The organism is Rhizobium sp. P43 (assembly GCF_056730705.1).
On the sequence record NZ_CM161539.1, the window covers coordinates 1,954,518 to 2,069,860 of the forward strand.

General features: G+C 60.9%; 98 protein-coding genes, 4 tRNA genes and 1 riboswitch (2 of these 103 cut by a window edge). Of the genes, 34 read left to right on the forward strand and 68 right to left on the reverse strand.

Translation table 11 applies throughout. The features are described 5' to 3' along the window. From AC1PUL_RS09805 to AC1PUL_RS09820, 4 genes are all read left to right on the forward strand, one after another. A protein-coding gene (locus tag AC1PUL_RS09805; RefSeq protein WP_480468130.1) for a DUF3572 domain-containing protein crosses the window boundary here: on the forward strand, positions 1 to 63 show its 3' portion. The gene continues 231 nt to the left of window position 1, outside the view; the window shows 63 of its 294 coding nt (coding positions 232-294); its start codon lies off the left edge, out of view; the stop codon is at positions 61 to 63. Beyond that, positions 63 to 698 carry a hypothetical protein gene (locus tag AC1PUL_RS09810; RefSeq protein WP_480468131.1) on the forward strand — a complete coding sequence of 212 codons (636 nt, stop codon included), beginning with the start codon at positions 63 to 65 and terminating at the stop codon, positions 696 to 698. Before AC1PUL_RS09805 ends, AC1PUL_RS09810 begins: the two co-directional genes overlap by 1 nt. Before the next feature lie 98 nt (positions 699 to 796). Continuing rightward, positions 797 to 2,080: a DNA polymerase IV gene (locus tag AC1PUL_RS09815; RefSeq protein ID WP_480468132.1), complete on the forward strand. Its 1,284-nt coding sequence runs from the start codon at positions 797 to 799 to the stop codon at positions 2,078 to 2,080. A gap of 208 nt (positions 2,081 to 2,288) precedes the next feature. Beyond that, on the forward strand, positions 2,289 to 3,521 hold the full coding sequence (locus AC1PUL_RS09820; RefSeq protein ID WP_480468133.1) for a L,D-transpeptidase family protein: 1,233 nt from the start codon (positions 2,289 to 2,291) through the stop codon (positions 3,519 to 3,521). A gap of 2 nt (positions 3,522 to 3,523) precedes the next feature. Here AC1PUL_RS09820 and dnaE read toward each other — a convergent pair whose 3' ends face one another. From dnaE to AC1PUL_RS09950, 26 genes are all read right to left on the reverse strand, one after another. After that, positions 3,524 to 7,024 carry a DNA polymerase III subunit alpha gene (gene dnaE, locus AC1PUL_RS09825; RefSeq protein ID WP_480468134.1) on the reverse strand — a complete coding sequence of 1,167 codons (3,501 nt, stop codon included), beginning with the start codon at positions 7,022 to 7,024 and terminating at the stop codon, positions 3,524 to 3,526. Positions 7,025 to 7,363: 339 nt separating this feature from the next. After that, on the reverse strand, positions 7,364 to 8,053 hold the full coding sequence (locus AC1PUL_RS09830; protein WP_480468136.1) for an ABC transporter ATP-binding protein: 690 nt from the start codon (positions 8,051 to 8,053) through the stop codon (positions 7,364 to 7,366). 13 nt (positions 8,054 to 8,066) lie between these two features. After that, a complete protein-coding gene (locus tag AC1PUL_RS09835) occupies positions 8,067 to 9,374 on the reverse strand; it encodes a lipoprotein-releasing ABC transporter permease subunit (protein ID WP_480468137.1) in 1,308 nt (435 codons plus the stop codon). 66 nt (positions 9,375 to 9,440) lie between these two features. After that, complete coding sequence (proS, locus tag AC1PUL_RS09840; RefSeq protein WP_480468138.1) at positions 9,441 to 10,763, reverse strand: proline--tRNA ligase; 1,323 nt, start codon at positions 10,761 to 10,763, stop codon at positions 9,441 to 9,443. A gap of 497 nt (positions 10,764 to 11,260) precedes the next feature. Next, the gene (locus AC1PUL_RS09845; protein WP_480468140.1) at positions 11,261 to 11,542 is read right to left on the reverse strand and encodes a DUF1467 family protein; all 282 of its coding nucleotides are present in this window, start codon (positions 11,540 to 11,542) and stop codon (positions 11,261 to 11,263) included. A 146-nt stretch (positions 11,543 to 11,688) separates the two neighbouring features. Continuing rightward, on the reverse strand, positions 11,689 to 12,093 hold the full coding sequence (mce, locus tag AC1PUL_RS09850; protein ID WP_480468142.1) for a methylmalonyl-CoA epimerase: 405 nt from the start codon (positions 12,091 to 12,093) through the stop codon (positions 11,689 to 11,691). 55 nt (positions 12,094 to 12,148) lie between these two features. After that, positions 12,149 to 13,816: a ribonuclease J gene (locus AC1PUL_RS09855; RefSeq protein ID WP_480468144.1), complete on the reverse strand. Its 1,668-nt coding sequence runs from the start codon at positions 13,814 to 13,816 to the stop codon at positions 12,149 to 12,151. Between the two features lie 18 nt (positions 13,817 to 13,834). Further along, positions 13,835 to 14,602 (reverse strand): biotin--[acetyl-CoA-carboxylase] ligase, encoded by a 768-nt coding sequence (locus tag AC1PUL_RS09860; protein ID WP_480468145.1) that lies wholly within the window; start codon positions 14,600 to 14,602, stop codon positions 13,835 to 13,837. After that, the gene (gene nuoN, locus AC1PUL_RS09865; RefSeq protein ID WP_480468146.1) at positions 14,599 to 16,044 is read right to left on the reverse strand and encodes an NADH-quinone oxidoreductase subunit NuoN; all 1,446 of its coding nucleotides are present in this window, start codon (positions 16,042 to 16,044) and stop codon (positions 14,599 to 14,601) included. Before nuoN ends, AC1PUL_RS09860 begins: the two co-directional genes overlap by 4 nt. A gap of 18 nt (positions 16,045 to 16,062) precedes the next feature. Beyond that, positions 16,063 to 17,574, reverse strand: a complete 1,512-nt coding sequence (locus AC1PUL_RS09870; protein WP_480468147.1) for an NADH-quinone oxidoreductase subunit M — start codon at positions 17,572 to 17,574, stop codon at positions 16,063 to 16,065. Further along, positions 17,574 to 19,568, reverse strand: coding sequence for an NADH-quinone oxidoreductase subunit L (gene nuoL, locus AC1PUL_RS09875; protein WP_480468148.1), 1,995 nt, complete (start codon positions 19,566 to 19,568; stop codon positions 17,574 to 17,576). The genes AC1PUL_RS09870 and nuoL overlap by 1 nt, the downstream gene beginning before the upstream one ends. 7 nt (positions 19,569 to 19,575) lie before the next feature. Continuing rightward, complete coding sequence (nuoK, locus tag AC1PUL_RS09880) at positions 19,576 to 19,884, reverse strand: NADH-quinone oxidoreductase subunit NuoK (protein WP_480468150.1); 309 nt, start codon at positions 19,882 to 19,884, stop codon at positions 19,576 to 19,578. Positions 19,885 to 19,912: 28 nt separating this feature from the next. Continuing rightward, positions 19,913 to 20,527, reverse strand: a complete 615-nt coding sequence (locus tag AC1PUL_RS09885) for an NADH-quinone oxidoreductase subunit J (RefSeq protein WP_480468151.1) — start codon at positions 20,525 to 20,527, stop codon at positions 19,913 to 19,915. 152 nt (positions 20,528 to 20,679) lie between these two features. Continuing rightward, positions 20,680 to 21,171, reverse strand: a complete 492-nt coding sequence (gene nuoI, locus AC1PUL_RS09890; protein ID WP_298462429.1) for an NADH-quinone oxidoreductase subunit NuoI — start codon at positions 21,169 to 21,171, stop codon at positions 20,680 to 20,682. Positions 21,172 to 21,210: 39 nt separating this feature from the next. Then, complete coding sequence (nuoH, locus tag AC1PUL_RS09895; protein WP_480468153.1) at positions 21,211 to 22,254, reverse strand: NADH-quinone oxidoreductase subunit NuoH; 1,044 nt, start codon at positions 22,252 to 22,254, stop codon at positions 21,211 to 21,213. Positions 22,255 to 22,266: 12 nt separating this feature from the next. Beyond that, positions 22,267 to 24,348, reverse strand: coding sequence for an NADH-quinone oxidoreductase subunit NuoG (nuoG, locus tag AC1PUL_RS09900; protein WP_480468154.1), 2,082 nt, complete (start codon positions 24,346 to 24,348; stop codon positions 22,267 to 22,269). Positions 24,349 to 24,490: 142 nt separating this feature from the next. Continuing rightward, entirely contained in the window at positions 24,491 to 25,225 is a 735-nt protein-coding gene (locus AC1PUL_RS09905) for a 5' DNA nuclease (RefSeq protein WP_480468155.1), read from the reverse strand. Between the two features lie 12 nt (positions 25,226 to 25,237). After that, on the reverse strand, positions 25,238 to 26,542 hold the full coding sequence (gene nuoF, locus AC1PUL_RS09910; protein WP_298462419.1) for an NADH-quinone oxidoreductase subunit NuoF: 1,305 nt from the start codon (positions 26,540 to 26,542) through the stop codon (positions 25,238 to 25,240). 11 nt (positions 26,543 to 26,553) lie between these two features. Continuing rightward, entirely contained in the window at positions 26,554 to 27,672 is a 1,119-nt protein-coding gene (locus AC1PUL_RS09915) for an NADH-quinone oxidoreductase subunit E (protein ID WP_480468157.1), read from the reverse strand. 18 nt (positions 27,673 to 27,690) lie between these two features. Beyond that, entirely contained in the window at positions 27,691 to 27,933 is a 243-nt protein-coding gene (locus AC1PUL_RS09920; RefSeq protein ID WP_298462413.1) for a hypothetical protein, read from the reverse strand. Then, positions 27,933 to 29,123: an NADH-quinone oxidoreductase subunit D gene (locus AC1PUL_RS09925; RefSeq protein WP_480468160.1), complete on the reverse strand. Its 1,191-nt coding sequence runs from the start codon at positions 29,121 to 29,123 to the stop codon at positions 27,933 to 27,935. The genes AC1PUL_RS09920 and AC1PUL_RS09925 overlap by 1 nt, the downstream gene beginning before the upstream one ends. Before the next feature lie 17 nt (positions 29,124 to 29,140). Then, positions 29,141 to 29,743, reverse strand: a complete 603-nt coding sequence (locus AC1PUL_RS09930) for an NADH-quinone oxidoreductase subunit C (RefSeq protein ID WP_298462408.1) — start codon at positions 29,741 to 29,743, stop codon at positions 29,141 to 29,143. Positions 29,744 to 29,761: 18 nt separating this feature from the next. Next, positions 29,762 to 30,343 (reverse strand): NuoB/complex I 20 kDa subunit family protein, encoded by a 582-nt coding sequence (locus AC1PUL_RS09935; RefSeq protein WP_113459393.1) that lies wholly within the window; start codon positions 30,341 to 30,343, stop codon positions 29,762 to 29,764. Beyond that, complete coding sequence (locus AC1PUL_RS09940; protein ID WP_069043838.1) at positions 30,334 to 30,699, reverse strand: NADH-quinone oxidoreductase subunit A; 366 nt, start codon at positions 30,697 to 30,699, stop codon at positions 30,334 to 30,336. Before AC1PUL_RS09940 ends, AC1PUL_RS09935 begins: the two co-directional genes overlap by 10 nt. 266 nt (positions 30,700 to 30,965) lie before the next feature. Next, positions 30,966 to 31,042 (reverse strand) — tRNA-Asp (locus AC1PUL_RS09945). A 63-nt stretch (positions 31,043 to 31,105) separates the two neighbouring features. Continuing rightward, positions 31,106 to 31,182 (reverse strand) — tRNA-Asp (locus tag AC1PUL_RS09950). A gap of 336 nt (positions 31,183 to 31,518) precedes the next feature. Here AC1PUL_RS09950 and AC1PUL_RS09955 point away from each other — a divergent pair. Next, positions 31,519 to 31,594, forward strand: a tRNA-Val gene (locus AC1PUL_RS09955). A gap of 424 nt (positions 31,595 to 32,018) precedes the next feature. Here the strand turns inward: AC1PUL_RS09955 and AC1PUL_RS09960 are convergent. The 6 genes from AC1PUL_RS09960 to AC1PUL_RS09985 all read right to left on the reverse strand — a co-directional run bounded on the left by AC1PUL_RS09960 (position 32,019) and on the right by AC1PUL_RS09985 (position 39,043). Continuing rightward, positions 32,019 to 33,926 carry a CASTOR/POLLUX-related putative ion channel gene (locus AC1PUL_RS09960; protein WP_480468161.1) on the reverse strand — a complete coding sequence of 636 codons (1,908 nt, stop codon included), beginning with the start codon at positions 33,924 to 33,926 and terminating at the stop codon, positions 32,019 to 32,021. Positions 33,927 to 34,137: 211 nt separating this feature from the next. Beyond that, complete coding sequence (locus AC1PUL_RS09965) at positions 34,138 to 35,040, reverse strand: dihydrodipicolinate synthase family protein (RefSeq protein WP_480468162.1); 903 nt, start codon at positions 35,038 to 35,040, stop codon at positions 34,138 to 34,140. Between the two features lie 94 nt (positions 35,041 to 35,134). After that, complete coding sequence (locus AC1PUL_RS09970; protein WP_480468551.1) at positions 35,135 to 35,866, reverse strand: GntR family transcriptional regulator; 732 nt, start codon at positions 35,864 to 35,866, stop codon at positions 35,135 to 35,137. A 116-nt stretch (positions 35,867 to 35,982) separates the two neighbouring features. Further along, positions 35,983 to 37,392 carry a UDP-glucose dehydrogenase family protein gene (locus AC1PUL_RS09975; RefSeq protein WP_480468164.1) on the reverse strand — a complete coding sequence of 470 codons (1,410 nt, stop codon included), beginning with the start codon at positions 37,390 to 37,392 and terminating at the stop codon, positions 35,983 to 35,985. A 134-nt stretch (positions 37,393 to 37,526) separates the two neighbouring features. Then, positions 37,527 to 38,846 (reverse strand): MFS transporter, encoded by a 1,320-nt coding sequence (locus AC1PUL_RS09980; RefSeq protein WP_480468165.1) that lies wholly within the window; start codon positions 38,844 to 38,846, stop codon positions 37,527 to 37,529. Between the two features lie 32 nt (positions 38,847 to 38,878). After that, positions 38,879 to 39,043, reverse strand: a complete 165-nt coding sequence (locus AC1PUL_RS09985; protein WP_166602110.1) for a DUF2256 domain-containing protein — start codon at positions 39,041 to 39,043, stop codon at positions 38,879 to 38,881. Positions 39,044 to 39,183: 140 nt separating this feature from the next. Here AC1PUL_RS09985 and AC1PUL_RS09990 point away from each other — a divergent pair, with 140 nt between their 5' ends. Next, positions 39,184 to 40,170, forward strand: coding sequence for an aldo/keto reductase (locus AC1PUL_RS09990; protein WP_480468168.1), 987 nt, complete (start codon positions 39,184 to 39,186; stop codon positions 40,168 to 40,170). 79 nt (positions 40,171 to 40,249) lie between these two features. Here AC1PUL_RS09990 and AC1PUL_RS09995 read toward each other — a convergent pair whose 3' ends face one another. The 6 genes from AC1PUL_RS09995 to AC1PUL_RS10020 all read right to left on the reverse strand — a co-directional run bounded on the left by AC1PUL_RS09995 (position 40,250) and on the right by AC1PUL_RS10020 (position 49,424). Then, on the reverse strand, positions 40,250 to 42,448 hold the full coding sequence (locus AC1PUL_RS09995; RefSeq protein ID WP_480468169.1) for an esterase-like activity of phytase family protein: 2,199 nt from the start codon (positions 42,446 to 42,448) through the stop codon (positions 40,250 to 40,252). Between the two features lie 98 nt (positions 42,449 to 42,546). Beyond that, positions 42,547 to 43,449, reverse strand: coding sequence for a DMT family transporter (locus AC1PUL_RS10000; RefSeq protein WP_480468171.1), 903 nt, complete (start codon positions 43,447 to 43,449; stop codon positions 42,547 to 42,549). A gap of 134 nt (positions 43,450 to 43,583) precedes the next feature. Then, positions 43,584 to 43,739: riboswitch (FMN riboswitch) on the reverse strand. A 141-nt stretch (positions 43,740 to 43,880) separates the two neighbouring features. Further along, positions 43,881 to 44,156 (reverse strand): DNA-binding protein HupB, encoded by a 276-nt coding sequence (gene hupB, locus AC1PUL_RS10005; RefSeq protein WP_099057464.1) that lies wholly within the window; start codon positions 44,154 to 44,156, stop codon positions 43,881 to 43,883. 206 nt (positions 44,157 to 44,362) lie between these two features. Continuing rightward, positions 44,363 to 46,780, reverse strand: coding sequence for an endopeptidase La (gene lon, locus AC1PUL_RS10010; protein WP_298462380.1), 2,418 nt, complete (start codon positions 46,778 to 46,780; stop codon positions 44,363 to 44,365). Between the two features lie 442 nt (positions 46,781 to 47,222). After that, on the reverse strand, positions 47,223 to 48,500 hold the full coding sequence (gene clpX / locus AC1PUL_RS10015; RefSeq protein WP_006727556.1) for an ATP-dependent Clp protease ATP-binding subunit ClpX: 1,278 nt from the start codon (positions 48,498 to 48,500) through the stop codon (positions 47,223 to 47,225). A 288-nt stretch (positions 48,501 to 48,788) separates the two neighbouring features. Further along, positions 48,789 to 49,424 (reverse strand): ATP-dependent Clp protease proteolytic subunit, encoded by a 636-nt coding sequence (locus AC1PUL_RS10020; protein ID WP_480468173.1) that lies wholly within the window; start codon positions 49,422 to 49,424, stop codon positions 48,789 to 48,791. A gap of 356 nt (positions 49,425 to 49,780) precedes the next feature. Between AC1PUL_RS10020 and AC1PUL_RS10025 the strand changes: the two genes are divergently transcribed. Further along, positions 49,781 to 51,025, forward strand: coding sequence for a GGDEF domain-containing protein (locus AC1PUL_RS10025; RefSeq protein ID WP_480468175.1), 1,245 nt, complete (start codon positions 49,781 to 49,783; stop codon positions 51,023 to 51,025). A gap of 48 nt (positions 51,026 to 51,073) precedes the next feature. After that, positions 51,074 to 52,321, forward strand: coding sequence for a cytochrome P450 (locus AC1PUL_RS10030; RefSeq protein ID WP_480468177.1), 1,248 nt, complete (start codon positions 51,074 to 51,076; stop codon positions 52,319 to 52,321). On the opposite strand, the gene AC1PUL_RS10035 is transcribed toward AC1PUL_RS10030, so the two are convergent. Further along, a complete protein-coding gene (locus AC1PUL_RS10035) occupies positions 52,311 to 53,294 on the reverse strand; it encodes a helix-turn-helix transcriptional regulator (protein WP_480468179.1) in 984 nt (327 codons plus the stop codon). The genes AC1PUL_RS10030 and AC1PUL_RS10035 overlap by 11 nt on opposite strands. Before the next feature lie 119 nt (positions 53,295 to 53,413). On the opposite strand from AC1PUL_RS10035, the gene AC1PUL_RS10040 reads away from it, so the two are divergent. Then, positions 53,414 to 54,073, forward strand: coding sequence for a glutathione S-transferase family protein (locus AC1PUL_RS10040; protein WP_480468180.1), 660 nt, complete (start codon positions 53,414 to 53,416; stop codon positions 54,071 to 54,073). Here the strand turns inward: AC1PUL_RS10040 and AC1PUL_RS10045 are convergent. Continuing rightward, positions 54,070 to 54,414: a cupin domain-containing protein gene (locus AC1PUL_RS10045; RefSeq protein ID WP_480468182.1), complete on the reverse strand. Its 345-nt coding sequence runs from the start codon at positions 54,412 to 54,414 to the stop codon at positions 54,070 to 54,072. The two genes, AC1PUL_RS10040 and AC1PUL_RS10045, sit on opposite strands and share 4 nt — an antisense overlap. Before the next feature lie 54 nt (positions 54,415 to 54,468). Then, positions 54,469 to 55,755 (reverse strand): O-acetylhomoserine aminocarboxypropyltransferase, encoded by a 1,287-nt coding sequence (locus AC1PUL_RS10050; RefSeq protein ID WP_480468184.1) that lies wholly within the window; start codon positions 55,753 to 55,755, stop codon positions 54,469 to 54,471. Between the two features lie 168 nt (positions 55,756 to 55,923). Here AC1PUL_RS10050 and AC1PUL_RS10055 point away from each other — a divergent pair, with 168 nt between their 5' ends. After that, on the forward strand, positions 55,924 to 56,355 hold the full coding sequence (locus tag AC1PUL_RS10055) for a DUF6455 family protein (RefSeq protein WP_480468186.1): 432 nt from the start codon (positions 55,924 to 55,926) through the stop codon (positions 56,353 to 56,355). A gap of 4 nt (positions 56,356 to 56,359) precedes the next feature. On the opposite strand, the gene AC1PUL_RS10060 is transcribed toward AC1PUL_RS10055, so the two are convergent. Further along, positions 56,360 to 56,791 carry a CoA-binding protein gene (locus AC1PUL_RS10060; RefSeq protein WP_480468188.1) on the reverse strand — a complete coding sequence of 144 codons (432 nt, stop codon included), beginning with the start codon at positions 56,789 to 56,791 and terminating at the stop codon, positions 56,360 to 56,362. Between the two features lie 119 nt (positions 56,792 to 56,910). On the opposite strand from AC1PUL_RS10060, the gene AC1PUL_RS10065 reads away from it, so the two are divergent. Beyond that, a complete protein-coding gene (locus AC1PUL_RS10065; protein WP_480468190.1) occupies positions 56,911 to 57,255 on the forward strand; it encodes a hypothetical protein in 345 nt (114 codons plus the stop codon). Between the two features lie 15 nt (positions 57,256 to 57,270). Here AC1PUL_RS10065 and AC1PUL_RS10070 read toward each other — a convergent pair whose 3' ends face one another. Beyond that, entirely contained in the window at positions 57,271 to 57,735 is a 465-nt protein-coding gene (locus AC1PUL_RS10070) for a CoA-binding protein (RefSeq protein WP_480468192.1), read from the reverse strand. Positions 57,736 to 57,849: 114 nt separating this feature from the next. Further along, positions 57,850 to 58,281 carry a VOC family protein gene (locus AC1PUL_RS10075; RefSeq protein WP_480468193.1) on the reverse strand — a complete coding sequence of 144 codons (432 nt, stop codon included), beginning with the start codon at positions 58,279 to 58,281 and terminating at the stop codon, positions 57,850 to 57,852. Positions 58,282 to 58,702: 421 nt separating this feature from the next. Here AC1PUL_RS10075 and rplM point away from each other — a divergent pair, with 421 nt between their 5' ends. The 7 genes from rplM to AC1PUL_RS10110 all read left to right on the forward strand — a co-directional run bounded on the left by rplM (position 58,703) and on the right by AC1PUL_RS10110 (position 63,809). Beyond that, the gene (gene rplM, locus AC1PUL_RS10080) at positions 58,703 to 59,167 is read left to right on the forward strand and encodes a 50S ribosomal protein L13 (RefSeq protein ID WP_166602091.1); all 465 of its coding nucleotides are present in this window, start codon (positions 58,703 to 58,705) and stop codon (positions 59,165 to 59,167) included. A 2-nt stretch (positions 59,168 to 59,169) separates the two neighbouring features. Beyond that, the gene (gene rpsI / locus AC1PUL_RS10085) at positions 59,170 to 59,634 is read left to right on the forward strand and encodes a 30S ribosomal protein S9 (protein ID WP_113378149.1); all 465 of its coding nucleotides are present in this window, start codon (positions 59,170 to 59,172) and stop codon (positions 59,632 to 59,634) included. Positions 59,635 to 59,727: 93 nt separating this feature from the next. Further along, positions 59,728 to 60,066, forward strand: coding sequence for an antibiotic biosynthesis monooxygenase family protein (locus tag AC1PUL_RS10090; protein WP_298462337.1), 339 nt, complete (start codon positions 59,728 to 59,730; stop codon positions 60,064 to 60,066). Positions 60,067 to 60,077: 11 nt separating this feature from the next. Next, on the forward strand, positions 60,078 to 61,031 hold the full coding sequence (gene speB, locus AC1PUL_RS10095; protein ID WP_480468195.1) for an agmatinase: 954 nt from the start codon (positions 60,078 to 60,080) through the stop codon (positions 61,029 to 61,031). A gap of 68 nt (positions 61,032 to 61,099) precedes the next feature. Next, complete coding sequence (gene argC, locus AC1PUL_RS10100; RefSeq protein ID WP_480468197.1) at positions 61,100 to 62,032, forward strand: N-acetyl-gamma-glutamyl-phosphate reductase; 933 nt, start codon at positions 61,100 to 61,102, stop codon at positions 62,030 to 62,032. A gap of 4 nt (positions 62,033 to 62,036) precedes the next feature. Further along, positions 62,037 to 62,906 carry an aminoglycoside phosphotransferase family protein gene (locus AC1PUL_RS10105; RefSeq protein WP_480468199.1) on the forward strand — a complete coding sequence of 290 codons (870 nt, stop codon included), beginning with the start codon at positions 62,037 to 62,039 and terminating at the stop codon, positions 62,904 to 62,906. A 60-nt stretch (positions 62,907 to 62,966) separates the two neighbouring features. Continuing rightward, positions 62,967 to 63,809, forward strand: coding sequence for a DODA-type extradiol aromatic ring-opening family dioxygenase (locus AC1PUL_RS10110; RefSeq protein ID WP_480468201.1), 843 nt, complete (start codon positions 62,967 to 62,969; stop codon positions 63,807 to 63,809). Between the two features lie 6 nt (positions 63,810 to 63,815). Here the strand turns inward: AC1PUL_RS10110 and AC1PUL_RS10115 are convergent, their stop codons facing one another. Then, complete coding sequence (locus AC1PUL_RS10115; RefSeq protein WP_480468203.1) at positions 63,816 to 64,919, reverse strand: COX15/CtaA family protein; 1,104 nt, start codon at positions 64,917 to 64,919, stop codon at positions 63,816 to 63,818. Positions 64,920 to 65,035: 116 nt separating this feature from the next. Between AC1PUL_RS10115 and AC1PUL_RS10120 the strand changes: the two genes are divergently transcribed. Then, positions 65,036 to 65,263: a DUF2842 domain-containing protein gene (locus tag AC1PUL_RS10120; protein ID WP_298462327.1), complete on the forward strand. Its 228-nt coding sequence runs from the start codon at positions 65,036 to 65,038 to the stop codon at positions 65,261 to 65,263. A gap of 24 nt (positions 65,264 to 65,287) precedes the next feature. Further along, positions 65,288 to 66,643: a GNAT family N-acetyltransferase gene (locus tag AC1PUL_RS10125; RefSeq protein ID WP_480468205.1), complete on the forward strand. Its 1,356-nt coding sequence runs from the start codon at positions 65,288 to 65,290 to the stop codon at positions 66,641 to 66,643. Between the two features lie 29 nt (positions 66,644 to 66,672). Here AC1PUL_RS10125 and AC1PUL_RS10130 read toward each other — a convergent pair whose 3' ends face one another. Further along, positions 66,673 to 68,868 (reverse strand): GumC family protein, encoded by a 2,196-nt coding sequence (locus AC1PUL_RS10130; RefSeq protein ID WP_480468207.1) that lies wholly within the window; start codon positions 68,866 to 68,868, stop codon positions 66,673 to 66,675. A gap of 208 nt (positions 68,869 to 69,076) precedes the next feature. Between AC1PUL_RS10130 and AC1PUL_RS10135 the strand changes: the two genes are divergently transcribed. The 6 genes from AC1PUL_RS10135 (at position 69,077) to AC1PUL_RS10160 (ending at position 74,578) form a co-directional block, all read left to right on the forward strand. Continuing rightward, positions 69,077 to 69,628 carry a polysaccharide biosynthesis/export family protein gene (locus tag AC1PUL_RS10135; protein WP_480468552.1) on the forward strand — a complete coding sequence of 184 codons (552 nt, stop codon included), beginning with the start codon at positions 69,077 to 69,079 and terminating at the stop codon, positions 69,626 to 69,628. 3 nt (positions 69,629 to 69,631) lie between these two features. Further along, entirely contained in the window at positions 69,632 to 70,774 is a 1,143-nt protein-coding gene (locus AC1PUL_RS10140) for a glycosyltransferase family 4 protein (RefSeq protein ID WP_480468208.1), read from the forward strand. Positions 70,775 to 70,884: 110 nt separating this feature from the next. Continuing rightward, the gene (locus AC1PUL_RS10145) at positions 70,885 to 72,438 is read left to right on the forward strand and encodes an undecaprenyl-phosphate glucose phosphotransferase (RefSeq protein WP_480468210.1); all 1,554 of its coding nucleotides are present in this window, start codon (positions 70,885 to 70,887) and stop codon (positions 72,436 to 72,438) included. Continuing rightward, a complete protein-coding gene (locus tag AC1PUL_RS10150) occupies positions 72,435 to 73,667 on the forward strand; it encodes an O-antigen ligase family protein (RefSeq protein WP_480468211.1) in 1,233 nt (410 codons plus the stop codon). The genes AC1PUL_RS10145 and AC1PUL_RS10150 overlap by 4 nt, the downstream gene beginning before the upstream one ends. A gap of 101 nt (positions 73,668 to 73,768) precedes the next feature. Further along, positions 73,769 to 74,026: a hypothetical protein gene (locus AC1PUL_RS10155; protein ID WP_480468213.1), complete on the forward strand. Its 258-nt coding sequence runs from the start codon at positions 73,769 to 73,771 to the stop codon at positions 74,024 to 74,026. Between the two features lie 402 nt (positions 74,027 to 74,428). After that, positions 74,429 to 74,578: a hypothetical protein gene (locus tag AC1PUL_RS10160; protein ID WP_480468215.1), complete on the forward strand. Its 150-nt coding sequence runs from the start codon at positions 74,429 to 74,431 to the stop codon at positions 74,576 to 74,578. A 41-nt stretch (positions 74,579 to 74,619) separates the two neighbouring features. Here AC1PUL_RS10160 and AC1PUL_RS10165 read toward each other — a convergent pair whose 3' ends face one another. The 9 genes from AC1PUL_RS10165 to AC1PUL_RS10205 all read right to left on the reverse strand — a co-directional run bounded on the left by AC1PUL_RS10165 (position 74,620) and on the right by AC1PUL_RS10205 (position 80,917). Next, positions 74,620 to 75,636, reverse strand: a complete 1,017-nt coding sequence (locus AC1PUL_RS10165; protein WP_480468216.1) for an extracellular catalytic domain type 1 short-chain-length polyhydroxyalkanoate depolymerase — start codon at positions 75,634 to 75,636, stop codon at positions 74,620 to 74,622. 188 nt (positions 75,637 to 75,824) lie between these two features. Continuing rightward, positions 75,825 to 75,901 (reverse strand) — tRNA-Pro (locus AC1PUL_RS10170). A 121-nt stretch (positions 75,902 to 76,022) separates the two neighbouring features. Next, positions 76,023 to 76,286 carry a hypothetical protein gene (locus AC1PUL_RS10175; RefSeq protein WP_480468217.1) on the reverse strand — a complete coding sequence of 88 codons (264 nt, stop codon included), beginning with the start codon at positions 76,284 to 76,286 and terminating at the stop codon, positions 76,023 to 76,025. Positions 76,287 to 76,512: 226 nt separating this feature from the next. Next, positions 76,513 to 77,046, reverse strand: a complete 534-nt coding sequence (locus tag AC1PUL_RS10180; protein ID WP_480468553.1) for a MerR family transcriptional regulator — start codon at positions 77,044 to 77,046, stop codon at positions 76,513 to 76,515. Positions 77,047 to 77,171: 125 nt separating this feature from the next. Next, the gene (locus AC1PUL_RS10185) at positions 77,172 to 77,510 is read right to left on the reverse strand and encodes an integration host factor subunit alpha (RefSeq protein WP_480468219.1); all 339 of its coding nucleotides are present in this window, start codon (positions 77,508 to 77,510) and stop codon (positions 77,172 to 77,174) included. Positions 77,511 to 77,618: 108 nt separating this feature from the next. Then, on the reverse strand, positions 77,619 to 78,590 hold the full coding sequence (locus tag AC1PUL_RS10190) for a beta-ketoacyl-ACP synthase III (protein ID WP_480468220.1): 972 nt from the start codon (positions 78,588 to 78,590) through the stop codon (positions 77,619 to 77,621). Positions 78,591 to 78,606: 16 nt separating this feature from the next. Beyond that, entirely contained in the window at positions 78,607 to 79,653 is a 1,047-nt protein-coding gene (plsX, locus tag AC1PUL_RS10195) for a phosphate acyltransferase PlsX (RefSeq protein WP_480468221.1), read from the reverse strand. A gap of 101 nt (positions 79,654 to 79,754) precedes the next feature. After that, entirely contained in the window at positions 79,755 to 80,315 is a 561-nt protein-coding gene (locus AC1PUL_RS10200; protein ID WP_480468222.1) for a YceD family protein, read from the reverse strand. Between the two features lie 62 nt (positions 80,316 to 80,377). Then, positions 80,378 to 80,917, reverse strand: a complete 540-nt coding sequence (locus AC1PUL_RS10205; RefSeq protein WP_480468224.1) for a ubiquinol-cytochrome C chaperone family protein — start codon at positions 80,915 to 80,917, stop codon at positions 80,378 to 80,380. A 241-nt stretch (positions 80,918 to 81,158) separates the two neighbouring features. On the opposite strand from AC1PUL_RS10205, the gene AC1PUL_RS10210 reads away from it, so the two are divergent. Beyond that, complete coding sequence (locus AC1PUL_RS10210) at positions 81,159 to 81,662, forward strand: outer membrane protein assembly factor BamE (RefSeq protein ID WP_480468225.1); 504 nt, start codon at positions 81,159 to 81,161, stop codon at positions 81,660 to 81,662. A gap of 97 nt (positions 81,663 to 81,759) precedes the next feature. On the opposite strand, the gene AC1PUL_RS10215 is transcribed toward AC1PUL_RS10210, so the two are convergent. The 4 genes from AC1PUL_RS10215 to ribH all read right to left on the reverse strand — a co-directional run bounded on the left by AC1PUL_RS10215 (position 81,760) and on the right by ribH (position 86,232). Further along, positions 81,760 to 83,898, reverse strand: coding sequence for a sodium-translocating pyrophosphatase (locus AC1PUL_RS10215; protein WP_480468226.1), 2,139 nt, complete (start codon positions 83,896 to 83,898; stop codon positions 81,760 to 81,762). A gap of 154 nt (positions 83,899 to 84,052) precedes the next feature. Then, positions 84,053 to 85,279 carry an MFS transporter gene (locus AC1PUL_RS10220; protein WP_480468227.1) on the reverse strand — a complete coding sequence of 409 codons (1,227 nt, stop codon included), beginning with the start codon at positions 85,277 to 85,279 and terminating at the stop codon, positions 84,053 to 84,055. 11 nt (positions 85,280 to 85,290) lie between these two features. Next, the gene (nusB, locus tag AC1PUL_RS10225; RefSeq protein WP_480468228.1) at positions 85,291 to 85,770 is read right to left on the reverse strand and encodes a transcription antitermination factor NusB; all 480 of its coding nucleotides are present in this window, start codon (positions 85,768 to 85,770) and stop codon (positions 85,291 to 85,293) included. 3 nt (positions 85,771 to 85,773) lie between these two features. Next, the gene (ribH, locus tag AC1PUL_RS10230) at positions 85,774 to 86,232 is read right to left on the reverse strand and encodes a 6,7-dimethyl-8-ribityllumazine synthase (protein WP_480468230.1); all 459 of its coding nucleotides are present in this window, start codon (positions 86,230 to 86,232) and stop codon (positions 85,774 to 85,776) included. A gap of 327 nt (positions 86,233 to 86,559) precedes the next feature. Here ribH and AC1PUL_RS10235 point away from each other — a divergent pair, with 327 nt between their 5' ends. Beyond that, positions 86,560 to 86,922 carry a hypothetical protein gene (locus tag AC1PUL_RS10235; RefSeq protein WP_480468232.1) on the forward strand — a complete coding sequence of 121 codons (363 nt, stop codon included), beginning with the start codon at positions 86,560 to 86,562 and terminating at the stop codon, positions 86,920 to 86,922. A 233-nt stretch (positions 86,923 to 87,155) separates the two neighbouring features. Here the strand turns inward: AC1PUL_RS10235 and ribD are convergent, their stop codons facing one another. The 6 genes from ribD to AC1PUL_RS10265 all read right to left on the reverse strand — a co-directional run bounded on the left by ribD (position 87,156) and on the right by AC1PUL_RS10265 (position 92,920). Next, positions 87,156 to 88,244: a bifunctional diaminohydroxyphosphoribosylaminopyrimidine deaminase/5-amino-6-(5-phosphoribosylamino)uracil reductase RibD gene (ribD, locus tag AC1PUL_RS10240; RefSeq protein WP_480468233.1), complete on the reverse strand. Its 1,089-nt coding sequence runs from the start codon at positions 88,242 to 88,244 to the stop codon at positions 87,156 to 87,158. Positions 88,245 to 88,248: 4 nt separating this feature from the next. Next, positions 88,249 to 88,725, reverse strand: coding sequence for a transcriptional regulator NrdR (gene nrdR, locus AC1PUL_RS10245; protein WP_298462258.1), 477 nt, complete (start codon positions 88,723 to 88,725; stop codon positions 88,249 to 88,251). Between the two features lie 12 nt (positions 88,726 to 88,737). After that, on the reverse strand, positions 88,738 to 90,027 hold the full coding sequence (gene glyA, locus AC1PUL_RS10250) for a serine hydroxymethyltransferase (RefSeq protein WP_298462255.1): 1,290 nt from the start codon (positions 90,025 to 90,027) through the stop codon (positions 88,738 to 88,740). Between the two features lie 186 nt (positions 90,028 to 90,213). Then, the gene (locus tag AC1PUL_RS10255; RefSeq protein WP_298462252.1) at positions 90,214 to 91,542 is read right to left on the reverse strand and encodes a L,D-transpeptidase family protein; all 1,329 of its coding nucleotides are present in this window, start codon (positions 91,540 to 91,542) and stop codon (positions 90,214 to 90,216) included. Between the two features lie 298 nt (positions 91,543 to 91,840). After that, positions 91,841 to 92,350 (reverse strand): transcriptional regulator LdtR, encoded by a 510-nt coding sequence (ldtR, locus tag AC1PUL_RS10260; protein WP_102021346.1) that lies wholly within the window; start codon positions 92,348 to 92,350, stop codon positions 91,841 to 91,843. A gap of 132 nt (positions 92,351 to 92,482) precedes the next feature. Then, entirely contained in the window at positions 92,483 to 92,920 is a 438-nt protein-coding gene (locus AC1PUL_RS10265) for a DUF6163 family protein (protein ID WP_298462250.1), read from the reverse strand. A gap of 189 nt (positions 92,921 to 93,109) precedes the next feature. On the opposite strand from AC1PUL_RS10265, the gene hemB reads away from it, so the two are divergent. The 3 genes from hemB to AC1PUL_RS10280 all read left to right on the forward strand — a co-directional run bounded on the left by hemB (position 93,110) and on the right by AC1PUL_RS10280 (position 95,535). Further along, entirely contained in the window at positions 93,110 to 94,126 is a 1,017-nt protein-coding gene (gene hemB, locus AC1PUL_RS10270) for a porphobilinogen synthase (protein WP_480468235.1), read from the forward strand. A 68-nt stretch (positions 94,127 to 94,194) separates the two neighbouring features. Then, on the forward strand, positions 94,195 to 94,653 hold the full coding sequence (locus tag AC1PUL_RS10275) for an RDD family protein (RefSeq protein ID WP_480468236.1): 459 nt from the start codon (positions 94,195 to 94,197) through the stop codon (positions 94,651 to 94,653). 120 nt (positions 94,654 to 94,773) lie between these two features. Beyond that, positions 94,774 to 95,535 carry an arginyltransferase gene (locus AC1PUL_RS10280; protein ID WP_480468237.1) on the forward strand — a complete coding sequence of 254 codons (762 nt, stop codon included), beginning with the start codon at positions 94,774 to 94,776 and terminating at the stop codon, positions 95,533 to 95,535. 84 nt (positions 95,536 to 95,619) lie between these two features. Here the strand turns inward: AC1PUL_RS10280 and AC1PUL_RS10285 are convergent, their stop codons facing one another. Continuing rightward, a complete protein-coding gene (locus AC1PUL_RS10285) occupies positions 95,620 to 96,663 on the reverse strand; it encodes a class I SAM-dependent methyltransferase (protein ID WP_480468238.1) in 1,044 nt (347 codons plus the stop codon). Between the two features lie 313 nt (positions 96,664 to 96,976). On the opposite strand from AC1PUL_RS10285, the gene AC1PUL_RS10290 reads away from it, so the two are divergent. Next, positions 96,977 to 98,965, forward strand: a complete 1,989-nt coding sequence (locus AC1PUL_RS10290; protein WP_480468239.1) for a putative bifunctional diguanylate cyclase/phosphodiesterase — start codon at positions 96,977 to 96,979, stop codon at positions 98,963 to 98,965. A gap of 101 nt (positions 98,966 to 99,066) precedes the next feature. Then, positions 99,067 to 100,209: a cyclic nucleotide-binding domain-containing protein gene (locus tag AC1PUL_RS10295; protein WP_480468241.1), complete on the forward strand. Its 1,143-nt coding sequence runs from the start codon at positions 99,067 to 99,069 to the stop codon at positions 100,207 to 100,209. A 52-nt stretch (positions 100,210 to 100,261) separates the two neighbouring features. Here the strand turns inward: AC1PUL_RS10295 and parC are convergent, their stop codons facing one another. Continuing rightward, positions 100,262 to 102,538 (reverse strand): DNA topoisomerase IV subunit A, encoded by a 2,277-nt coding sequence (parC, locus tag AC1PUL_RS10300; RefSeq protein WP_480468242.1) that lies wholly within the window; start codon positions 102,536 to 102,538, stop codon positions 100,262 to 100,264. Between the two features lie 206 nt (positions 102,539 to 102,744). Here parC and AC1PUL_RS10305 point away from each other — a divergent pair, with 206 nt between their 5' ends. Continuing rightward, positions 102,745 to 103,941 carry a hypothetical protein gene (locus tag AC1PUL_RS10305; protein WP_480468244.1) on the forward strand — a complete coding sequence of 399 codons (1,197 nt, stop codon included), beginning with the start codon at positions 102,745 to 102,747 and terminating at the stop codon, positions 103,939 to 103,941. 234 nt (positions 103,942 to 104,175) lie between these two features. Here AC1PUL_RS10305 and AC1PUL_RS10310 read toward each other — a convergent pair whose 3' ends face one another. Next, positions 104,176 to 115,343: the 3' portion of a T1SS-143 repeat domain-containing protein gene (locus AC1PUL_RS10310; RefSeq protein WP_480468245.1), read on the reverse strand. It continues 8,188 nt past the right edge of the window; the window shows 11,168 of its 19,356 coding nt (coding positions 8,189-19,356); its start codon lies off the right edge, out of view — the gene reads right to left on this strand; its stop codon occupies positions 104,176 to 104,178.

Consider the following 115,343-nt stretch of genomic DNA (forward strand, 5'->3'; position numbering starts at 1 on the left):
GAGACCGTCGTCGAGGCCTACCATCGCTATGCGGGGCCCAGCCTGGATTCGGCTGATTTCTGATGCTGACAGATCTCGACCATATCCGGCTCAAGGACCGGCCACTGATCGTTTGCGATGTTGACGACGTCGTGTTGCAATTTGCGACACCGTTCGAGGCGTTTCTGCAAACCCGTGGCCACAGGCTCCTGCCGCGCTCGTTCAAGCTGACCGGCAATATTGTCAATGGTGACGACGAGCGCGTCCTCGAAGCGCCAGCGGTCAAGGCACTGATCGATGACTTCTTCATGGAACAGGAGCGCTGGCAGACGCCATTTGCCGACGCGGTCGACAGCCTGCACATCCTTGGTCAGGATGCCGATCTGGTCTTCCTCACCGCCATGCCGCCCCGCCACGCGGAGGTCCGGCGTCGGTTGCTCGACCAGTTGACCCTTACGTTTCCGATGATCGCCACCGAAGCGGCCAAGGGACCGATGGTGGCGGCGCTGCAAGGCGCCAGACCTCTGCCGGTCGCCTTCGTTGACGATATGGTCCACAATCTGCACTCGGTGGGTGAGCATGTCCCGGACTGCCTGCTGGTCTATCTTCCGCCGCCGCTTGAAATCTTCCGCTTTGCTCCCGCGCCGCAGGAAACCGTCAGGCGAGCGGAGAGCTGGGGCGAGGCTTCCCATCTGATCCGGGCGCATTTTACCGCCTGACGGTGCGGACAGGGTCTTCTGTGCGCCTTCCGTGTTGCCGCTCTTGCCTCCGTTGAAGGCGCGGCCTATGGTGGGAATGTTCAATCTTTGTTCCGGCCATGACCCGCACCACACCTGCTCATCCCGGCTTCTGTCGAGACTGCCTGACCGGGCAGGTCGAGGCTGCGCGGCGCTGCCGGTCCTGTGGCAGCCCACGGCTTGTCTTCCACGGGGAACTCTATGACCTGTCGATCGCGCATATCGATTGCGACGCCTTCTATGCGTCCGTGGAGAAGCGCGACAATCCTGATTTGATCGACAAACCCGTGATCATCGGCGGTGGCAAGCGCGGCGTGGTCTCGACCGCCTGCTACGTGGCGCGCATTCATGGCGTGCGCTCGGCGATGCCGATGTTCAAGGCGCTGGAGGCCTGCCCGCAAGCCGTCGTCATCAAGCCCGATATGGAGAAATATGCGCGTGTCGGCCGCGAGGTCCGGGCGATGATGGAGGAGCTGACGCCGCTTGTGCAGCCGATCTCGATCGACGAGGCCTTTCTCGACCTCAAAGGCACGGAGCTCCTGCATCACGATCCGCCGGCCCGGGTGCTTGCCCGTCTTGCGCGGCGCATCGAGCAGGAGATCGGGATCACCGTCTCCGTCGGGCTCTCCTATTGCAAGTTCCTCGCCAAGGTCGCATCCGACCTGCAGAAGCCGCGCGGGTTCTCGGTGATCGGCGAGGCCGAGGCACTGGCCTTTCTCGCCGACAAGCCGGTGACGACGATCTGGGGTGTCGGCAAGGCCTTTGCGGCAACGCTGCAGGCCGACGGCATCCGAACGATCGGTCAGCTGCAGATCATGGACGAAACCGAGCTGATGCGCCGCTACGGCTCCATGGGTCAACGCCTCGCGCGGCTCTCACGGGGTATCGACGACCGGACAGTTCATCCGAATGATCCCGCCAAGAGCGTTTCCGCCGAGACGACCTTCTTCGATGACATCCACAGGCTGGACGAACTGGTGGCGCATCTCAGGGCGCTTTCGGAAAAGGTGGCATGGCGGCTAAAGCGCCACGAGATTGCCGGACAGACCGTCGTGCTGAAGCTGAAGACCGCTGATTTCAAACTGCGAACGCGCAACCGTCGGCTTGACGATCCGACGCAGCTCGCCGACCGGATTTTCCGGACGGGGATGTCCCTCCTCGAAAAGGAGACCGATGGCACGAAGTTTCGCCTGATCGGCATCGGCGTGAGCGATCTCCAGGATCCGGCACTTGCCGATCCGCCCGATCTCGTCGACGCCCAGGCATCGCGGCGGGCGGCGGCGGAAGCGGCGATGGACAAGTTGCGCGACAAGTTCGGCAAGGGGACCGTGCTGACCGGATATACGTTTCCCTCAAAGAGATAGGGGATGCGTCTCGGCATCAGTCTGCGCCGTTCGTGGCCCGGTTCGAGCTGGTTTGACTGCGTTTCTTGCGGAAGGCAGGTATGCCGGCGGGGGACAGATCCATCACAGCCGTGTGAGAAGCCGAGCGGTGGTTTTGCCGCGAAACTTTTCTTAAACATCGCGGAATAGACTGCCCAGGATTGATGTCTCGCGTTCCAAGTGGTCGGCCATGTTCCAGCGTATCGCCCTCGCCTTCAGCCTCTCCCTCATGGCCAGTACCGCGCTTGCCGCTGATGGGCCGCTTCAGATCTATGTTTCGAAAGCAGACCAGACGCTGACCGTCTATGACGGTGACGAGGTCGTCGCGACATCCAAGGTTTCGACCGGAAAACCCGGGCATACGACGCCTTCGGGCATCTTTTCGATCCTGGAGAAGCGCAAATATCACGAGTCCAATCTCTATTCGAACGCGCCGATGCCCTTCATGCAGCGGCTGACCTGGTCCGGGATCGCACTGCATGAGGGGAAGCTGCCCGGCTACCCGGCCTCGCATGGCTGCGTGCGCCTGCCCAACGGCTTTGCCAAGACGCTGTTCTCGATGACCGAGCGCGGCGCACATGTAATCATCACCGATGATCCGGTCGCGCCGAAGACCATCCGCCACGCCAATCTCTTCACACCGCGCCTGCCGGTCGACGATGGTGGCCTTCTCTCCGATGTCGAACTCAGACCCAGCCGGGTCGAGGCGGCGCTGAAGCCCGTCGAAGTGGCGATGAATGCGGTTCCGCCGCGCAGCGGCGCGCAGACGAAACTCACCATCGAGGAGCCGCCGCCGCTGCGGATCCTGATCACCCGTCGCACGCAGCGCGATATCGCCTTCGACGTGCAACGGCTGTTGAACAAGCTCGGCTTCGATGCCGGTCTTCCCGATGGCCTGCTCGGCACCCGCACGATATCGGCGATCCGCGCCTTCAAGGAGAAGAACACCATCGAAAAGGATGGGGAGATCCTCTCCAAGCCCTTCCTTGCGGCTCTTTATCAGCAGGCCGGCGAAGATCATCCGCCGATGGGGCAGCTGATGATACGGCAGAAATTCTCGCCGCTTTTCTCCGCGCCCGTCGATATCAAGGAGCCGGAAAAGGCGCTCGGAACGCATTTCATCGAGGCAACCGATGTCGATCGCTTCAAACGCAAGGCAGACTGGCGCGGTGTAACCCTTGAGGATCATCTGACGTCCACGACGCAAGCGCGTCTCGGGATCACGATCCCGGCAGACGATCCGGCGCTCTTCACGGCAGAGGCGGCACTTTCCCGCATCGTCATCCCCGACGATATCAGGGCACGGATCGAGACGATGCTGAGCGAGGGATCGTCGATCACGATTTCCGATACCGGCATCGGCCCCGAAACCGGCGACGGAACCGACTTCATTACCGTGACCCGCGAGAAACCACGGGCCTGAGCTCACACGAGTTCTACGTCAAGCACACCCGGGGTCGAGCGCATGGCAGCGGCGATTTCCGGTGAGATGCGGAAGCGCTCTGTCAGCTCCACCTCGATCTCGCGCTTGCCGTCATCCTTGATGACGATGAAGGAGACGAGCCCATCGCCTCTTGCATTGAGATGGGCGGCGACGGCACGCAGTGGGCCGGAATCGCGGACGAAGACGCGCATCGCCTTCTGCATGCGGATTGACTGCTCCTCCAGCGACTGGGCCGTCTGGATGCGCAAGCCGATGCCTTCGGGGCGTTCTTCAGCCTGAACCGTGAGCACCAGCGATTTGCCGGCCTCCAGCAGGTCGCGATACTGGTTCAGCCCTTCTGAAAAGAGGACGGCTTCGTATTGGCCAGAGGCATCCGAGAAGGTGATGATGCCCATCTTGTTGCCGGTGCGGGTCTTGCGCTCCTGACGCGAGATCACGGTGCCGGCGAGACGCCCGACGGTGGCCCCCTGCTTCACGGCCACCGAGAAATCCGCGAAGTTCTGGACACGCAGCTTTTCCAGGAGGTCGCGATAGGCGTCGAGCGGATGGGCAGAGAGATAGAAGCCGAGCACCTGGAATTCGCGCATCAGCTTTTCAGAGGAAAGCCAGGGGGTGTAGGGCGCGAAGGCGATGCGCTCGGGGCCGCTTGCGCCACCGGAACCGAACATGTCGGACTGGCCGCTGACGGCGTTTTCCTGGGCGCGCTGAGCGTAACCCATGATGCGGTCAATGCTGCCGACAAGTTCGGCACGGTCGCGGCCGAAGCAGTCGAATGCGCCGGCGGCAATCAGGCTTTCGAAGACGCGGCGGTTGATCTGCTTGGGATCAATCCGGAGGCAGAAATCCTCGATGCTGTCGAAAGGCTTGTCGCCTCTGACCTCGACGATGTGATCAACCGCGCCTTCGCCGACGCCCTTGATGGCGGCGAGCGCGTAATAGATGCGGTTCGGGCCGGTCTGGAAATGGCGATAGGAGGTCTGGACCGAAGGGGGCACGACCTCGATGCCGAGGCGGCCGGCATCCTGGCGGAAGTCGACCAGCTTTTCGGTGTTCGACATATCGAGCGTCATCGAGGCGGCGAGGAACTCGACCGGGTAATGCGCCTTCATAAAGGCCGTCTGATAGGAGACGATGGCATAGGCCGCCGCGTGGCTCTTGTTGAAGCCGTAATTGGCGAACTTGGCGAGCAGGTCGAAGATGTTGTCGGCCTGGGGCTTCGACACGCCATTCTTCACCGCGCCTTCAACAAAACGGGCGCGCTGCTTGTCCATTTCCTCCTTGATCTTCTTACCCATGGCGCGGCGCAACAGATCGGCCTCACCGAGCGAATAGCCCGAGAGAACCTGCGCGATCTGCATGACCTGTTCCTGATAGACGATAACCCCTTGGGTTTCTTTCAGAAGATAGTCGATGGTCGGATGGATCGATTCGATCTCTTCGTCGCCGTGCTTGCGCGCATTGTAGACCGGGATGTTTTCCATCGGACCCGGTCGGTAGAGCGCGACGAGCGCAATGATGTCCTCGATGCAGTCTGGCCGCATGCCGATCAGCGCCTTGCGCATGCCGGCACTTTCCACCTGGAAGACCCCGACCGTCTCGCCCCGCGACAGCATTTCGTAGGTCTTGACGTCATCGAGCGCGATGGCTGCAAGATCGACCTTGATGCCACGCTGTTCCTCGACGAAGTCCACCGCCGTCTTGAGAACGGTGAGCGTCTTCAGACCGAGGAAGTCGAACTTCACCAGACCGGCCTGCTCGACCCATTTCATGTTGAACTGGGTGACCGGCATGTCGGAGCGCGGATCGCGATACATCGGCACCAGCTTCGACAGCGGCCGGTCGCCGATGACGATACCGGCGGCGTGGGTCGAGGCGTGGCGATAGAGACCTTCGATCTTCTGGGCGATCTCCAGGAGCCGCGCGACAACGGGCTCCTCCTCGGCGGCCTCGCGCAGCTTCGGCTCTTCCTCGATCGCCTTGTAGAGCGGTGTCGGATTGGCCGGGTTGTTGGGCACGAGCTTGCAGATCTTGTCGACCTGGCCATAGGGCATTTCAAGCACGCGACCGACGTCGCGGAGCGCCGCACGCGCCTGCAGCGATCCGAAGGTGATGATCTGGCCCACCTGCTCGCGACCATATTTGCGCTGCACGTAGCGGATGACCTCTTCGCGGCGCTCCTGGCAGAAGTCGATGTCGAAGTCGGGCATCGATACGCGTTCCGGATTGAGGAAGCGCTCGAACAGCAGCGAGAAGCGGAGCGGGTCGACATCGGTGATGGTCAGCGCATAGGCGACCAGCGAGCCTGCACCGGAACCACGACCGGGGCCAACAGGGATGTCATGCTGCTTAGCCCATTTGATGAAGTCCGAAACGATCAGGAAGTAGCCGGGGAACTTCATGCGCTCGATGACCGAGAGCTCGAATTCCAGCCGTTCGCGATAGTCCTTCTCTTCGTAACCCGGTGCCATGCCGAGGGCTGCCAGGCGCTGGTCGAGCCCCTCCTCCGCCTGGCGGCGCAGTTCGAGCGCCTCCTCGCGCTCGGCCTCTTCCGGATCGTCGCTGCCGCCGGTGAAGCGCGGCAGAATGGGCTTGCGGGTATCGAGGATGAAGGAGCAGCGACGGGCGATCTCGACCGAGTTCTCGAGCGCCTCGGGCAGATCCGCAAACAGCTTCATCATGTCCGCCCGGCTCTTCAGATAATGATCCGGGGTCAGGCGAAAGCGATCGTCATTGGACACGATCGCGTTGTGGGCAACGGCCATCAGGGCATCATGGGCGTCGTAATCGTCCTTGGCCGGAAAGAAGGCCTCGTTTGTCGCGACCAGCGGGATGTCATGCTCATAGGCGAGCTGCACCATGCGCCGCTCATGGGTGCGGTCATAGTCGCCATGGCGCTGCAATTCGACATAGAGCCTGTCACCGAACAGATCCTTCAAGGCCAGCAGACGGCTTTCCGCCTGAGCGCGATGGCCATCCTTCAGCAACCTGTCGATCGGGCCACCCGAAGCACCCGTCAGCAGGATCATGCCTTCGGCGCCGCTTTCCCGGAACCAGGACAGTTTCACATGCACGGGCTGGCCGGCATCGCCGCCGAGATAGGCGCGACTGACGAGATCGACCAGCCGCTCGTAACCATCGGCATCCGAGGCCAGGACAACGACCGACGGCAGGTCCGGCATATGGCCGTTGCCGCCGCGCTTTTCGCCGGCGCCATCCTCCATGTCGATCGACAGCTGGCAGCCGATGATCGGCTGAATGCCGTCGCCCAGCGCCTTCTGGGAGAATTCGAGCGCGACGAAGAGATTGTTGGTGTCGGTAATGGCAATTGCCGGCTGATTGTCGGCCACTGCCTTGCCGAGGATCTTTTTCAGCGGCAGCGCGCCTTCGAGAAGCGAATAGGCGGAATGCACGCGCAAGTGCACGAAACCCGGGCCGTCACCCAGTCCACCGGACGCTTCCTTACCGACGCTGTCCTCGCCCATACCGCTTCATTCCTCATTGTCTGAATCGGTCGGGATTTTCGGTCTTCGCGCCTGCGAAGTCCAGAAGGAAGTCGGGCGGCAAAGCCTTCCTCACCAGCTTTGCCGCCCGCAATTTTCAGAGAGCCATCATCAAAAGGGCCATGCTGGATACGAACACGGCCATCGAGGCAAATGCAGCAACGTCACGAAGTATTTCAGTCATGCGCGTCTCCTGTCTCTTTATGTTTTTATTTTGTTCTCATCCTGTTCCATTGTCAACCCAAAAAAACCTGTGAGCTCGGTGGAACAAATTTGACCGAGGCTCAACAGGTTCAACGATGAGAGCAGGAGATAAGGAGGTCAGAGCTCGAGTTCGACGACCTTGCCGTCCACCAGGGTCACGCAGCGGTCCATGCGCCGGGCGATCTCGTGGTTGTGAGTGGCAATCATCGCCGAGAGGCCGGACTGGCGGACCAGGGCCTCAAGGGCGGAGAAAACGTAACTTGCCGTATCGGGGTCGAGGTTGCCGGTCGGCTCGTCTGCGAGAAGAACCAGGGGCGCATTGGCCACAGCACGGGCGATCGCCACGCGCTGCTGCTCGCCGCCGGAGAGTTCGGCCGGACGGTGGTCGGCACGATGGCCGACTCGCATATAATCCAGAAGCTGCTTGGCACGCTCGGCCGCTTCGGCCTTGGAAAGCCCGGCGATCAGCTGCGGCATCATCACGTTTTCCAGCGCGGAGAATTCCGGCAGGAGGTGGTGAAACTGATAGACGAAGCCGATCGACTTTCGACGGATGGCGGTCCGCTGCTCATCGCCGAGTTCCTGGCAGGCAACGCCGCCCACCGTCACTTCGCCACCGTCGGCGTGCTCCAACAGACCCGCGACATGGAGAAGCGTCGATTTGCCGGTGCCGGAGGGCGCCACAAGGGCGACCGTTTCACCGGTGCGCAGGGTGAAATCGGCGCCTTTCAGGATGGAGAGCACGGTCTCGCCCTGGCCATAATGGCGATCAATGCCGGAAAGCGAGAGAACCACGTCTTTTGCCATTATCTCGGCATCCTCATTCGTAACGCAGGGCCTGGACGGGATCCAGACGCGAGGCCCGCCAGGCCGGGAAGATGGTCGCCATGAAGGACAGGCTGAGCGCCATCACGACCACGGAGATGGTCTCGCTGACATTCATGTCGGCTGGCAGCTGGCTCAGGAAGTAGAGTTCAGGATCGAAGAGCACGGTGCCGGAGACCCAGGAAAAGAACTGGCGGATGCTCTCGATGTTCAGACAAACGATGACACCGAGAAAGACACCGGCGAGCGTGCCCGCAGTGCCGATTGCGGCGCCCGTCATGAAGAAGATGCGCATGATGGCGCCCGAGGTGGCCCCCATGGTGCGCAGGATGGCGATGTCGCTTGCCTTGTCCTTCACCAGCATGATCAGGCCCGAGATGATGTTGAGCGCGGCAACGAGCACGATCAGCGTCAGGATCATGAACATCACGTTGCGCTCGACCTGGAGCGCCGAGAAGAAGGTCTGGTTGCGCTGGCGCCAGTCGGTGAGGAAGATCTGCCGGCCGGCTGCTTCCTCGATCTGCGGGCGAAGCTCATCGACGGAATCGGGATCGGCGATAAAAAGCTCGATCGACTGGACGATGCCCTCGACATTGAAATAGAGCTGCGCCTCTTCCAGCGGCATGTAGATGATAGAGGCGTCATATTCCGACATCCCAATCTCGAAGATCGCCGAGACCGGATAGGACTTGACCCGCGGATTGACGCCAAGCGGCGTGATATCGCCTTCCGGGGAGACCAGCGTGATCGTATCGCCGGCCGACAGGCCCAACTGGGCTGCCATGCGCGAGCCGACCAGCACGCCCTGCCCCGTGGCGAAGCCGACCATGTCGCCCTGACGAATGTTCGAGGACACGACGGTGAGCTTGGTCAGATCATCCGGACGAATGCCGCGCACGAGTGCACCGGTTCCTGCCCCTTGACGGCCCGAGGCGAGCGTCTGGCCCTCGACGAGAGGCAGCGCCATGGTCACGCCGGGAACGGCCGCGAAGCGTTCGGCAAGACCTGCATAATCGCTGAGCGGTTGATCCACGGCCTGAACGACCATGTGGCCGTTGATGCCGAGGATGCGTGAGACGAGCTCGGTGCGGAAGCCGTTCATCACGGCCATGACGATGATCAGCGTCGCCACACCGAGCATGATCCCGATGAAGGAAAAGCCGGCGATGACGGAAATGAAGGCTTCCTTGCGCCGGGCACGGAGGTAGCGCCAGGCCACCATCCGCTCAAATCCGGAAAAGGCGCGCGCGGATGCGGCCTTGCCCGTGTCCACCGTCTCGTTGCCAGCGGCCGTCGTCGCCATGGTCTCTCCCTGCCTCGGGCTCGCTCATGGCGCGCCCAGTCTCGGTTCGGCTGAGGCTCTTTCGCCTCAGGCCGTCAGCTTGTTGATCGCCGCTTCGATCGTCAGCGTCTCGCGGGCACCGGTCTTGCGGTCCTTTAGCTCGACTTCGCCGGCTGCGACGGCGCGGGGGCCGGCGATGACCTGCACGGGAACACCGATCAGATCGGCGGTCGCGAACTTCGTGCCGGCACGATCGTCGGTGTCGTCGTAGAGCACATCCTTGCCGGCATTCTGCAGCGCGACGTACAGGCGGTCACAGGTCGTGTCGCAGCCTTCGTCGCCCGGCTTCATGTTGATCACGACGGCATCGAAAGGTGCGACCGAGGCCGGCCAGATGATTCCGTTCTCGTCATGCGAGGCTTCGATGATGGCGGGAACAAGGCGCGTCGGGCCAATGCCATAGGAGCCCATGTGGACAAGGTGTTCCTTGCCGTCGGGGCCCTGCACCTTGGCGCCCATCGGCTCGGAATACTTGGTGCCGAAATAGAAGATGTGGCCGACCTCGATGCCACGCGCCGAGAGGCGTTCGCCTTCCGGAATGGCATCAAAAGCGGCCTCTTCATGCATTTCGGATGTCGCGGCGTAGACGGAGGTCCACTTGTCGAAGACCGACTGCAGGCCATCAACGCTGTCGAAATCGGTGTCGACGGCGGGAATGTCGAAATCGACGAAGCTCTTGTGGCAGAAGACTTCCGATTCTCCGGTGTCGGCGAGAATGATGAATTCGTGGCTGTGGTTGCCGCCGATCGGGCCGGTGTCTGCGCGCATCGGGATGGCGCGCAGGCCAAGCCGGTCGAAGGTGCGCAGGTAAGCCACGAACATCTTATTATAGGAATGGATTGCGTCTTCGCGCGTCAGATCGAAGGAATAGGCATCCTTCATCAGGAATTCGCGCGAGCGCATGGTGCCGAAACGCGGACGGATCTCGTCGCGGAACTTCAGCTGGATGTGGTAGAGGTTGAGCGGCAGGCTCTTGTAGGACTTCACGTAGGAACGGAAGATGTCCGTGACCATTTCCTCGTTGGTCGGGCCGTAGAGCATCGGACGCTCTTGGCGGTCCTTGATGCGCAGCATTTCCTTGCCATAGGCCTCGTAACGGCCGCTTTCCTGCCAGAGCTCCGCCGACTGCAGCGTCGGCATCGACAGCTCGATGGCGCCGGCGCGGTTCTGCTCCTCGCGGATGATCGCGTTGACCTTGTCCAGCACGCGCTTGCCGAGCGGCAGCCAGGAATAGATGCCCTGGCTCTGCTGGCGGATCATGCCCGTCCGCAGCATCAGGCGGTGAGACACGATCTCGGCTTCCTTGGGGTTTTCCTTCAGGATCGGCATGAAGTAGCGCGACAGACGCATAACGAATTCCAGATGGTTGTCGATGCCGCCCGAACAGGCGGAATCAGCGATTGAAACAGGATGTCAGGCAGCGTTCATAGCTGGTTGGTCTCCAGAAGAAAACCCGCAAGCATGGTTCGCGTTGGAAGCCCACAGGAGGTCGTCATTGCTTGCCAAACCGGAAGCAGCCCCGCGTAAAACTTGACACCCAAACACCGGAATTTGGGTCTTTGCATGACCTTCATACGACAAAAACAGGCCCGAAAATTTTTTTGGACGACTGTAACAAATCTGCAAGATTCAGGGGTGACAACGATCACTGTTTGGGCTAGGTTCAGCCCATAAAACAGGCAGGGAGTTCAAATCTTTGCCAACTCGCGGTCAAGTCTTGGGAGGATCAGATCTAGGCGCGCACGTTCGCAGCCCCTTAAATGGTGAAGGATCACGCGAAGCTTCGAACAAGGTCTTTTGACCTTGTTTTTTTTTGGCGTTTCGCAAGCGGGCCCGGCCTGCTCCCCTTACAGGGCTCTCGGCTCTAGCCCCGGGACGATAATCGGCAGGTCATTGAAACCAATGTCGAAGTAGGTACCGGCCACGTACCAGGCGCCATAGATCACAGCCGAGACGATGCTTGTCATCAGGAAGATGCGTAGGGCGCGGAAACGAGTCGGCGCACTTGCCACAGTGCCCGGCACGACGTTCTGGTCCTCGTCCTGGGTGCGCAATCCGATCGGCAGGACTGCAAACAGCACCAGCCACCAGATCACGAAATAGACCGCCAGTCCCGACAGGATTGCCATGATGTTTCGCTCCAGAGCTGTACAGCAGGTCCCCGCCTGCGCCGTTTGTTCCCTATAATCACGGATGCCACGAGGCACAAAGGCCAAAGCGTCGCAGGCAAGGCCCGCTTTGGATCAACAACGCTTCATCCGTGCGTGAACAGTTGCTAGACCTGCTCCAGCTCGATCAGCGTACCGAAAAAGTCCTTTGGATGCAAAAACAGGACCGGCTTGCCATGGGCACCGATCTTGGGTTCACCGCTACCGAGCACGCGGGCGCCGGAAGCCGAGAGCTGGTCACGTGCAGCGAGGATATCATTCACCTCGTAGCAGATATGGTGCATGCCGCCTGAGGGGTTTTTCTCCAGGAAGGCGGCTATCGGCGAGCCTTCGCCGAGCGGTTCGAGGAGTTCGACCTTGGTGTTCTCGAGTTCGACGAAAACAACGGTCACGCCATGTTCCGGCAGCGCCTGCGCCTGGGAGACCTTGGCCCCCAGCGTGTCGCGGTAACTCGCCGTCGCGACGGCAAGATCCGGAACGGCGATGGCGATGTGATTGACGCGGCCAAGCATGTTTTCCTCCCGTCTTTGCGGGCAAAGATTAGGTCATCCCTGCCCGCGCCGTCCCTCAGACTTTGGTCAGGAAGACCGTGACGACAGGCTTCTTGCCCCAGGCTTCGTTGGCCGTGGAGCGTACTGCGCGGCGAACCGCCTCGCGAACGGTCTCCAGATCCTTGCGGCGGCTGCGCGGGATGCTCTCGACGGCACCGAGGACGGCATCATAGAGCGTGTCTTCCATCGACTCGCCCTCGTCATCGAATTCCGGCAGGCCAAATGGCACGACATCGGGGTCGCCGAGGAAGTCGTAGCGGCTGTCGAGAAGCACGCTGACGGCGACATGGCCGACATAGGCGAGCTTCTTGCGGTCAGCGATGCCCATTTCCTCCATATCGCCAACCAGCTTGCCGTCCTTGTAGACGCGGCCGAAGGGGGCCTGGTCGATGACTTCGGCCGGGCCCGGGGCAATCCTCAGGATGTCACCATTGCGGACATGCGGGACCAGTGGAATGCCGGCCTGCAATCCGAGATCCCGCTGCGCCACCAGATGGGCTGCCTCGCCATGAACGGGAACCAGCATCTGCGGGCGGACCCATTCATACATCTTCAGAAGCTCGTTGCGGCGCGGGTGGCCGGAGACATGCACGAGCGCTTCACTGTCGGTGATGATGTGTACGCCCTGCTCGATCAGACCATTCTTGATCTCGAGAATGGCCTTTTCGTTGCCGGGTATGGCGCGCGAGGAGAAGACGACCGTATCGCCTGAGGTGAGCGCGACATTGCGCATCTCGTCGCGCGAGAGCTTGGCCAGCGCTGCGCGCGGCTCCCCCTGCGAGCCGGTCAGGATGACTACGATCTTGTCGCGCGGGATGAAGCCGTATTCGTCCTCGGCAATAAAGGGCTTGATGCCCTGCATGATGCCGATGTCCTGGGCGACATTCGTGACACGCTTCAGCGAGCTGCCGAGCAGCAGGACTTCACGACCGGCGGCTTCGGCGGCCTGGGCGATGGAGCGGATACGACCGACGTTGGAGGAGAAGGTGGTGATCGCCACGCGGCCTTCGGCGGCCTCGATGATCTTCTGCAGGCCCTTGGAAACTTCCTCTTCCGAGGGCGACACGCCGTCACGCAGCGCATTGGTCGAGTCGCAGAGGAGCGCCAGAACGCCCTCGTCCCCCACGGCGCGGAAACGGGCTTCGTCAGTCAGCGGTCCGAGCGAGGGATTGTGGTCGATCTTCCAGTCACCGGTATGGACGACATTGCCAAGCGGCGTGCGGATGACGAGCGACATCGGCTCGGGGATCGAGTGGTTGACGCCGATCGCTTCGATCTCGAAGGGGCCGACATTGATGCGGTCCCCCTGCTTGAAGGGCGTGATCGGGATCTCGGCGCGCGAGCCTTCGTAATCACGCTTGGCTTCCAGCATGCCGGCGGTAAAGCGCGAGGCATAGACGGGCACGTTCAGGCCAGGCCAGAGATCGTTCAGGGCGCCGTAATGGTCTTCATGGGCATGGGTGATGATGATGCCCTTGAGGTTCTTTTTCTGCGACTTGATGAAGCGAATATCGGGCAGGACCAGATCAACACCCGGCAGATCGGGTCCGGCAAAGGTCACGCCGCAGTCGACCATGATCCACTGACGATTGGACGGCGGGCCATAGCCGTACAATGCGAGGTTCATGCCGATTTCACCCACGCCGCCCAGCGGCAGGAAAACCAGTTCGTCGTTCTTGGCCATTCTTACTTCCGATCCAGTCTACCCGAAAAACACATCTCCGGCGGCAACCGACATCATTCCGTCGGGGCCCCGGTCGAGCAACAAAATTCCCTTATCATCGATTCCGGAAAAGATACCGGAAATCGAGCGATCCGGCAGGTTCACGGTGATTTTCTCACCGATACCGCAGGCGACGAGGCGCCAGCGCCGGACGATCTCGGCAATGCCCCTGCCCTCATCCCACACGGCCAGCACCTCAGCCATCTCCGCGAAGAGATGGGCGAAGAGCTCCTGAGGGGAGATCGAGGCGCCCTGATCGGCGAGTGAGGTCACCGGGTAAAGCGCCAGATCCGGGCGGGCCTTGATGTTGATCCCGATTCCGATGGCCAGCGCCATGCGACCATCGGCCAGACGCTCCGCCTCGATCAGGATTCCGGAGGTCTTCTTGCGCCCGATCAGAACATCATTCGGCCACTTGATCTCGACCGGTTCTCCGCCGGCGGGAATGACCGTCTGAATGGCGGCATGAACTGCAACGGCCACGGCCAGCGGCAGTGACGCCAGCGTCTCGGCCGGTGCGGGATCAATCAAAAGAAGGGTTGAATAAAGATTGCCACGCTCCGAGACCCATTGGCGACCGCGTCGGCCGCGACCACCGGTCTGGCGTTCCGCCGTGACCCATAGAAAACCGGAATCGCCCGCGCGAGCGCGGGCGAAGGCTTCCGTATTGGTAGACGAAACATCGTCGAGGGCCTCGTGCCGGAAATCATCAAGCGAAATCCGGCGCGGTCTTCCGAAGCTGGTCAATTAAACAACGTCTTTGCAGCAGCCTCTGCAGCCGTACCCAGCGGGCCACCGAAGAGGACGTAACCGACCACGAAGAGACCGGAGAGACCGAAGACGAGGCGCAGCTCGACGGCGGTGCGGGCGAATTCGCCCTTGGCCTCGTCGAACCACATGACCTTGATGATGCGCAGGTAGTAGTAGGCGCCGATGACCGAGGCGAGCACACCGATGATCGCCAGCGCATAGAGCTTGGCTTCGATGGCCGCCACGAAGACGAAGTACTTGGCGAAGAAACCTGCCAACGGCGGGATGCCGGCGAGCGAGAACATCAGCGCAGTCAGCACGAAGGCCATGAAGGGGCGCGTCGTCGAGAGGCCGGCGAGATCGTCGATGTTCTCTACATTGCCGCCTTCCTTCTGGCGCATGGCCATGATGCAGGCGAAGGTGCCGAGCGTCATCACCAGATAGATCATCATGTAGAGCAAGACGCCGGCAACACCGGTGTCATTGCCGGCGGCGAGGCCGACCAGCGCATAGCCCATGTGACCGATGGAGGAATAGGCCATCAGTCGCTTGATGTTCTTCTGGCCGATTGCGGCGACCGAACCGAGAACCATCGAAGCAATCGCAATGAAGACGACGATCTGCTGCCACTCGGCGAAGATCGGCAGGAAGGCTTCGATGACGATACGGACGAAGATCGCCATGGCGCCGATCTTCGGGGCAGCGGCGAGGAAGGCGGTGACCGGAGTCGGTGCGCCTTCGTAAACATCCGGCGTCCACATGTGGAACGGCACGGCTGAGATCTTGAATGCCAGACCGGCCAGGACAAACACGAGGCCGAAGATCAGGCCGAGCGAGGGTTCGCCCTGCGAGAGAACGGCGGCGATTTCATCAAAGCCGGTGTTGCCGGTGAAGCCGTAGACCAGCGACATACCGTAAAGCAGCATGCCCGAGGACAGCGCGCCAAGCACGAAGTACTTGAGACCGGCTTCGGTGGAGCGCAGGCTGTCGCGGTTGATCGCAGCGACGACGTAAAGGGCCAGCGACTGCAGTTCGAGCGCCATGTAGAGCGTGATCAGGTCGTTGGCTGAGATCATCAGCATGACGCCGAGGGTCGCGAGCACGAGCAGAACCGGGAACTCGAACTTGTCGAGGTGGTCGTAGCGGGCGTGACCGACCGCCATGATCATTGCCGTGATTGAACCGATCAGGGCGAGGACCTTCATGAAGGTCGCATAGCCGTCGGCGAGGTAGGCGCCGTTGAAGGCCTCTCCTTCCGCACCGGAGAAGATGAGCCAGGCGCCCGAGAAGATCAGGAGTGCGATCGCAAGTCCGGTGACGACACTGTTCGACTTCTCGCCCGAAAACACGCCGATCATGAGCAGCACCATGGCGCCCACGGCCAGGATCAGTTCCGGCGTGACCAGGTGCAGGCTAGCAATGAGAGTTTCAACGGTCATGTCCAAAGGATCCTGTCGTCAGTTCGCAACCAGCGCCAGAGACTGGGCTGCTTGCAAGGCTGCGGAGTAGTTGTTCACCAGATTGTCGACGGAAGCGGCGGTCGCATCAAGAATGGGAGCCGGGTAGACGCCGAAGAAGATGGTGAGCACGATCAGCGGGTAAAGCACGAGCTTTTCGCGGGCGGTCAGGTCGAGCATGCTCTTCAGGCTCTCTTTTTCGAGCGCACCGAAAATGACCCGACGATAGAGCCAGAGCGCATAGCCAGCCGAAAGGATGACGCCGGTGGCGGCGAAGAGCGCGACCCAGGTGTTGACGCGGAACACGCCGACGAGGGTCAGGAATTCGCCGATGAAGCCCGAGGTGCCCGGCAGGCCGACATTGGCCATTGTGAAGACCATGAAGGCCAGCGCGTATTTCGGCATGTTGTTGACCAGGCCGCCATAGGCCGCGATCTCGCGGGTATGGAGACGATCATAGATCACGCCGACGCAGAGGAAGAGCGCGCCGGACACAAAGCCGTGGCTGATCATCTGGAAGATCGCCCCCTGCACGCCCTGCTGGTTGGCGGCAAAGATACCCATGGTCACGTAACCCATGTGGGCGACGGAGGAATAGGCGATCAGCTTCTTGATGTCTTCCTGCATCATCGCGACCAGCGAGGTGTAGATGATGGCAATCACCGACAGCGCGAAGACGAAAGGTGCGAAGAAGTCGGAAGCGAGCGGGAACATCGGCAGCGAGAAGCGCAGGAAGCCGTAGCCGCCAAGCTTCAGGAGGATGCCCGCCAGGATGACGGAGCCAGCGGTCGGTGCCTGCACGTGCGCGTCCGGCAGCCAGGTATGGACCGGCCACATCGGCATCTTCACCGCAAAGGAGGCAAAGAAGGCAAGCCAGAGCCAGGTCTGCATCTGCGGCGGGAAGTCATACTGCAGCAGCAGTGCGATATCCGTCGTGCCGGCTTCCCAATACATGGCCATGATGGCGAGCAGCATCAGCACCGAGCCGAGCAGCGTGTAGAGGAAGAACTTGTACGACGCGTAGACGCGGTCCTTGCCACCCCAGACGCCGATGATGATGAACATCGGGATGAGGCCGGCTTCGAAGAAGACGTAGAACAGGACGATGTCGAGCGACACGAAGACGCCGATCATCAGGGTCTCGAGCACCAGGAAGGCGATCATGTATTCCTTCAGGCGCTTCTCGACCGAGTTCCAGCTCGCAAGAATGCAGAAGGGCATGAGCAGCGTCGTCAGGATGACGAAGAGCATCGAGATGCCGTCGACGCCGACATGGTAGGAAATGCCGGTTCCGAGCCAGGCATGCTTCTCCACCATCTGGAAGCCGGTGTTCGAATTGTCGAAGTTGATCCAGATGAAGAGCGACACGACGAAGGTGAAGACCGTCGTCAGCAGCGACACGTTCAGGATGTTGCGGCGGCCAAGCGCCGTGTCACCACGGGTCAGCAGCAGCAGAGCCACGCCGACCAGAGGAAGGAAGGTGACCGTCGAGAGAATGGGCCAATCGGTCATCAGAGGGAGCTCCCGAGCATCATCCAGGTAACGAGGGCCGCAATGCCGATGAGCATCGCGAAGGCATAGTGGTAAAGGTAACCCGACTGCAGGCGGACGACCTTCTGGGTCAGACCGCTGACGGCCGAGGCAACGCCGTTCGGGCCATAGGCGTCGATTGTGGCAACGTCACCCTTCTTCCAGAGGAAGCGGCCAAGGGCCTTGGAAGAGCGCACGAACAGGAAGTCGTAGAGCTCGTCGAAGTACCACTTGTTGAGCAGGAACTGGTAGAGCATCCACTGCTGTTCGGCGAGCTTCTTCGGGGCCGACGGGTTCTTGATATACATGTACCAGGCGGTGACGAAGCCGATCGACATGGCGATGAACGGGCTCCACTTCACCCACTTCGGCACGTCATGGAACTCTTCCAGGACCGTGTTGGTCGGCAGCGTGAAGAGCGCTCCCTTCCAGAATTCGGCATAGTGATGACCGAAGAAGTAGTCGTGGAAGATGAAGCCGGCAAAGAGCGCGCCGAAACCGAGCAGGTAGAACGGGATCAGCATGACCTGCGGGCTTTCATGCACATGATGCATGACATCCGCCGATGCGCGGGGCTTGCCGAAGAAGGTCAGGAAGGCCAGACGCCAGGAGTAGAAGCTCGTGAACAGCGCCGCGATGACCAGCAGCGTGAAGGCGAAGCCACCGACAGCCGAATGCGAGGCAAAGGCAGACTCGATGATGTAGTCCTTCGAGAAGAAGCCGGCCGTTCCGATGACCGTTCCCGGGATACCAACACCGGTCAGCGCGATCGTACCGATCGTCATGGCCCAGAAGGTGACCGGGATATGCTTCCGGAGGCCACCCATGTAGCGCATGTCCTGCTCGCCATCGACGGCGTGGATGACCGAGCCGGCTCCAAGGAACAGGAGCGCCTTGAAGAAGGCGTGCGTGAAGAGGTGGAAGACGGCTGCGCCATAGGCGCCGACACCGAGTGCCACGAACATGTAGCCGAGCTGCGAGCAGGTGGAATAGGCGATGACGCGCTTGATGTCGTTCTGCACGAGGCCGACGGTCGCGGCGAAGAAGGCCGTGATCGCACCGACGATGGTCACGACCATCAAAGCATCCGGCGACAGTTCGAAGACCGGCGACATGCGGGCGACAAGGAAGACGCCGGCGGTGACCATGGTTGCGGCGTGAATGAGGGCCGAAACCGGGGTCGGGCCTTCCATGGCGTCCGGCAGCCAGGTGTGCAGCAGGAACTGCGCCGACTTGCCCATCGCGCCCATGAAGAGCAGCAGGCAGGCGCCGGTCAGCGCATGGCTGCGGTCGAGCTCGAGGCCGAAGAGGTTGAGAACCACTTCCGGCGCGGCGTTTGGATCGGTCGGGAGATAGGTCTGGGCCGAGGCAAAGATCGTCTCGAAGTTGATCGAGCCGAACATCACGAAGATGGCACCGATGCCGAGGATGAAGCCGAAGTCACCGACACGGTTGACGATGAAGGCCTTCATGGCGGCGGCCGAGGCGGACGGCTTCTTGTACCAGAAACCGATCAGGAGATAGGACGCGAGACCCACGCCTTCCCAGCCGAAGAACATCTGCAGCAGGTTGTCCGACGTGATGAGCATGAGCATCGCGAAGGTGAAGAGCGACAGATAGGCGAAGAAGCGCGGCCGATGCGGATCATGATGCATGTAGCCGATCGAGTAGAGGTGCACGAGGCACGACACCGAGTTGACGACCACGAACATGACCGCCGTCAGCGTGTCGACGCGGAATGCCCATTCAACATCAATGCCGCCGGACTGGATCCAGCGCAGCACCGGAACCTTGATGACCTCATGGGCCTCGTGGCTCATCGCGACGTTGAAGAACACGACCCACGACAGGACCGCCACGATGATCATCAGGCCGGTGGTGATGTATTCCGATGCCTTGGCGCCGATCTGGCGGCCGAAAAGGCCGGCGATCAGGAAGCCGATCAGGGGGAGAAAGACGATAGCCTTGTAGATCATGACCCGATCAGCCCTTCATCATGTTGACGTCTTCGACGGCGATGGAGCCGCGATTACGGTAGAACACCACCAGGATCGCGAGACCGATGGCCGCTTCTGCGGCGGCGACCGTCAGGATAAACAGCGCGAAGATCTGGCCGACCAGATCGCCGAGGAAGGTCGAGAAAGCGACCATGTTGATGTTGACCGCGAGCAGGATCAGTTCGACCGACATCAGGATGACGATCACGTTCTTGCGGTTCAGGAAGATACCGAAGACCCCGAGGGTGAAGAGGATGGCACTGACCGTGAGGTAGTGGGAAAGACCGATTTCCATTTTTCTGTTCCTTGACCTCGTACTCGGCTCAGACGCCCTGGCCCGGCTTGACCTTGACCACCTTGACGGCCGTCTCGGGCGTGCGTGCGACCTGGGCAGAGATGTCCTGGCGCTTGATATTGGTGCGGTGGCGCAGCGTCAGCACGATCGCGCCGATCATGGCGACGAACAGGACAAGGCCCGCGATCTGGAAGAAGAAGACGTAGTCCGTGTAGAGCACGTCGCCGATCGCCTGGGTGTTCTGCCGCTCGGAAATCGCCGGGATCGGCTGGGTGATCGCGTTCATTGCCTCGGGGCTGATTGCGGTGCCACCGATCACGACCACGAGTTCGACGGCGACGATCAGACCGATCAGCGCACCGATGGGCGCGTATTTCGCAGCCCCTGCGCGAAGCTCGGTGAAGTCGATGTCGAGCATCATGACGACGAAGAGGAAGAGAACCGCCACCGCGCCGACATAGACGACCAGCAGGATCATCGCCAGGAACTCAGCGCCCGTGAGGAGCAGCAAGCCGGCAGCGTTGATGAAGGTCAGAATGAGGAACAGGACCGAATGGACCGGGTTCCGAGCCGATATCACCATGAAGGCCGAAGCCACCGCGACAAAGGCGAAGAGATAGAAAAAGAGAGCCTGAAGACCCATGTTGGTGCCTTTTCATCTTCCCCCGGACGAGGGCCCTGCCCCGCCGCCCGATTAGGCGTGACCGATATCCCCATCGGCACGCCCGTTACAAATTTCATCATGTGCCCCGGCGAAGCCCCGCGCTCCGCCTTGGGCGATTGCCCCCGAAGGGATCAACGGTAGGGAGCGTCCAACGCTATGTTGCGCGCGATTTCACGTTCCCAGCGGTCGCCGTTGTCAAGCAGGCGTGCCTTGTCGAAATAGAGTTCCTCGCGGGTCTCGGTGGCGAACTCGAAGTTCGGACCTTCGACGATCGCGTCGACCGGGCAGGCTTCCTGGCAGAAACCACAATAGATGCACTTCACCATGTCGATGTCATAACGCACCGTGCGGCGGGTACCGTCATTGCGGCGCGGCCCGGCCTCGATGGTGATGGCCTGGGCAGGACAGATCGCCTCGCAGAGCTTGCAGGCGATGCAGCGCTCTTCGCCGTTCGGATAGCGGCGCAGCGCATGTTCGCCCCGGAAGCGCGGCGAAACCGGGCCCTTTTCGAACGGGTAGTTGATCGTCGCCTTCTGCTTAAAGAAGTAGCGCATCGACAGGAAGAATGCGCCGACGAACTCCTTCAGGAAGAGCGAATTGATAGCCTGGGTGAGCGAAGCCATCTTGTTCTCCTAATCAGCCGAGTGTCCGGGCGGGCGTCATCACGCCCAACCCATCAGCTTGAGCACGAATGCAGTAATGACGACCATGGCGAGCGAGATCGGAAGGAAGACCTTCCATCCGAGACGCATCAGCTGGTCATAGCGGTAGCGCGGAACGAATGCCTTCACCATGGCGAACATGAAGAAGACCATGGTTGCCTTCAGCACGAACCAGATGATGCCAGGGACCCAGTTCAGGAACCAGACGTCGACCGGCGGCAGCCAGCCCCCGAGGAACAGGATCGTGGTCAGCGAGCACATCAGGACGATGGCGGCATATTCGCCGAGCATGAACATCATGTACGGGGTCGAGCCGTATTCCACCATGAAGCCGGCGACGAGTTCCGATTCAGCTTCCGGAAGGTCGAAGGGCGGACGGTTGGTTTCTGCCAATGCCGAGATGAAGAAGATCACGAACATCGGGAAGAGCGCCAGCCAGTGCCAGTCGAGGAAGGAGGCCGGAAGACCCATCATCGTGCCAAGACCGGTGTTCTGGGCCAGAACGATGTCGGTGAGGTTCAGCGAGCCGACGCAAAGCAGGACGGTGACGATGACGAAGCCCATGGACACTTCGTAGGACACCATCTGCGCCGCCGAGCGGAGCGCGCCGAGGAACGGATACTTCGAGTTCGACGCCCAGCCACCCATGATGATGCCGTAGACTTCGAGCGAGGAGACCGCGAAGACGAAGAGGATGCCGACATTGATGTTGGCGATCACCCAGCCGGCATTGACCGGAATGACGGCCCAGGTCGCGAGCGCAAGCGTCACGGCGACGAGCGGGGCCAGCAGGAAGACGCCCTTGTTGGCGCCGGCCGGAATGATCGGCTCCTTGAAGACGAACTTCAGAAGGTCGGCGAAGGACTGGAAGAGACCCCAGGGGCCGACAACGTTCGGGCCACGACGCAGCTGGACGGCGGCCCAGATCTTGCGGTCAGCGAGAAGGATGTAGGCGATGAACACCAGAAGGCAGGCGAGCAGCAGCAGGGACTGCCCGACGATGATGGCGCCCGGCCACACATAGGTGGAAACGAAATTATCCATGGTCCCCTGCCCTTACTCTGCCGCAGCCTTGAAGTTGTTGCGGGCCAATGCCGAGCACTCGGCCATGACGGCCGAAGCACGCGCGATCGGGTTCGTCAAATAGAAGTCTTTGACCGGCGACGCAAACAGAGACTTGCCCATCTTCCCGGGTTTTTTCGCCAGTGCAGCAATATCGGCCGAAGAGCCGGCTGCGATCTCGTCGATCTCGGCGAAATGCGGGTAGGCTTCATAGAGCTTGGCACGCAGCTGCGACAGCGAATCAAACGGCAGCTTCTTGCCGAGCACGTCGGAAAGGGCTCGCAGGATCGCCCAGTCTTCGCGGGCCTCGCCCGGCGCGAAGCCGGCGCGGTTGCCCATCTGGACGCGGCCTTCGGTGTTGACCCAGGTGCCCGACTTCTCGGTGTAGGTCGCGCCCGGCAGGATGACGTCGGCATGGTGCGCGCCGTTGTCGCCATGGCTGCCGATATAGACGACGCACTTGGCGGTCTTGGCGGAGAAGTCGAGTTCGTCAGCGCCGAGCAGGAAGACGACGTCGAGCGAGGAGAGCATCTGAGCGGCAGCGACTGCCCCTTCGCCCGGCACGAAGCCGAGGTCGAGCGCGCCGACGCGGGCGGCTGCGGTGTGCAGAACACTGAAGCCGTTCCACTCGTCCGTGAGGGCGCCGACATCGGCTGCGAGCTTGGCGGCATTTGCGAGAACCGCCTTGCCTTCGGCACCGATCAGAGCGCCCTGGCCGATGATGATCAGCGGGTTCTTGGCGGCCTTCAGCGTTTCGGCGAAGCTGTTCTTGCCGGAAACGAGGTCGGACAGGGTCTCGGTACCAGCACCAAGATATTCGTAAGGATAGCGCAGTTCGCCACCTTCACCGATCACGCCGATCGGCAGGCCGCCACGGCGCCAGCGCTTGCGAATGCGGGCGTTGAGAACGGCTGCTTCGTAGCGCGGGTTGGCGCCGACGATGAGGATTGCGTCTGCGGCTTCAATGCCTTCGATGCCGGCGTTGAAGAGGTAGGTCGAGCGACCGAGCGACGGATCGAGTGCCGTCCCATCCTGGCGACAGTCGGTATTCGCAGACCCGAGTGCGTTGACAAGCGACTTCAGAGCAAAGACTTCTTCGACCGAAGCGAGGTCACCGGCGACGGCACCGATCTTGTCGGCAGAGGTCGAGGCGACCGCCGACTTGATGGCTGCGAAGGCTTCCGCCCAGCTGGCCGGCTGCAGGCGGCCGTCCTTCTTGACGTAGGGGCGATCGAGACGCTGGGTCTTGAGGCCATCCCAGACGAAGCGGCTCTTGTCGGAGATCCACTCTTCGTTGATCTGCTCGTTGACGCGCGGCATGATGCGCATGACTTCGCGACCGCGGGTGTCGACGCGGATTGCCGAGCCGAGGGCGTCCATCACGTCGACCGATTCGGTCTTGTTCAGTTCCCAAGGACGGGCGGTGAAGGCGAAGGGCTTGGAGGTCAGTGCGCCGACCGGGCAGAGGTCGACGACGTTGCCCTGGAGCTCCGACGTCATCGCCTGCTCAAGATAGGTGGTGATCTCGGCATCTTCGCCACGACCGATCAGGCCGAGCTCGGCGATACCGGCGACTTCGGTGGTGAAGCGGACGCAACGCGTGCAGTGAATGCAGCGGTTCATCACGGTCTTGACCAGCGGGCCGATATACTTGTCTTCGACGGCGCGCTTGTTCTCGGTGTAGCGCGACGAGTCGATACCAAACGCCATGGCCTGGTCCTGCAGATCGCATTCGCCGCCCTGGTCGCAGATCGGGCAATCCAGCGGGTGGTTGATCAGCAGGAATTCCATCACGCCTTCGCGGGCCTTCTTGACCATCGGCGTGTTGGTGAAGACTTCCGGCAGTTCGCCGTTGGGGCCGCCACGAATGTCGCGGACGCCCATGGCGCAGGAGGCTGCCGGCTTCGGCGGGCCACCCTTCACCTCGACAAGGCACATGCGGCAATTGCCGGCGACCGACAGCCGCTCATGGAAACAAAACCGCGGAACCTCGGCGCCCGCTTCCTCACACGCCTGCAACAGCGTGAAATGATCCGGAACCTCGACCTCTTTGCCGTCGATCTTCAGCTTAGCCATATTCGCCTTCCTGCCTCACGCTTCCGCGCATCCTGCCGTGGCATTCCTGCCGCGACTGACAGCCCTCGTCCGCACCGGATGAAGGCTGCCGGTTTTATCCTTCAAGCCCGGCGCATCGCCCCCGCGCGGCCGGACCATAGTCTCACTTTCCTGACCGAGCCTTGCCGCCCACCAAACTGCGCGCCTGGCCTGCCCAGTCGTCTCGCAGCACGCGGCCGTCGAGACCCAATTCCGTGTCCAGCGCGTTCAGCGCCGTCTCGTCCATCTCAGCCAGATCCTTGAAGCGGGTGATCCCCCTGCCCTTCAGAACCTGTTCGACCTTCGGCCCGATGCCATCGATCCTCTTCAGATCATCGGCCTTGCCGCCTGCCTTCTTCGGCTTCGGTGCCGGAGCGGCGACCTCGACCTTGGGTTCAAGCTTCGCCTTCACCTTCGGGGCCACTGCCGGCTTTTCCACCGCCTTGGCCTTCGGTACCGGCTTCGGCTTTTCAGCCTTGGCGACCACCGGCTTTGCCGGGGTTGCAGCCTTCGCCTTCGGCGCAGCCTGCTTTTCCGACTTGACCTTCGCCGGGGCCGGCGCGGGTTCAACCTTCACGACCGGCGCCTTGACCTCCGGTTCGGCTGCCGGCTTGGCCTCCGCCGCCTTGCGCTCCTCTTCCAGCTGTCGGGCGATCTGGCCGGTCACTTCCATGGCGCCCTGGATGGAGCCGAGGAAGAGCTTGCTCATCTGCGCCGCCATGCCGAAGCCGAAAGCGGTGGCGGCGGCCAGGGCGGCCGCCGGGTTGGTCATCAGGTCATCGAGGCCTTCTGGACCGCGAGCGTCGGATGCCGGTTCGTCCGGCCCCTTCTTCCCGCCCTTGTCCGAAGAGCCTGTCATCCCCGTCGTCCCTTATTCTGCCGCTTCCATGACCACCCCATGGGCGATCGCGTTGCGGGTGTACTGGTCGATGCGCTTTTCCATCTCCGGACGGAAATGCTTGATCAGGCCCTGGATCGGCCATGCGGCCGCATCACCCAGCGCACAGATCGTGTGGCCTTCGACCTGCTTCGTCACCTGGAAGAGCATGTCGATTTCACGCTTCTGGGCATTGCCCTTCACCATGCGCTCCATGACGCGCATCATCCAGCCGGTGCCTTCGCGGCACGGCGTGCACTGGCCGCAGCTCTCGTGCTTGTAGAAGGCCGAGAGGCGCCAGATCGCCTTCACGATGTCGGTCGACTTGTCCATGACGATGACGGCGGCGGTGCCGAGGCCGGAGCCCAGCTCGCGCAGACCGTCATAGTCCATGATCGCGTCCTTCATCTGGGCGCCCGGCACGCAAGGTACCGAGGAACCACCCGGGATGACGGCGAGCAGGTTGTCCCAGCCGCCGCGGATGCCGCCACAGTGCTTCTCGATCAGCTCCTGGAAGGTGATCGACATGGCTTCTTCGACCGTGCACGGCTTATTGACGTGGCCGGAGATCGAAAACAGCTTGGTGCCGGCGTTGTTCGGGCGGCCAAAGCTTGCATACCAGGACGCACCGCGACGCAGGATGGTCGGAGCAACAGCGATCGATTCGACGTTGTTGACGGTCGTCGGGCAGCCGTAGAGACCCATATTGGCCGGGAATGGCGGCTTCAGGCGCGGCTGGCCCTTCTTGCCCTCAAGGCTTTCGAGCAGTGCGGTTTCTTCACCGCAGATATAGGCGCCGGCGCCGTGATGCACGACGATGTCGATGTCGTAGCCGAGCTTGTTGTTCTTGCCGAGCAGACCGTAATCGTAGCACTCGTCGATCGCGGCCTGCAGGGCTTCGCGCTCGCGCATGAACTCGCCGCGGACATAGATGAAGGCATGATGCGCGCCCATGGCGAAGGAGGCGATGACGCAGCCTTCGATCAGGGTGTGCGGATCATGGCGCATGATCTCGCGGTCCTTGCAGGTGCCGGGTTCCGACTCATCCGCATTGACGACGAGGTAGTGCGGACGGCCATCCGATTCCTTCGGCATGAAGGACCACTTGAGACCGGTGGGGAAGCCTGCGCCGCCGCGACCGCGAAGGCCGGAGGCCTTCATCTCGTTGATGATCCAGTCCCGGCCCTTTTCGAGGATTTGCTTGGTGCCGTCCCAGTGGCCACGGCTCATGGCGCCCTTCAGGGACTTGTCCTTGAGGCCGTAGATATTGGTAAAGATGCGATCCTGATCTCTCAACATAACCTAACCTCTCAGCGCGGCTTCTTGCCGAAGACCTTGATGTATTCCGCTTCGCCACCCTTGGCGAGCGCCTTGGCCTGCTTGACCCAGTCGTCCCGCTCGATGCGGCCGGAGAACTTGAGATAGGTGTCGACCCACTCGCGTTCTGCCTTCTTCCACTTGGCGATCTGATCGAACTTGTAGATGCCAAGTCCATTCAGCGTCGCTTCAATCTTCGGACCAACGCCGGAGATCATCTTCAGATCGTCAGGCGTTTCCGGGCGTTCGATGCCCGCCGGACGGTTCTTTTCGTCCATGACGGGAGCCGGCGCCGCAGCCTTTTCAACCGGGCGTGCCGTATCGGCGGTGTCGCCCTTCTGCTTTACGTTTTCGGCAGCCGCCTTCTTGGCAGTGGCCGGGGTCTTCAGCGACTTGTCCGTTTCCGGCGCATCCGTCACCGGCTTTGCAGCGTTTGCCGGGGGCACGGAAGCCTCGGCGGCCTTTGCCGGCGCCGGTGCATCACTGAAGCGGATCGGCTGGATGTCGTCGGTGAGCGTCGTCGGGCCACCGACCGGTGCCGAATAGATGCGATCGATCTGCGGACCCGGCTTGATATCGGAGCCCTTGCCCGAGGCGAAACGATCGATGATGTGCTCAAGCTGGATCGGCGACAGGTCTTCATAGCTGTCCTTGAAGATCATCACCATCGGCGCGTTGACGCAGGCGCCCTGACACTCGACCTCTTCCCAGGAGAGCGTGCCGTCCGCATTGCGCTCGAAGGGCTCCGGATGGATCTTCGACTTGCAGACATGGATCAGATCTTCGGCGCCGCGCAGCATGCAGGGCGTCGTACCGCAGACCTGGATATGGGCGCGGGTGCCGACCGGCTTCAGCTGGAACTGGGTGTAGAAGGTCGCGACTTCCAGGACGCGGATATAGGGCATGTCGAGCTTTTCAGCGACATACTCGATCGCAGCCTTGGTGACCCAGCCTTCCTGCTCCTGCGCCCGCATCAGAAGCGGGATCACAGCCGATTGCTGGCGGCCCGCCGGATATTTGCGGATGGTGGCCTCAGCCCAGGCGGCATTTTCCGCATTGAAGGAAAAGCCTGCCGGCTGGAATTGCTCTTCGGCTAGTCGACGAACGGACATACTTCCTCACGCCTTGTCTCAGTTTATGGAACCACACCGCGTATTCGTCACATTGGCGAATTCGCAGGCATAGGCCGAATTGTCTTTTTGAAGGAATACGAAGAGCTTCGAGCCGGTCCAGCTGGAGCTCTTGATCTCGTATCCATCCTGGATCAGTTGAGCCATGGACACCGTTGTCCTCGACGATACAGTGCTTTCTTCCTGGGCCACCGCCTGGGTGGCTCCGAGACAGATCAGCGCTGCGGCGAGGGCTCTCAGCATCAACGGTCAACTTCTCCAAACACGATGTCGAGCGAGCCGAGGATCGCCGAGACGTCGGCCAGCTGGTGGCCGCGGCACAGGAAATCCATGGCCTGCAGATGCGCATAACCCGGGGCGCGGATCTTGCAGCGGTACGGCTTGTTGGTGCCGTCGGACACGAGGAAGACGCCGAACTCGCCCTTGGGGGCTTCGACAGCGGCGTAAACCTCGCCGGCCGGCACGTGATAGCCTTCGGTGTAAAGCTTGAAGTGGTGGATCAGGCCTTCCATCGAACGCTTCATCTCGCCGCGCTTCGGCGGAACGACCTTGCCGTCCAGCGACGACACCGGACCGGTCTTGGCATCGCCCAGCAGGCGGTTGACGCACTGCTTCATGATCTTCACCGACTCGCGCATTTCGAACATGCGGATCAGGTAACGGTCGTAGCAGTCACCGTTCTTGCCGACCATGATGTCGAAGTCGAGATCGGCATAGCACTCGTAAGGCTGCGACTTGCGCAGGTCCCAGGCAGCGCCCGAGCCACGGACCATGACGCCGGAGAAGCCCCAGGCCCAGCAATCATCCAAGCTGACAACGCCGATATCGACGTTACGCTGCTTGAAGATGCGGTTGCCGGTGAGCAGATCGTCGATGTCGTCGAGCTTTTCCGGGAACTGGTCACACCACTTGCCGATATCCTCGACCAACTGGTGTGGCAGATCCTGGTGGATGCCACCTGGACGGAAATAGGCGGCGTGCATGCGCGCACCGCAGGCGCGCTCGTAGAACACCATAAGCTTTTCGCGCTCTTCGAAGCCCCAGAGCGGCGGCGTCAGCGCGCCGACGTCCATGGCCTGCGTCGTGACGTTGAGGAGATGCGAGAGTATACGGCCGATTTCCGAGTAGAGAACGCGGATTAGCTGCCCACGGATCGGGATCTGGATGTCAAGGAGCTTCTCGACGGCCAGCGAATAGGCATGCTCCTGGTTCATAGGCGCGACATAGTCGAGGCGATCGAAATAGGGCAGCGCCTGCAGATAGGTCTTCGTCTCGATCAGCTTCTCGGTGCCGCGATGCAGCAGGCCGATATGCGGATCGACGCGCTCGACGATTTCACCGTCAAGCTCGAGCACAAGGCGAAGAACGCCGTGTGCCGCCGGGTGCTGCGGGCCGAAGTTGATGTTGAAGTTGCGAACATTATGCTCGGTCATGGTACCTGCCCTTCCGCTCACTTGGCCGCTTTTTCATCGCCAGGCAGCACGTAGTCCGTGCCTTCCCAAGGCGAGAGGAAGTCGAAATTGCGGAATTCCTGCTTCAGTTCGACAGGCTCGTAGACGACGCGCTTGGCCGAGTCGTCATAGCGAACCTCGACGAAGCCTGTCGTCGGGAAGTCCTTGCGCAGCGGATGGCCCTCGAAACCGTAGTCGGTGAGGATGCGGCGCAGGTCCGGGTGATCGGTGAACAGGATGCCGTACATGTCCCAGGCTTCGCGCTCGAACCAGTCGGCGCCGGGAAAAACCTGGCAGGCCGACGGAACCGGCTTGAACTCGCCGGTCGCGACCTTGATGCGGATGCGCAGGTTCTGACGCGGCGACAGCAGGTGGTAGACCACGTCGAAGCGGTCTTCGCGCTTCGGATAGTCTACCCCGCAGATGTCGATCAGGTTGACGAAGCCGCACTGGACGTCGTCACGCAGGAAGGTCAGGAGCGGGATCAGGTTTTCCGACTTCGCCGTCAGGGTCAGTTCGCCGAAGCGGATCTCGCTCGAGGCGATCAACGCACCGCGCACCTCTGCGAGGTAGGAAGCGAGCTCGTTCAGGGCTTCACTCATGTTTTCAGTCCCTTCGCCTTACCGCTCGATCGTGCCCGTGCGCCGGATCTTCTTCTGCAGGAGCATCACGCCATACAGCAGAGCTTCTGCCGTGGGGGGACAGCCCGGCACGTAGATATCGACCGGCACGACGCGATCGCAGCCGCGCACGACGGAATAGGAATAATGGTAGTAGCCGCCGCCATTGGCACAGGAGCCCATCGAGATGACGTAACGCGGTTCCGGCATCTGGTCATAGACCTTGCGGAGTGCGGGCGCCATCTTGTTGGTCAGCGTGCCGGCGACGATCATGACGTCAGACTGGCGCGGACTGGCGCGCGGCGCAAAGCCGAAGCGCTCGGCGTCGTAACGCGGCATGGAGAGCTGCATCATTTCGACTGCGCAGCAGGCCAGACCGAAGGTCATCCACATCAGCGAGCCGGTACGGGCCCAGTTGATCAGCTCGTCGGTCGAGGTGACCAGAAAGCCCTTGTCGGCGAGCTCGTTGTTGATCTCGCCGAAGAAGGCGTCGTCGCTGCCGATTGGCTTGCCGGTGTTGGGATCGATGATGCCCTTTGCCTGTGGTGCCACCAGCGTGGTGTTGGACTGGATCACTCCCATTCGAGCGCCCCCTTCTTCCATTCATAGATAAAGCCGACGGTGAGAACACCGAGGAAAACCATCATCGACCAGAAGCCGAACCAGCCGATCTCGCCGAAAGAGACTGCCCAGGGGAACAGGAAGGCGACTTCGAGGTCGAAGATGATGAACAGGATCGACACCAGATAAAAGCGGATGTCGAACTTCATGCGCGCATCATCGAAGGCGTTGAAGCCGCACTCGTAGGCCGACAGCTTCTCCGAATCGGGCGCCTTGTAGGCCACGGCAAACGGCGCCACCAGGAGCGCGATACCGATGATCAAGGATATGCCGATAAAGATGGCGATCGGAAGGTAAGAACTGAGCAGATCAGTCATCATATCACCCTGCTTGTCTCGCATGCCATGAGGCATCTAGGGCGGAGGCGACAAGCCGTAAAGAGAGTTGCAACGCGCCGTGGTTAGCGCAGGCAGCCACCCAGCGCAAGTCCAACCAAAGCCTTTTCACCCGATACCGGACAGCACCTTACCAGCGGGTAAAATGCCTGTCTCGCGCAATCGCGCGTGCAGTGCAAAAAGACACAGCAATCACGACCGCAGACGCGGCGCGGGAATTCGTTTGATGAGGATGAGAAAAGAAGAAGTGGCGCGAGTGACGGGGCTCGAACCCGCGACCTCCGGCGTGACAGGCCGGCACTCTAACCGACTGAGCTACACCCGCGCATTTCATGGGGAAACCCCATGTCTTCGCTGCCTGAGCAGCATGCCCTGAGAAAGCCTGGAATGGCGCGAGTGACGGGGCTCGAACCCGCGACCTCCGGCGTGACAGGCCGGCACTCTAACCGACTGAGCTACACCCGCGCATTTCCAAATCGGGGCTCAAGGCGACCCCCGTCGAGCGGCTTGCCGTTCGATGAGCGGCTCTCTACGGGGTTCATCCGGAGGTGTCAAGCAGCATCTAAGACAAAACCGTGACCGTCCGATTTTTTCCCACACCCCTCCGCTGACCCCTTCCGGCACGTCTTGCTCGCGACAACGCGCCGCAGCCGGAAAACAAGGAAACTGTTGGCTTTTCCACATGGCGAAGAACCGCTCATGACAAAAAAACAAAAAATCTGCACAAACGCTCTTGCAGATTTTCCGCGATCCGCATAGATCACGGCCACCGACGCGGCGGACATGATCCGCAAGGCGCACGGGCGATTAGCTCAGTTGGTAGAGCGCTTCGTTTACACCGAAGATGTCGGGAGTTCGAGTCTCTCATCGCCCACCATTCATTCTCAAAATTTGACGTAACACGCGGCGGCCTCATGGCTGAAGCGGTAGCTTTTGTGTTTTCGCCTCTGGCTCAACGTCAAACGGGCGGAGCCTTTCGGATCCGCCCGTCTTTGTGTTTCGGGTTAACCAACGCTTCGTCGGCCTCGCTTCGCCCTTATACCAAGTCTCGATGATAGGAACCTATAGGATGGCTTATGGCAGGTCGCTGGCTAGGCGCGGTGCGCCGGGCGATGCTGTCGCATCGACCAAGCGGCGTAACAACGCCAGAGGCCTGCCATAAGCCACCTTCGGTCGGCTTCTCGTCCCTTCTGGCGTCGTCGAGTTCCTCGACCGATGCGCAAGCATCGTCCTTCGGACCTCTCCTCGCCAGAAGGGACGATCGAGCCGATCCTATGGGTTCATATCATCGAGATTTGGTATTACTCCTGCGCGAGCACGATCACCATGTCCTTGTCGGTATAGGCCAGCATTTCCGAACGGTTCGGATTGACGGTGACGCCGCCGAGATTGCGTTCGTCTGCCTCCCCTGCCCGCTGGCGCCGGTGGCCGATGGCGATTTCTCCCCGGCGGAGCGCCGAGAGTGCGACGGTGAAGAAGTTCACAGGCTTGGAGATGTCGACGTAGTCGCTCACCGGACGCATGTAGATCTCCGAGCCCTCGACATCCAGCAACTCGTCGAAGATGGCTGCCATGAACTCGTTTTCGGAGGCCTGGGCGAGCATCAAGCTGACCAGCTTGTTGCTGACGACGAAATCGTCGGCCCGTGTCACCTCGGCAAGCTCGCGATTGCGGACATCGGTCATCTCGCTCACAACATTGATGTGGATTCCCGCGCTTTCGGCAATCTTGCGCAGATGAAGCAGCGTGATCAGCGTGCGCGTGTCGGCCGACTGCATCGACATATGGTCGCTGTAACCCAGAACGAGAACGTGGTCATAGGAGGGAATATTGAGCGCCTCCAGCGCCGACCGGCTGCTCGTGTCGATGACGGAATGGGACACGGCCATATTGTCGTTCGGCAGCGAAAGTGCCGCGATATCGGCCTCGAATTCCGGCGTATTGGCGGCAACTGTCAGGACTGATCCAGGGGCGACGTAGCGACCGAGTTCCGTGGCTATGATCGGACCACGACGGTTCCAGCCAAGGATCAGGGTGCGCTCGGCCTTCACAGGCTGCGGTGCGGGCTGAAGGATAGCGTTCTGGGCAATCTGCGGAGCGCCGGTCCAGGTCTGGATGGAGGCGTCGTCCTCGGCGATGATGACCAGACGCTCGCCGGGCGCGATGACGCGATTCGGCGACGGGTTGAGGTGGATCTGCCCCTCCGCATCGCAGATGCCGATCAGCGTGCTCGTCTCGTAGGACATGACGGCCGCGCCGAAGGGTTTGCCCTCGAGTGCCGGCTGGGGAAGCGTGTAGATCTCGCAGCCGTCGAAATCGAGGAGCTCGGTGTAGACAGCCGAAAGACCAGACTGGCGGCTGGTATGGACCACGATCCGGGAGATCAGGTCATCAGCCAGAACCAGCTGCAGTTCCTTGCCACCGACGATACGTGCGACTTCGGTGTTTTGAGCGTCGCGAATCTCGGCCGCAATCATGTAGGGCTCGGGACGGCGCTGCGGGTCGTTGACCAGGGCGAGAACCGACTTGATGACCTGCGAATCCGGGTCCTCGCCCTCGGGCGAGAGGACGATGATCGAGCGGGAGGTATGCGGGTTGACGATCGCCAGGTCGAAGAGATCGGTCGGGTCGCCGCTGCGGCAGATGATCTTGGTGTTCTTCAGATCGCCCACCTTGTCGGCAATCTCCTCTTCCATCTCGACCTTGTCCCTGTTCGCCATGATGACGATTCGCGGACGGTGGCGGCTCTGATTGGCGATTACGAGTTCGGAAATGACGTCGAAGATCGAGGTCGACCAGTTGAGGATGATCGTGTGGTCGCTTTCGAGCACGCGGGAGCGGCCCTTGCGCAACTCGTCGAGCTTGTTTTCCAGGCCCGAGCTGATGACACCGATCAAGGCAGAGAAGACGAAGATACCGGCGAGCGTCACCACCAGCGCCACCAGACGGAAGCCCCAGCCCTGGTCGCCGCCCATGGTGCCGGCATCAAAGGTGCGCATCAGGGATTCCCAGGTGCCTTCGATGAAACTCACGGGCTCGCCACCCTCAGGCGCGATGCCGGTGACGGCGAGGAAGGCGCCGGCCAGCGTGATGACCACCAGGGAGATGAGAGCGAGCCAGCCGATGAGCGCGATCGCGCCCCCGGCCATGCTCTTGTCGAACTCATAGCGCAACCGCGCGCGCCAGCCTGCACTTGTCTTATTCGTCATATTTTGAACCATTGATGACTTCGGAAGCCCCTGAATTCGCAGGAGGTTCACTAAGAATCAATGGGAATGACGGCTTACGCGCCGATCGACCCTGAAAAAGTCACGCCCGCGTGAGCAAAACGTCAATTGACGTGATCTGAGGCCCCATTCGATGAAAAGGGCCCGCAACCTTTCGGCTGCGGGCCCTTCATGCAAGAGGCGTTTTTGACCGTTACTTGCCGCCGATCGGCCGGGTCTGAGCAGCCTGTTCGACCATGGCCGTCACCTCAGCACGGCGGGCGCCCTGAAGCGGCACGCGCGGCATGCGGACGCGCTCGGAGCCGCGGCCCATGATCTGCTCGGCGAGCTTGATCGACTGGACGAGGTCGTGTTCGGCATCGAGATGCAGAAGCGGCATGAACCAGCGGTAGATGCGGCGGGCTTCCATCCAGTCGCCACGGTCGGCGGCAGCCACCAGGGCCACCGATTCAGCCGGGAAGGCGCTGGTAAGGCCGGAGACCCAGCCCTTGGCGCCGAGCATCAGGCCTTCGAGCGCCACGTCGTCGAGGCCGGCGAAGATGTCGTAGCGTTCCCCGAAGGCGTTGATCAGATCGGTGAAGCGGCGCGGATCGGGCGCGCTTTCCTTAACCGCCTTGATGTTCTTCACACCGTCGAGCGCTTCCAGCACTTCCGCGCCGATGTTGACGCGGTAGGCGGGCGGGTTGTTGTAGAGCATGATCGGCAAGCCGGTTGCTTCGGCCACCGTCTTGAAGTGCGCAACCAGTTCATGGGGTTTGGGCACATAGACCATGGCCGGGAGAACCATCAGGCCATCGGCGCCGATCTTTTCGGCATCACGGGCGTAAGCGGCGGCGCGGCGGGTGTCGAATTCCGACACGCCTGTCACGACCGGCACGCGGCCATTCACCACCTCGACGGCGGCCTTCAGGATGGTGCGCTTTTCTTCCGGGTCGAGCGAATTGTTCTCGCCGCAGGTGCCCATGACGATCAGGCCGTGGACGCCGTCATTGACGAGGGCGTCGAGCACGCGCTGGGTGGCGTCGATGTCGACCGAGAGATCTTCATGGAATTGAGTCGTTGCGGCGGGGAAAACGCCGTGCCAGCCGGTGGTCATGGGAAGCTCCTATTTATGAGGTGAGCTTACAGTATACAGTTTGTCGACAAACGCAAGGGGCATATGTAAGCGCGCTCTGATCGAGCCGTCCCGGTCAGGGATCGGGCAGTTCGGCAGCGGCCTTGATGTTGCGGGCGACGTAGTCCTGGATCTGGCGGACGATCTGGTCGGCATGGGCGACCGACAGCCTGTCGGCCTCTTCCACATCCCCTGCCCGGATCGCCTCGATGATCTTCTCGTGCTCCTCGACATAGCGACGGGGCAGTCGATCATCGAAGGTGGAATAGTAGAGCCTTAGGATGCGGCGACCCTCGTCGAGCAGGCGGGCGAAGAAGGCGGTGTAATAGGGATTGCCCGCCCTTTCGGCGATCGCGACATGAAATTCTCTGTTCGCCTCGATCATGGCGAAGGCGTCCTGCGCCTCCACGGCGCGGGAAAAGGCTTGCTGGTGCCTTGTGATCTCCGCCATCCAGGCATCGCCGGCACGCTGGGCGGCACCGCGGGTCGTGACGCGATACATGAGGCAAAGCGCTTCGAAATAGGTGGGCAGGCCGGAGAAATCGATGACCGCGACGATGGTGTTGCGGTTCGGCAGGCTGGTGACCAGACCCTCCGACGTCAAACGCAACAGCGCCTCGCGAATCGGGGTGCGGGACATGCCGAAATGTTCGGAAAGGCGCGTCTCATCCAGCGGGCTGCCGGGGGCGCGCTCCATGGTCAGGATCTCGTGGCGCAGCGCCTTGTAGACCGATTCGGTGCCGGAGCCCCGAGCGCGCTGCCCCTCGCCTTTCGAGTTCTCAGTCTCGGCGCCCGTTCCGTCGTCCATGCCCATGCGTCTTCCTGCGTGCAGCTCTCGTCTCACCTGCAGCACAGCGGCGAACGGCGGGCAAAGTCAAGGGCGGCGATGGGCGACGGTCTCGCTCACGCCCCGGGCCGAGACGATCAGGCGAGCTGCCCCTGCGGCGCCTCGTCGTTCCACAGAAGCGGGTTCCAGGCCAGTTCCGGTGGCACCGCATGCAGGAGCGTGCGGGCGGGATAGGCCGAGCGGGGACGCTTGCCGAGGGGTACCAGTGAGAAGCCGTGGCGCGTCATCTCGTCCTCGTCGAAGACGTTGCGCAGATCGACGACCACGGGGGTCTTCATGGCCTGCCGAAGCCTTGGCAGATCGAGCGAGCGGAACTGGTCCCATTCGGTCACTAGAACGATGGCATCGGCGCCCTCGGCCGCTTCATAGGCATTGAGGCGATATTTCACCGCGCCCAGCACCGATCGAGCGGCATCCATGCCGGCGGGGTCATAGACACGGACATCGGCGCCACCATCGAGAAGAGTGCGGACGATGGCAATCGAGGGCGCTTCCCGCATGTCGTCTGTATTGGGTTTGAAGGTCAGGCCAAGCACGCCGATCTTCTTGCCGAGCACGCTGCCGTCGCAGGCATTGATCACCCTGCGGCCCATGGCGCGCTTCCGGGCCTCGTTGATGGCGACGGTGGTTTCGACCAGTTTCAGAGGGCGGTCGTAGTCCTGGGCTGTCTTGACGAGGGCGAGCGTGTCCTTGGGGAAACACGAGCCGCCGAATCCTGGGCCGGCCTGGAGGAACTTGTCGCCAATGCGGCGATCCATGCCCATGCCCCTGGCCACCTTCTGCACGTCGGCGCCGAGCTCCTCGCACAGGTCCGCCATCTCGTTGATGAAGGTGATCTTCATCGCCAGAAAGGCGTTGGAGGCGTATTTGATAAGCTCGGCGGTGCGACGCTCACAGAAATAGAGAGGCGTCTCCTTCAGGTCGAGCGCTTCGTAGATGTCGCGCATCACATCGGTGGAGCGCTCGTCATCGGAACCGACCACGATCCGGTCCGGGCGGCGGAAATCGGCAATCGCGGCCCCTTCCCTTAAGAATTCGGGATTGGAGACGACCGTCAGGTCCTTTTGCGGGAATTCTTCGCGGAAGATGCGCTCGATCTCGTCGCCCGTGCCGACGGGGACCGTCGACTTCGTGACCACGACGGTGAAGCCGCTGGCGGCAGCGGCGATTTCGCGGGCTGCGGCATAGACATGGCTGAGGTCGGCGTGACCATCCACGAGGCGGGAGGGTGTTCCCACCGCGATGAAGACCGCATCGGCCGCCGCGACGGGCCCCGCGAGATTGCCCGAGAAGCGCAGGCGACCGGCGGCGCGGTTCTCGGCGATGATCATCTCCAGGCCGGGCTCGTAAATCGGCACCTGGCCGGCCTCGAGCGCGTGGATCTTGTCGAGGTTCTTGTCGACGCAGACGACGTCGTGGCCAAGCGCTGAGAGGCAGGCTCCGGACACAAGCCCCACATATCCCGAACCGATCATGACAATGCGCATCCGTGACCCTTCCCGCAGAGAATCGCGCTTGAACTCAACGGCGTCACATTTGCTGAAACACACGACGTCCCGATGACAGGCACGATGGTGCATGCATTTAGACGTGGACCGATCGAGGACGAATCGGCACTTTTTCAGGCTGTCAGGCTCTCGCGCAGCCTGCGATGCTCTGCCTCGTCGAGCGAGAAATTCCACATGAGGGCAATGGCCGCGAGCTTGGGCAGGATGGGCAGGAAGGCGTAGAGCGCGGTGAGTGCCGTCAGTGCCTCAGGGGTCTGGGTGGCCGTCTGGTCGCCGACAAAGCCGGCGAGACCGAGCAGAGGGAAGACGACACCGGCGGACAGTGCCACGGCAAGCTTGGTGATGAAGCTCCAGGCGGCGAAGTAGAGGCCGGAGCGCTGTTCACCTGAGGAGACGGTGTCGTTGTCGATGACATCGGCCTGGATGGCAGGCGGAAGGGTGAGATCGAAGCCGAGCAGCAGGCCGGTGACGATGCAGACGATCGTGAAGGCGAAGACATCGCCCTCGCCGAGAAAACCGGCGACCGAGAATACCGCGCAGGCGAGAATCATGGCGAAGCACCAGGCGCGGTGCTTGCCGAGGCGTTTGGCGGTAGCGACCGCGAGTGGCACGCCGGCGATGGCGCAGAGGAAATAGGTGAAGAGCAGCGGCCCCTGCATGGCGGGCGCGTCCAATCGCTGGCCGACGAAATAGATGAAGAGCGAGGCGGGGATAGCGTTGGCAAAGCTGTTGAGCAGGAAGGCGGAGGCAAGCCGCAGGAAGGGACCATTTGCCTTCAGATGCTGGAAGCCCTCGCGCAAAGAGAGCTTTCTCTGGGACAGATCCGTCGGCTCCGGCACCGCCCAGACGGCCAGCAGCCCCGCCAGAGGAAGTGCGACGGCGATGAAGACGGCAATCCAGGCCAGGCCGTGGAATCCGACGGCCGTGTCCAGCCCGCCGACGAACGGCAACGTGATGGCGATCAGCGAGCCAATCAGAGTCGCACCTTCCCGCCAGGCCGAAAGCTTCACCCGCGCCTGGTAGCCGGTCGCCAGTTCGGCACCCCAGGCGGTGTAGGGCAGAAGCGACCATGTGGCGCCGATCGAGAGCGTTACGCCCCAGAAGGCGAGGTAGCCGACGCCCGCGTCCTGTGGCGGCCAGAAGAGCATGAAGGCGGCGAGTGCCGTCAGCGGCGTCGAGATGAGGAAAAAGAAGCGACGGCGGCCGTAGCGCGACCGGACACGGTCGGACAGCCAGCCGAACAGCGGGTCGGTGATCGCATCGATCAGGCGGATGCCGAGCAGGAGCGTGCCAATCGTCGCCAAGGACAGAGCGAAATGATCGGCATAGAAGGACGGCACCACGATGTAGAAGGGCAGCGCGATGGCCGCGAGCGGGATCGCCGGGAGCGCATAGAAGGCAAGGCGCGACGATGGCGGGGCCTGGTCTGTCATGGAGATCCGATCACTGAACTGTCTGAAGAGGTCTACGGTTTGGCGGCGCTTCCGGTTTTGCCGGTCCGGCGGCAGCGCTCCGAGCAGTAGATCACATTCTCCCAGTCCCGCTCCCATTTCTTGCGCCAGGCGAAGGGTTTGCGGCAGACGGGACAGGTCTTCTGGGGCAGATCGCCCTTGCGGATCATTTTGGGCATGCGAGGTTCTCGGCTGATTTCACCTCCCATTTCGCATCGACCGGGACAGTGGATCACTTGAAGCGATCAGAGCGGTTGAAGCTTGCCACCCCCTGCCCCACTTGCTAGCTCGAAACCGCAATCACGGGAGAGACATCACGATGCGAGAACATTCCTTCGGCCGGACGGAATTCACCGTCAGCGATATCGGCTTCGGCGCCTGGCAGATCGGCGGATCCTGGGGCGAGGTTTCCGAGGCAGACGGTAGGGCAGCGCTCAATACGGCCCTCGATGCCGGCATGACCTTCATCGATACCGCTGACGTCTATGGCGACGGTCGGTCGGAAAAGATCATTGCCGAGGTGCTGAAGGCGCGCGGCGGCAAGCGACCGATGGTGGCGTCCAAGGCCGGTCGCAGGCTCAACCCGCATGTGGCGGATGGTTACACCAAGGCGAATATCGAGGCTTTCATCGACCGCTCACTGAAGAACCTCGAAATCGACAGCCTCGATCTTGTGCAGCTGCACTGCCCGCCGACCGAGGTCTACTACCGCCAGGAGATGTTCGAGGGGCTGGAAGAAATCCGCAAGGCCGGGAAGATCAAGCACTACGGCGTGTCGGTCGAAAAGGTCGAGGAAGCGCTGAAGGCGATCGAATATCCGGGTGTCGTCTCGGTGCAGATCATCTTCAACATGTTCCGCCAGCGCCCGGCTGGCCTCTTCTTCCAGGAAGCCAAGCGCCGCAACGTCGCCGTCATCGCGCGTGTACCTCTGGCAAGCGGACTGTTGTCCGGCAAGATCACGGCGGCGACGCAGTTTGCGGCCGAAGATCATCGCAACTTCAACCGCAATGGCGAAGCCTTCGATGTCGGCGAGACCTTTGCCGGCGTTCCCTTCGAGACGGGTCTTGCGGCTGTCGAAGAAGTGCGCAAGCTGGTGCCGGAAGGTGCCTCCATGGCGCAGTTCGCACTCCGCTGGATCCTGATGCATGAGGCCGTCACGGTCGTTATCCCGGGCGCCCGCAATGGCGAGCAGGCGAAGGCCAATGCTGCGGCGTCTGATCTGGAAGCACTTTCCTCGGATGTCATGGAGGCATCGCGGGAGGTCTACGAGCGGCTGATCGCGCCGCATGTGCACCATCGCTGGTAAACGCGTCGAATCCACTGATGAAAGAGGCCGGGTGAGCGATCACCCGGCCTCTGTTGTTTCAGGTGGCCTGATCTTTCGATCAGTTGGTGCCCTGCAGGTTCACTTCCCAGAACAGGGTCTCGCCAGACGAATCATCCACGCCGTCATTGTCGGTCACGGCGAAAGCCTTGCCCGAGGCGTCGAAGGCAAAGCCTTCGAGCTTGTCGACGACGTAGCCATTGGTGGCGGCCTTGAGATCCGGGATGAAGTCATGGACCTCTTGCTTGACGACGGTCGGCAGTGCCTCGCCAATCTTGGCAGGCTTCAGGTCGGCGATGGCGACGCGGTAGAGCTTCTTCAGCTTGGCATTGTCGCCGACCTGGTTGTCGCGCTCGACGATAAAGACGTGATCGCCATGGGCGGTGATTTCCGACAGGCCGACCCAACCTTCATCAGCGGCTTCCAGCGGATAGCGAACGGCGCCCCATTCCTTGGACTTCGGGTTGTAGGAGAGGAGCTTCACCGAGCCCTTCTCGTCATCGCCCCATTCGCGCTGAACAGCCATCCAGAGCGTCATGTCGTCGCCCGAACCAATTGCGGTGATGCCTTCCAGGCCGAAGCGGGTCTGGCCGGCGAGCAGTTCAGCGGGGAAGCCGATCTCGGCCTTGATCTCGCCCTTGGCATCGACGTGGTAGAGGCCATGGCCGACGAGCTTCGCGGGATCGCCTTCAGAAGCCAGCCAGAAGCCGCCCTTGCCATCCAGCGTGATGCCTTCGATATCGAGCTTCTGGGCTGCGGCACCGGCGCGGGTGATCGGCAGAGCCGAGGTGATGAAAGCCGGCTTTTGCGTCGCATCGATCGTGAAGATCGACGGCTGCATGCCGTAGAAGCTGTCGTTGACCGCATAGAGCGTGCCTGCCTTTTCGGCGTCGCCGACGAGGCCCGACAGAGCACCCCAGCCGATCGGTGCGCCATCGACCATGGCCGACTGGATCATCGGATAGGCGGGCGTGCCCTCGGCCAGTTCGTAAAGCATCACATGCGAACGCGGGCCGCCGTCTTCGCCGAGATCGACTTCGTTTGCGGTGACCAAAAGGTTGCGCGAGGGGATCGCGACCGCACCTTCCGGCGAAACGCCGGACGGCAGGAGCTGGGTCAGTTCAGGCTCGGCACCGATGTCCTTGTAGACGCCGACGATCGAGGACCGCTCGGACAAGACGAAGAAATAGGTCTGGTCGCCGAAGGCGGCAGCTTCCAGGCCTTCCGGCTCGATGCCCTTGGAGCGGGCGCGCTTGTCGGGGAAGTGCCCGATCTGGGCGATCGCCATTTCCAGCGAAGCACCCGATTCGTAGGCCACCTTTCCGGTCTTGTCGAAGATGGTGAAGCTGCGCGAGCCGCCGTTCCAGTCGCCTTCATTGGCGACAACGAGACGATCGTCACCGAGCCACTTCACCGCGTCAGGCTCGCGCAGGACACCTTCCTTGTTGCCGGTAAACTTCAGAGCGCCGTCCGACTTGGTATCGATGCCGGTGAGGTCGACGGTGCCTGCGGAGAAGTGCGCCTTCACCTCACCGGTCTTGCCGTCGATGATGACGATGTGGTTGTTTTCCTGCAGCGTGACGGCGATTTCGCCAAGGCTGTTGATCGCAACGAATTCCGGCTCCGGATCATCAGGGGCAACGTCGGCGAGACCGGTCAAAGCAACGCGCTTGGTGGTGCCGCAATCGGCAACGCCATCCTTCAATGACACGATCACGAGATCACCCGCCGGCATCTGCGGCAGGGCGCCGTCATTGACGTCTTCGTCGCGCTCGTTCTCGATGGCGATCGCGACGAAAGAGCCGTCCTTGGCGACAGCAACGGAATCAGGCTGACCACCGATATCGCAGGTCGCGTCGATTGCCTTGGAGGCGATGTCGACGACGGCGAGCTTGCCCGAAGGCTTGTCCTTGCTTTCCGACGTGTTGACGCCGACCAGAACCTTGGATCCGGCGACCGCGACCGAAGTCGGTTCGCCGTCCATCATCAGGGCGCCGGCAGCCTTCGGAGCCTTGGCGTCGGTGATGTCGATGAAGCCGATGCCGCCGAGCGGGCTGTCGGAATAGATCAGCGTATTGCCGTCTTCCGAGGCGGTGACGATTTCGGCCGAGGTGGTGGAAAGCTTGTCCTTGTCAGACGGCAGGTTTGCGGCGACGGGGAATGTGGCAATGCGATTGAAGACCTGTTCGGCAGCGGCCGGCAGGGCCACGGATGCAAAGAGCGCCGCCGTCAGGGCGACGCGGGAGAGACCATGGGTCATCGGGAAACCTCCAGTATCCAGAAATGGAACAAGAGGTTTTTGGGGCAGTCCGGTGACAGTCGGATGACAGTTCGACGTCGATCCCACGAATCATCCGATCAGGACGCCGACGAGGCTTCCTTGCCCGCCTCGCGCAGCATCAGGAAGAGCGAAGCACCGAGGATCAGAAGAGCGCCCAGCCAGAGGTAACCGCTCGGCGCATAACCGAAGACCAGCCAGCCGGCGAAGACGTTGAGCGGCAGCTTCAGGTCATCAAAGGGCTGCACATAGGCTGCATCGGCGGCGTTGTAGGCGAGCGTCAGCAGATATTGCCCGATTGCCGTCAACAGACCGGCAGCGAGAAGCAGCCAGAGCGCCAGACCTTCGGGAACCGCAAAGCCCGAGGCTGCGGCAAGGCCGAAGTTGATCGGCGTCAGTAGCACCAGCAGCCAGACGGTGACGGTTTCGGGTGCTTCATAGTGGGTGAGGTTCTTCATGATCAGCGAAGAACCGCCCCAAAGCAGCGCGGAGAGTACCGGCAGCAGGGCCGCGAGCGTGAAGCTGTCGGACCAGGGCTGCAGGATGATCATCGCACCGATGAAGCCGGTCAGCGTGGCGAGCCAACGGTCACGGCCGACAGTCTCGCCGAGGAAGAGACGTGCGCCGATGATGATGAAGAAGGGTGACGTCATGACAAGCGCAATCGCCTGCCAGATGGGCACGGTTGCAAGCCCCATCACCCAGGCCTGCACACCGAAGGCGGCCAGCAGGACGCGCAGGATGTGGCGGACCGGATAGGCCGTCTTCATCGCCTTCAAACCAAGCCTAACAAGCAGCGGCAGGGAGAGAACGAGGGCGAAGCCATATTGCCAGAAGGCCGTTGAAGCCGGCGGGAAGCCGAGCGTCATGGCGAGCCACTGGGTGACGACGTTAAGCGCGGCGAAGGCAGCGCCTGCCAACACCATAAAACCGGCGCCGAGAAAGGCCCGGGAACGCAGAACCGAAACGGAGCTCTGATTCATGTCATGTTTCCTTTTCCAAAGGACCAACACAAATCAGGACAGATGAGGACGACGAAAACCGCGCCCGGACGGGCACGGAGCTGCGCAGCAACGCCCTGGCCATCCGCATGACACGGAGGGAGAGCGCCACCTGACCTCATTCTCTTTCATCCGGACTTTAACCGTCGGCTCCGGATTTACACCGGATCTGCTGACCCTGCCCCTCCCCTTCAGGAAGGCCAGGCGCTCGCGGGCTTGGAGTTTCCTCCTTTACCGCCGGTGGGGAATTTCACCCCGCCCTGAGAACGAATGCCGGACAATCCGGCTTCACAGAAATATGACAGCTCATGCTGCAGCGCAAGACGGGCAAAAAGAAAGCCCGGCACAGAGGCCGGGCTAACCAGGGTGTCAGCTGACCATCGGCACCGAAGGGTGGCGACGGTCACGACGGATCAGCTGTTGACAGCGTCCTTCAGGCCCTTACCGGCCGTGAACTTCGGAACGTTGCGAGCCGGGATATCGACTTCAGCGCCGGTGGACGGGTTGCGGCCCTTGGAGGCTTCGCGACGGGCAACGGTGAAGGCGCCAAAGCCGGCGAGGCGAACGTCGCCGCCGTTCTTCAGTTCAGCCTGAACCGTTTCAAAAACGGCGTCGACGGCAGAGGCCGCGTCAGCCTTGGTCAGGCCAGCCTTCTCGGCGACCGCGGATACGAGTTCGTTCTTGTTCATGTTTCCACCCTTTCTGATTGGTATGAAACGACTCAAAAGTTCAAGTCGGGCGGAGAATACGATTGCTTCTGCCCTTCGCAACTCAAAAGCACCCGAAAGGCCCGGAAAACAAGCCGTTTAAGGGAGTTTTCACAAAAAAGGCTGGCAAAAATGCCAGCCTTTTTGTCGGTTTTGGAGCTTTGTGGCTCACTTATGGCAAAACTGCCTCAGTGAGCGACCGTAGCGCCTGAATCATCGACCCCTTCGACAACGCCGATGGCCGGCGTTTCGACGGTTCCGTCCCATTCAATCGGTTCAGGCACGCGAACCAGCGCATGACGGATCACCTCGCCCATGCGGGACACAGGAATGATCTCCATGTTGTTCTTCACGTTGTCCGGAATGTCCGCCAGGTCCTTGGCGTTCTCTTCCGGAATCAGAACCTTCTTGATGCCGCCACGGAGTGCTGCAAGCAGCTTTTCCTTGAGGCCGCCGATCGGCAGGACGCGGCCACGCAGCGTGACTTCGCCCGTCATCGCTACATCCTTGGAAACCGGGATGCCGGTCATGATCGAGACGATGGCCGTTGCCATGGCGATACCCGCGGACGGTCCATCCTTCGGCGTTGCACCTTCCGGCACGTGGACGTGGATGTCGGACTTGTCGAAGCGCGGCGGCTCGACGCCGAAATCGACGGCTCTGCTGCGGACATAGGATGCCGCCGCCGAAATCGATTCCTTCATCACGTCCTTCAGGTTGCCGGTCACCGTCATGCGGCCCTTGCCGGGCATCATGACGCCTTCGATCGTCAGCAGTTCGCCGCCGACCTCAGTCCAGGCGAGACCGGTGACGACACCGACCTGATCCTCGCCCTCGGCTTCGCCATGGCGGAAGCGCGGGACGCCGAGATAATCGGCAATGTTTTTCTCGGTCACTTCAACCGACTTGACCTTGCCCTTGATGATCTCGGTCACGGCCTTGCGGGCGAGCTTCATCAGTTCGCGCTCGAAGGAGCGGACACCGGCTTCGCGGGTATACTGCTGGATGACCGCCAGGATCGCCTTGTCGGATACGGAGAATTCCTCCGGACGCAGGGCGTGTTCCTTGATCGCCTTCGGCATCAGGTGCCGCTTGGCGATTTCGAGCTTCTCATCCTCGGTGTAGCCGGCGATCCGGATGATCTCCATGCGGTCCATCAGCGGACCCGGGATGTTCAGCGTGTTGGCGGTCGTGACGAACATGACGTTCGACAGGTCATATTCCACTTCGAGATAGTGGTCCATGAATGTCGAGTTCTGTTCGGGATCCAGCACCTCCAAGAGAGCCGAAGACGGATCGCCACGGAAGTCCATGCCCATCTTGTCGATTTCATCGAGCAGGAAGAGCGGGTTGGACTTCTTGGCCTTCTTCATCGACTGCACGATCTTGCCGGGCATCGAGCCGATATAGGTGCGGCGGTGACCGCGGATTTCGGCTTCGTCGCGCACGCCACCGAGCGCCATGCGCACGTATTCGCGGCCGGTCGCCTTGGCGATCGACTTGGCGAGCGAGGTCTTGCCGACGCCCGGAGGGCCGACGAGGCAGAGGATCGGACCTTTGAGCTTCGTCGCACGTGCCTGGACGGCGAGATATTCGACGATGCGCTCCTTGACCTTGTCGAGGCCGAAATGATCCTCGTCGAGGGTCTTTTCAGCGGCGTTCAGGTCGATCTTGACCTTCGACTTCTTGCCCCAGGGCAGACCCAGCAGCCAGTCGAGATAGTTGCGCACGACGGTGGCTTCCGCCGACATCGGGCTCATGTGGCGCAGCTTCTTCAGCTCGGCATCGGCCTTTTCCTTGGCTTCCTTGGAAAGCTTGGTCTTGGCGATGCGCTCTTCCAGTTCGGCCATCTCGTCACGGCCGTCTTCGCCGTCGCCGAGTTCCTTCTGGATCGCCTTCATCTGTTCGTTGAGGTAATACTCGCGCTGGGTCTTCTCCATCTGGCGCTTGACGCGCGAGCGGATGCGCTTTTCGACCTGGAGAACCGAGATCTCGCCTTCCATGAAGCCGAGCGCCTTTTCAAGACGCGTCTTGACGCTCACCGTTTCCAGCATTTCCTGCTTTTCGGTGATCTTGATGGAGAGATGCGAGGCAACGGTATCGGCGAGCTTCGAGTAATCCTCGATCTGGCTCGCGGCGCCGACGACCTCGGGAGAGATCTTCTTGTTCAGCTTGACGTAGTTTTCGAACTCGGAAACCACCGAGCGGGACAGAGCCTCGATCTCCACCGCGTCCTCTGCCGGTTCGGCAAGAATGCGGGCCTTGGCTTCGTAATAGTCCTCGCGGCCGGTATAGCTTTCGACCTTGGCGCGGGCGCGGCCTTCGATCAGCACCTTCACGGTGCCGTCGGGCAGCTTCAGGAGCTGCAGGACGTTTGCGACTGTGCCAACTTCGTAAATGGCATTGGGTGCCGGATCGTCGTCACTGGCATTGATCTGCGTGGCGAGCATGATCTGCTTGTCGGAGCCCATCACCTCTTCCAGAGCGCGAATGGACTTCTCACGGCCGACGAACAGCGGGACGATCATGTGGGGGAACACCACGATGTCGCGCAGAGGAAGCACCGGATAGGTGTTCACCTCGTTTGCTGCAGACGAATTCGTCATTTCACTTCCTTTCCAACGTCCCGTCACCGGGACTCCATGCCGACCCAAAAGAGGCGTCAGGCATATTTCTTGCTCCTCCAACAAGTGGAGTAGCGAAGTCGTCAATTCAAGCCTGCCGCCCTGTGGGGCGCCGAATCTGTGACACCAGCATGACAAAGCTTACCGCTTTTACCAGTAGCCACCGGACCTGATGCGAACCATGCGCGTCACTTCGTCGCCCGGTTGGCGCTCGTCATTCGCATGGGGATCGGGGACACGGGATACGCGGTCGAAGCGACGCAGAACACGAGGCGCTTTCACTGCCTCTATTTCTAGCCCAATCGACAGCCCTGACAACAGCAGTTGACAGCAAAAATGTCTTCTTCCGTCGATACTCACAGATGCGAAACGAAAGAACCCGCCACAGGGGCGGGTTCGAAATCGGTCAGTCCTGCGCCCTTGATCAGGCCGAAGCGTTGGCCTTCTCTTCCTGACGGTCGGCATAGATGTACAGCGGGCGGGAATTGCCGTTGACGACATCGTCGGAGATGACGACTTCGCGAACGCCTTCCAGTTCCGGCAGCTCGAACATCGTGTCGAGCAGGATCTTTTCCATGATCGAGCGCAGGCCGCGGGCACCGGTCTTGCGGGTGATCGCCTTACGGGCGATCTCGCGCAATGCGTCCTCGTGGAAGGTCAGTTCGACGTCTTCCATCTCGAACAGGCGCTGGTACTGCTTGACGAGCGCGTTCTTCGGCTCCGACAGGATCTGGATGAGGGCATCCTCATCGAGGTCCTCAAGCGTTGCCAGAACCGGCAGACGACCGATGAATTCCGGGATGAGGCCGAACTTCACCAGATCTTCCGGCTCCAGCTCGCGCAGGACTTCGCCGACGCGGCGATCGTCTTCTGCCTTCACGGTTGCACCGAAGCCGATCGACGTCTTCTCGCCACGGGCAGAGATGATCTTGTCGAGGCCGGCAAAAGCCCCACCGCAGATGAACAGGATGTTCGTCGTATCGACCTGCAGGAATTCCTGCTGCGGATGCTTGCGGCCGCCCTGCGGCGGGACCGATGCCACCGTGCCTTCCATGATCTTCAGCAGTGCCTGCTGGACGCCCTCGCCCGACACGTCGCGGGTGATCGACGGATTGTCCGACTTGCGGGAGATCTTGTCGACTTCGTCGATGTAGACGATGCCGCGCTGGGCGCGCTCGACATTGTAGTCGGCAGCCTGGAGCAGCTTCAGGATGATGTTTTCAACGTCTTCACCGACATAACCGGCTTCGGTGAGCGTCGTGGCGTCGGCCATGGTGAAGGGCACGTCGATGATGCGGGCCAGCGTCTGGGCAAGATAGGTCTTGCCGCAGCCGGTCGGACCGACAAGCATGATGTTCGACTTCGCCAGCTCCACGTCGCCGCCCTTCGAGGCATGCGACAGACGCTTGTAATGGTTGTGCACGGCCACCGACAGGATCTTCTTCGCCTGCTTCTGGCCGATGACGTATTCGTCGAGGATCTTGATGATGTCCTGCGGCGTGGGAACGCCGTCGCGAGACTTGACCATCGAAGATTTGTTCTCTTCGCGGATGATGTCCATGCAGAGTTCGACGCATTCATCGCAGATGAACACCGTCGGTCCGGCAATCAGTTTGCGGACCTCGTGCTGGCTCTTGCCGCAGAAGGAACAATAAAGGGTATTCTTGGAGTCACCGCCGTTGCTTCCGCTGACTTTGCTCATGTCTTTATCCTTCCAGCACGCCGCGCCACCGCAGTCACGGCAGGGCGGTCACTCACACTGTCCGGTTACCACCGCCGCCTTTGGTGGAAACCTCTTCCGATCCGGAGCTACTAGCCGTCCCGACCCATGTCGGAGCGGCGGCAACGAAAACTCCCAGTCTCGGCAGACTATGTCACAAAGCTTCAACATAGCCTTAATCTAACTATTAGCGCTTTTGCGCCGAGATGAAACCCCGCTTCGGATCACGTCTGCCATGTCTGGCAAACATCCCCGGGCGGGGACATTGCATCATGTCGAAGGTGCTGCACCTTCGATTTCGGCGCGCGAGGTCAGGATACGGTCGATAAGACCCCAGTCCTTGGCTTCGCTCAATTCCATGAAATGGTCGCGATCCAGCGTCGATTCGACTTCTTCATAGGTGCGGCCCGTATGCTTCACATAGACCTCGTTGAGGCGACGCTTCATCTTAATGATGTCACGAGCATGGCGCTCGATGTCGGAAGCCTGACCCTGGAAGCCGCCGGAGGGCTGGTGAACCATGATCCGCGAGTTCGGCGTCGCAAAGCGCATGCCCTTCTCGCCGGCTGCGAGCAGCAGCGAACCCATCGATGCGGCCTGACCGATGCAGAGCGTCGACACAGCCGGGCGGATGAACTGCATGGTGTCGTAGATCGCCATACCGGAGGTTACGACGCCGCCGGGCGAATTGATGTAAAGCGCGATTTCCTTCTTCGGGTTTTCGGCTTCGAGGAAGAGAAGCTGGGCGCAGACCAGCGAGGCCATGGTGTCTTCGACCGGACCCGTGAGGAAGATGATCCGCTCCTTCAGCAGTCGGGAGAAGATGTCGTAGGAGCGCTCGCCACGATTGGTCTGTTCGACGACCATCGGCACCAGAGCGAGAGCGGTATCAACGGGATTTCTCATGACGGTCCTTTTCAAGCCTCTCCCCGGCACGTCCGGTGGCGGGAATCACGTAATCGTTGTCAATCCCTACATAGAGTGTCCGCACCCAGACATTCAAGACACGAGGACGGGATATCCTTAATGCACGAAATTGCACGCAAGCCTACAGAAACGCCGCGACGGGGCAATTTCGAGCGACTTGATCGCCGAGGTGACGAAAAGATACACAAGAAAACGCTAACATGGTGAAATTTGGGTAAGCCCTGCCCGGAATCGGCTGAGGATCGGATTGCTCGCCATCGTTTCCTAGGAACTGGTTAACCAGTCTGGGCGAAGCTGTCTTATTGCCAGTTCTATGTATTTCAGGAATTTACACCGTGATCGACGTGAAGACTGCGTTTCTGCTCTGGGTGATCCAGGCGGCTACGCTGGCGGTTTTGCTGGTAGCGATCTGGCTGCACGCCCGTGACCAGCGTCATTTTTTGTGGTTCGGTCTCGGCTTTGGACTGCAGGCGGTAGGCCTCGGCATGGTGGGACTGCGCGACCAGATTCCGGATCTTATCTCCATTCAGGTCGGCAATGTGCTTTCGCTGGGCGGTTTCGTCTGCTGGGGAAGAGCGCTTTGTGCTTTCGATGGACGCAAGACGCCATTCTATGTTGGCCTGCCGGCAGCGATCTGGATCGTTGGCAACCTTGTGCCGGAGCTGCGGGTGGAATTCGGCTATCGCATGGCAATCTATGACGTCGCGGCGGCGGCCGGACTGGTCGTGCTTGGCATCCTCGCGCTGAAGGGCAACTTCAGCACGGAACGCTATCGGTCCATGCTGGCTGCCGTGTGGTTCGTGCAGGCTGGCGCTTGCCTGGCCTTCGCCTATCTAGCAACACGGATCATGCCACAGAGTTTCAACGAGATGACCCTTGCCATAGCCGTCAGCATTGTCGGGCTCGTTTCCTTCGTCATTGCGATGACGCTGGTGGCGAAGATGATGATGGATCGATCGGAAGAACGGTTGCAGGCGCTGGTGCGCAGCGACCCGCTGACCGGCGCCCTTAACCGGCGCGGGTTTTTGGATGCCTATGAGACTCTTCTGGCGACAGCGCCGACGGGTGTCATCGCGCTCGTCGTTTTCGACCTCGATCACTTCAAGCAGGTCAACGATGTTCACGGCCACCAGGTGGGCGATCAGGTGCTCTTGGAATTTGTCTCAGTCTGTTCCTCGCTTCTGCCGCAGAGAGCCGCTTTTGGCCGCACCGGCGGCGAGGAATTTGCGGCCGTGCTTCTGGTCAAGGAGGCCAGAGATGCCGCTCTGTTTGCCGAGACCGTGCGAATGGCGCTTGCCGAACGGGAAATCGAGACTGGCCAGGACCCAATCCGTGTCACAACCAGCATCGGCATTGCTATTTCGCCGCGCGCCACTGCCGATTTCGATCGGATGACCGCCCAGGCCGATTCGGCGCTGTATGCTGCCAAAGCGCAAGGGCGCAACCGCACATCGGTCAAGTCTGGCGCAACCATCGTCACCGTTCCACCGGTGCGCACCGAAACGATCGACGATCAGGCCGACCGGCAGGTGGCGATCCTCAAGCGGATTGCCGCTGTCGGCAACGATCTCCACCACTGATCTCGCCACTCCCCTTGCGGAACAGCGGCCAAGGGCTAAACAGAACACATGACACAACCATTGCCCTTTCTCTCCATCGACCCCGCCACCCGACGCGTCTCCCTTGATGCCCGCGACCCCGCCTTTTTTGGCGATCCGAACCGCGCCTATGCGGCCCTGCATGCGAGCTGTCCGACCTTCTACTGGGAAGAGCAGAAGCAGTGGTTCTTTACAGGCTATGACCATGTGAACGCGCTCTTGCGCGATCGCCGCTTCGGCCGGCAGATCCTGCACGTCGCAACCCGTGAGGAGCTCGGCCTGCCCGAGCCTGCCGCCCATACGCGTCATTTCGACAAGGCCGAGGAACATTCGCTGCTCGAAATCGAACCGCCGGAGCACACCCGGCTGAGAACGCTCGTCAACCGCGCCTTCGTTTCACGCCATGTCGAGAAGATGACGGGTGAGATCGAAGACCTCGCGACCCGGTTGATCGACGGCTTCGAGAAGCATGGCAAGACCGAGCTGCTCTCGACCTTTGCCGACATCATTCCAGTGACCATGATTGCCCGCATGATCGGGATCCCCGAAGAGATGGGGCCGCAGCTTCTGAAATGGAGCCACGACTATGTCGGCATGTATATGTTCAAGCGGACGCGCGCCGATGAAGAGGCCGCTGACCGCTCAGCGAAGGAATTTGCGGACTATGTGCGGACGGTGATCGCCGAGCGTCGCGCCGAACCGCGCGACGATCTGCTCAGCCACATGATCCATACCGAACACAAGGGGCAGTTCCTCACCGAGGACGAGCTGATCTCGACGACCATCGTGCTCTTGAATGCCGGGCATGAAGCGACCGTGCACCAGATCGGCAATTCGGTGCGGATGATCCTCGACAGCGGGATCGATCCGGCAACGCTGTTTACCGACGAAAAGACGACGGAGCGGACGGTCGAGGAGACGCTTCGGATCTGCGCGCCGGTGCATATCTTCCAGCGCTGGTGCCTGGAACCCTGCGAGATCGATGGCGTCAGCTTTGAGCGCGGCGACAAGGTGAGCATGATCCTGGCGGCTGCCAATCTCGATCCGCAGAAATTCTCGGACCCGCTCACCTTCAAGCCGGATCGCGATGAGGGTGCCAACCTCTCCTTCGGCGCCGGCATCCATTTCTGCATCGGTGCCCCGCTCGCCAGGCTCGAGCTCAACATCGTGCTGCCGCTTCTCTTCAAGCGCTTGCCGGGCCTGAAGATCGCGGAGACGCCCAAGGTCAAGGACGTCTATCACTTCCACGGGCTGGAGCGGCTCGACCTTACCTGGTGATGTCAGATGGCTCGCCATAGCGCGCCATCAGGGCTTCGATCGCCCGCCGCATGGCGAGCCGCAGTTCCGGCGGGTCGATCACCTCAACCTCCGTGCCGAGCTTCAGCATCTCGGACACGGCCATGCGCTCATCGGCCACGGGCAGCCGTGCCGTACGCCATCCACGCTCATCGGGTTCGCCGATGACTTCGAGATGGGCGCGGACATAGGGCGGCGGCATGTGTTCGATCTCCTTCAGGCCCCAAGGCGAGAGCCGAATGGTCGCCCAGTTCGGATAGAGCTCAAGTTCGAGCCGACGCGTGTTTTCGTTCCAGTAGTCTGCGAGATCGAAATCTTTCGGCCAGTCGAAGCGCTCTTCGGTGACAACAAGGTCGAGGACACGGGAAATGCGATAGGTGCGCGGCGTGTCGTTGACCCGCGCCACGAGATACCAGGCGCCGCCTTTCATCACGATGCCGAGCGGTTCCACAATCCTGCTCTTCTCCGCCGTCCAAGAGCGATAACGCATGCGGATGCGCTTGGAGTTCCACACTGCGTCGGCAATGGCCTGGAGGTAGACGGGCTGCTCCCCTTCGGCGAGCCAGGCGGGCGCATCGAGATGGAACTTCTGCTGCATGCGCCGGGCGCTTTCGCGCAGATCTTCCGGCAGGGCGGCCGTCAGCTTCTTCTGGGCGCCGGCCATCAGGGAGCCCAGGCCGAGATCGGCAGCGGCACCGGGAATGCCGGATAGGAACATAGCCTCGGCCTCGGCGGGGGTGAGACCATTCAGGCGCACGCGATAGCCATCCAGCAGCCGGTAGCCACCATCGGAGCCGCGTTCGCTGTAGACGGGGATGCCCGAAAGCGTGAGCGCATCGATATCGCGATAGATGGTGCGCACCGAGACGTCGTTTTCGTCGGCCAAGGCCTCGGCGGTCACCAGCCCCTTCGCCTGCAGGGTCGTCAGGATGTTGATGAGCCGGCTCGCCCGCATCGGAAAATCTCCCTTTCGACCATCATGCTAAACCAACCTGACACAATCTGACAGGTATCCCGGCGCATTCTCCCTTCGTCGCCACACGGCGTATCCAATTTGAAAATGGGAGACTTCCAATGAGCAAAGACCATAAGATCACCCTCTTCTACTCGCCCCAGACCCGCGCCACCGGTGCGCGTGTACTGCTGGAGGAGTTGAAGGTGCCCTATGATCTGCACGTGCTGAACATGAAGACGGGCGAGCAGCGCCAACCGGCCTATCTGGCGATCAATCCGCTCGGCAAGGTGCCTGCGGTGCGCGTCGGAGAAACCTTGATCACCGAACAAGGCGCGATCTACCTCTATCTGGCCGATCTCTTTCCCGAAGCGGGTCTTGCCCCTGCACTGACCGATCCGGACCGCGGCGCTTATCTCCGCTGGCTTTTCATCTATGGCAGCTGCTTCGAACCGGCGGTCGTCGATCGCTTCATGAAGCGCGAGCCGGGATCGATGAACGAGACGCCCTATGCGAGCTACGAGTCGCTGATCGACATGCTGGAAGAAGTGCTCAAAACAGGCCCCTACCTGCTCGGCGAGCGCTTCACGGCAGCCGATCTGCTCTGGGGCATTGCGTTGCGCTGGACGACGATGTTCGGGCTCGTCGAGGCGCGCCCGGTCTTCCAGGCTTACATGGAGCGTATCGGCAATCGCGCGAGCATCCAGAAGGTCTCGGCGGAAGACGCGGCCATGATTGCCGAGCATGAGGCTATCGCGGCCCGAATGAAGGCTGCGAGCTAGAGCCTGATGACATAGTCCTTGCGAGTCGTTTCAAGGACTTCCCAGGTTCCCTTGAAGCCCGGTCTGAGGATCAGGCGGTCGCCGGCCTTCAAATGAACAGGCTCGCCGCCATCCTCGGTGACGACAGAGTGGCCTTCGAGAATGTGGAAATATTCCCATTCATCGTAAGAGATCCGCCACTTGCCGGGCGTCGACTGCCAGATACCGGCATAGAGGCCGCCGTCGGCTTCCTCGATGTTCCAGGTGGTGAAACGCGGGGCGCCCGAGATCAGGCGGTCGGGTGCCGGCGCGCCCTCCTCCGGCGTGACGGTCGCGGGATCAATCGGCAAGACAAGGCTCATGATGCTCTCCGAAATGAGGGGCGGCGCTGCCCGTACAGCGCCGCCTTTGGATTGTCAGGCAGAGGCCAGCGCCTGCTCGAGATCGGCGATGATGTCTTCGGCGTCCTCGATGCCGATGGACAGGCGAACGACGTCAGGTCCGGCACCGGCGGCGATCTGCTGGGCTTCGGAGAGCTGCGCATGGGTCGTGGACGCCGGATGGATGATCAGCGACCGGGTATCGCCGATATTGGCGAGATGCGAGAAAAGCTTCAAGCCACCGACCAGCGCCTTGCCGGCTTCAAGACCGCCCTTGATGCCGAAGGTGAAGACGGATCCGGCGCCCTTCGGCGAATAGCGCTTCTGCAAAGCGTTGTTCGGATCGTCGGCGAGACCGGCATAATTGACCCAGGCGACCTTCGGGTGGCTTTTCAGCCAGGTCGCGACCTTCATGGCGTTGTCGCAATGGCGCTGCATGCGCAGCGGCAGGGTTTCGATGCCGGTCAGGAGCAGGAATGCGTTCATCGGGGCGATGGCGGGGCCGAGGTCACGCAGGCCGAGAACACGGCAAGCGATGGCGAAGGCGAAATTGCCGAAGGTCTGGTGCAGGACGACACCGTTATACTCCGGGCGCGGCTCAGACAGCATCGGATATTTGCCAGGCTTAGCCGACCAGTCGAAGGTGCCGCCATCAACGATGACACCGCCCATGGAATTTCCGTGACCGCCGAGGAACTTGGTGACGGAATGCACGATGATGTCGGCGCCGTGTTCCAGCGGGCGGATCAGGTAGGGGCTCGCCATGGTGTTGTCGACGATGAGCGGCAGACCGTGGCGATGGGCGACGTCGGCGATGGCTTCGATATCGACAAAGGTGCCGCCGGGATTGGCCAGGCTTTCGATGTAGACGGCCTTGGTCTTGTCATCGATCTGGGCTGCGAAGCTCTCGGGGTCAGCAGGGTCTGCCCAGCGGACCTGCCAGCCGAAATTCTTGAAGGCATGGCCGAACTGGTTGATCGAGCCGCCATAGAGCTTCTTCGCCGCGACGAAGTTGTCGCCCGGCTGCATCAGGGTATGGAAGATCAGGAGCTGTGCGGCGTGACCGGAGGCCACCGCAAGGGCTGCCGTGCCGCCTTCAAGAGCTGCAATTCGCTCCTCCAGAACGCCCTGGGTGGGGTTCATGATGCGGGTGTAGATATTGCCGAACTCCTTGAGTGCAAAGAGGTTTGCGGCATGGTCGCTATCGTTGAAGACATAGGCCGTGGTCTGGTAGATCGGCGTGATGCGCGCCCCCGTGGTGGGGTCCGGCTGGGCGCCGGCATGGATGGCAAGCGTTGCGAAACCCGGATTTTTCTCCGACATTTTTGGTCCTCCCTTGATGGCTTTCGGCGGGATCATAGTCGGTCGCCCACCGATGTCAGCCTGGATTATTCCAAACTGCTGCCCCTCATGAGGAATTTTCTACTTGATCGAGGTCAATGCGGGTTGGTGCTGCGCTGGCATTCTCCTTCCCAGTCAAAGGAGAGCCTCATGACACTCACGATCGCCGATCCGGTCCGCCACACCGTGCAGCAAATCCTCTCCTGGTTCGCCCAGGGTTTCGAACACGCCACCGAAAGCGACATGCTTGCCGGTCTTTCCGATGCCGAGGTCGAGGCGCTGGCCGAGGATTGCGGCCTCAGCAGCCATCAGCTCCTGGCTCTGGTGAAGGCCGGGCCGCATGCAGCCGACGAAATGCCGGCGATGATGCGGGCTCTGAACATCGATCCCGCCGAGGTCGAGTATCGCATGCGCCGCGTCTTCCGCGACATGCAGATCACCTGCGCCCAGTGCTCGTCGAAGGACACCTGCCGCAACCATCTGCAGCAGGGCAAGGCCGAGCGGACCTTTGTCGAATACTGCGGCAATGCCGACACGCTGAATGCCTTGAGGGCCAATCCCGATCTGCTGATCGAGGCCTGACGCTTCAGAGCCCGAGCCGCGGTATCTCGATCGCCGGGCAGCGGTCCATGACCACCTGGATGCCGGCCGCCTCCGCCGGCTTCACGGCTTCGTCGTCGCGTACGGAGAGTTGACCCCAGATTACCTTGGGACGGTTCGGCAGGGCGAGCGATTCGGCCACCACTTCCCCGAGATATTCCGGCGCCCGGAAGACATCGATCATGTCGATTGTTTCGGGGATATCGGCCATGGTCGCATAGACGGTCTGACCGAGGATTTCCTTGCCGACCTGCCCTGGATTGACCGGATAGACCGTATAGCCCTTTGACAGAAGAAAGCGCATGACGCCAAAGCTCGGTCGATCCGGCTTGGGCGAGGCGCCGAGAAGCGCGATGGTCTTCACCGAACCGAGGATCGCCCTGAGCTCATCCGCGCTGTAATAATCGTGATCGGCCATCTCATTCTCCTCATTCGTCGTCGCATGAGGAGTAAATGGGTTGCGGTCAGGCTGCAACAAGGCGGTGGAACCGCAAGGCCCGGACCGACGTTGAACGAACGCGCAGAAGGAGGACCAAGATGCGCCCAAGCACTTTTGCCATCATGACCATCGCTGCAACGCTGCTGGCCCAGCCGGCCATGGCGATTTCGCGTTATAATTCAACCACGCTGACCTGCGACCAGGTCCGCCAGCGCGTCATCAGCGAAGGCGCCGTGATCCTGCGCTACCCCTCGACACGGGTGAAGGGCATGACGCTTTACGATCGCTATGTCACCCGGACTGCCCAGTGCGATCCTCACGAATATGCGGAACGCGCTTATGTGCCGACGCGCGACACCCCACGCTGCCCGGTTCTGAACTGCCAGGATTTCGACCCCGAGTCGCGTCCCTTCGGCTTCGGCAAACCGGTGATCCGCTTCTGAGGCAATCCCTTTCCGTCAGGCCGCATGGCCATGCGCCGAATGGGCATGCATGCGCTCGTAGACGAGAGGGTATTCTGAGACGAGCGCCCGGTTCATCACCACCTTGATGCCGGCCGCTTCTGCTCTTGCCGCTGCGGCGTCATCCCGGATGCCGAGCTGACACCAGATCGCTGCCGGCAAGGGCTTCATGGCCAGGACCTCATCGACAATGGCTGGCAGATGTTCCGGACGACGGAAGATGTCGACGAGATGGATCGGCTCAGGGATTTCAGCGAGCGTGCCATAAACCCGCTGGCCGAGGATGCGCTCGCCGCGGTGCAGCGGGTTTACCGGGAAGACGTGGTAGCCCTTCCCCAGCAGGAAGCCTGAGATCCAATGGCTGGGCCGCTTGTCGTCGGTCGAGGCTCCGACGACGGCGACGTTCTTAACCGTCGCGAGAATGTCGGCAAGATAGCTGTTCAGGTAGGTGTCGTGGTTCATGGACGTTCCTCCCGGCCTGCGAAGGCCTCTGGTTTACCCGTCCATCTTGTCCCGATCACAGCCTAACGCACGCCGCTTAACCGGTCGGTATCGAAATCCATCAAATGCCGCAGATCAATCCGGCAGCACGACATGCCCATGTTCATCCTGCGGGAAGTAGGGATTGAAGGCGATTTCCCAGAGATGACCATCGGGGTCCGCCACATAGCCGGAATAGCCACCCCAGAAGACCTTTTCCGGGGCCTTGACCAGTCGGGCACCGCAGGAAACGACGAATTTCACCACAGCATCGACGCCGATCTCGCTTGCGACATTGTAGGCCAGCGTCACGCCGGAGAAGCCGACAGCGGTGTCCTCGACATGCGCATCCTCTGCAAGGCTGGTGCGGGAGAAGAGGCCGAGCACGGTTCCCTTCAGCTGGATGAAGGTGACGCTGTCGTTGGATGCCGACGATTTGCTCCAACCAAGTCTGGCATAGAATTCGGTGCTGCGGGCGACGTCTGCCACGCCGAGCGTGATGAGCGATATCCGGCGTTCGAGCGACATGGTTTCCTCCGATTGGCCACTCCGCCGTTACGTTCGGTTTATGTTTTCATTATGTTCATGCGAATATTAGCAAAATCAGGAGTTGCGATGCGTTTATTGGCACACCCGTTCCATCTCGTCCGAGGGCTGGAATAATTCTATCTGGTAGCGCTTTCACGCATCAAGCCGGCCCCAGTCGCGCCCTCGCGGATGCGGTAAAATAATACCCCATATTCAAGTAATTGATTCCGCTCTTTTATTTCCGACGACTGCCAAACCCATCAACCTTGACGCGGTTGCACCACAGGACTATACCCCTCCCCGGAATGCGGCCCTTCGGGACCGCTTTCTTTTTTGCGCCGGAAAGGCGCGAAACAAGCAACAAGAAACGCCTGCAGTTTCCGGTCCACCGGACTGCGGGATCACACGGAAAGAGACCTCAATGTCTACCTTCGTTCAGAAGCCTGCAGAGGTGGAGAAGAAGTGGATCCTCATCGACGCCGAAGGGCTCGTTGTCGGCCGCCTCGCCACCATCATCGCCACGCACCTGCGCGGCAAGCACAAGGCCACCTATACCCCCCATGTTGACGACGGCGACAACGTCATCGTCATCAACGCCGAAAAGGTCGTCTTCACCGGCAAGAAGTATGCCGACAAGAAGTACTACTGGCACACCGGTTATCCGGGCGGCATCAAGGAGCGTACGGCTCGCCAGATCATCGAAGGCCGCTTCCCGGAGCGCGTTCTCGAGAAGGCCGTTGAGCGCATGATCCCGCGCGGTCCGCTTGGCCGTCGCCAGATGAAGAACCTGCGCGTTTACGCCGGCGCCAACCACCCGCATGAAGCTCAGCAGCCCGTCGCTCTCGACGTTGCCAAGCTGAACGCCAAGAACACAAGGAGCGCCTAAGTATGGCCGATCTTTCTTCCCTGAAGGACCTTGCCCCGGCACAGGACGCAGCTCCGGCTCACGTCCGCAAGGTCGACTCGCTGGGTCGCTCCTACGCCACCGGCAAGCGCAAGAACGCCGTTGCCCGCGTGTGGGTCAAGCCGGGCACCGGCAAGATCACCATCAACGGTCGCGAATTCCGCACCTACTTCGCCCGTCCGGTCCTGCAGATGATCCTGCAGCAGCCGATCGTCGCAGCTGCCCGTGATGGCCAGTTCGACATCGTCGCGACCGTTCACGGTGGCGGCCTCTCCGGCCAGGCTGGTGCCGTTCGTCACGGTCTCTCGAAGGCCCTCACCTACTTCGAACCGGGCCTGCGCTCGGTCCTGAAGAAGGGTGGCTTCCTGACCCGCGACAGCCGCGTTGTCGAGCGTAAGAAGTACGGCAAGGCCAAGGCCCGTCGTTCGTTCCAGTTCTCCAAGCGTTAATCGCTGGATTGCCGGAAACGGAAATCAAGGCGGGGCTTCGGCTCCGCCTTTTTTTTTATTCCTGATCCTCGTCCCGACATCAACGGCACCGTCATGGCATCCGAAATCGCAAGACTTCCCAAGCCTCCTTATTATGTCGTCTGCTTCTCCTCGCAGCGCACAGCGGGCGACCACGGCTATGGCGCCATGGCCGACGCCATGGTCGCGCTCGCCGAACAACAGCCCGGCTATCTCGGCATGGAGAGCGTGCGCGGGGCAGACGGTTTCGGGATTACCAACTCGTACTGGCTGGATGAGGCGAGCATCCTCGCCTGGAAAGCGGTCGTCTCTCACGCCGCAGCCCAGAGACTCGGGCGCGAACGGTGGTATGAAGACTATCGGGTGATCGTTGCAAAGGTCGAGCGGGCCTACGACATCAAGAGAGAAGACTGAAGGGGAAGAAGATGGCCAGCAAATCGATCGATAACGCGTTCACCGCCAAGGCGCTCCGTGGCGCTGCGACCGACCCGACTTATGCCGGCGTGCTCTCCTTCATGCGGCGCAAGTACTCCAAGGACCTCACCGACGTCGACGCAGTCGTGCTCGGCATTCCCTTCGACGCCGCCGTCTCCAACCGGCCCGGCGCCCGTTTCGGGCCGCAGGCGATCCGCCGTGCATCCGCCATCTTCGACAACGACCCGCAATATCCCTTTGCGCGCGACCTCTTCGAGCAGATGGCGGTCATCGATTACGGCGATGTTCTGCTCGACTACGGCAATCATCAGAAGACCCCTGCCCTTATCGAGCAGGAGGCCGCGAAGATCATTGCCTCCGGCGCCTATCTGCTCGGCCTTGGCGGCGACCATTTCGTGACCTGGCCACTCCTCAAAGCGCATGCGGCCAAACACGGACCGCTGGCACTGGTGCATTTCGATGCGCATCAGGACACCTGGGACGATGACGGCCAGCGGATCGATCACGGCTCCTTCGTCTGCCGCGCTGTGCGCGAAGGCGTGATCGATCCGAAGAAATCGATCCAGATCGGCATCCGCACCGAAGCGCCCGAGGATTTCGGCATCAAGATCATTCCAGGCTATGAGGTCGAGGACATGGGCGCGCAGGCGATTGCCGATGCCATCCTCGCGCATGTCGGGACAGCACCCGCCTATCTGACCTTCGACATCGACTGCCTGGACCCGGCCTATGCGCCGGGAACCGGCACGCCGGTCGCGGGCGGCCCCTCCTCGGCCAAGATGCTGTCGGTGCTGCGCAAGCTCGGGCCCCTCGACATCAGGGGCTCGGACATCGTCGAGGTGGCGCCCGCCTATGACCACGCCGACATCACCGCAATTGCCGGTGCGACGGTTGCGATGTATATGCTCGGCTTGCGCGCTGAAAAGCTTTCGACACGCGCCTGACACATTGCGCATCCACATTCACAAACAGATTCCGCATTCTCACCCAAACCACTGACAGGACAAAAGAAATGGCAGCGAAGATCTTCATCGACGGCGAACACGGCACAACGGGTCTGCAGATCCGCACGCGCCTGGCCGATCGCCGTGATCTTGAACTGCTGTCGATCCCGGAAGCGGAGCGCAGAAACGAGAAGATGCGCGAGGACATGCTGAACAGCGCCGATATCGCCATCCTTTGCCTGCCCGACGATGCGTCGAAGCAGGCGTATGAGATGACGGCGGCGAACAACAATGTCCGCCTGCTGGATGCCTCCACGGCATTCCGGGTGCATCCGGACTGGGCCTATGGCTTTGCCGAAATGGACAAGGCGCAAAAAGCGAAGATTGAAGGCGCGCGCTATGTGTCCAATCCCGGCTGTTATCCGACCGGTGCAATCGGCCTCATCCGGCCGCTGCGCGCCGCCGGCATCCTGCCGGACGGCTATCCGGTCTCGGTCAATGCCGTCTCCGGCTATACCGGCGGTGGCAAGCAGCTGATCGCGCAGATGGAAGACAAGACCCATCCCGAGCATCTGGCCGCCAACAACTTCCTCTACGGACTGACGATGAAGCACAAGCATGTGCCGGAAATGCAGACCCATGGCCTGCTCGACCGTGCGCCGCTCTTTGCCCCTTCCGTCGGACGTTTCCCGCAGGGCATGATCGTTCAAGTGCCACTCTTCCTCGAGGATCTCGGCGGCGGCGCGACGGTCGAGAGCATCCATGCGGCACTCGTCGCCCATTATGCCGGCCAGGACATCGTCAGCGTGGTCCCGCTTGCCGAAAGCGCCAAGCTGCCGCGCATTGATGCCGAGGAACTGGCGGGCCAGGACACGATGAAGCTCTTCGTCTTCGGCACACCGGGTGGCGCGCATGTCAATCTGGTCGCCCTGCTCGACAATCTCGGCAAGGGCGCGTCCGGGGCTGCCGTGCAGAACATGGACCTGATGCTCTCGGCGTGAGCCCGTGGCAGCGTCGTCTGAGCTACCCATCGCCCTTACCGAAGCCTGGAGCATCGACAAGGCGGAGCTAATCGCTGACACTCCGTCCAGTCTTGTTTTTCGGGTTTGGCGAAGTGGCTCGACAAACATTGTAAAGAGCCTAAAGCCCGCTGGACACGGGGAACTACCTGGCCTCGACTTTCTTGAGTGGAGGCAGGGTCTCGGTGCGGTTCGCCTCATTGACCGTGTCGGCCACTCATCTCTGCTCGAAGATGGGGGCGCGCGGACGCTGCGGGAACATCTTGATCGCTGGGGCGACGAGGACGCAACGGACGTCGTGCTCCGTGTGCTGGGCAAGCTGCATGCTCCAAGCAGACGAACGGTTCCAGAAGCACTCGTGCCGCTCGATCGACATTTCAAGTCTCTGTTCTTGCTTGCGGAAACATCTGGATCGTCCGAACTCGGCACGGTCGCAAGCTGGGCCGCGCGTATTGCACGGGGTTTGCTCAGCGAGCAAGCAGGCCAAAGACCGCTTCACGGTGACCTCCATCACGAGAACATAATCCAAGATGCTTCCGGCGAGTGGCGGGCGATCGATCCCCAAGGACTTTATGGCGACCCGGTCTACGATGTGGCCAATGTATTCGGAAACCCACTGGGAAATGAGAGCCTCGTTCTGGATCGGCTGCGCATCATCCGCCTAACGGAGAGCTTCGCGGTTCATTTCGGCTGCAGCGGCAGGAAGGTCCTGAGTTATGCAGCGGTTCACGCCATGCTATCCGTCGCCTGGATGCTGGAAGACGGATCGACGCTGTCAGGCGATGCAAGGCTTGCAGAGCGCCTTGCCTTTGCCCGGATCGCAAGCTCGCTGCTTGTCGAACACTTTGTCTGCTGAATGACGGATCGCCTGCCGCCTCAACGTTTGGTAGGACGGAAGCGTACCAGCGAGGCCGTCATGAGCAGCGAAATTCCACATCGTCATCGTTTCCCCGTCTACTTCATTCCCCATGGCGGCGGCCCCTGGCCTTTCATGGAGTTCCCGCGCGATGCCGAGGGCAAGGCGCCCTGGGACGATCTGCGCGCCTTCCTCGAAGGACTCGATGCAGAGATCGGGCGGCGGCCGAAGGCTGTGCTGGTGGTTTCAGGCCATTGGGAGAAGGAACCTGTGCCGACGGTGAGCACGGCTGCAAAGCCCGGCATGCTCTTCGACTATTATAATTTCCCGCCGCACACCTACGAGCTCTCCTACCCTGCCCCAGGCTCGCCCGATCTTGCAGCCCGCGCGCGGACGCTGCTGGCCGAGGCCGGGATCAAGAGCGCCGAGGACGACACGCGCGGTTTCGACCACGGCGTGTTCATTCCCTTTATGCTGCTCTATCCGGAGGCGGATGTACCGCTGACGATGATTTCGCTGAAGAATACGCTCGACGTCGAAAGCCATGTGGCGATCGGCAAGGCCTTGGCCCCGCTGCGCGACGAGGACGTGCTAATCGTCGCGTCCGGCATGAGCTATCACAATATGCGGATGTTCCGGCAGGCCGAGCCCAACCATGTGCAGCAGGCGATCCGCTTCGACGACTGGCTGAGCAAAGCGGTCGCCGATCCAGACAGCGACGAGCGGGCGAAGGTGCTTTCGACCTGGGACCAGAACCCGGATGCGCTGGCCTGCCATGTGCCGGACCACGACCATCTCGTGCCGCTCTTCGTGGCATCCGGTGCAGCGGGCTCCGATGGCGGGCGGCAGGTGTTCCGGGGTGAATTCCTCGGAAAGCCCTATTCCGCCTATCGCTTCGGCTGATTCCGATCAGTCACGGACCTCTACCGCAACCGGCTTCGGACGCTCGCCGTAGAAGGCCCGCAGATGCGCGACTGCGAAGGCGAGCACCACCAGCGCCATGCCCTGATGGATGACGCCGGCAGCCAGCGGCACCTGCATGACGAGTGTTGCGACACCGATCACCGCCTGGATGCTGACGAACGCAAAGAGCACAACGCTGCGGCGGGCATGGGTCGTCTGCGGGGCGGCTCGCAGGCTCTGGATCATATGTAGGAGTGCTGCTGCCCAGAGAATATAGGCGCCGATGCGGTGGATATACTGAACCGTCTTCGGGTTTTCGAACAGGTTGATCCAGGCAGGCACCTGCACGAAGAGGCCCTGCGGGATCCAGGCGCCATCCATCAACGGCCAGGTATTATAGCTGAAGCCGGCATCCAGGCCCGCGACGAGCGCGCCGAGATAGATCTGTACGAAGGTCATGATCAGCAGCACACCGGCAAAGAGACGGCTCTTATCCGTCGGCGCTGCATCTTCGGTATGCGGGTAGAGGCTGCGGAAGATCCAGACACAGCTCGCGAAGATGAAGCAGGCCATCATCAGGTGAACGGCCAGACGATACTGGCTGACATCGGTCCGCTCGCTCAAGCCCGAGGAGACCATCCACCAGCCGATGAAACCCTGAAGGCCGCCCAGCGCCAGAAGGCCGACCAGCGGTGCGCGCAGGCTCGGCTCGATCTTGCCGCGCAGCCAGAAATAGGCGAGCGGCACGGCGAAAAGCACGCCGATCAGGCGGGCGAGCAGGCGATGTGCCCATTCCCACCAGAAGATGAACTTGAATTCATCCAGGCTCATGCCCTTGTTGATCTGCTGGTATTCGGGGATCTGACGATAGAGTTCGAGCTCTTCCTCCCACTCTGCGGCGGTCAGCGGCGGGATAACGCCATGGATCGGCTCCCACTTAGTGATCGACAGGCCTGAGTCGGTCAGGCGCGTCGCGCCGCCGACCAGCACGAGACAGAAGAGCGCAAAGATCACCACGCCGAGCCAGATGCGGACCGCCTTGCGGTCGGCATCCACGCGAGCGATTTCCTTGCGCACCTGCAACTCGGTTCCGGTCAAAACTGCTGTCATTCGTCAATCCTCTTTTCGACCGTTGATTTGCATCAGTCAGCCGTGCAAAACAAGCCCGCCGGTTTGCGGCAAGCGGTCGCGTCGCAAGGGACGGCGACGTCGAGTAGGAATAAGGCATGACACGGCGCCCGAAATTCAGATCCTTTATCGGTACGATCCTGATCATCCTGATCGTGTCGATCTATGCCCTGCTTGCCACGACAATCGCGACGGCAACGCTCGCGACAGCGCCCTGGTGGGTGCATCTCCTCTACTTCCTGCTCACGGGCCTGCTCTGGGTCATTCCAGCCATGCTGGTCATCAAGTGGATGGCCGGCCCTTTCAAGAAGAAAGACACGGATTAACCTCGCCTTTACCCTGGCGTCGCGTTGCGGCGTTCAGAGGCCCATCCGATAACCGTTTGTTGGCAGTGTCCGCCTAATGTGAGGGTCGTGCACCAGGAACGAGACGGGATAGGGTACATGCGGGCCCAGATGCGCCATGATGCAATGGCATTTGCAGAAGATCTGCCACGGAAGCCCCTCGCGTCCGACGCTGCGGCAATCGCGCTCGACACCGGCGCCGGGCACCTGTCGCTTACGGTGCACCATCGCATGGCACCTCTGGAGCGCGTATGGCGGCAGCTCGAGGCCGATTCGTGGAACTCCCTGCATCAGGGTTATGACTGGTGCCGGGCCTGGGTCGATATCCATGGCAACCCACTGGCAATCGTCGAAGGGCAACTGGACGGGGAAACAGCCTTCCTCCTGCCATTGGAAATCGAACGGCACTATCTGGTGCGCAATGCCCGCTTCATCGGGTCTGCTTTTTCCAATTTCAACAGCGGCCTCTTCAGCGCCTCCTTCCGCCGAGCTGCTCCGCAGATCGCAAAACAAGACTTCGAAACGCTTCTCGCAGGGGCACTGCGGCACCACGCCGACCTCCTCAGCCTGACCAATATTCCGCTGGATTGGCGTGGCGAAAGGCATCCACTTGCGGAGCTGCCGAGCGTTCTCAATCAGAATGCGTCATTCCAATTGCCTTTGGCCCCCACGATGGAAGAAACCATCGCGCCCCTCAATGCGAAGAACCGGCGCAAGAAGTACCGTTCCCAAACGCGCAAGCTGGAAGCCGCGGGTGGTTTCGACCACCTGAAGCCAAAGCTCGTCAGCGAACAGAAGGCACTGCTCGAACTTTTCTTCCAGCAGAAGGCCCAGCGCTTTGCCGCTGTCGGGCTGCCGAACGTTTTTCAATCGGCGGCAACCCAAGCCTTCTTTCACATGTTGCTGGAACGGAACCCGGGCGCGACGGATGTGCCGCTCGAATTGCATGCGATCAGGCTCAAGGGCGAGCATGAGGGGAAAATCGCGGCGATCACCGGTCTCTCCCGCAAGGGTGACCACGTCATCTGCCAATTCGGCTCCATCGACGACAGTCTCATGGCCGAGGCCAGCCCCGGTGAACTTCTGTTCTGGCTCGCGATCGAGCGGAGCGCACTCGACGGTGCCGACCTTTTCGATTTCGGCATCGGCGATCAGGATTACAAGCGGCGTTGGTGTACGCTCAAGACGGCGCAACACGATATCCTATTGCCGCTGAGCCCGGCCGGCCATCTTGCCGCCATGACCCATCGCAGCATGACGCGGACCAAATCCTTCATTAAAGGCAATCCGCATCTTTATGCACTGGTCCAGAGACTGCGCGCGCAAAGAACCGTCGCATCGCCGACCAAGACCGACGATTGATGTCCGTTTGAACCGTTGAATTGGGCGGCTCACGCCGCGTTGCGCTTGGGCGGCGCAGGAGGCGTCTTGACCGAAAGCAAGACGAGATCCTTGTAGCCCACGTCCTCGAAAGCCACCATGATTTCCGCCAGTTCAGCGGCCTCGGGTTCCGGTGCCGACAAAATGATCTCGTGACGACCGTTGCGGCTCAATCGGGCGACGCCCTGGGCATTCGCCGGACCACATTCGACAAGCACGATGTCATAGACGTCGGCCAGTGCATCGACGATCATCGCCAGCCTGTCGGCGCCACGCATGGCCTGGCGGATATCGGCATTGCCCTGCGGGATGATGTCGGCGGTCGAGGAGCGATCCGGATGGATGCAGTCAGCAAAGGCGACTTCGCCGGTCAGCAGATCCGTGATGCCGGCAAGGTCGCGCCAGGATGCCATGAGCCGTGTCGGACATGCCGAACCAGTCATATCGACGAGAACAATGCGGTTGCCGCGATCGGCGAGTTCACGCGCAAGTGCTACCGTACCCAGCGAACCATCGTCGCCGGACGGAGAAATCGCAAAGGCGATCCGGGTGTTCTGTTCGACCAGATAGTCCGCAACCGAGCCAATGGAAAACTCGTCGTGGTCCTCGGCCGGCTGTGTTGCGGGCAGTTCCGCCGTCACCACCTCCTGCATCTCCTCGACCAGGTCTTCATCTGGCTCGACATTGAGCAGACTTGCAGGCGCATCGGTTTGCGGACGTGTCTTGCGGGGCGGATCGATGGCCTCAGTCGTCTCCAAAACGGGCTCTTCTTCGCGCCGAACAGCCAGCGGCACCCCGGCTGTTGTTGGGCGCAGAGCCCGTCCGCTGAAGAGTTCGGCCAGCATCACGGCTACTGCGGCGAGAATCATCGTCGAAAGCGTCGCGACGATCGTGATCGGGACCACTTTGGGGAAATTCGGCTCCTGGGGCTCGATCGCCGTCGAAATCACTCGCGCATCCGCCGGGCTCGCATCCTTGTCGAGGCGCGACGATGCTTCGCGGTAGCGCGCGAGATAGGTTTCGAGAAGCTGGCGCTGGGCTGTCGCCTCCCGCTCCAGGGACTTCAGGCCGACCTCGTCCTCGCCGGCACGGGCCGTATCGGCCTTTAACGTGTTCAACTGGGCCAGCAGCTGGGTTTCGCGTTCGCGGGCAACCGCTGCCTCGTTGTCCAGGCTGGCTGCGACCCTCAAGGATTCCGACTGCACCTGTTCGCGAATGCCGACGAGTTGCGCGCGCAAGGCCTTCATCTGCGGGTGACCCTCGAGAAGACGGGTCGAGAGATCGGAGATCTGGGCGCGCAGCTGTGATTCCGTGGCCTTCAGGCGCTGGATCGATTCCGAGCGCGCAATGGCATCCAGCGTCTCCGTGGATTTGCCGGCCTTGATGCTTTCCCGGAGATTAGCCGCCGTGGCCTCGGCGCTGGCGCGTTCGCTGCGGACCCGTGCAAGTTCAGTCGAGATATCAGAAAGCTGTTTGCTGCTGAAAGAGCTCTGGTCCGCGCCAAGCGACATGAGGCCAGCGGAGGAGCGATACTCGGCGACCTTCTGCTCGGCCTCGCGAACCTTTTCGCGCAGATTGGCAATCTCGGTCTCGAGCCAGCGCACAGCGTCCGAATTGCTGTCGAGCTTGGCGCCGCTTTGCAGCGAGCGGTAGACCTCCATCATCTTGTTCGGGACCTGAGCCGCCAATTTCGGGTCTTCAGAGGTAAACTCGATCCCGATGACCCGCGAATTGTCGACCTGATAGACGCTCAGCTTTTGCTTGAAGGCATTGATCACGCGCTCCTCCGGCGGGAGGTCGAGCGGATTGCTCTGGAGTCCGAAAAGCACCAGAACGTCGGTGATCACCGACGGGCTGGAATCGGGATCGAATTCGGTTCGCTCGTGCAGCTTCAGCTCTCGGGCGACTTCCTTGATCAGATCGACCGACTGGAGCAACTGCACCTGGCTGGCGACGTTCAGTTCGTCCGGCATGGGCTCGACGGCGGATGAAGCCGTGCCAGAGGCCGAGAATGTTGCCTCACGCGGCTCGATCAGCAGCTTTGCGTCACCCTTGTAAGTCGGCGAAATGGCATTGGCACCGACGAAGGCCAGAACACCAACGAGTGCGGTGGTCGCAAGGATCCGCCCCCTCCGCTCCCATACGGCGCGAAAGAGCTGGGCGAGGTCGATATCGACATCATGTTGATCGCGGTCCACACTCGGCATCACAAACTCCCGGAACATCTTTGTCGCGAAAGTAAAGGATCATAGTAACTCAAGGGTTAACTCCGATCCCCCCGATTTTGGGCTCAAGGGGGCAGCAAGGCGCAGCGCTGCGTTTACGCTACGTTAACCCTAACCATTCGATAACAGGTCAACGAAGATGGCTTCAGTGGGAGCGCCGCAGCGCATGGCGATGGACAAGAATAAGGCGATGGCTCTGGTCGCAGGTGCAGTCCTGGCGCTTGGCCTGTCGAGTTGCGCAAGCTACCGCCCCGCGCCCAAGGTCTTTCACGAGGCGACGATCCAGCCCTATCGCCTCGACAGCGGTGACCGGTTGCGCGTCACGGTTTTCGAGCAGCCCAGCCTGACGAATACCTATACTGTCGATCAGGCCGGCTATATCGCCTTCCCGCTGGTCGGTCAGGTCGCAGCACGAGGTGCCACCCTCACCCAGCTCGAAGGTGCGATTGCACAGAAACTGAAGCAGGGATATCTGCGTGATCCCGATGTCTCCATCGAGGTCGATCGATATCGCTCGATCTTCGTCATGGGTCAGGTCGGCCAGCCCGGTCAGTATGCCTATGTGCCGGGCATGACGATCATCAATGCCGTGGCGGTTTCCGGCGGCTTCAACAGCCGCGCAAACCAGCGCGATGTCGATGTGACGCGCAAGATCAATGGACAGATCATCACCGGTCGCGTGCCAATCACGGATCCCATCCTTGCGGGGGATACCGTCTATGTCCGCGAGCGGCTGTTCTGATCGATGGCTGACGCCCAATCCTTGCGCATCGTGCACTGCTTTCGATCCCCTATTGGCGGGATATTCCGCCATGTGCGCGACCTGGCGGAACTGCACAGTGCCGCCGGACATCAGGTCGGCATACTCTGCGACAGTTCGACGGGCGGCGCGCATGAGGATCGCCTATTCGAACAGATCATGCCCTACCTGTCGCTCGGGGTGACACGCTTTCCGATCGGACGATCGGTCGGCCCCAGAGACCTGGCGGCACTTGTCGAAAGTTACAAACTTATCAAAGCATTGCAGCCGGATATTCTGCATGGTCATGGCGCCAAGGGCGGCGTGATCGCGCGTTTGATCGGCTCACTCCTGCGGGTTCGAGGGTATCGCGTCGCCCGCCTCTATTCTCCGCACGGCGGCAGCCTGCATTTCAAGCGGGGCACCCTTTCGGGGCAAGCCGTGTTCTTGGCCGAACGTATCCTGGAACGGATGACGGAATCGATCTCCTTCGTCTGCGACTACGAGCGCGAGACCTATGAGGCCAAGATCGGCAAGCCGCATTGCCACGCAGCGCGTGTGTATAACGGGATCAGCGAAAGCGATTTCGGTCGCATTCCTGTCGAAGCCGATGGCGCCGATTTCGCCTATATCGGTATGCTCAGGGACCTGAAGGGCCCGGACGTCTTCATCAATGCCTTCGCTGAAACCGAAAGGCTGGTCGGGCGCCCCCTGAAAGGACTGATCGTCGGAGACGGCCCGGATCTCGACCGCTATCGCAAGATGGTGGACCAGAAGGGGCTCGTTCGCCGCATCGAATTCAGGCCTGCCATGCCGATTGCCAAGGCCTTTGCGCTCTCTGACATCGTTGTCGTTCCCTCGCGGGCCGAGGCCATGCCTTATATTGTGCTGGAAGCACTGGCTGCGGAAAAAACCATCATCGCCTCGCGGGTCGGCGGAATTCCCGAAATCCTCGGCCAGAACAGCGAGGCTCTGATCGAAGCGGGGCGCGCCGATCTCTTCGCCGCCGCAATGGCAAAAGCGCTCACCGATCCGGATTGGGCGAAGCGGACCATGCCGAGCCCGGACGACTTTCGCTCCCGCTTTTCCGCATCCGTCATGTCCAGGGATATCGAGGCCCTTTACCGCGAGCAACTCGCGCGCATTTGATGGCGACCTGTGCAAGAACCGAACGAGATCACGCCATTTCTGAGGGGTTCCTAAAGCGTTTCTTAGGACCTTCGGCGTAGTCTCCACGCACACACGTGCGAGTACGAGCCATGAACAAGGTCGACAAACCCGAGGCATTCGATCTTGACGCTTTGCGTCGCGGTCAGATCACCGGTGATCAATCCTCTCAATTGGATGGTCAACGCAAGGCCGAAATCAGCGCCCTCGCCCGCCAGATCGCCGCCCAATATGCGGTCGCAAACTACTCACCGTCGATCGTGATCGGCCAGCTGCGCTTCCTTGAATTCTTCAGCCTTTTCGGTATCGCGCTTGCTTCGAACTTTTTCCTCGCGGCCAATCCAGGTGCACATTTTCTTGGCACCAACATCAGCGGCTTCATCGGCTCCCTGATCGCGTTGCTCTTCATGCAGGCGAGCGACTGCTACCATGTTTCCATCCTGCGCTCGCCGATGCGGTCTATGGCACGCGTGCTCGGCAGCTGGATGGCATCCCTCGGCCTCGTTGCACTCGCCAACTTCCTGTTCGTCGAACATGATCCGAACTATCGCGGCGTACTGGCCGTCTGGTTTGCGCTTGGTGCAGTTTATCTCCTCGTTGAGCGCAACCTGATCGGCTTTGGCATTCGCCAATGGGGACGCAACGGCGTGATGGAACGCCGTGCCGTCATTGTCGGTGGCGGCAAGCCCGCCAAGGATCTGATCCGTGCACTGGAACAACAGCCGGATAACGATATCCGCATCTGCGGCATCTTCGATGACCGCGGTGCGGCTCGTTCGCCTGATGTCGTTGCCGGCTACCCCAAGCTGGGAACGGTCGCGGAACTGGTGGAATTTGCCCGGCTGGCGCATATCGACATGCTGATCATCGCGCTGCCGCTCAGCGCCGAGGCGCGCATCATGCAGCTCCTGAAGATGCTGTGGGTGCTGCCGGTCGATATTCGTCTCGCAGCGCATTCCAACAATCTGCGCTTCCGCCCCCGCGCCTACTCGCATGTCGGCGCCGTGCCGCTGCTCGACATCCTCGACAAGCCGATCCGGGACTGGGATTCGGTTGCCAAGCGCGCCTTCGACATCTTCTTCAGCCTGCTTGCGCTACTGCTGCTCTGGCCGATCTTCATCGCCACCGCAATCGCGGTCAAGGCGACGTCAAAGGGACCGATCCTCTTCATTCAGAAGCGCCATGGCTTCAACAATGAGGTGATCAACGTCCTGAAGTTCCGCTCGATGTATACGGAAATGAGCGACCCGACCGCCAAGCAGGCGGTCACCAAGCACGACCCGCGCGTAACGCCTGTGGGTCGGTTCATTCGCAAGACATCCATCGACGAACTGCCGCAGATCTTCAACGTGTTGCGCGGCGATCTCTCGCTGGTTGGCCCGCGACCGCATGCAGTTCTGGGTCAGACGCGCGACAAGACCTTCGGCGAAATCGTCGAGGGATATTTCGCGCGCCATCGCGTCAAGCCTGGGGTGACCGGCTGGGCACAGATCAATGGCTGGCGCGGCGAAATCGATACGGACGACAAGATCAAGTTCCGCACGGCCTATGATCTCTATTACATCGAAAACTGGTCTCTCTGGTTCGACCTGAAGATCCTGTTGCTGACGCCCATACGGCTCCTGAACACGGAAAATGCGTATTGAGCGCGGTCGCCACAGACATCCGGCCGTTTAATCCGCAGTCCGCGGCCGTTCAGCTGCTGATCTCCTGGATTATGGCCTTTGGCGTCTTCCTGTCGGGCTTCGTCATTTCAGAACCGGCCCCCTATGAACTGTTGATGGTCGGGCAGGTCGCGCTCTGGTTCCTGTTTGGCCTGAAGATCTCGCGCGCCGTGGCGCCTCTGCTTGCGCTGTTGCTGGTGTTCAATGTCGGCGGACTGCTGGCGGTCACCATGTTGCGGACCATTTTGACCGAGCAGGTCCTCTATGTCGCCGTCTCAATCTTCCTTGCCCTGACAGCAGTTTTCTATGCCGCCGTCATCGAGGACCGGCCTCAGCGATTGAAGCTGATCTTCCAGGCCTGGGTGGCGGCTGCGATCATCACGGGCATGCTCGGTATCCTCGGCTATTTCCATGCCTTTCCGGGCGCGGAGGTGTTCACGCGCTATGATCGCGCCATGGGTGCGTTCCAGGATCCGAACGTCTTCGGCCCGTTTCTGGTCACGCCGACGCTCTACCTGATGTATGGCATGCTCAAGGGCCGGCTCTTGGAATCGCCGCTTCGCATCATCGGCATCCTGATCCTGTCGCTTGCCATCTTCCTCTCCTTTTCGCGCGCCGCCTGGGGGCTTTTCCTGTTCAGCACCGTGGCACTCGTCTTCGTCATGCTGCTCAAAGAGCGAACCACAGCCTTCCGGCTGAAGATCCTGGTGCTGTCGCTGGCGGCGGTGATCGCCATGGTGACGGCGCTTCTTGTCGCCCTGCAGTTTGAGAAGGTTCAGGCGCTGTTCGAGACCCGCACCCAGTTGGTGCAAGAGTATGACGGCGGGCATCTCGGTCGATTCGCCCGCCACCGGCTCGGCTTCGAAATGGCCATGGAAAGACCGCTCGGTATCGGACCCATGATGTTCGGCAAGATCTTCCCCGAAGACGAGCACAATATCTGGCTGAAGTCGTTGATGGCCTATGGCTGGATCGGCTTCGTTTCCTATGTGGCCCTGATCATCTGGACCCTGTGCATCGGTTTCCGCTACCTGCTGCGCGACAGGCCATGGCAGCCTTATCTGATGGTGGGATGGATCGTACTGGTGGGCCATGTGCTGGTCGGCAACGTCATCGACACCGATCACTGGCGCCACTTTTTCCTCCTGCTCGGTATCGTGTGGGGATGCGGTGCTGCCGAATGGCGCCATCAACGAGCATTGCGCCGTTGAGCTGGAGCGCCGCCCCCCGGCGCTTCAAACATTGAATTTTCCGGGCACTGCCCCATACTTCCATTATGATCACCCCGGCACAAATACGCGCGGCGCGCGCCATGCTTGATGTGACGATCGATCGATTGTCGCAGGAAAGCGGCGTATCCGCTCTCCTGATCCTGCAGATCGAGGCGTCGAATGGTTACGACGCGACACCCCACCATTATGCGGCGTTACAGGAGGCCCTAGAGCGCATGGGTGTCACCTTCCTCATGGCTGGCGAAGCAGGCGTCGGCGGCGAAGGACTGCGTCTTGTGGCCGCCACGGTGGATGAGGGCTTGAGGCCCGAAGAGCTGCACTCAGCAAACGACGACTAGAGCATTTCCGGACGCAGAACCGCTGACGCACTTTTGCTGGAGCTGCTCTAGAGCCGTTCATTTTTAAATGGAAGCAGTTCTGCCGGAGCAGGTTTTCGTCAGGGCAGCGACGATCGGCGCTGTGCATACCCTGAGGGATGGGCGAGACGATCGCCGCTGATCCTGGCGAAAAGATGCCAGGCCCTTCGGGTTGGCTGGAACGGGCCGCCTGATAGCCCGGCTGGCTTGGCCGTATGCTGTGGCTACGACGCGCGCAAGCCGGGCGACCATCCGACTCCCTTTCAGCCAACAGAACTGATTCCATTTAGAAATGAACGGCTCTTGACTATCCGCAATATGGTGATGGAACAATCGCCCCTCTCACGACTTTCCCTGTCCGACAGAACAAGACAGGAGATATTCATGAGCCGAAACAATGGCGTTTACCTCATCATCGGTGCACTCGTGGTCGCAGTGATCGGACTGGGCACATATGTTTACCAGGAAGAGCAGAAACCTGACGGCGTGGAACTGACCATCGGCCAGAACGGCGTTTCGATCGAGGAGAACTGACACCAAGTGTCAATGACAGGGACCGATAGGATCGGCTCGCCTTATCGGGGGCGAATGAAAGTCTCGTAGAATTCTTCGGGGGCGCCGACGGCGCCCTCTATCATATAGGGCTGGCGGGCTTCTGCCGCGTGCCTCGCCATCACCGGCAGGCCGTGTTCGAGACCGTCAAGCAGTCGGTAGTCCACCAAAACTCTGCCGGCCCTATCTCTCCAGGCCACCGCCTCACCCGCCAGATCAGCCCTGGTCTCGCCGGCATTCTTGTCCAGCCCATGAAGGTCAAGCCACTGGACGAGCAGGGATTCGGCATTGGCGGGTGCAACGACCGTGTCCGCCCTTCCCTGCCAGATCGATATCGCGGGCATCCTCTGGACAACATCCCTTGCCGCACCACGCGCCAGATTGCCCCATTCGGCGGCACTGCGCTTGGCTCCCGATTTCATCACGGAAAATGCCGCCATCGCGTCTCGCGCCGCGCCGTACGGCAGGCCGCCGATCACCTGCCCAGCAGCGAACAAGCTCGGATAGGTAACGAGGAGAGCATTGGCCATGGCCCCGCCGGCCGACAGGCCTTGGATGAACACTCTTCCGCGATCGATGCCGTGCCGCTGGATCGCGTGCTCGATCATCTGGCGAATCGACATCAGCTCTCCACGGTCATGCGCCACCATGCTGGGCCGGAACCAATTGAAGCAGAGGTTCTGATTGTTTTCCTTCCGCTGCTCCGGACAGAGAAGCACGAACCCCTTTTCCCGTGCCATTCGGCTCCAGCCACTGCCCCGGTCGAACTGCCTCGCCGTCTGCAGACAGCCGTGCAAGACCACCACAAGGGTCTGCGGCTCACTTCTGTGCGGCGGCGCGTATTCCAGCATAGTGAGACGTCCAGGATTGCTGCCGAAGGCATGCACCTGCACGAGGCTGGATCTGGGCGGCCGCGGCCTTGGCGCCTTAGTTGGCTCCAGGGGCCTGAATTTTGGCATGGCCTGCTCGAGGGTCCGTTTCAAACGCTTCTGACCGCGCAGAATTGCCGACAGTGGCGACAGAGAGAGTTTGAAGCGCATGGATCAGGACCTTGTTCGGAACTCACACACCATAATGCTGCATTGCAGCAAGGATAGGACAGAACGCAAGAAAGAAAGAAAGAAAAGTCCGACCATCGACAGATGCGAAAAGAAAAACCGGGCACCTTGCGGCACCCGGCATCTCAAGCCATCCGACGCGATCAACAGGTTGATCTGTCATCAAGAAATGGTCGGAATGGCGGGATTCGAACCCACGACCCCTTGACCCCCAGTCAAGTGCGCTACCTGGCTGCGCTACATTCCGTCATCTGTCTGCCGCGCGTTTTCGGTCAAGGATGACCTGCTCGACAGCCAGTTCCCTTTAGACAGTCAGTCATTTCTGCGCAAGCAGAAACTCCCGGGCCATGGAAAAAATGACAGGATGACTATTGCAGCCGCTGCATCAGGGCACGGATTTCTTCGAAGCGGCGGCGCTCCTCGGGCTCATCACTGTTGGCGGCGTAGCAGGTCACATCCATGCAGAAGCGGGTGACCTTCAGCTGTTCGGCACCCTTTTCGAACTGACATTCGATTTCGTCGCTGATGTCCTGCGGCTCGCTGTCCAGACGCGTCGAATAGGTCAGTCGCGCACCGGGCGGATCCAGTTCCGGAAAGGCCTGAACAATGCCAATCTTCAGGTCCTTCGCCATCAGCATACTCTTTGCAACAAAGATGCAGGCGTCCTCAACGGTCGCCGGTCTGGTCCCAGCGTCGCCCGCGATGGTCGCCGTCTGCTGTGCGTTGGATGGTGCGGCGGCCAACAAAGAAAGGAGCGGAATCGAGATTAGAAAACGTTTCATGGAGCCTCGCGCGGGTAACGTTCGGGTCCAAAACGTCTGAAACTTGCAGGATGTTCCAAGGCTGGAACGCAGACGGTCAGCGTACCTGGTCGAGAAGACGCTTGCATTCGAGGAGATCGAACAGTGCCTCTTGGAGAAGCGCACGGTCTTCCTTGCCGACCGACCCCTTGCCGACGGAGATTTCTGGTGCGTCGTCGTTGGCGCCGCTGCCGAAGCCAAAGAAGCGGCCACTGGTGCGCAGCTTGGGGCGACCGACGACCTGATCCTCGTCGAGATTGACCTTGGGTTCATCTGATTTCGAAGCGTTCGCCGCAACCAGCGCTTCCATGGTCGCAACGTCACCGGTCGCGACGGCCATCACGAACTTGTTGCCATTGCTCTTCAGGAGCTTCTGGACACCTTTGATCGTGTAGCCCTGATCGTAGAGGAGGTGCCGGATGCCTTTCAACAGCTCGACGTCGTCAGGACGATAATAGCGCCGCCCGCCGCCCCGCTTCAGCGGCTTGATCTGGGGGAATCGGGTTTCCCAGAAACGCAGGACATGTTGCGGCAGATCGAGATCGTCAGCCACTTCGCTTATCGTGCGGAACGCATCCGGGCTCTTATCCAACTGCATGACAGCCTTCCTCGCTCGTCACGCGGCTGCGCGACTCGAACGATAGTTGAAACAGTTGAGGATTGCTTTTCAAGCGCTGGGGAACCGGCAGATCATTGCTCCACCGGTTTTCGTCGGCATCAAGCCGCCGGGTTCGCCGGCTTCTGTTTCGCCTTGCGGGAGATGTGGGCCCGCAGGATGCGCTGCTTCAGCACATTGGACGCTTTGAAGGTCATCACCCGGCGCGGAGAGATCGGCACTTCCTCACCGGTCTTGGGGTTGCGACCGATGCGCTCATTCTTGCTGCGCACCTGGAAGGTGGCAAAGGACGAGAGTTTTACGGATTCGCCGCGGACAATCGCGTTGCAGATCTCGTCGATGACGGTTTCTACAAGTTCGGCGGACTCCGTCCTGGAAAGACCGACCTTGCGAAAGACTGATTCTGCCAGATCCGCACGCGTCACTGTCTTTCCGGCCATTGTTCTCGCCCGCCTAAATCAATGATCTTGTTGAATTGCGCAGAGACTATTGCCCTTGACCGCAACGGTCAAGTGCTTGTCGATGCGCAATTTTTGGGGTTTCAAATGCTACCAGCGCAGAAGAACGGCGCCCCAGGTGAACCCTCCACCCATGGCTTCGAGCATCACAAGATCGCCCTGCTTGATTCGGCCATCGCCCGCAGCCGTCGCCAGGGCCAGCGGAATGGAGGCCGCAGACGTGTTTCCGTGTTTGTCGACGGTGATAACGACCTTTTCGTCGGGAATGCCGAGCTTCTTCGCCGAGCCGTCGATGATGCGCTTGTTGGCCTGATGCGGCACCAGCCAGTCGATATCATCAGCCGTCGTGCCGGTGGCCGTAAACGCTGCTTCGATGACATCGGTGATCATGCCGACGGCATGCTTGAAGACTTCGCGGCCTTCCATGCGCAGATGGCCGACCGTACCCGTGGTCGAGGGACCGCCGTCGACATAGAGCTTTTCGCGATGCGCGCCGTCCGAGCGCAGGTTCGAGGTGAGGACGCCGCGATCGGCAACCGTCCCCTCGCCTTCCTGGGCCTCGAGCACCAGCGCGCCTGCACCATCGCCGAAGAGCACGCAGGTGGTGCGGTCCTTCCAGTCGAGGATGCGCGAGAAGGTCTCGGCACCGATGACCAGAACGCGCTTTGCCATACCGCCACGGATATAGAGGTCGGCCGTTGCCATGGCATAGACGAAGCCGGAACAGACAGCCTGCACATCAAAGCCGAAGCCATGATGCATGCCGAGGCGGTTCTGGATGTTGACAGCCGTCGCCGGGAAGGTGTTGTCGGGTGTCGAGGTCGCGCAAATGATCAGGTCGATATCAGCGGCGGTGAGGCCAGCGCGATCAAGCGCTTCCTGCGCAGCGGCCGTGCCGAGCGAAGCGGTTGTCTCACCTTCGCCTGCGATATAGCGCTGCTTGATCCCCGTGCGCTGAACAATCCACTCGTCGGAGGTTTCGACCAGGCTTTCGAGGTCGCCATTGGTCACAACCCGTTTCGGGAGCGCCGCTCCGAAACCGCGAACTACAGAACGGATCATTGAAGTTTCCTACCTTTCACGCCGCTTCAGGGCCGGCCGGAGACGGATGCCGCGCGTGATATTTTTTCAAGTCGTTTTCGATCTTCTCCGTGAGACCGTTTCGGGCCATGTCATAGCCCACATCGAGAGCCGCCGCAAAGCCTTCGGCATCCGTGCCGCCATGGCTTTTGATGACGATGCCATTCAGTCCGAGGAAGACGCCGCCATTGACCTTGCGGGGGTCCATCTTCTCGCGAAGACGATCAAAGGCGCCCTTGGCGAGAATGTATCCAAGCTTGGCCATCCAGGTCCGCGACATCGCAGCGCGCAGATATTCCGCAATCTGCTTCGCCGTGCCTTCGGCCGTCTTCAGCGCAATATTGCCGGTGAAGCCTTCGGTGACGACGACATCGACCGTGCCTTTGCCCAGATCATCGCCCTCGACGAAACCGTAATAGTCGATGGTGTCGAGCCCGGCCTCGCGGATCAGGCGACCGGCTTCCTTGACCTCTTCCTGACCCTTGATCTCTTCCACGCCGACATTGAGCAGACCGACCATCGGCTTTTCGATCTCGAACAGGGCGCGCGCCATGGCGCCACCCATAACGGCGAAATCGAGCAATTGCTGGGCATCAGCACCGATGCCGGCGCCGACATCGAGCACTATGCTTTCACCCGAGAGCGTCGGCCAGATCGCTGCAATCGCCGGGCGTTCGATGGTTGCCATGGTGCGAAGGCAGAATTTCGCCATCGCCATCAGCGCGCCGGTATTGCCGGCGGAGACCGCGACATCGGCCTGACCCGTCTTCACGGCTTCGATCGAACGCCACATGCTGGAAACGTAGCGCCCGCGGCGCAGAGCCTGGCTCGGCTTCTCATCCATGCTGACGGAGACATCGCAATGATGGAAGGTCGATTTTTCCTTCAGTTTGGGAAACTGCTCAAGGATCGGCAGGCAGCGTTCCTGCTGGCCAAAGAGAAGGAAGGTAACATCGGGATGACGCTCGAGTGCCTTGGCGGCTCCGGGGATGACGACTTCGGGACCGAAGTCTCCACCCATGACGTCGACAGAAATTCTGATCACTTAGACCTGACCCTTCTTCATCGCTGGTCAGCGATATTTTCGGCCAAAATACCGCTTTTCCATCGGCAGACAACCCACCTGAAAGCGGAGATGGGGGATGATCAATCCTTTTTCCAGTCCTTCAATACGGCAAAGGGAGAGGGTTTCCTGTCTTCCTCGACCTTGCTTTCAACATGTCCGGAGAAGGCAACGCCTTCCTTTTTCGGATAGGGATCAATGTCCAGCGCCGCAAATTCGGCCACCAAAGCGCCTGCATCGATCGTGTCGCCCGTAAAGGTCTCGGGAAGATCCGGGCCTTCGGGATCGAGCACCATTTCGCCGGCGCCATCAAGGACGATCCGGGCAAGCTTGGAGCCTTCCGGCACGAAGATCTGGTCGATCTCCTGGTCGATGGTGGAGACCACCGGGTCGAGCGTCACCACGCAGGCCTGCACCAGTTCACCTGTCACATGGCCCTTGATCCGCACACCGTCCTTCTTCCAGCGGGCGATCTGCAGATCGGCAGACAGGCGATTGACGGCCTCAACCTTCCACAGTTCGGCAAGGCCGGAACGCTCGCGCTCGTCCGCCTCCACATGCACCTGCACGGGGTTTGCCGAGATATGGGCGACCTTCACAAGGTAGGTGAACTCGCGAGGGTCCCTCGCAGTGCTGCCTGACATCTAATCAATCCTCATTCTACCATCCGGCCCGCAATCGTAACGCCTCAGGCGCTTCCGACAATTCAGGCACTGGGGACGGACACACGGGCCATGCCCGTTTCGATTTCAGTCTCATCCAGAGCCGCAAGCGCCTTCTCCGCATCGAACATCCAGTCGGCGAGTGCCTGCATGGACGGTGCCGCCTCGCCTTGCTCCGGGTGGATATTGCGCTTCAGTGCAGCCTCAAGGGCGTCGCGTTCGTCCTTGTCCAGGGCTGCCGCGTAGGATTCCAGCCGCCCGTAGTACATGCCAGCGAGCTTTTTCATGCGCTTGGGCACACTGGGATCGCCCACGCCCAGTTCGCGGATCGAATGATCAACGTCTTCAAAGAAGGCATCAATGATGTTCTGGGCGATCTCCTGGCCGCTGCGCGGGGATTTCGCGGTCCGGCGGAAATACAGAATCAACATGATGGTCAGCATTTCGAACCGGCCCATCACGGTGTCCGGGACATTCATATCCAGGTAGAAGGCCGGAGTGCGGGCAGCAGACGTCAGCGCGCCATACTGGCGCTCGACGATCACCTGATTGTTTCTTTTCTGCCGAAAGAAGCCGAATACCATCCAAGTTCACCAAAAAGAGCCGACCGAAGTGGTGAGCCCGAACGTGGTCGTGTTGCATGATTGCGAAAGCTGGTTTACCGAAGCAGGCGTGAATTGCAATGCCGATATCCGGCACAGATGCCGCATCTCGCGGCAGATTGAACGGCAAAACGGCAGCGCAGGACTTGCGGCAGCTTTCCCCGGAAAGGCCACAATGCTATGCGCAAAGCGATGCGGCATCCAGAAGGTGCCATCGACAGTCATGGGAGACGTTTGCGTGGATATCAGGAATTTCAAGTCGGACAGGAAGCTTCTGAGCACAACCGCACTTGCTTTTGCCATTACCATCGGCCTCTCCGCCTGCCAGACCTCCGAGGTCTTCCACAACGGTTACGTCGTCGATCAAGCGGCTCTCGACCTCGTGCCGGTTGGTTCGAGCCGCGAGCAGGTGCTTTTGTCGCTGGGCACCCCCTCAACCACGGCGACCTTCGACGGTGAGGTGTTCTATTACATCTCCCAGAAGCGTACCCGCTCCGTCGCCTTCATGAAACCGCAGCTCGTCGATCAGCAGATCCTCGCCATTTACTTCGACAAGGACGGCATCGTCACGCAGCGCGCCAACTACACCCTGCAGGACGGCCGCGTCTTCGATACGATTTCCCGTACCACCCCGACAGGCGGCCGCGATCTCACCTTCCTGCAGCAGATGCTGTCCGGCGGCAGCAGCGCTGCCAACACGGTGCGCAACATCTTCGGCGGCCAATAAGACGAGACTTGGGGGACCGAACGGTCCTTTGGGTTACTCGAGACATCACAAGACCGCGGAAGTTGCCTTCCGCGGTCTTCTTTGTTTCGGTCGCGTGTCAGGCGGCGAGGATCGCCAGAAGCAATAGAGCGACGATATTGGTGATCTTGATGGCCGGGTTGACGGCCGGACCGGCAGTATCCTTGTAGGGATCGCCGACGGTATCACCTGTCACGGATGCCTTGTGCGCATCCGAACCCTTGAGATGCTTGACGCCATCCTTGTCGATAAAGCCATCCTCGAAGCTCTTCTTCGCATTGTCCCAGGCACCACCGCCCGAGGTCATGGAGATCGCCACGAAGAGGCCGTTGACGATGACACCGAGCAGGGATGCACCGAGTGCGGCAAAGGCGGAAGCCTTGGAACCGGAGATCAGGAGCACGCCGAAATAGACGACGAGCGGGGCAAGCACCGGCAACAGCGAAGGAACAACCATCTCCTTGATGGCCGCCCGCGTCAGAATATCGACGGCACGGCCGTAATCCGGCTTGTCGGTGCCCTGCATGATGCCGGGCTTCTCGCGGAATTGCCGGCGTACCTCCTCGACGATCGAGCCGGCTGCGCGGCCAACCGCCGTCATGGCGATCCCGCCAAACAGGTACGGGATGAGGCCGCCGAAGATCAGGCCAGCGACGACATAGGGGTTGGAGAGATCAAAGGAGATGGGGCCCATATCCGCGAAATACGGATACTGCGCACTGTTCGCGGCAAAGTAGGCGAGGTCATTGGCATAGGCGGCGAAGAGCACCAGCGCGCCGAGGCCGGCCGAGCCAATGGCATAGCCCTTGGTGACGGCCTTGGTGGTGTTGCCGACGGCATCGAGCGCATCAGTCGACTTGCGCACTTCCGGCGGAAGATGGGACATTTCGGCAATACCGCCGGCATTGTCGGTGACCGGGCCGAAGGCGTCGAGTGCGACGATCATGCCAGCAAGGCCGAGCATGGTGGTGACCGCAATCGCGGTTCCGAAGAGGCCAGCGAAGATATAGGTGGCAATGATACCGCCAACGATCACGATGGCCGGCAGCGCCGTCGATTCCAGCGATACGGCCAGGCCCTGAATGACATTGGTCCCGTGGCCGGTCACCGACGCCTGAGCAATCGAATTGACAGGACGCTTGTTGGTGCCGGTGTAGTATTCGGTGATCACCACGATCAGCGCGGTAACGACAAGGCCGATAATCCCGCAGATGAACAGGTTGACGCCCGTGATCTCCATTCCGTCAACCGTGCCGATCGAGCCCCAACCGATGGTCAGTGAGGTCGCAAGCGCGAGACCGGCCACGGACAGAAGTCCGGTGACAATCAGGCCCTTGTACAGCGCGCCCATGATCGATCCGTTGGTGCCGAGCTTGACGAAGAAGGTACCGATGATCGAGGTGATGATGCAGGCGCCGCAGATGGCCAGCGGATAGACCATGGCGATGTCGAGGGCCGCAGAACCGGCGAAGAAGATGGCTGCCAGAACCATGGTCGCAACGACCGATACCGCATAGGTCTCGAACAGGTCGGCTGCCATGCCGGCGCAGTCGCCGACATTGTCGCCGACGTTGTCGGCGATGGTGGCCGGGTTGCGCGGATCGTCTTCCGGAATGCCGGCTTCCACCTTGCCGACGAGGTCCCCACCGACGTCGGCTCCCTTGGTGAAGATACCACCGCCGAGACGGGCGAAGATCGAGATGAGAGAGGCCCCGAAGCCGAGAGCGACGAGCGCATCAATGACAACGCGCGAACCGCTCGCATGGCCCAGGACAGCAGTCAGAACGTAGAAGTAGATGGCGACGCCGAGCAGTGCCAGACCGGCGACCAACATGCCAGTGATCGCACCGGACTTAAAGGCGATGTCGAGACCGGCAGCAAGGCTGTGCGAGGCGGCCTGAGCCGTGCGCACGTTGGCGCGGACCGAGACATGCATGCCGATGAAGCCGGCGGCGCCGGAGAGGACCGCACCGATCAGGAACCCGACGGCAGCGGAAGCGGAGAGAAGAAGCCAAGTGCCGACGAAGACAACGGCGCCGACGATCGCGATGTTCAGGTATTGCCGAGTGAGGTAAGCCTGAGCACCCTCGCGAATATAGCCTGCAATTTCCTGCATTCGGGCATTGCCCTGGTCAGCCGCGAGCACCGAGCGCGTCGCCCAGACCGCGTAGACCACGGACAGAAGTCCGCATAAAATTACGCCTAGAAGAACCGTCATTCGCAATACCCTCCCGTATAGCCCGCGCCTCACTCATCGCGGGCCGTGACTCGCAGACTCAGGCCCCCTCCTCCGAGACCTCGTCAACGCGTGGCGAGATTGCGTCGCGCTTTTGGCGGCGTCAAGTACGCATATTTCGCGGTTATACAGGAACTCAGGCGGGTTTGCGGGCGGCTGAGCGTAGCTGCAGAAGGACCAGCAAGAGGCAGGCGATCGTGATCGGCCAGATAACCAGATTCATCACCGTCCAGCCAAAGGCAGTGAATACCTTGCCGGAAGAGAAGGACGACAGCGCCACCGTCGAGAACAGGATGATATCATGGAAACCCTGGACCTTGTCGGCTTCGGCAGGCCGATAGCTCGACGCGACAATTGCAGTTGCGCCGATGAAGCCGAAGTTCCAGCCGATACCAAGCAGGACCAGCGCGCCCCAGAAGTTCCAGAGGGCAATACCCCAATGGGCGACGATAGCGCAGGCCATGAGGATCAGCAGGCCGGCGGCAACCACCTTTTCGGCTCCGAAGCGGGTGATGAGCACCCCAGTGAAGAAGCTCGGCGCGAACATCGCGATGACGTGCCACTGGATACCGAGGGTCGCGAGGTCTGATGAGAAGCCGCAACCGATGACCATGGCGAGCGGCGCACCGGTCATCATGAAGGTCATCAGGGCGTAAGAGCTGATGCCGCAGATCATGCCCGTGAGAAAACGCTGGGTCATGACGATCTCGCGCAGCGGCCTCGTCGGGCCCGATGCCTCGGCCTTCCTCTCGGCAAAAGTCGGAAGCTTCAGGAAGAACAAAACGGCGATCGCGCAGAGCAGCAGCGGGACCATGGCAAGGAAGGCGCCGGCGAAGGTGACGGGGGCGAGCGAATCCTTGAACCAGATTGCGATCTGGGGGCCGACAATCGCGGAGATGATGCCGGCTGCCAGGATCCAGGAAATCGCCTTGCCCTTGTAAAAGCTCGGCGATGCATCGGCGGCGGCAAAACGGATTTTCTGGGTAAAGCCGCCCGAGACACCCATCAACAGAAGGGCAAAGGCAAACAGCCAAAAGTTCGACTGGATGAGCGCAAAGGCTGCAAGCGCGCTGCCCAGCGCGCCCATCAGCGCGCCGACCATGAAGCTTTCGCGGCGACCGAGAACTCGGGATGCGGCAGCGACGATAATGGCGCCGAGTGCGACCCCGATATTGAAGCCAGTCAGCGGCGCGGTCGAGAGCGACTTGTCGGCGCCAAGCATCTGGAAGCCCGCGAGTCCACCGACGGCGAAGGCGAGCGGCGGGGCAGAGCCCAGGATCGCCTGGGCCACAGCGAGCAGGCCGACATTCCGCCGGGCTGTCGAGAATTGTCCGTCCAGCCCTGCCTCCGTCGCCATGCTCATCTGTCTATGTCCTATTTTTGCGCCGGAGCGCGAACCTGCTTTGCAATGCGGTCGAGAACGGCGTTGACCAGCTTCGGCTCATCGTCAGGGAAGAAGGCCTGCGCGATTTCGACATACTCCGTTACAATAACCGCGATCGGCACATCCTTGCGCTCGATCAATTCGAAGGTGCCAGCACGCAAAATAGCGCGGACCGTGCTGTCGATGCGCGACAATGCCCAGTCGTCCTGGAGCGCATTGGCGATCATCGGATCGATCTTGGTCTGGTCACGCACCACGCCCGCGACGATCGAGCGGAACCAGGAGGCGTCCGCCTTCAGATAGGTTTCGCCGTCGACTTCCTGGCCGAGGCGATGGGCCTCGTATTCGGCGACAACTTCGAGGACGCCGGAGCCGGCGATGTCCATCTGGTAGAGCGCCTGCACGGCTGCGAGGCGGGCGGCGCCGCGCTGGTTTGCCGGTTTCACCGGATGCTTGCCTTCGCCGCTCATCGATCAGCCACCCAGCTTCTTCTTCAGTTCGATCATGGAAAGGGCCACACGGGCTGCGAAACCGCCCTTGTCCTTCTCGCTGCGCTTGACGCGGGCCCAGGCCTGCTCGTCGTTCTCGACGGTCATAATGCCATTGCCGATCGCAAGCGACTCGGAGACCGCGAGGTCCATCAGGGCGCGCGAGGATTCGTTGGCGACGATGTCAAAGTGATAGGTCTCGCCGCGGATGACCATGCCGAGCGCGATGAAACCGTCGTAATGCGTGCCCTCGTCGTCCATCGCATCGAGTGCCATGGCAATCGCCGGCGGAATTTCGAGCGCGCCCGGAACGGTGATCACGTCGAAGGTCGCACCTGCCTCGTTCAGCGCGTGTTTCGCACCATCGAGCAGTGCGTCCGACATGTCGTCATAGAAGCGTGCCTCAACGATCAGCAAATGCGGCGAAGCCGTCTTGTTTCCCATAGGTCCGATCCGATCTTGAATGGTATTGCGGCCCCTGGCCGAACAGAAACGCGGTCAAACCACGCCAAATCCCGGAAGGCAAGTGTTTTTGCGCGGGGGCGGATCGGCGTTGCGGACATGGGCTGCCGGGCTTGGGCCGAGACCCTTGCCGATCGATTGTTCCAGCCTCGCTAATGGAGGCGAAAATCGGGCCAATTGCGTGACAAATCTTTAATGTAAATCAGTCTGTTAGCATCTGGATTCGGCCACAGAGCCATCCCACCTTCTATTTGCAAGCGAGCGACGGAATCCCCCGCCATCGCAAACATCCTCGAAAGGAACAGGACCATGAATCGCTTTGCAACCATCCTCAGTGCCTCCGCCCTCTCAGCGATTGCCTTTGGTGCCGAAAGCTTTGCCGCCATGCCGGCTCACGCGCAAATGCCCGAGACCAAGATCGAAACCACGATACAGAAGATGTCGCCGACGGAGTTCGACGTCGTGCGCATCGACGAGCTGCAGTCGACTGATCCGGCCTATGAACGCTTCGGCAATCTGTCTTCCACCTCCCAGGAAGCCCGCCTCGTTCAGGCCGCCGTCATTGCCAATCGTCCGCTCGCCCAGAAGCTCGAGGGCCAGAATGTCGAGCTCATCAACATCGTCGGCGCTGAGCAGGCCGCCAATGGTGGTGTGACGTTCTACGTCCGCTGATCTCCAGTCCCCGCCTCCCTAAATCCCCCCAACTCAAACCCCGTGTCCTCGGACACGGGGCTTTTTCCGGACTTTGGAACCTTTGTCTCAAGCAGAGTGTTTCCGATGTGAAAGGCGCCCGGAGGAGGTCGCCTCGCAACACCGATTTGGAGGCACATCATGGGCCGTGGCATTCTTCTCTGGCTGATCGGCGTACCGATCCCGCTCATCCTGCTCATTCTGCTGTTCTGGCGCTAAAGCCAGGCAGAGGCGGGAAGCCGCTCGAAAATCTGCAGCCGGTCGGCGCCGACCTGTCGTTCGTCCACCTTGACGAAGCCGGCAGGCAGGCGACCGGCTGTTATCGGAGAGGCGATACCGCCCTCGCCGACGATCACCGCTGAATCATACAGATGGATCCGGTCCACCAGTCCGCGCGCCAGAAGATCGGCAGCGACGCGTGCGCCGCCTTCGACCATCAGAGAGGATATGCCGCGCTGGGCGAGCAAAGCGAGCAGTTCCTCGATCCCGCCGACCTCGACGACGTCCACGCCCTTGTCCCCGAGCGCAGCGCGGTTTCCGGATGCCCCGGGCGACACGGCAACCAGCACAGGCACACTGCCGGCGGTCTTCACCAGTTTGGAGGTGACCGGCAGCTCTGCCTTCCGATCCAGCACGATACGCACTGGCGAAGCACTTTCGAGACCCGGCAGGCGCACCGTCAGCTCCGGATCATCGGCAAGTGCCGTCCCGATCCCGACGAGGATCGCATCGCTTTCCGCGCGCAGTCGATGAACTGTCTCACGGGCTGCAGGCCCGGTGATAGCCACCTGCCCTGCGCCCACGCGTCCGAGCATGCCATCGGCAGAAACGGCAAGCTTCAGAGTCACTTGCGGGCGACCCTTCGTCTGGCGCGTGAGATAGCCGGACATGGCGCGGCGGGCTTCCTTCTGGAGGATGCCGATGGTCACCTCGATGTCGGCATCCGCGAGGATCTTCAGTCCGCGTCCCGACACGCGCGGATCGGGATCGGCGACGGCAACCACGACTCGCGCGATACCGGAGGCGACGATTGCATTGGCGCAGGGAGGGGTCTTGCCATGATGTGAACAGGGCTCAAGCGTGACATAGGCCGTTGCGCCCCTCGCCTTCTCACCCGCCTCGGCGATGGCCTGCGGTTCGGCATGCGGCCGTCCGCCAAGCGCGGTCACGCCTCGGCCGACGACTTCGCCATCCTTGACGATGACACATCCTACGGAGGGGTTGGGACCGGTCTGGCCCACATGGGCGAGCGACAGCTCGATCGCCTCCCGCATATACCGTTCGTCGCGGGCGGTGATGGACACGTCTTCAGTCCGCCGTGCTGTCTCTGGAGATCTTGGCGTTGATCTCGGCAATGACGTTTTCGAAATCCTCGGCATGGCTGAAATCGCGATAGACCGAGGCGTAACGCACAAAGGCGACGTCATCGAGGGTCTTCAGGGCTTCGAGCACCTGCAGACCGATTTCTTCCGAGGATATCTCCGTCTCACCGGAGCTTTCGAGCCTGCGCACAATGCCGGACACGGCGCGCTCAATGCGCTCGGCATCCACCGGGCGCTTGCGCAGTGCGATCTGGAAAGACCGCACCAGCTTGTCGCGATCGAAGGGTGCCTTGCGGCCGGTCTTCTTCAGGACCATCAGCTCGCGCAGCTGCACACGTTCGAAGGTGGTGAAGCGCCCCCCGCAATCCGGACAGATGCGACGCCGGCGGATGGAGGTGTTGTCCTCCGCCGGTCGCGAGTCCTTGACCTGGGTTTCATCCGATCCGCAGAAGGGGCAGCGCATCAGCCTTCAGCCTTACATGTAGGGATACATCGGGAAGCGGTCGGTCAGGGCCACGACCTTGTCACGAACGGCTGCCTCGACGGAAGCATTGCCTTCATCCGAATTGGCGACCTTCAGGCCGTCGAGAACTTCGACGATCAGATTGCCGATTTCGGTGAATTCGGCTTCCTTGAAGCCGCGCGTCGTGCCGGCCGGGGTGCCGAGACGGATACCGGAGGTGACGAAGGGCTTTTCCGGGTCGAAGGGGATGCCGTTCTTGTTGCAGGTGATGTAGGCCCGGCCGAGGCCGGCTTCCGCACGCTTGCCGGTGGCATTCTTCTTGCGCAGGTCGACCAGCATCAGGTGGTTGTCGGTACCGCCCGAAACGATGTCGAGATTGTGCTTGATCAGCGTGTCAGCCAGAACCTTGGCGTTCTTGACGACCTGAGCGGCGTAGTCCTTGAATTCCGGCTTCAGCGCTTCGCCGAAGGCAACGGCCTTGGCGGCGATGACATGCATCAGCGGGCCGCCCTGGAGGCCCGGGAAGACGGCCGAGTTGAACTTCTTTGCCAGATCCTCGTCATTGGTGAGGATCATGCCGCCGCGCGGACCACGCAGCGACTTGTGGGTCGTGGAGGTCGCGACATGGCAGTGCGGGAACGGCGACGGATGCTGGCCACCGGCAACGAGACCGGCAATGTGGGCCATGTCGACCATCAGGTAGGCACCAACCGAGTCAGCGATTTCGCGGAAGCGCTTCCAGTCCCAGGTGCGGGAATAGGCGGTGCCACCGGCGATGATCAGCTTCGGCTTGTGCTGCTCGGCCTTGCGGGCCACGTCTTCCATGTCGAGCTGGTGATCGTCTTCACGCACACCGTAGGAGACGACGTTGAACCACTTGCCGGACATGTTGACCGGCGAACCATGGGTCAGGTGACCGCCCGAATTCAGGTCGAGACCCATGAAGGTATCGCCCGGCTGCAAGAGCGCGAGGAAGACGGCCTGGTTCATCTGAGAACCGGAATTCGGCTGGACGTTGGCGAAGTTGACGCCGAAGAGCTTCTTGGCGCGTTCGATGGCGAGTTCTTCGGCGATATCGACGAACTGGCAGCCGCCGTAGTAGCGCTTGCCCGGATAGCCTTCCGCGTACTTGTTGGTCATGATCGAGCCCTGGGCTTCGAGCACGGCACGCGAGACGATGTTTTCAGAAGCAATCAGCTCGATTTCGTGGCGTTGACGACCGAGTTCCTTCTCGATCGCACCGAAAATCTCCGGATCGGTATCGGCGAGAGAACGAGAAAAGAAGGCATCGTTGTTCGACATGATCGCTGGCTCCTCAAAAGCGTTTGATGCTGTGGGGTCTTAAACTTCCGCAGTCACGAGAGCAATACGGAGAACGACATTTGCGGATCAATTGGCGCGCAGGGGCGAATGGCCGCAGTGAATAAACGAGAAAGCCGCGCACGAGGCGCGGCTTTGGAAATCCATGCGACGTTCAGAAGGGGCTGCTTATTGCAGCGGAACGAAATCCTCGTCCACGGAGCCGGCAAACTGCTCGACGCCGAGATTGGCCTGAAGCGCCAACTGGGCATCGCCGTCCTTCTGATAGATGTCGTCGCGGAACTGGACGATGTTGTCACGCGTCGACCAGGCGGTGATGTAGACGATATAAACAGGCACTTCCTCGGCCAGCTTGATGGGCGTGTTCTGGCGGGTGGTGATGACGCGCTCGATTTCCTGGCGCGACCAGCCCGGCGTATCGCGCAGCAGCCAGGTGACGAGGTCACGCACGTTCTGCACGCGGATGCAGCCCGAGGATTCGAAGCGCATCAGCTTATTGAACAGGCCCTGCTGGGGCGTATCGTGCATGTATTCGTTGTGCGGATTGTGGAAGTCGATCTTGGTCGAGGCCATGGCGTTGATCTTGCCCGGGTCCTGACGGAACATCAGGTTCGGTGCCTTCTCTGCATTCCAGTCGACCGTTTCCGGCGGCACTTCGTTGCCGTTGCCGTCGAACAGACGGATGGCGTTGCGCGTCAGATAGGTCGGATCCTTGCGCATCAGCGGCACAATGTCCTTCTCGATGATCGAGCGCGGCGCCGTCCAGTACGGGTTGAGGATGACCTGGTAGATCTTCGAGTTGATCATGTGGGTCGGGCGGTCGATACGGCCGACGACAGCGGTGTTGCGGAGCGCGACACGGTCGTTCTCGACGGCTTCGACAGAGGCGCCCGGCACGTTGACCGTGACGTAACGGCGGCCGAGATCACCCGACATCGCCTGCAGACGGACGAGATTGGTGTTCAGCTGGTTCAGACGGACATCGGCGCCGACATTCAGCGCCTTGACGGTGAATTCGCCGAGCACGCCGTCTTCCGGCAGACCGTGACGCGCCTGGAAGCGCTTCACCGCGCCTTCGACGTAGGAATCGTAGGAGTTCGACATACCGGCTTCGCGCGGCAGATCGCCTGAGATCATCAGACGCTGGCGCAAGCTCTGGACGGCCGGGTCCATGGCGCCGATGCGCAGGGCCGCAGGCGCATTGACCGTCGGCCAGCCGCCATTGGAAACGATCATCTGGTGCTGACCGATCGCCTGCTGCATGTTGATCAGGTTGCTGGCGCTCAGCATCGGCGTGTTGGACGAGACTGCGGCGACCGTGCGCGATGCCTGGGCGTCGAACTGGTCATCCCAGTTCCCGCGGCGCGGCGCGTTGATGAGGTCATTGACTGCGTCTTGCGCCATGGCCTGCCCGGCGAAAGCGGCCGCACCTGCGGCAGCGGCCCCACGAAGCAGCGAGCGGCGCGAAAGAGCAACAATTCCTGACGTCTTGGACATATTTCCTACCGTTTCATCCTGAACCTAAACCAAACGCATAACGCGCCATGGTTAACAAAGCGCCGCCAGACAGACTCAACTATGCGTTACGAGGTTGATCGGAGGCTGTCGAGACGCCTCCTCTACTCGTTCCGGCGGTCCCATATCAATATGGCCAATTCGTGTCACATTGCGGTTCCGTCACGGGAGTGTGTAGCCCGGACAACGCCTCGTGAGGACCAAACGCGAAAACCGGACGCTTCGCGGGAAGCATCCGGTTTCGAGCGGTGGATCGCTTTGGAGGTCGTCTCAGGGAGCCTCAGAGGCGATAGAGGATCTGGTCGTTCCAGAAGCGGTCGAGGCGCTGCAGGAGCTTGTTCATCTGGGTGAACTCGTCGGTGCCGATGCCGCCGACCTTCTGGATCGAGCCGATATGGCGCTCATAGAGCTTGGCGACGGTTTCGGCGATCTCCTGGCCGGCATCGGTCAGGCTGATGCGGACCGAGCGACGGTCGACACGCGAGCGCTGGTGGTTGATGAAGCCGAGGTCGACGAGCTTCTTGACGTTGTAGGAGACGTTCGAGCCCAGATAGTAACCGCGCGAGCGCAGTTCACCGGCGGTCAGTTCCGAATTGCCGATGTTGAAGAGCAGGAGTGCCTGGACGGCGTTGATGTCGGAGCGCCCCTTGCGGTCGAACTCGTCCTTGATGACATCGAGAAGGCGGCGGTGAAGACGCTCGACGAGGTGGAGGGATTCGAGGTAGAGCGAACGGATCGCTTCTTCCTGCGGGTCGAGAGTGGCCGGCTGCGGCTTGAGCTTGGTGTTCATATCGGTCTGCCTCACTGTTTTGTTTGGCGGTGTTGGTTTTTTCTCCCGCCTTGGTGAGGACCGTATCCAATGCGCATAAAATTCTATTTAAAACGCAGGCTTAACAGAGGCTTACCAGAGCCTCTCATCGTATCAGGGTAAATCAACCGTTATACGCTCCTGCTTGTGTCTCCCTTCGAGCCACAACGCCAGGCGGAACAGGATGAAGACCACGAAGACCACGCCATGCATGGTGACAGCCAGCGGGTTGCTGCCGAAGGTCTCCGGCCAGACCGTGAACATCAGCACCTGTCCACCCGCCGCAAGCAGCCACATGACCGGCCCCCAGGAGCCGGCCAGCCACAGACCCAGCGCGGCGACGGGAAAGACCACGGCAAGGCCGGTGGCCGCGACGCGCCAGGGTGTCGACAGAAGATCGAAACGTCCGAGACCATCGTGGCTGTAGCCGACGAGGAGCGCCCAGTATTGCAGCCCGAACCAGAGGCAGGCGAGCGCCACCACACGCAGGAACAGGACGAAGATGGTCTCCGTCAGGCTGCGAAGGGGCGTGTTGGACGAATCAGCTTCCATGCGAGAGAAGATAGGCGCGGGACAAGACCTTCGCCAGCATGGGCGGCCCTCCCTCCCCTGCTCATCTCGATCAAAGCGGTCTTGCCCCGTGTCGATGGAGAGGCCTGTGCGCTCTGTTGGCGCCTTCCGTTTTGCAAGCTCCTGGGGTCGTGCTAATCAGCAGCCGGATATAGTGCGAGGATCGGGATCATGACGGACAAGACACATCAGGTAGACGCAGTCACCGGCCATCGGCGCATGCGCCGGCTGCGCAAGGCCGACTGGCAGCGCCGCATGGTCCAGGAAAACCGGCTGACGGTGGATGATCTGATATGGCCGATCTTCGTTGTGCCCGGCTCAGGCATCATGGAACCGATCGCCGCCATGCCGGGGGTTTTCCGAATGAGCGTCGACAAGGCGGTTGAGACCGCCAGGGAAGCCGCCGATCTCGGCATTCCGGCCCTTGCGACCTTCCCGAACATCGAGCTGTCATTGCGCGACGAGACCGGCTCGCAGATCCTCGAGGCGAACAATCTGATCAACCAGACGACGGCGGCGATCAAGAAGGCCGCACCCAATATCGGTGTTATCACCGACGTCGCGCTCGACCCGTTCACCAGCCATGGCCATGACGGGATCCTGCGCGATGGCGAGATCGTCAATGACGAGACGGTCGACCAGATCGTCAAGGCGGCGATCGCCCAGGCCGATGCCGGGTCCGACATCATCGCGCCCTCGGACATGATGGATGGACGCATCGGCGCGATCCGCCGGGGTCTCGATGCCTCCGGGCACCAGGGGGTCGGGATCATGTCCTATGCGACCAAGTTTGCGTCCTGCCACTACGGGCCCTATCGCGAGGCCATCTCGACCAGCGGCCTCCTGAAGGGGGACAAGAAGACCTATTACATCGATCCGGCCAACGGTACCGAGGCGGTGCGCGATGCAGCGCTCGATGTCGAGGAAGGCGCTGACATGCTGATGGTCAAGCCCGGGCTTCCCTATCTCGACATCTGCTGGCGGATCAAGGAGGCCTTCGGGCTGCCGGTCTTTGCCTATCAGGTGTCGGGCGAATACAGCCAGATCAAGGCCGCCGCTGCCAATGGCTGGATCGACGGGGAACGCGCGATGCTGGAGACACTGCTCTGCTTCAAGCGGGCCGGCTGCGACGGAATCCTCACCTATTTCGCGCCCGAGGTGGCCCGCCTGCTCGCCAAGCGCAGCTGATCTTGCCGGATTATTGTATTCGGCAACGGGCTCCCCATATCTGAAGAAGAACCTCAAAGGAGCCCGCCATGAGCCTCGACAGCAACTCGTCCTATGCCGCCCCCGAGGACTGGCGCGCCTATAGCGGCGTGCTTTCGCGGCGCGTCTTTGCCTTCCTCGTCGACTATCTGTTCATCGGTCTCCTCTGGATACCGGCGGCCGTTGTCGTCTTCTTCCTCGGCATTCTGACGCTCGGCCTCGGCTGGCTGCTCTATCCAATCCTGTTCTTCGTCGTGGCCGCACTCTATTTCGGCATGTCCGTGGGTGGCGCGTCGCAGGCGACGCCCGGGATGCGGATGATGGGAATTGCAATGATCCGCCTCGACGGTCGCAAGATCGATTTTGTCACGGCCGTCGCTCATCTGGCGCTGTTCTGGATCCTGAACTCGGTGCTGACACCGCTGGTCCTGCTGGCTGGCCTGTTCATCGAGCGTTCGCGCCTGGTGCATGATCTTCTGCTCGGCACGGCCGCCGTCCGCACTTACTGATACTTATTCGGATTTCGCGAGACAAAGCACTCCGGCCCTGGAGCCGGAGTGTTGACCTTTTTCATTCTTGCGCCATCCTAGTTGTTATCGGTCACGCCAAAGGATTCTCTTCATCCGCTAATGAACACGCAGACCAATCCCTCCCCGCAATTCTATCTGACGGCGCCTGCGCCGTGCCCGTATCTCGCGGGAGAGATGGAGCGGAAGGTTTTCACCCACCTCGTGGGGCAGCGTGCGAGCGAAATGAACGATCTCCTGACGCAAGGGGGCTTTCGCCGGTCGCAGAACATCGCCTATCGCCCGGCCTGCGAATCCTGTCGGGCCTGCGTGTCAGTCCGGGTTCTGGTCAATGAGTTTGAGACAAGTCGCGGCTTCCGGCGGGTCGAGGCGACCAATCGCGATATCGTCTCGACGGTCTTTCCGGCACAGCCATCGACAGAACAGTTCTCCCTGTTCCGGCACTATCTCGACCATCGTCATCAGAACGGCGGTATGTCGGATATGTCGGCGCTCGACTATGCGATCATGGTCGAGGACAGCCATGTGCAGACGAGGGTCATCGAGTATCGCCTGCGCAGCCCCGGAGACGGGATTTCATCACAACCGCGTGGAGAACTGATTGCCGTCGCGCTTTCCGATTTGATGAGCGACGGGCTGTCGATGGTCTACTCGTTCTACAATCCGGAAATGGAAAAGCGGTCACTCGGCACGATGATGGTGCTCGACCACATCCGCCGGGCCAAAGCGCTGGGTCTGCCGCATGTCTATCTCGGCTATTGGGTACAGGGCTCGAAAAAGATGGGCTACAAGACACGCTTCCAGCCCCAGGAACACCTGATGAGCCAGGGCTGGGCTCGATTTCCCCCCGATATCGAGGGGTGACCCGAAGAAACGCAGTTTATTTTTGTCCCATTTGGAGACAAATCAGCCCTCCGCAGTCCTGACGCTGCGGAGGGCTGTTTCATTTCAAGACAGCTTGCGAATGATGCCGTAGACGATGTTCTTGTTCTGGCCGAAGCGAACTGTGCCTTCGACCGGCATATCGCCAACACTACCATTGATGATGCGCCACATGTCAGTCTCGGAACGCAACAGCAGCGCCCAGTTCATAAAGCTTTCCATGTAACCATCGACCTGAATGTCGGTGGCGAAATTGGCAAACAGGAAGACCCCGTTCGGCTTCAGCATGTCGAGGCAGCGCTGCGTCAGCTTGATCGAGACCTTGTCGTTCAAATAGTCGTAGAGGCCCGCCGCGTAAACGAAATCGAACTTGCCCAGATCGTAGCGACCACCGAGAATACCGCGCACAGAGCCATCGACAGCTTCGATGCAGGTGCCTGCGAAATCGCGGCTGATGGAGCCGACGCTCAAGGGATCCTGATCAAGGGCAACCCAGCGCTTCAGGCGCCCTTCCTTCAAGGCGGTTGAGCGGTTTGCCTCCCGCAGATGCCCTGCAGCGATGGTCAACACCTCCGTCCCAGCACCGCGCGAAGATGCAATTGCATCAACATGTTGCGTCAGAAGATCGCGGCGTTCGCGCACTGCGACAGATGAGGATGCGTCCTTCGTGTAGTCGTAAAGGGCCTTGCCGAGCGGCGATGCCCCGGAAATGCGATCGGCAACACTGGAATGCCCATAGATGAAATCGAGCAGCTGGGCGTCGCCGGAATAGCCACGCGGCTTTTCAAACGACCAGCGGGTAAAGGGATCCTCAAGAAAATATCGCGCAACAGGATGCTGCTGGGCAATCGGGATCAATTGCTGCCAGACACTCGGCGAGTAGCGCATACGCAGCTCGTGCAATGAACCGGCGATACGGTGAATGATCTGTTGTGGATCCGCGCCCTGCTCGAATTGCTGCAAGGCAATCCCAAGGGTCAATCCCAGAGCTGCTCGGGCAGTCAGGAACTCATCGTCCTGCCAGGTAGTGCCAGGAGCGACCACATGAGCTGCTATCGCTTCTGGAGTAATTAGGCTCTCGCCATCGAATGAGAAATCAACCTGTCGCATATGCCGCACACCCTGAAAAACGCTAAACTCGTTAATACTTCAGTTACCATATGTGCAGCTGCGAGAATACGCGACTCTATTTGGTAACTTTTAAGGAGCTTGGTTAACAGCGCAGACGCGTGTGCGCCGCCAGGCGCGCGCCGAAGCGCCGAGACACGATACTCGGATATGATAATGTGTGCCGGAACCTCAGCAAGGCGAGCGTTTCCTGCCGTAAGAGAGAGCCAGTGGTGAAAGATGCCTGAGAGACGGACCAAAGTCCCTGCCAGGTCTGACCTTCAACACGGTGCAGTGGAGACCGATGGAACCAATCATGTCGTACGCTGCGCTCAAAGACCTTGAGGCCTCGGGCAAGACCTGCCCATCCCTGGCATCGGAAGCGACGCTGCGCCGCATCTATCAGACCCATACCGCCCCTGCCCGGGTCATTGCAGCCAGACAGGGATTGTGGGTTGCGGTCTTGGTCTACCTTCTGTTCGCCGTCAGTGACCTAATTCTCATACCTGACGTGGCACCGACCACGATGCTTGCGCGCCTGATCGTCGCCGTGGGTTCGATTGCGGTTCTTGAGATCAGCTGCTGGAGCAAGGCGAGTGCCCGGGTCATCGAGGTGATTTCGGCATCCGCCATCGTCGCTGGCTATGTCGTCTGGCTGATACCGGCACTTCAGACCACCGCTGTCGAAAGCATCCGCCTTTACATGATATTCGGCACCATCTTCATGATGGGGGCCAACCTGTTCTTCATCTTCCCCTTCGTGCTGTCCGTCATCACATCGATCGTGGTCCTGGGGATTCTGCTGGGCAGCATGCTGGTCATGTTCCCCGACGATCTGGTCTACACTATCAATTTTGGCCTCTTCTATGTCTCCTGTTTTGTCTTCACCTCCTATGTGAACTGGAAGCTCAACGGTGAACGCTACAACGTCTTCCTGAACGCGCTGGAGGCAGCGCACCAGCATAAGGAAGCGGAAAAGCGTGGGGTCGCGCTCGAACGCCTTTCGAACACCGACTATCTGACGGGTGTAGAAAACCGCCGCGCCGTCGATAAGCGTCTGCGGGACTACTGGAACGAGTGGCAAGCGGAGGGCAAGGCGTTTGCCGCCATTCTGGTCGATGTCGATTTCTTCAAAAAATACAATGATTTTTACGGTCACCAGTCCGGCGATCGGTGCCTGATCCTGGTTGCCAATGTTCTGAACGAAACGCTGAAACCCCTGAATGCCACGGTCGGACGATATGGTGGGGAAGAGTTTATCGTGCTTTCGCGCGTCACCGGGCGCGACCAGGTGATGGCACTCTGCGAGATCATCCGCAGTGCTGTCGAAGGACTGCACCTCGTCCACGACCAGCGACGCGATGGCCAGGCGGTTGTGACGGTGAGCGTCGGCGCTTCCTACACGCGTCCTCAGAGCAGTCCGAAGCTCGAACGCATCATCAACGAGGCCGACCGGGCGCTTTATTCGGCCAAGGCGAATGGTCGAAACTGCATTCGTCTGTTCAATCCGAACGACCCGCTCACCAGCGATGACAATGAAAATATTGCTGCAACCTTGCGGATGGCGGTCAAGAACGATCTCGTGCACCTGGTCTACCAACCGATCCAGAACATGCGCACAGGCCGCGTCGAGGCGGTGGAAGCGCTGATGCGGATGAAGATGATCGACGGCACGCCGCTCTCTCCGGCGCAGTTCATCCCCGTCGCTGAGCGCACCGGCACCATCCTTGATCTCGGCCTCTGGGCGATCCGCCAGGCCTGCACCGAGGTGCTCGCGACCGGTATTGCGCCGATGGCAAGCGTCAATGTTTCGGCAATCCAGCTCAAGTCGCGTGGCTTTGCCCTTGCCGTTTCGACGATCCTCGAGGAAACCGGCGTTGCGGGCTCGCAACTGGCCTTCGAGATCACCGAAGGTATCGACATGGAAGGGCAGTCGGATGTGATCCGCTGCATTACGGACCTCCAGGCGCTTGGCGTCCGGATCTGGCTCGACGATTTCGGCACAGGCTTTGCCGGCCTTTCCTGGCTGCGTCTCTTCCCCTTCGATACGGTCAAGATCGACCGCTCCTTCCTACAGGACGCCCGACGTCCGGCGGGACGCGCAATGCTGGAGGACATCATTCGCCTCATCCGCAATCGCGGTCTGAAGATCCTGATCGAGGGCCTGGAGACCGCCGATCATGTGGAACTGATGCACGAACTCGGCATTGAGCTTGGCCAGGGCTACTATCTCGGGCGCCCCGCTCGGATCGACGAAGTCAAGATCAAGTCTTTTCCGCGACTGGCGAGCGTATCGCGTCTCTGAGAAAGCTCCAGGAATCGCCCCAGAATTGGCCGACAGAGAGCTCTGCGATTTCTGAACAAAATCAGTAGTATCCGCCCAAATCCAAATTGGGCGGACACGAGATGAGCACGGTCGACGCGGCGGAACTGGCCGGACACCGGGAGTTTTCCGAAAAACTTCTCAAACACACTGCGATCAAGGTCAGCGACAGCTATCTCGCCGCCTTTCGCAGCCATGTCGATCCGGTCGACTATCCGGCGGGCACGGTGATGTTTCGCAAAGGCGACGACAGCAGCTTCGCGATCCTGATCGCCGAGGGCGAGGTCGAGGTCTATGACGAGGCGAGCGGAAACGTTCTGGCGATCGCCGGCGACGGCTCGCTGATCGGAGAGCTTGGCCTGATCAGCGGTGATCCGCGCAGTGCCTCAGCCCGGACCTTGACCCCCGTTCGCGGCTGGAAGATCGATCGCTCGCAATATCGCGAGTTCCTCAGCGATCGGCCCGAGCTTGCAACCCTGTTCTTCCGCAAGATCTATGCGCAACTGTCGGCAAGCTACGGAAAGCTCCGGCAACAATTCGTGGCACTGGAAGAAGCCGATCGGCGCTACCACGCGCTCGCCTTCCTCTTCGTCACCATGGTCCTGATGATAAATATCTATGCCCTGGTGAACAGCATCATCCTGACCAACCTACGGGAAACCCACCAGGCGCAGGTCATGTTCTGGACCTCGCGCGTGATGGAAATATGGGGCGCCTTCGTCATCTGGGGCCTGACGGTGCGATGCGGTCTGACGCGGCACGACATGGGCATCCGGATGGAAAACCTTTGGAAGTCGATCGGGATGGGGCTTGCGATCAGTGTCGTCGCGCTGGCCGCCATGGCCTATTTCCGCACCCTCCTCTATCCGGAGCTCGAGGGTACGCCGCTCCTCGATCCGAAACTGGTGACGATCACCGTCTACACCTACATCCTGGTGGCGCCACTCCAGGAATGGATCTGCCGCGGTGTTCTGCTGACGGCGATTGCCGATCTCATGCCCGGCAAGACACGCCCGATGTCGGCCATCGTGATCACGTCGCTGATCTTCTCGACCCTGCACCTGCACTACTCGCAATCGCTTGCCGTAGTGGCACTCGTCTCCGGCATCGTCTGGGGCTGGCTGCACCTGAAGTATCGGAACCTTGCCGGGCCGATCGTCTCCCACTTCATCCTCGGCAATGCAGCGACGCTAATGGGTGTCTGGTCGATCTGGGAACGCGGCTGACGCAAAAAGCCGGCCGCATGGCGACCGGCTCCCTAACCTTCCTCGTTCCTGATCAGCCCGAGAACTTGCCGCTGCGTGGGAAGCCCTTGGGCACCAGACGGCCGGCCGAAGCGCGGTCCCCCTGCCATTCCACCAGTTCTTCCCTGGTCTTGGTAAAGGTGCGGCCAGCGCTGTCTGCCCAGGTCAGCCCTTCGGCGAGCGTGAAGAACTTCACGTCGGAGATGCCGCCATCCTTGTAGCGCTGCAGGCGGACGCCCTTGCCACGGGTCATTTCCGGGATCTGGGCGATCGGGAAGACGAGCAGCTTGCGGTTCTCGCCGACGACAGCCAGGTGGTCGCCGCTGACGGGCACAACGAGCTTCGCCTCATCCGGCATGCCGACATTCATCACCTGCTTGCCCTTGCGGGTGTTGGCGACAACCTCGCCCTCCGGCACGATGAAGCCGTTGCCGGCGGTCGAGACAAAGATCAGCTTGCGGCTCGCGTCATGGACGAAGGCGGTCAACACATCCTGGTCGTTTTCCATGTCGACCATGATGCGCAGCGGTTCGCCATGGCCCCGACCACCAGGCAGCTTGTCGCCGCCGAGCGTGTAGACCTTGCCACCGGTGGTGACGAGCAGGATCTTGTCGGTCGTCTGGGCCGGGAAGGCCACCTTCAAGCCATCGCCTTCTTTGAAGGTCAGCGAGGAGGTGTCCGAGATGTGGCCCTTCAGCGCACGGATCCAGCCCTTTTCGGAGATGACGACGGTGATCGGTTCCTTTTCGATCATCGCCTGCTGGATTGCCTCGACATCGGCATCAGGCGCGTCTGAGAAGACGGTGCGGCGGCGGCCGAGTTCGGTCGCCTTGGCGTATTTCTTCTTCACCTCGCCGATTTCCCAGGCGACGGTCTGCCACTGCTTGTCCGTGGAGGCGAGCAGGGCTTCGATCTCGGCCTTCTCGGCGGAGAGCGCCTCGTGCTCCTTGCGGATCTCGAATTCCTCGAGCTTGCGCAAATTGCGCAGGCGCATGTTGAGGATGGCTTCGGCCTGATTGTCGGTCAGCGTGAAGCGCTCGATCAAGACCGGCTTCGGCTCGTCCTCCTCGCGGATGATGCGGATCACCTCGTCGAGGTTGAGATAGGCAATCAGCAGGCCGCCGAGGATTTCCAGGCGACGATCGATCGCGGCCAGGCGGAACTTGGACCGGCGAACAAGCACGTCCTTGCGGTGGTCGAGCCACTCGGTCAGCACCTCGTTGAGGGCCATGACCTTGGGGACCTTGCCCTGCGAGAGCACGTTCATGTTGAGCGGAATGCGGCTTTCGAGCTCGGTGAGCTTGAAGAGCGATTCCATCAGCAGCGTGGCATCGACCGTGCGGCTTTTGGGCACCAGCACGATGCGCACGTCTTCGGCGCTTTCGTCCCGTATGTCTTCCAAGAGCGGCAGGCGACGGGCGACCAGAAGTTCGGCGATCTTCTCGATCAGGCGCGACTTCTGCACCTGGAACGGGATCTGGGTGACGATGATCTGGTAGCCGCCGCGACCGAGATCCTCGGTCTCCCACTTGGCGCGCACACGGAAACCACCGCGACCGGTGCGGTAGGTCTCGAGCATCGAGGCACGGCTCTCGACGATCACACCGCCGGTCGGAAAATCGGGACCTTCGATGCCGCCGCGCTCCGGATGGGTGGGATCGGCGAGCAGTTCCTCGACGGGCGCGCCGGGGTTCTTGATCAGATAAAGAGCGGCGTCACAAAGCTCATGGGCATTGTGCGGCGGAATGGACGTCGCCATGCCGACCGCGATGCCCGAGGCGCCATTGGCCAAGAGGTTCGGGAAGGCACCCGGCAGAACCGTCGGCTCGTCGTCTTCCTCGTTGTAGGTCGGACGGAAATCGACGGCATCCTGATCGATGCCTTCGAGCAGCAGGGCTGCGACATCGGTCATGCGGGCTTCGGTGTAACGATAGGCAGCCGCACTGTCGCCGTCGATATTGCCGAAGTTCCCCTGCCCGTCCACGACGGGATAACGCTGCGAGAAATCTTGGGCGAGGCGCACCAGCGCATCATAGACCGACTGGTCGCCATGCGGGTGGAACTTACCGATGACGTCACCGACGATACGGGCGCATTTCTTGAAGGCCGAGTTCGGGCGAATGCCCATCTCGCTCATCGCGTGGATGATGCGGCGATGCACCGGTTTCAGGCCGTCGCGGACATCCGGCAGCGCGCGGTGCATGATCGTCGACAAGGCATAGGCGAGATAGCGCTCTTCGAGCGCCGCCTTCAGGTCAACAGGAAGAATGTGATCGCCACCCTCTTCGGGCGGAAGCTGATTTGTCCCCATGGGCTCTGCCTAGCCGAGATGACCCGCAACGGCAAGGAATCCGGGGATTCAGCCTGTGGATTAAGGCGCTGTGACCGCCATCACGCCGCAATCTTCCCTTAGCCTTGCGAGGCGAAAACCGGTGGACGTTTTTCCAATCCCACTTATAAATATCAGCGATGAATTTTGCCCGCGTTGGACGCGGGACCAGCACGAAGGACCCCCTCATGACCCTGCACCGCTCCACCCGACTTCTGCTCGCGAGCGCCGCGCTCTGCGCCTTCACCGGTCCGGCCTTCGCGCTGGACGGCCAGGATTTGCTCAAGAAGATCAATGCGTCCTTCGCCAGCGGCGGCACGACAATCACAGCTGATGCCATCGAAGTCTCGGGCTCCGACGTGCTGCTGAAGGGCGTGAAGTTCGGGGTCGAGGGTCAGGGTACTGACAAGCCTTTGGCCATTCAGGAATTGACGCTGCAGGGTGTGACGGAAGAGGAAGGCGGGGCCTATTACATCGAGCGCGTGGATTTCCCCGAGGTCAACGTGACCGAGGAGAAATCGAGCTTCAAGGTTCAGGATCTTTATCTGGCTGGCGTCTATGTGCCGGGCGACGTCAATGCCGAGGGTATTGATTCGCTGATGTTCTACGAGGAAGCCCATAGCGGCCCGGTGGATGTCACCGTCGACGGCAAGTCGGTCTTCTCGATGGCCGAAGCTGTCGGCACCATGGGCCTGTCAGACGACGAGAGCACCATCACTTTCGAAGGCACCGTCACCGGTGTGAAGGCCGATCTCAGCACCGTCGAGGATGCACAGGCCAAGGCGCAGATCGAAGCGCTCGGTCTCACCACGCTTGACGGCAACATGAACATGTCCGGCAGCTGGGAAGTCGAGAGCGGCACGATCGATATCGAGGATTACTCGATCGACTTCGCCAATGTCGGCAAGCTCAGCCTTGCCTTCTCGATGTCCGGCTACACGCTCGACCTCGTCAAGCAGATGCAGGAACAGGCTCGCATGATGCAGGCTGAGCCGCAGAACGAGCAGGCCCAGCAGGCCGCCGGCCTTGCCATGCTCGGCCTGGTGCAGCAGCTGTCGCTGGTCGATGCCCAGATCCGCTTCGAAGACGCCGGCATTACCAAGCGCGGCCTCGACTATGCCGGCAAGAGCCAGGGCACGGATGGCGCGCAGATGGCGCAGATGGTCAAGGGCATGGTGCCGATCCTGCTCGCCCAGGCCAAGCTCGGCGCGCTGCAGAACGAAGTCTCGGCTGCCGTCAACACCTATATCGACAATCCGAAGGCGCTGACGATTGCGGCGGCGCCCGCAAACCCGGTCGCCTTCCCGATGATCATGGGGGCGGCCATGGGCGCGCCGGAAACCATTCCCGGTCTGATCGGACTCAAGGTCACCGCCAACGACTGATCGTCTCCTCGACCAAGATCAAAGCCCGGTTGCGACAGCGGCCGGGCTTTTTTCATGGGTTGAAACGCTTGGTCATCTGTCATGTCCTGAAGCTTGGCCACCCATCGCAGAATGCAGGACTTCACTTCTTCCGAAGCAGTTTTGCCCGACCCCGAAATCGCCCGCAGACTGTCGGACAAAACGAAAAGGGCGCCGGATGGGCGCCCTTTTGCTTGTCGATCCCGGCGAAGCCGATCAGTCGTGCGGGATGATCGTAGTGTGCTTGTCTTCGAACAGCACCTTGATCGCGGTGTCGTGGTTCTGCAGCTCGACCACATCCTTCCAGACGCCTGGCTCGGCCTGGACGCTGACGGTCGTGTTGCCACCCTCGACGGTTGCCCGCAGAAGCGTATCGACCGTGGCATCGGGCTGCTCGCCCAGCAGGCTGTCAAGCAGCGCCGTCACGTCGAGCACATCGCCTTCCGCCGTGCTGAAGTCGGTGATGACATCGGCGACGTCGAGCCCGTCAAGTGCCGTCTCGTCGAAGACGAAGGTGTCGGCACGGTCCGTGCCGGTCATGACCACCTCGCCCATGCCACCATGCAGCGTCACGCCTTCGGGCTCAGAGCCGAAGATCGTGTCGAAGCCGACTTCGACGAAGTTGCCGGTCGAACCATCGGCGAAGGTGAATTCACCCTCGGCGAAGATCACCTGGCCATCTTCCGAGCCACCCGACTGGTCGGTCGCCAGCGAAAGGCTGGTGACACCGTTGTCGGTGAGGCTCGAGAGCTCGCCCTCATCACTGATGCCGTCATTATCGGCATCAAGCCAGATCTTCAGATCCTTGAAGGCCGCATCGCCCGCATCGATCTTGCCGTCGCCATTCGAGTCGAGCGAAGCGAGAGCCGCCACGCCGCTGGCAAACTTGCCGCCGTTGAAATCCGGCGTGAAGATTTCCGAGCCGTTGTCGATCACGCCATTGCCGTCGACGTCATATGCCAGGATGCCGTCATCCTTGGTCCAGGCGATCTGATCCTTGTTGCCATCGGCATCGATGTCGAAGAAGACGCCGTTGTCGATGGAGGAGAAGGCGAAGCCGTTCTTGTCGAGGTCGAGGATGATCGGGTCGGCGGCAGAGCTGTAGACCACAAAGTCTTCCCGTGTGAGGTTAGCGATCTGCGTCAGTGTCGCATTCTCAAACACGGCGACCAACTGTCGCCCTGCTGGTGAGTTGCCCCAGTTACTGTCGTACCAGATCTCTCCGCGGGTCCCGTTGTGGACAACGATGTATGCCCTCTCCAAGCCATTTATCAACCTTGTTGCGATGTCGTTGACTTGGGTTCTGACAACAATGAGCTGGTTATCATACGTGTTCAACACATTGGCAATTGCAGCGACCGATTTGAAATCAGAGGCCTGCAGCACGTCACCATTCTGGCTCCCAGCAAAGTTGACGCTGCCGCTATTGGTGTCGTTGTTGTTGTTGTCCAGAAGCGCGATTTTGTCGGTGCCTCTCACGAAGCCGACTATGGTGTCGGTACCCGTGTTGGTGGCCAAGCGGAAATGATCCGCCCCGCCGTTACCCGTCAAACGATCATTGCCCGCTCCGCCGGCGATGATATCAGATCCAGCACTGCCAATGATAACGTCATCTTGGCCGGAGCCGACAATCTTGAAGCCCGCAGTCTCGGTCTGCAGTGAGAGATCGACCGTGACTGCACTTGCCAGCTCGATACGCTCAACGCCGGTCAATCGCGCGTCACTCACATTCGTGAAATTGCCGCTGATGCGAAGCGTGTCAGTCCCTGTGCCACCATCGAAGATATCAGATCCCTCGCCCGCCGAGTAGACGAAGGTGTCGTTGCCCGAGCCGCCCACGAGTACATCATCGCCGGTGCCGCCCGTGATCCGGTCATCGTCAGCACCGCCGTCGATGAAGTCGACTCCGGAGCCGCCCTCAAGGATGTCGTTGCCGGCAAAGCCGTAGAGCGTATCGTCGTTACCATCGCCATCAAAGCGGTTGACACCACCCTGACCGAGCATCACATCGTTGCCGGTGTTGGCATTCGCTTCGTTGTTCGGATTGGGCACATTGCCGACGATGAGATCACCCCATCCATTGCCCGTTTGATCGAATACCCAGGCCGCCGAACCAGTAGCATTCCCATTGCTATCGTTCATGACCCGCAGAACCAGCCCACCGTCTTGGATCACGCTGAGCGCGAAATAGGTAGACACCGTCATCACACTGTCTGTTGCCGTCGCCCGGTAGATATAGACTCCCTGTTCGATGCTTTCAGGATTGTCGTTGAAGACATTACCAGTGCTGCCGCTCCACCCATTGGTATTGGTCGAGTAAATGAGCTGATAGGTGTAGCTGACAACACCCGTACCACCATTGAACAGCGTCCTGGCGTCGAAATTGATCGTGTTGATCGAACTTGTGTCGTCGGAGAACGCGTATCGGTTCGTCGCACTCGTCGTGTCTGCCACCGTCAGCGGCGCGCTCTGCTCATTCACACCGTTGATCGTGATGTTGATGACCTGCTGCGTGCCGTCCGCTGTCGTCACGGTAAAGCTGTCGTTCAGCGAATACCCCGTGTTCAGATTTTGGACAGCAGGTCTTGAGTTGTCGAGTGTGTAGGTCCAGGTTCCCGCAGCATTGATGGACCAAGTTCCGTATGTTGCCGAACCGGAAGCTGCCGTTGCTGCAGACTGCCCGCTATCCGCATCGACGATGGTCAGGGTCCCAGTGGCCACAAGTGTGCCATCTTCCGAGACACTGCTGCTGGTGAGACCCGTGATCGTCGGCACGTCATTCACACCGTTGATCGTGATCGATGCGGTGGCCGTGGCCGTGCCGCCCTTGCCATCGCTGACCGTATACGTGAACGTATCAACCAGCGTCGCCCCCTGACCCAAGGCCTGGATCACGATCGAACCGGCCGGGTTGTAGGAGATTTCCCCGGTCACGGTGTTCAGCGTGACTGTCGCTCCATTGGCGGTTGTCGCGGTCAATGTACTGCCAGAGCCGAGCCCGGTGACGCTGAGCGCATCGCCGTCCGGATCCGTGTCATTGGCGAGCAGCAGGCCAGTGGAGAACGTGGTGGTTACATCCTCTGACACGCCACCATTGCCGCCCATGCCGCCCCATTCGGCGACATAGCCGAAGCTCTCGCTCGGTTGTGTGCCTAGGCCTGCCGTTCCGGTTTCGTCGTCCCAAATGCCACCGGCGAAGGTATACATCACGGCATAGTCCTGACCGGCACCCCCACTCCAGTTGTTGGGTTCGCCGGCGCCCCAGTTCTCGTACCCGGATGAGACCCCGTTTTGTGCTCCCGTCCAGAACGTGGTGCCGGCTTCCGGTCCGGTCACCCACTTCCAAACACCCTCCTGGTCGGCATCAGATGCGCCAATCCAGACATTGTGTATGTTCATCCAGTCAACCTGCGCGTCCCGGAGAGCCTGAATGAAGGACAGTTCCTGCTGAGACGTGATTGTTGCGAGATACCCACCCTCAGCTTCGGCCGCCGCTTGAGCCGCCGCCCAAGAGATGTTGGTGTTGACGATCTTATAGTAGTGGCCGTTCGCCGAATTCAGTGTCCAACCTTCACCGGAAGGCGGTGCGGGTATCGCACCGAACACCAAAGTCTCATTGTTCGCGACCGGCGGGCGGTTGACCACCTCCACCACGTCCGTGACCGTGATGGTCACCGGCTGGGTGGTGATGTTGTTGCCGGACGCCTGGTCGTTGACCTCGACCGTGAGTGAAACCGTGCCCGCCGCCTCATGGTCGAGGCTCTGGCCGTCCCTCAGGCGCAACTCGTAGGTGCCAGGGCGGCCGGCGATCGTGCCATTGGCTGGCACGACTTCGAAGCGGATATCTTCGGTGCCGCCCGTGTTCAAGACGCGGAAGGTGAGGCCCGAGGCGGTATCCACGTCGCTGACCTGGAAGGTGTCTATCAAGACACCGGCCTGGTTTTCGGCAATCGAGATATTGTCCAGATCGGCAATGACCGGGCGATCATTGGTGCCGGTGATAGTGATCGTCACCGTCTGGTCATCGAATGCCGCACCGCTGCTATTGTCGGTCGCACGCACAAGGTAGGTCAGCGTCAGGGTCTGTCCTGCCGCCAGGAAGTTGAAAGCCTGGCTGCCAGAATTGAAGTTCCAGGTGAGCTTGTCCGTGGTCTCGGTATTGTCCAGCACCTGAGCGTTGGAAAAGTTGAGGTAACCGAGAAGCTGCTCATTGGTGAGGCCGCCCGTGTTGCCGGTGGCGGTCACGGAAGTTGCCCTTGCTGTCACCACGTCCTTCACATCGACGTCAGTCACCGTCAGGGTACCGCTTGCCACCAAGCCAGCATCGGCTTCCGGCAATGTCACAGCCGCGCTGTCGCCAGATACGACTGTTATCTGAGGCACATCGTTCGTACCGACGATCGTTACCGTCACGTCTTGATGAGCAACCCCGCCTTCACCATCGCTGACAGTGATGCGATACACCTGCTGAACGGTCTCTCCCTCCTTCAGCCCATTAATCTGGCCGTTTTCGACGCTGAATCTCCAGGCAATACTGCCGCCTCCCGTCAGATCTGTCGATGTGATGGAGAAGTTCCCTACGTAACCCGACGGTACAGATCCAACCGTCACCGTATGATCGTCTGCGACGTTGCGATCGGTGAACTCGAGCACGCCCTGAACCGTCTCGACATCCGCGACTTTGACCGAAATATTATCGAGGAAGATCGATGCGGACGGGCTGTAGCCGGAGAACTTCAGCTCCATCTCGTTCGAAGTTGCGAGCGCGTTGAAGCGGTAGACTGCCGCCCTTGGCACTCCCTGCTCTATCGGAGTGATATCTTTCAGTGCCAGGTACGGGATACCGCCCCAGTACACTGTGAGCTCATTGTTCGTCGAGAAACGGGTACCGACTTCGAACTCGACTTCGTACGTCACACCGGCCTTTGTCTGAACAACTTGCGACAAGGTATCCGGTGTGGTCGTGCGGTAAGTGTATATCGCGAAAGCATTGCCATCGTGCGCCGTAATCGGGCCCGAATAGTTCGGGTCGCCAATTGACGCTGACCAACCTGGGGGCACCGCTGCTCCACCTGTATTGGCGGAGAACGTTCCATTGACGACCCGCTCGTCCTGAGCGGCGCTATCGCCGAAGTCTTCGATGACCGAACCGCTGCTGGTTCCAGAGATGACCGGAGCAACATTGGCGGGGTAGACACTGACGCTCACGGTACCGACATTACTGTCGACCACTCCGTCGTTCACGACGAAGCTGATCGTACGCTCACCCTGCTCCAATGCCGGAGCGTCATACGAGAACCGCACACTCTCGAGAGCGAGTTCAAATTGGGCCTTTGTCGCCGTCGCGCCGGCGGACGTGAAGCGCAGAATGCCCGTGGATGCGTCGTAACTTCCTTGAATATTGCCGGTTGTTGTCGGAGACAGGCTGAATGTCAGCACATCGCCTGCTGTGAAGCCAGATGCAATACGGACGGTCGCGCTCGACAGGGTGTCATTATCGACATCCGTAATCGTGATGCTGGAGTCGAGCAGAACCGGGCTAGTCGCGAACAGTCTGGGGACGCCCCCCACTCCCGAAAGGACGGACGCATCATTCACCGGCGTGACGTTTACATTCAAGCTGTAGGATTCGGTGCTGAAGCCAATGCCGTCGCCGACCTGGAAGCCGATGGTGGCGTTATTCGCGCCGTTGGCGTTCGAGGCCGGGACAAACTGCAGCTTGCCACTGGCAATGTCGCCAGCAGAAACCGTCAGAGGCGCACCTGTAACGTTCACCCAGCCCGAGCCGTTGTTGAACTGCAGTGTGCCGTTCGCCGGCAGACTGGTAATCCTGACCGCCGCCAGCGACTGGCCGTCCTCATCTTTGAACGTGCCGAAGTCGCTCAGTGTCAGCGGCGTTGCCGTGTCTTCGAGGATGGTGATGCTGTCATTGTTGGATGTCGGCAGATCGTTCCGATTGTTCACGGCGAGCGTGAAGGTCTGCGAGGCGTCCGGCGTACCGCCAACGGTCGCATCATTGACCTGGACGGAGACGCTGTAGCTCGGCTTCGTTTCGTAGTTCACCTGGGTGCCGACGAAGTAGAGAGCGTTTCCGTCGATCCGGAACGACGCGGCATCATCCCCGACGAGGCTGAGCTGGTTTGTGCCAAGCACATCATCCGTCACCGCGATGTCGGCAACCTTGATGCCGAGGTTAGGGTCAACGACGATGTTCTCATCGATCGCCGACATGACATTGTTGAAACCAACAGCTGTTGGTGCTTCGTTCACGTCCGTCACGTTGATCGTGAACGTCTCGTCAATAAAGCCGAGCCTGCTGTCGGTCACGCGGATGGTGACGTCGATGGTCTTTTCGGTTTCGTAACTGATCACCGCGCCAGCGACCACGGTGATGGCGCCGGTCGTCGCATTGATCGTGAAGCGGCCATCAGGTGATGTCTGGGACGTGCCGTTGTTCGTAACGAAAGCGTAGGTGAGCGGATCGATCGGGCCGTTGACGTCGGTGGCCGAGACAGAGCCTACCAGAGCGCCCTCGCCCGCGTTCTCAGCGATCGTCAGACCCGTCGTATCGATATCCGATGGATTCTGCTGGATCAACTGCTGGGCCGTCACCGTACCGTTTTCGAAGGTAAAGCTTTCGATCCCGCCAGCCTTGACGATGGTGCCGTTCGGCAAGTTCAGAACGAACTGACCGTTCTCCTGCGTGACCGTTACCGATTGCCAACGGACATTGGTGAGCTTCAGGGTGTCCGTGCCACCGGCATCGACGATCTGGACCGTGCTGCCGACAAAATTCGAAAGGTCGATCGTATCGTTGCCCGCGCCGCCATTGACGACGATCGTCGTCGCAAGGATGGCGGAGCCGGTGACCGGGTTCAGGACCACGGTATCGCCAGAGGATCCGAGGTTGATAGTGACGCGCTCGATCTCGTCGGCTCGGACAGAACCGCCTGCGTAGGAGACCAGGATGTCCTTGCTCGCGGCATTCCCGATTTCGGGACCGCCGCTTGCCAGACCCAGAGTGAAGGTCCGGGCAGTCGCGTCACCGTTGATGACCAGTTCGTCATACTCCGGATAGGTGTTGCCGGTTTCCGTGCCGCCATCGACGATGTCGTCTCCGTCGCCGGCGTTGTGGCGGATCGTATCGTTGCCGGCCTCGCCGCGCAGAGTGTCGTTACCCCTGCCGCCGACGAGGATGTCGTTCATATTGCCGCCGATCAGCAGGTTATCGACATCGTTGCCGATGAACTCAACGGCATAGTTCGGGCTCTCGTTCTTAACATTCTCGATGCCAGCAACCGTGCTGCCATCGTAGTGGCCGCCGGTGATCGTTCCGGTGGCCAGATTGACGGTGACCTTGCTGCCCGGTGACTTGACGTGCAGCATGTCAATTCCCGAACCGCCATCAAAGGCTGTCGTCTGTCGAATGCTGTCTCCGCCAAGGATATCGTTGCCGCTGCCGCCATACAGACTGTTGGTCCCTGCACCGCCGGTGAGAACGTCATCGCCGTCGTCACCATAGACCGTGTCATTGCCGGCATTGCCGAAGAGCTCGTCATTGTTGTTGCCGCCACGGATCGTGTCGTCGCCGTCACCACCCCAGATCTCATCGTCTCCGTCGCCGCCGAGCAGATCGTCGTTGCCACCCAGGCCGGAGATGAGGTCGTTGTTGGCGCCGCCTTCGATGAGGTCGGAGCCTCGGCCACCGGTCAGGACGTCATCGCCAGCACCACCGGAAATGGCAATCCCGCCGCCGTTGGCGTCGCTCATATAGTTTTCATCGACGAGGATGACGTCGCGACCGGAAGTACCTTCGATCGCCTCAACACCGGTCATATAGCTCGGTGCGGAGAAGGTGTCGTGAAGGTAGCCGTCTCTGCCGCCACGGTCGAGAACGATACGGTCGAAATTCGCGCCGCCTGTGACGACATCGGCCGTACCCGCCAGGCCGACGACTGAGATCGAACGGGTCGTGCCGTTGTCGAGCTTGACGGTCCGGCTACCGGAGCCGACGACATCCCCATCCAGATGGAAGGTGTCATCGCCCGCACCGCCGGACAATTGATCGGAACCGGCGTTGCCGTAAATGACGTCGTTGCCTTCACCACCACGGATGGCGTCGTCGCCGGCCCCACCCCAGATCTGGTCATTGTCTTCTCCGCCGTCCAGATCGTCGTTGCCGCCAAGGCCGGAGATCAGGTCGTTACCAATGCCGCCAATAATCTTGTCCGCCTGCGCGTCCGAACCCTGAAGAATATCGTTGCCACGGCCGCCGTCGATCTCAATCTGGGCGATTTCCGTGGTCGTGTAGCTCTTGGGCAGGAGAATGATGTCGTCACCATTCGTGCCAATGAACTTTTCGACACCCGAGAGATCGAGCGAGGAATTGGCGCGATCGAAGACGAAGCCCTTGTCCGGGCTTGCCGGCGTGAAGATCACCGTGTCGGTACCGGTGCCGCCGGAGAGGCTATCGCCTTCACCCGAGCGTCCGGCCAGTGAAACCGGCAGGATCTCGCCGTTGCCGAGCGTGAAGTTGCGCGGGCCAAAGGCCGCAGCATCGTCGATGTCGGCGGATACGATGAGGGAATCGTTGCCTACGCCACCGTCAAGCACGTCATTGCCACGGCCGCCGTTCAGGATGTCATTTCCGTCGCCGCCGCGCAGGGTGTCGTTGCCGCCATCGCCCTGAAGGAAATCGTTGCCCCGGCCACCCTCGAGCGTGTCGTTGCCGTCTCGTCCGACCAGGACATCGTCGCCTTCGCCACCCGTGAGGACGTTGGCGGCACTGTTGCCGATGAGAGTGTCATTGCCGCTGCCGCCTTCAGCGTTGACGATGACAGCACCCAAGGCATCGACGCCGATGACGGTGCCCCCCGTGCGGTCGGTTGCCGTGCGCCCCGCGACCTGCTGGGAGGAAATGGTCTCTGCGGCTTCGTTCAGATTGACGAAGGCGCCAGTGGAAACAGAAGCATAAGAGATGGTGTTTCCGTTGATCGTGCCCGCAGCATCGACCTTGACGTTGAAGGATACCGGAAGCACGTCGCCATCCGCATCGGTTGCCGTCGCGGCGAAGCCGAACTGGAGGAAGTGGTCGTTGCCATTTGGTGCCGTGTGGTCGATCGGCTTGAGCAGCGTGAAGGTGTAGCTGCCGGTGGCCGCGTCGAGCGCCAGTGTAAAGACCCGATTGTCCGCAACCGCTGGATCTAGGCCTGCTATGTAGGCGATCAGAACACCATTGTTGGTCGTAAAGGCGACTTCCCGGGAATTCGAGTACAAGGTCCCGACAGTATTGCCTCTGGCATCCACGATCGATGGATTGCCGTTCAGCACCAGCGACTTCGCAGGGCCGTTGTCGGCGTTCCAATTGACGAGAGCACGACCGACAACCGACTTGTTGCCGTCCTCGAAGACTTCGCCATTGATGTTTGAGGCAACGGACGGCGTCGAGTCCGTGACTGTTATGTTCAACTGATTGGAGAGAGCCAGCGTATCGCCATCGCCATCCCGAACCGTGACTGCCGAGGAGAGGTCGAGGGTCAGAGAGGTCCGGCCATCGATCGTCTCGATGTTAGGGGTACGGCGGTCGATTTCAACATCACCGCGCGGCGCGTTGTCGCCATCCAGGTCGAAGATCGTTGCCGGGCTCATACGAATGCTGCCGACATTGACGTAAACCGTCTGATTGGCAGCCAGGTTCAGGACGAGATCGTCACCGGTGACCGAGTTGTTGTCGAGCGTCCAGCTGACGGCGTTGTCGCCGTTATTGGTGACGCGGATGATGACATCGCCGTTCGGCAGACGCCCCACGGCCTCGAACAAATCACCGCCCACTGCCGGCACCTTCACCTGTGCATTGGCAGCCGAAATCACAGACAGCGGATATCCCTGGCCATCCAACACGACCTTCTGGATATGGTCGATCGGGCCAACCTGCGTGAAGGTGTATTCACCGGTGACGGCATTCACTGCGAAGGTAAAGATCGGGGTTCCGTTGGCCGACGCTGTCAGGACATTGTTGTCAACCGTGAAGGTCAGCGGGACGCCGTTAGACGTCAGCGAGGTCAGAGATGTGGACAGACTCCGAGTCTCGACCGTGTAGGCATTCGTCGCATGGGCTCCATCGGCGCCGAAGGAGACGAGCGATGAGAGGAAACCCTTCACTTCCGGGGTTGCCGGATTGGCGTCGGCAACGAGCAGTTCGTCGGCCGCTCCCGTCGACACGGCAGAGGTCGCGACTGGAACGTCATCAACGATCCGGATGGCGAACGTGCCGGAGACTTCGTCGCCGTCACCGTCGGTCACCGTATAGCCGACCGAGACGCTGAACGTGTTCTCGCCATTATCCGCAGGCCCGTGAGACAGCGTGTTGTCGAGCAGCGTAAAGGTGTAGGTGCCGTTTGCGGCCACCACGATCTTCCAAACGCCGGCATTGTCCGTAAGAGTGTTGCCCGCCCACGTGGCGTTCGCTGCCGTCAGAGCAAATGACTTCACGCCATCAGAGCCGAACGAGACATTCAGGTCGCCGGTGGTCGAAAGCGCCTCTCTCGGCCGGTTGTCATTGCCGCCGACCAGATCGTCTTCATTCAGCGTCGCATTTGTGGCGTCGCCATCTTGCTGCGGCGTGTCGTCATTGATGGCAATGTTAAGCGTGCCGCTCTTCTGATCACCATCGCCATCCGTAAACGTGTAGCGGATAGCCACCGTCGCATCTTCTTCACGCGTGCCGGACGTACCATGCGCGAGCGGCGCGTTGAGGTCGAAAACATACGCTCCATTGGTGCCAATCACCAGAGTGGCGGCGCCGTTCGGGAAATAGGTGCTGTTGACAGCCTTGAACGTCACCGTGCCGTCCGCGCCGATGACGCCAGCACCCCAGGTGACTGTCGCCACCTTGGAGAAGCCCTGCGCGTCCTTATAGAGGACATCGAAGGAGGTGTTTTCGATGGTGATCGACCGAACACCGTCGGAGCCGCTGGAGAACAACGTGCCTCGTCCGCCCCAAACCTCATCCACGGAAGGGGTTACATCATTCGGGCCAAAGTAGTTGGGGTCGGCAATCCCCCGGTGTGCTTCGTCGTCGAGCACCCAGGCGGCATCGACCACCGGCAGCGCGGTGGGCGTATCGTCGTTGACCGTGATGTTGAGCGTGCCGCTCTTCACATCGCCATCACCGTCGGTAACGGTGTAACCGAAGGACAGAAGCTTGTCGTCCTCGCCTGCGGTCGCATGCGCCACCGGAGCCTTCAGTTCGAAGCTGTAGGAACCATCCGGGCGAATGACGAGCACAGCCGCGCCATTCGGGTAGTTGGTGCTGGTCGCGGTGAAGGTCACTGAACCGTTGCCGCTGGGGCGACCACTGCCCCATGTCACGTCCTCCGTCTGGG

Bases quoted from the DNA above. Each gene is read 5' to 3' on its own strand.
- AC1PUL_RS09810 (WP_480468131.1), top strand. From the start codon at position 63: ATGCTGACAGATCTCGACCATATCCGGCTCAAGGACCGGCCACTGATC.
- AC1PUL_RS09815 (WP_480468132.1), top strand. From the start codon at position 797: ATGACCCGCACCACACCTGCTCATCCCGGCTTCTGTCGAGACTGCCTG.
- AC1PUL_RS09820 (WP_480468133.1), top strand. From the start codon at position 2,289: ATGTTCCAGCGTATCGCCCTCGCCTTCAGCCTCTCCCTCATGGCCAGT.
- dnaE (WP_480468134.1), bottom strand. From the start codon at position 7,024: ATGGGCGAGGACAGCGTCGGTAAGGAAGCGTCCGGTGGACTGGGTGAC.
- AC1PUL_RS09830 (WP_480468136.1), bottom strand. From the start codon at position 8,053: ATGGCAAAAGACGTGGTTCTCTCGCTTTCCGGCATTGATCGCCATTAT.
- AC1PUL_RS09835 (WP_480468137.1), bottom strand. From the start codon at position 9,374: ATGGCGACGACGGCCGCTGGCAACGAGACGGTGGACACGGGCAAGGCC.
- proS (WP_480468138.1), bottom strand. From the start codon at position 10,763: ATGCGTCTGTCGCGCTACTTCATGCCGATCCTGAAGGAAAACCCCAAG.
- AC1PUL_RS09845 (WP_480468140.1), bottom strand. From the start codon at position 11,542: ATGGCAATCCTGTCGGGACTGGCGGTCTATTTCGTGATCTGGTGGCTG.
- mce (WP_480468142.1), bottom strand. From the start codon at position 12,093: ATGCTTGGCCGCGTCAATCACATCGCCATCGCCGTTCCGGATCTTGCC.
- AC1PUL_RS09855 (WP_480468144.1), bottom strand. From the start codon at position 13,816: ATGGCCAAGAACGACGAACTGGTTTTCCTGCCGCTGGGCGGCGTGGGT.
- nuoN (WP_480468146.1), bottom strand. From the start codon at position 16,044: ATGACCGTTGAAACTCTCATTGCTAGCCTGCACCTGGTCACGCCGGAA.
- AC1PUL_RS09870 (WP_480468147.1), bottom strand. From the start codon at position 17,574: ATGACCGATTGGCCCATTCTCTCGACGGTCACCTTCCTTCCTCTGGTC.
- nuoL (WP_480468148.1), bottom strand. From the start codon at position 19,568: ATGATCTACAAGGCTATCGTCTTTCTCCCCCTGATCGGCTTCCTGATC.
- nuoK (WP_480468150.1), bottom strand. From the start codon at position 19,884: ATGGAAATCGGTCTTTCCCACTACCTCACGGTCAGTGCCATCCTCTTC.
- AC1PUL_RS09885 (WP_480468151.1), bottom strand. From the start codon at position 20,527: ATGGGTCTTCAGGCTCTCTTTTTCTATCTCTTCGCCTTTGTCGCGGTG.
- nuoI (WP_298462429.1), bottom strand. From the start codon at position 21,171: ATGGCTTCGCTCACCCAGGCTATCAATTCGCTCTTCCTGAAGGAGTTC.
- nuoH (WP_480468153.1), bottom strand. From the start codon at position 22,254: ATGGATAATTTCGTTTCCACCTATGTGTGGCCGGGCGCCATCATCGTC.
- nuoG (WP_480468154.1), bottom strand. From the start codon at position 24,348: ATGGCTAAGCTGAAGATCGACGGCAAAGAGGTCGAGGTTCCGGATCAT.
- AC1PUL_RS09905 (WP_480468155.1), bottom strand. From the start codon at position 25,225: ATGACAGGCTCTTCGGACAAGGGCGGGAAGAAGGGGCCGGACGAACCG.
- nuoF (WP_298462419.1), bottom strand. From the start codon at position 26,542: ATGTTGAGAGATCAGGATCGCATCTTTACCAATATCTACGGCCTCAAG.
- AC1PUL_RS09915 (WP_480468157.1), bottom strand. From the start codon at position 27,672: ATGTCCGTTCGTCGACTAGCCGAAGAGCAATTCCAGCCGGCAGGCTTT.
- AC1PUL_RS09920 (WP_298462413.1), bottom strand. From the start codon at position 27,933: ATGCTGAGAGCCCTCGCCGCAGCGCTGATCTGTCTCGGAGCCACCCAG.
- AC1PUL_RS09925 (WP_480468160.1), bottom strand. From the start codon at position 29,123: ATGACCGAGCATAATGTTCGCAACTTCAACATCAACTTCGGCCCGCAG.
- AC1PUL_RS09930 (WP_298462408.1), bottom strand. From the start codon at position 29,743: ATGAGTGAAGCCCTGAACGAGCTCGCTTCCTACCTCGCAGAGGTGCGC.
- AC1PUL_RS09935 (WP_113459393.1), bottom strand. From the start codon at position 30,343: ATGGGAGTGATCCAGTCCAACACCACGCTGGTGGCACCACAGGCAAAG.
- AC1PUL_RS09940 (WP_069043838.1), bottom strand. From the start codon at position 30,699: ATGACTGATCTGCTCAGTTCTTACCTTCCGATCGCCATCTTTATCGGC.
- AC1PUL_RS09960 (WP_480468161.1), bottom strand. From the start codon at position 33,926: ATGACGAATAAGACAAGTGCAGGCTGGCGCGCGCGGTTGCGCTATGAG.
- AC1PUL_RS09965 (WP_480468162.1), bottom strand. From the start codon at position 35,040: ATGACCACCGGCTGGCACGGCGTTTTCCCCGCCGCAACGACTCAATTC.
- AC1PUL_RS09970 (WP_480468551.1), bottom strand. From the start codon at position 35,866: ATGGACGACGGAACGGGCGCCGAGACTGAGAACTCGAAAGGCGAGGGG.
- AC1PUL_RS09975 (WP_480468164.1), bottom strand. From the start codon at position 37,392: ATGCGCATTGTCATGATCGGTTCGGGATATGTGGGGCTTGTGTCCGGA.
- AC1PUL_RS09980 (WP_480468165.1), bottom strand. From the start codon at position 38,846: ATGACAGACCAGGCCCCGCCATCGTCGCGCCTTGCCTTCTATGCGCTC.
- AC1PUL_RS09985 (WP_166602110.1), bottom strand. From the start codon at position 39,043: ATGCCCAAAATGATCCGCAAGGGCGATCTGCCCCAGAAGACCTGTCCC.
- AC1PUL_RS09990 (WP_480468168.1), top strand. From the start codon at position 39,184: ATGCGAGAACATTCCTTCGGCCGGACGGAATTCACCGTCAGCGATATC.
- AC1PUL_RS09995 (WP_480468169.1), bottom strand. From the start codon at position 42,448: ATGACCCATGGTCTCTCCCGCGTCGCCCTGACGGCGGCGCTCTTTGCA.
- AC1PUL_RS10000 (WP_480468171.1), bottom strand. From the start codon at position 43,449: ATGAATCAGAGCTCCGTTTCGGTTCTGCGTTCCCGGGCCTTTCTCGGC.
- hupB (WP_099057464.1), bottom strand. From the start codon at position 44,156: ATGAACAAGAACGAACTCGTATCCGCGGTCGCCGAGAAGGCTGGCCTG.
- lon (WP_298462380.1), bottom strand. From the start codon at position 46,780: ATGACGAATTCGTCTGCAGCAAACGAGGTGAACACCTATCCGGTGCTT.
- clpX (WP_006727556.1), bottom strand. From the start codon at position 48,500: ATGAGCAAAGTCAGCGGAAGCAACGGCGGTGACTCCAAGAATACCCTT.
- AC1PUL_RS10020 (WP_480468173.1), bottom strand. From the start codon at position 49,424: ATGAGAAATCCCGTTGATACCGCTCTCGCTCTGGTGCCGATGGTCGTC.
- AC1PUL_RS10030 (WP_480468177.1), top strand. From the start codon at position 51,074: ATGACACAACCATTGCCCTTTCTCTCCATCGACCCCGCCACCCGACGC.
- AC1PUL_RS10035 (WP_480468179.1), bottom strand. From the start codon at position 53,294: ATGCGGGCGAGCCGGCTCATCAACATCCTGACGACCCTGCAGGCGAAG.
- AC1PUL_RS10040 (WP_480468180.1), top strand. From the start codon at position 53,414: ATGAGCAAAGACCATAAGATCACCCTCTTCTACTCGCCCCAGACCCGC.
- AC1PUL_RS10045 (WP_480468182.1), bottom strand. From the start codon at position 54,414: ATGAGCCTTGTCTTGCCGATTGATCCCGCGACCGTCACGCCGGAGGAG.
- AC1PUL_RS10050 (WP_480468184.1), bottom strand. From the start codon at position 55,755: ATGTCGGAGAAAAATCCGGGTTTCGCAACGCTTGCCATCCATGCCGGC.
- AC1PUL_RS10055 (WP_480468186.1), top strand. From the start codon at position 55,924: ATGACACTCACGATCGCCGATCCGGTCCGCCACACCGTGCAGCAAATC.
- AC1PUL_RS10060 (WP_480468188.1), bottom strand. From the start codon at position 56,791: ATGGCCGATCACGATTATTACAGCGCGGATGAGCTCAGGGCGATCCTC.
- AC1PUL_RS10065 (WP_480468190.1), top strand. From the start codon at position 56,911: ATGCGCCCAAGCACTTTTGCCATCATGACCATCGCTGCAACGCTGCTG.
- AC1PUL_RS10070 (WP_480468192.1), bottom strand. From the start codon at position 57,735: ATGAACCACGACACCTACCTGAACAGCTATCTTGCCGACATTCTCGCG.
- AC1PUL_RS10075 (WP_480468193.1), bottom strand. From the start codon at position 58,281: ATGTCGCTCGAACGCCGGATATCGCTCATCACGCTCGGCGTGGCAGAC.
- rplM (WP_166602091.1), top strand. From the start codon at position 58,703: ATGTCTACCTTCGTTCAGAAGCCTGCAGAGGTGGAGAAGAAGTGGATC.
- rpsI (WP_113378149.1), top strand. From the start codon at position 59,170: ATGGCCGATCTTTCTTCCCTGAAGGACCTTGCCCCGGCACAGGACGCA.
- AC1PUL_RS10090 (WP_298462337.1), top strand. From the start codon at position 59,728: ATGGCATCCGAAATCGCAAGACTTCCCAAGCCTCCTTATTATGTCGTC.
- speB (WP_480468195.1), top strand. From the start codon at position 60,078: ATGGCCAGCAAATCGATCGATAACGCGTTCACCGCCAAGGCGCTCCGT.
- argC (WP_480468197.1), top strand. From the start codon at position 61,100: ATGGCAGCGAAGATCTTCATCGACGGCGAACACGGCACAACGGGTCTG.
- AC1PUL_RS10110 (WP_480468201.1), top strand. From the start codon at position 62,967: ATGAGCAGCGAAATTCCACATCGTCATCGTTTCCCCGTCTACTTCATT.
- AC1PUL_RS10115 (WP_480468203.1), bottom strand. From the start codon at position 64,919: ATGACAGCAGTTTTGACCGGAACCGAGTTGCAGGTGCGCAAGGAAATC.
- AC1PUL_RS10120 (WP_298462327.1), top strand. From the start codon at position 65,036: ATGACACGGCGCCCGAAATTCAGATCCTTTATCGGTACGATCCTGATC.
- AC1PUL_RS10130 (WP_480468207.1), bottom strand. From the start codon at position 68,868: ATGCCGAGTGTGGACCGCGATCAACATGATGTCGATATCGACCTCGCC.
- AC1PUL_RS10135 (WP_480468552.1), top strand. From the start codon at position 69,077: ATGGCTCTGGTCGCAGGTGCAGTCCTGGCGCTTGGCCTGTCGAGTTGC.
- AC1PUL_RS10140 (WP_480468208.1), top strand. From the start codon at position 69,632: ATGGCTGACGCCCAATCCTTGCGCATCGTGCACTGCTTTCGATCCCCT.
- AC1PUL_RS10145 (WP_480468210.1), top strand. From the start codon at position 70,885: ATGAACAAGGTCGACAAACCCGAGGCATTCGATCTTGACGCTTTGCGT.
- AC1PUL_RS10155 (WP_480468213.1), top strand. From the start codon at position 73,769: ATGCTTGATGTGACGATCGATCGATTGTCGCAGGAAAGCGGCGTATCC.
- AC1PUL_RS10160 (WP_480468215.1), top strand. From the start codon at position 74,429: ATGAGCCGAAACAATGGCGTTTACCTCATCATCGGTGCACTCGTGGTC.
- AC1PUL_RS10165 (WP_480468216.1), bottom strand. From the start codon at position 75,636: ATGCGCTTCAAACTCTCTCTGTCGCCACTGTCGGCAATTCTGCGCGGT.
- AC1PUL_RS10175 (WP_480468217.1), bottom strand. From the start codon at position 76,286: ATGGCGAAGGACCTGAAGATTGGCATTGTTCAGGCCTTTCCGGAACTG.
- AC1PUL_RS10185 (WP_480468219.1), bottom strand. From the start codon at position 77,510: ATGGCCGGAAAGACAGTGACGCGTGCGGATCTGGCAGAATCAGTCTTT.
- AC1PUL_RS10190 (WP_480468220.1), bottom strand. From the start codon at position 78,590: ATGATCCGTTCTGTAGTTCGCGGTTTCGGAGCGGCGCTCCCGAAACGG.
- AC1PUL_RS10200 (WP_480468222.1), bottom strand. From the start codon at position 80,315: ATGTCAGGCAGCACTGCGAGGGACCCTCGCGAGTTCACCTACCTTGTG.
- AC1PUL_RS10205 (WP_480468224.1), bottom strand. From the start codon at position 80,917: ATGGTATTCGGCTTCTTTCGGCAGAAAAGAAACAATCAGGTGATCGTC.
- AC1PUL_RS10210 (WP_480468225.1), top strand. From the start codon at position 81,159: ATGGGAGACGTTTGCGTGGATATCAGGAATTTCAAGTCGGACAGGAAG.
- AC1PUL_RS10215 (WP_480468226.1), bottom strand. From the start codon at position 83,898: ATGACGGTTCTTCTAGGCGTAATTTTATGCGGACTTCTGTCCGTGGTC.
- AC1PUL_RS10220 (WP_480468227.1), bottom strand. From the start codon at position 85,279: ATGAGCATGGCGACGGAGGCAGGGCTGGACGGACAATTCTCGACAGCC.
- nusB (WP_480468228.1), bottom strand. From the start codon at position 85,770: ATGAGCGGCGAAGGCAAGCATCCGGTGAAACCGGCAAACCAGCGCGGC.
- ribH (WP_480468230.1), bottom strand. From the start codon at position 86,232: ATGGGAAACAAGACGGCTTCGCCGCATTTGCTGATCGTTGAGGCACGC.
- AC1PUL_RS10235 (WP_480468232.1), top strand. From the start codon at position 86,560: ATGAATCGCTTTGCAACCATCCTCAGTGCCTCCGCCCTCTCAGCGATT.
- nrdR (WP_298462258.1), bottom strand. From the start codon at position 88,725: ATGCGCTGCCCCTTCTGCGGATCGGATGAAACCCAGGTCAAGGACTCG.
- glyA (WP_298462255.1), bottom strand. From the start codon at position 90,027: ATGTCGAACAACGATGCCTTCTTTTCTCGTTCTCTCGCCGATACCGAT.
- AC1PUL_RS10255 (WP_298462252.1), bottom strand. From the start codon at position 91,542: ATGTCCAAGACGTCAGGAATTGTTGCTCTTTCGCGCCGCTCGCTGCTT.
- ldtR (WP_102021346.1), bottom strand. From the start codon at position 92,350: ATGAACACCAAGCTCAAGCCGCAGCCGGCCACTCTCGACCCGCAGGAA.
- AC1PUL_RS10265 (WP_298462250.1), bottom strand. From the start codon at position 92,920: ATGGAAGCTGATTCGTCCAACACGCCCCTTCGCAGCCTGACGGAGACC.
- hemB (WP_480468235.1), top strand. From the start codon at position 93,110: ATGACGGACAAGACACATCAGGTAGACGCAGTCACCGGCCATCGGCGC.
- AC1PUL_RS10275 (WP_480468236.1), top strand. From the start codon at position 94,195: ATGAGCCTCGACAGCAACTCGTCCTATGCCGCCCCCGAGGACTGGCGC.
- AC1PUL_RS10280 (WP_480468237.1), top strand. From the start codon at position 94,774: ATGAACACGCAGACCAATCCCTCCCCGCAATTCTATCTGACGGCGCCT.
- AC1PUL_RS10285 (WP_480468238.1), bottom strand. From the start codon at position 96,663: ATGCGACAGGTTGATTTCTCATTCGATGGCGAGAGCCTAATTACTCCA.
- AC1PUL_RS10290 (WP_480468239.1), top strand. From the start codon at position 96,977: ATGTCGTACGCTGCGCTCAAAGACCTTGAGGCCTCGGGCAAGACCTGC.
- AC1PUL_RS10295 (WP_480468241.1), top strand. From the start codon at position 99,067: ATGAGCACGGTCGACGCGGCGGAACTGGCCGGACACCGGGAGTTTTCC.
- parC (WP_480468242.1), bottom strand. From the start codon at position 102,538: ATGGGGACAAATCAGCTTCCGCCCGAAGAGGGTGGCGATCACATTCTT.
- AC1PUL_RS10305 (WP_480468244.1), top strand. From the start codon at position 102,745: ATGACCCTGCACCGCTCCACCCGACTTCTGCTCGCGAGCGCCGCGCTC.